Raw genomic sequence first — 114,637 nt, forward strand, 5'->3', positions numbered from 1 at the left:
GAGCGGCATGCCGAATAAATACCAGCTGGCCGACGACCTGGGTGCAGCCGCCGCGCTGGCCCCGGGCGCGCAACGCGTGCTGGTGGACCTTGCCATGCCCGACGCCGCCCGCGCCTTCGAAATCATCCGCGTGATGGGCGCGGCCGTACACGACCAGCTGGTGCGCGAAGTGGGCGCCCGTCTGCAACAACTATTCGCGGATCGCGCCCAGGTCTACCACCTGGGCGACACCCGCTTCGCCCTGCTCTCGCGCGACGCCGACAGCGACGCCTTCATCGACTACCTGTACGGGCTGGACGCGGCGCTGCAAACCCCGCTCACTAGCCTCAATATTCCGCTCGTCCTGCCCGGCTTTGGCGGCATCGTGCGCTTTGCGCTGGGTGCCGATTCGGCTGCCGATGCGCCGCGCCAGGCGGCCGCCGCCGTCAACCAGGCCCTCAGCGCACAACAGCGCTGGAGCCTGTACAGCGACAGCGAAGACGCGCAACAGCGGCGTGCGTTCCGCCTGCTGCACGATGTGCGCCGGGCAATTGCCGACGGCGAGTTCGAACTCGTGTATCAACCGAAGCACGACCTGCCCGGCGGCGCCTGCCACGGCGCCGAAGCGCTGCTGCGCTGGCATCACCGCGAGCTGGGCGCGATCTCGCCGGCCGAATTCATCCCGCTGATGGAGACCACCGCCCTGATCGGTCCGCTTAGCGACTGGGTCATCAACACCGCCATCGCCCAGTTGGGCGCGTGGCATGCGGGCGGTCACCTGGTGAAGGTGGCGCTGAACCTGTCGGCCTGGAATTTCGAGGAGCCGGACCTGGTGGACCGGCTGGCCGCCGCCTGCCGGCAGCATCGCGTCGATCCGCGCTACGTGGAAATCGAGTGCACGGAGGGCGTCTGGATGGAAAGCGCGGACATCCTGGCCACGCTGCACCGCATCCGCGCGCTGGGCATGGGCCTGGCGCTCGACGACTTCGGCACAGGCTACAGCAATTTCTCGTATTTGCAGAAAGTGCCGGCCACAGTGGTCAAGGTGGACCAGTCGCTGATCCGCCACGTCCACACCAACCCGCGCGACCAGCGCATCGTCCGCTCGCTGATCGCCCTGGCACGCGAACTCGATTACCAGGTCGTGGCCGAAGGCGTGGAAACCGCGCAGTCGCTGGCGCTGATCCGTGAATGGGGCTGCGATGTGGCGCAGGGCTACCATTTTTCGAAGCCGCTGGCGGCGGGGGCATTTATTGACTACCTGGTGCGGCAGCGCGAGAACGTGGCCGCTCAGATGTTTTCGTCAACGTCCAAACCGGACGCATAGTCCCGCCCACCGTAAAAGACGCCAGGAATTGCGACCTCGACATTCGTTTCATCGACCGCAAATGCAATCACGGCATTCTTCTTGTAGTGGGTGATTCTTAGCCCTGGCAAGGATTGAATATCTCGCCATCCTGCTCCGATAACAGCCAAATGGCGGCCAGGGCGCCCGCACCGAGGGCCTGGACCTGGAAGCGACCGGCGCGTTGACGCCGAACTGGAATGTTTCAGCCTCTTGGTCCCATGGCCGCACCAGGAGCAACGAAGACAAGACCATCCAGACCACGTTCCCGCGCAACCTGGTCAAGCTGTGGACCACGTACCAGATGCCGGGCGAACTCAATCGCCTGACCGTGGGCGGTGGCGTCAACTGGCAGAGCAAGGTGTATTCGGATATTTCGGCGTGGCAGATCGAGCGCGACCTGTACTGGGAACAGAAGTCGTACGCAGTGGCCAGCCTGATGGGCCGCTATGACTTCAGCAACAAGCTGTCGGCGACGGTTAACGTGAGCAACCTGTTCGACAAGCAATATACGCCGTCGGTGTCAGACTGGTGGTACTCGGGCATGTACGGCCCTGGCCGCGCGGTGGCGCTGACGGCCAGGTACCGTTTCTGATGCGGTGAAGACAGCCTCCCGCGCCGGGAGGCTGGTGTGACATTACTTGACGTCGAGCAGTTCGACGTCGAAGATCAGGTTGGAGTTCGGTGGAATCGGACCCACGCCGCGCTCGCCGTAACCATAGCTGGCCGGCACGATCAGGGTACGCTTGCCGCCCACTTTCATGCCCTGCACGCCCTCGTCCCAACCCTTGATGACCTGGCCGCCACCGAGCTGGAAGCTGAACGGCGAACGACCGACCGACGAATCGAACTGCTCGCCATGCTGGGCCGGCGCGCTCGGCACGTACAGCCAGCCGGTGTAGTTGACGACAGCGGTGGCGCCAGCCACGGCTTCCTTGCCGGTGCCGACGACGGTGTCGATCTTTTGCAGTTCGGTGCTGGCTACCGGTGCAGCGGCTGGTACTTCAGCGGCTGGTGTTGGTGCTGGAGTTGCAGCTGCAGCCGGAGCCTCGGCGGCAGGCGGGGGGTCTTTTTTGTTGCAGGCGGCCAAAGCCAGGGTGAGGGTCAAACCGAGGATGGCGGAGGACAGCAGTTTCATGAGGTTCTTTCGTGATGGTTGTCAGCCGCCGCAGCATACAGCGCGGCACGCCTCCTGCCAATCCGAAATGGCTACGGTGCGCGCGGAGGTTGCCCGTCGCGCCTGCTACCTAGGAGGGAAGCGCACCCGCCCACTTCGCGGGTTATGCAGTGCTGGAGACTTGCCTACAATCGAAGGCTTCCTCCCTGCTTCGAAAGCACACCATGCAAGATTTACTCACCCCCGACAATTGCGCGCTGGTCCTGCTCGACCAGCAAGCCGGTCTGCAATTTGCCGTGCAATCGATGGATCGCCAGACCCTGCTCAACAATTCCGTGGCCCTGCTGGAAGCGGCGCTGGCTTTCTCGCTGCCGATCGTCGCCAGCACCTCGGCCAGCAAGGTCTATAGCGGCCCGCTGTTGCCCGACCTGCACGCGCTGATCCCCGACCACCCGGTGCTGGAGCGCCGCAATATGAACGCCTGGGAAGACCCGGCAGTGCAGGCAGCCATCGTCGCCACCGGCCGCAAAAAGCTGATCTTCTCCGGCATGCTGACCGAAGCGTGCATCAGCTTTGCCGTGCTCAGCGCCATCGAAGCGGGCTATGAATGCTACGTCGCTGGCGATGCCTGCGGCGGCCTCACCGAAGCCGGCCACAACCTCGCATTGCAACGCATGACCGCCAAAGGCGCACAACCGACCAGCTGGCTGCAAGTGCTGTTGGAGCTGCAACGCGACTGGACCCGCCACGACACCTACGACGCGGCGCGCGCGGTGGTGGAGAAAAATGGCGGCGGTTATGGCGTGGGATTGCGGTATGCGCGACAGATGCTGACGCCGCAGTGATTTGGCCAAATACCTGGCTGTGCTGACATCCGTACCTCAATGGATGGCATCGGCACCTTCAATTTGAAGATCAGAAGCCGGTTTCCGTTCGTGTGTCAGGTTTAGGCGCACCTGAGCCTCGGTAGAATACAGGGTAGTCGGCAAGACCAAGCGACTCGAAGGTAACTACTCTCAGAATACCGCCATGAAAACTTTTTTAGCGCTCGTGATGACAGCACTGCCGCTTGCTGTCATGGCTGCTCCTACGCAGGTGCTCGGCATCCCCTTCAATGGAAAGCTCAAGCATTCGCCTGGCATTTGTCCGCTCAACAACGAGAAAGCCGAACAAATTTGCTGGCGGAGCAGTCCGCGCATGGATGACATCGGCGGGCGCTGGGGCAGCGCCTATTTGCCGGATCCGGACTCGCGTCCGCTCTGGGCTGCGCGCGGGTGGTTCGAGATTGCGTTGAAAAAAGACCTGACCGTGACGCGCATTAAAGTGCTGGCGGAAGGCACGGAACGGGAGACGATTTTCCAGTCGATCTCGACCCGATTCGGCGCCCCGGCGTCCGACGATGGCCGCTCTGCGCGGTGGGTGCACAAGGACGCTACCATCCAACTGCTGTGCGCTGCGCCGACCAAGTGCTGGGCGACCTTCAATGTGCCCGTGGCCGAGATCGATCTTGCTGCCGCAACCAGGCTGGCACAGAACCAGAAGCCCAGGCCCGTCACGCCCTGATGCCACACCGGAAATACGATCAATTCAGAATTTGGCCTGCCCAGCAGGAATCGAACCTGCGACCCTCAGCTTAGAAGGCTGATGCTCTATCCAACTGAGCTATGGGCAGTTTTTGTACAGCGAGAATTCGCCGCAGAAATGAAAAACGGGTTGTCTAGGACAACCCGTTTAGTGTTTTTGGTCGGAGTACAAGGATTCGAACCTTGGACCCCCTGGTCCCAAACCAGGTGCGCTACCGGGCTGCGCTACACTCCGAAGACAGCATTCTAATCCTCCGGGGCTTTGCCGTCAATGGACGCCCCCAAGTATCTTGCAAAATCGAACCAATCAGGCAGCCAGTTTGACGTCGATCTTGTCGGCAATGCGCTGCGCCATCGACCTGGCGTCGTCGGCGCTACGCGCTTCCACCATCACGCGGATCAGCGGTTCGGTGCCGGAGGCGCGGATCAGGACGCGGCCGGTGTCACCCAGCTCGCGCTCGACCTGCTCTTTTTCAGCCACCATGGCAGCGTTCTGGCTCCAGTCGAAGCCGGGCGTGACGCGCACGTTGATCAGGCTCTGCGGGAACAGCACCAGGTCGGCGGTAGCCTCTTCCAGCGAGCGGCCGGCGCGCTTGAGGGCCGACAGCACTTGCAGTGCCGAGATGATGCCATCGCCGGTGGTGTGCTTGTCGATGCACAACAGGTGGCCCGAGCCCTCGCCGCCCAGCAGCCAGCCCTTCTCCTGCATCACTTCGAGCACATAGCGGTCGCCCACCTTGGCGCGCGCAAAACCCACGCCCTTCTGCTTGATCGCGACTTCCACCGCCATATTGGTCATCAGGGTGCCTACGGCGCCAGCTACCGGGCCGGTGGCCAGGCGGTCCATGACCATCAGGTACAGCAGCTCGTCGCCGTTATAGAGGCGGCCGTTGGCGTCGCACATGATCAGGCGGTCGGCGTCGCCGTCGAGGGCGATGCCGAGGTCGGCGCCGTGGGCGCGCACAGCGGCGGCCATCGCCTCCGGTGCAGTGGCGCCGTGGGCCTTGTTGATGTTGAAGCCGTCCGGCTTGTTACCGATGGCGATCACTTCCGCGCCTAGTTCATGGAATACGTGCGGCGCGATGTTGTACGCGGCGCCATGGGCGCAATCGACCACGACCTTCAGGCCGCGCAGATCGAGCTCGTTGGGGAACGTGCTCTTGCAAAATTCGATGTAACGGCCTTGGGCATCGTCGAGGCGCTTGGCGCGACCGAGTTTTTCCGGCGCCACGCATTCCATCGGGTGCTCGAGCGCGGCTTCGATCTCGAGTTCGACCGCGTCGGGCAGCTTGGTGCCCTGGTCGGAAAAGAACTTGATGCCATTGTCCTGGAACGGGTTGTGCGAGGCCGAGATCACCACGCCGGCCGACAGGCGCAGTGCGCGCGTCAGATAGGCAATCGCTGGCGTGGGCATCGGGCCGGCCAGCATCACGTCCACGCCGGCGGCGGCCAGGCCGGCTTCCAGCGCGGCTTCGAGCATGTAGCCGGAAATGCGCGTGTCCTTGCCGATCAGGACGGTGGGACGCTTGCTGCCCGTCCCGGTGCCCTTGCCGGCCAGGACCTTGCCCGCAGCATAGCCGAGGCGCATAACAAAGTCAGGCGTAATGGGCGAGACGCCCACCAGGCCGCGGATACCATCGGTGCCAAAATATTGTCGTGCCATGTCGTGTGCTCTTTCTGTGTCTGTTATGTCTTTTATTGGGCTGCCTGCCATACCTTGAGCGCATCCACCGTGTCGGCCACGTCGTGCACGCGGACGATGATGGCGCCTTGCGCCACCGCCGCCAGGGCGCCGCCCACGCTGCCAGCTGCGCGCCGCTCCACCGGCTTGCCGGTCACCGCGCCGATCATCGACTTGCGCGACAGCCCCGCCAGCAGCGGCATGCCTGTTTCTTCGATGAGCCGGCCTGTCGCCTTGAGCAATGCGTAATTATGCTCTACCGTCTTGCCGAAGCCAAAACCCGGATCGATGCATAATCGACGCGGATCAATCCCGGCCTCCAGCAGCGCGTCGATGCGTTCGCGCAGGAAAGCGACCACCTCATCCACCACGTCGGCGTAGCTGGGCGCCAGCTGCATGTGCTGCGGATCGGACTGCATGTGCATGATACACAGCGCGCAGTCGCTGTCGCGTACCGCATCGATGGCGCCGCAGGCGCGGAAACCGTTTATATCGTTGATCATGTCCACGCCGGCAATGATGGCTTCGCGCATCACCTGCGGCTTGTAGGTATCGACCGAAATGGCAGGACCGAGATCGCGCAGCGCATAGACCACCGGCATCACGCGCTGCAACTCGTCCTCCAGAGACACCGGCGGCGAGCCAGGCCGGGTGGACTCGCCACCGATGTCGATGATATCGACGCCCTCTTCGATCATCGCTTCGGCATGGCCGAGGGCGAACTCGAGCGCCTGGTAGTTGCCGCCGTCGGAAAAGGAGTCGGGTGTGACGTTGAGAATGCCCATCACGCGCGGGCGCCGGCCTGCGCCCTGCAAGGGGTAGTTGAAACGGCCGAACTGGAATGTGGATCGCATCTGATTCTATAAAGAAAAAGGGCGAGGATTACTCCTCACCCTTGGGTGTTGAATACCTGCCGCAGGCTTACGCTGGTGCGGTCACGGTAGGCGAAACGCCCGAACCGCCGTCGCCAGGTGGCTGCTTGCGGATGGTCACGCCTGGTTTAGGCGGACGCGGCTCGAGGCCGGCCATGATGTCGTTGATCTGGTCCGCGTCGATGGTTTCCCAGTCGAGCAGCGCCTTGGTCATGACTTCGACTTTTTCGCGGTTATCTTCCAGCAGCTGGCGGGCCAGTGCATATTGCTGGTCAAGGATGTTGCGGATTTCCGCATCGACCTTTTGCTGGGTCGCTTCCGAGATGGTCTTGTTGCTGCCACCCATGAAGCCGTCGTTCTGCTCATCCTCGTACACCATCACGCCCAGCGAATCGGACATGCCGAACTTGGTGACCATCGAACGGGCCAGCTTGGTGGCGCGCTGGAAGTCGTTGGAGGCGCCGGTGGACATCTGGCCAACAAAAATCTCTTCCGCGATACGGCCGCCGAACAGGATCGAAATTTCTTCCAGCATCTTGTCCTTGTAGCCCGAGATGCGGTCGTGTTCCGGCAGCTGCCAGGTCAGGCCCAGGGCCCAGCCGCGCGGCATGATGGTTACCTTGTGGACTGGATCTGCCTTAGGCAGCAGCTTGGCGACCACGGCGTGACCGGACTCGTGGTAAGCGGTGTTGCGACGCTCTTCCTCGCGGATAACCATCGACTTGCGCTCGGGACCCATGAAGATCTTGTCCTTGGCATCTTCGAAGTCGGCCATATCGACCAGGCGCTTGGCGCGGCGGGCAGCAAACAGCGCAGCCTCGTTGACCAGATTGGCCAGGTCGGCGCCCGAGAAGCCAGGCGTACCACGGGCCAGGATGTCGGCCTTGACATCGGTGCCGATCGGCACTTTACGCATGTGCACGTTGAGGATCTGTTCGCGGCCACGGATGTCCGGCAAACCGACCGACACTTGACGGTCGAAACGACCTGGGCGCAGCAGCGCTTTATCGAGCACGTCGGCGCGGTTGGTCGCAGCAATCACGATCACGCCGGATTGCGCTTCGAAGCCGTCCATCTCGACCAGCAACTGGTTCAACGTCTGTTCGCGTTCGTCGTTACCGCCGCCCATGCCGGCGCCACGGTGACGGCCGACCGCGTCGATCTCGTCGATGAAGATAATGCATGGCGAATGCTTCTTGGCGTTCTCGAACATGTCACGGACACGCGATGCACCGACGCCGACGAACATTTCGACGAAGTCAGAACCAGAGATCGAGAAGAACGGCACCTTCGCTTCGCCGGCAATCGCACGGGCCAGCAGGGTCTTACCGGTACCTGGAGGACCTACCATCAGCACGCCGCGTGGAATGCGGCCGCCGAGTTTCTGGAATTTGCTTGGGTCGCGCAGGAAATCGACGATTTCGCTGACTTCTTCCTTGGCTTCGTCGCAACCGGCAACGTCGGCAAAGGTGACCGAATTATTGGAGTCGTCCAGCATGCGCGCCTTCGACTTGCCGAAGGAGAATGCGCCGCCCTTGCCGCCGCCCTGCATCTGACGCATGAAGAAAATCCACACGCCTATCAGCAACAGCATCGGGAACCACGAGACGAAGATTTGCTGCAGGAAGCCTGGCTCTTCCGGCGGACGGATGTCGAACTTGACGCCGTTGTCGCGCAGGTCGCCAATCAGGCCACGATCGAGCAGGGACGCAGTGGTGCGCACCTTGGTGTCGTCGCTCTTGACGGCAGTGATGCTGGTGCCTTCAATGACAACTTCCTTGATGTTCTTGGCTTTTACCGCATCGAGCAGTTCGGAGTATGGAATAGGTCGGGCGCCAGCTGCAACGCCATGGCTATCGAACTGCTTGTACAGCATGAGCAGGAGCAGTACGACGACTACCCAAATGGCTGACTTGGAAAACATGTTATTCACGAAAACTCCTTGGATGCAGGGCGCATCTCTTAACCTATAGCTAGAAACCCGATTTTACTCGCAATAAGCAGGCGGTGCCAGAAGCCCACTCCTCTACCGGGCGCAAACCCGGCCAAGCTCACATTATTTGATCAAAATTGCAGGTCGATCAAGATAAAAATGCTTCACCTTGGCCGATATGCGGCCTGCTGGACGAATATCAAGGGTAAATCAGTCAACTTCAGGGCGAATCGGCGCGAAATCGTCGAGTTCGTACGGTACTGCGGACGCCATGCTGTCGGTCGGGTTTTTCAGGCCGCGGCCGAGCACGAAAATTTCTGACGATTTGTCTCGGCTGGCCTTGGGTTTTTTTTGCGTCACGGTTTTAAATTCCTTACGGAATTTCAGCACAATGTCGTTAAAACCCATGTCTTTAAAACATTTGACCAGCAAGGCGCCCGAGGGTTTCATGTGGGCCTGCGAAAACTCGATGGCCAGGTCGATCAGGTGCTCCATGCGGGCGGCGTCGCTGTCGGCGATGCCGGACAGGTTGGGCGCCATGTCGGACAACACCAGGTCCACTTTCTGGCCTTGCAGCACGTCCTCCATTTTTTGCAACACTTCCGGCTCGCGGAAGTCGCCCTGGATGAAGTGGAAATCGGCCACCGGCGCCATCGGCAAGATATCGAGCCCGATCAGGGTGCCGTTGACACCGCCGCCGTCCTTGCCCGCCAGCTTGCGGCGCGTGTATTGCGCCCAGCTGCCAGGGGTACAACCGAGGTCGACGATGACCTGTCCCGGTTTGATCAGTTTTTCTTCCTCGTCGATCTCTTTCAGCTTGAAAGCCGCACGGGCGCGATAGCCCTCCTTCTGGGCCAATTTCACGTACGGATCATTAATGTGGTCGTGAATCCAGTTTTTGTTTAATTTGTTCTTTGCCATTCGCGTAGAATACTGCCTTTAAGAGAACTACCAGAAATTAATTATGATTAAACTTACCCCCGTTGAGCGCAGTGCCCTGCGCGCCGAAGCTCACGCGCTCAAGCCCATCGTCCTGATCGGCGAAGCGGGACTGACCGCCAACGTCCTCAAGGAAATTTCCCTGGGCCTCGATTCGCACGGCCTGATCAAGGTGCGCGTGTTCGGCGACGACCGTGAAGCGCGCGTTGCCATGTACGACACCATCTGCCAGGAACTCGAAGCAGCACCAGTGCAACACATCGGCAAGCTGTTCGTGCTCTACCGTCCGAAAGTGGAAACCACCAAGGAACGCTCCACGTCCGGCAAGGGCCTGCGCGAAGTGACCATCGTCAAGCCTAGCCCGAGCGGCACCAAGCGTCCATCGGTGACCAAGGTATTGCTTAAAGGGAATGAGCGAGTGACCCAGGGCGGCAACATCAAACGCGCCAAGCCACAGCAGAAGTCCAGCAAGAAAAGCGCGCTCGGTTCGAAGTAAGCTGCGCCAACGTATCGTCGCTCCCGCGCAGGCGGCAGCGACGGTGCAGTTATTGTTTTACCACCAGCCACGCAGCCAGCAGGCTTTGTACCAGGAAGATGCTGCTGGAAATGCCGTGCAGGATGCCGAATTCGTTCTTGGCAGCCGACTCCATTACCCCTCCCGGACCAGCACTCGCGCGCAACGCGGCCATCATCGGCTGCAGGCCGAAGTGCGACACCAGCGTACACGCCAGCATCACCACCACGATGATCATCACCGTGCGGCGGCCCTTGGCCGCCATATTCACGGCCGGACCGGCAAAAATGCCCTCGGTACCGGGCCTGGTCGCCCACAACAGCAGCAGCATCAACACGCCGCACGCGATCGACACCCAGGCCTGGGTGTTGAACAGGCTGCCGGCGATGGTGCCGGCCAGCACGCGGTCAGGCACGGTGGCAAACAGCGTGGGCGCGGCGATGTAGCCGACGCCCCACAGGCTGCCGGCCCACAGCGTGGCAACCAGCAAACGGGTACGGGCTAATAGCATCAGACGTAACGCACTTCCAGAATTTCGTATTCGCGCGGGCCGGACGGCGCCTGCACTTCCACCACGTCGCCGGCGGACTTGCCGATCAGCGCGCGGGCGATCGGCGAGGTCACCGATACTTTGCTCAGTTTGAGATCGGCTTCGTCGAGGCCGACGATCTGGTACGTCACCTTGGCGCCGGACTCGAGATCTTCCAGATCCACGGTCGCGGCAAACACCACGCGGCCATCGGCTTCGAGCGTGGTGGGGTCGATGATCTGCGCGGCGCTCAGCTTGCCTTCGAGTTCGGCAATACGGCCTTCCACAAACGCCTGGCGCTCCTTGGCGGCATCGTACTCGGCGTTTTCGGACAGGTCGCCGTGCGAGCGCGCTTCGGCAATCGCGTCGATCACGATACGGCGTTCTTTGGTCTTCAACTGGTGCAGCTCTTCCCGCAGGAGGTTTGCGCCGAATATGGTAAGTGGAACTGAAGTCATATCTGTTTACTCTGTTTTTACAATGGAAAACCACAGAGGCCACGCCAACTGCAGCGTGAGCTCTGTGGTTAATTGGATCCTGCGCCGGGGGCTTGGAAAACCGTAGCGAGCGACCCGATGTCGTCTTGAGTAGCGGAAGCGTACGCAGGTACGCTGAGCAACGGAGAGGCGATAGCGGGACGCGCGGTAGGTTTTACTGCCACCGAAGGTTTAGTGTAAAGCCTTATGCAGTCCTTGTAAATCGTACACTTGCAATTCGTCGAGATGACGGATGCCTTCCACTGCCGCTTCGGCGCCGGCGATGGTCGTGTACGTGGTCACGCGCGCGGCCAGCGACGACGTGCGGATCGCGCGCGAGTCGTTGATGGCGCTGCGTTTTTCTTCCACCGTATTAATCACCAGCACGATCTCGTGGTTCTTGATCATGTCGACGATGTGCGGACGGCCTTCGGCCACCTTGTTGACGGCGATGACCGGGATGCCGGCCGTGGAGATCACGGCAGCGGTGCCCTTGGTTGCCACCAGCGAGAAGCCGGCATCGACCAGGTCGCGCGCCACCTTGACGGCGCGCGGCTTGTCGGACGATTTCACCGACAGGAACACCTTGCCCGACTTCGGCAGCTTGACGCCGGCGCCCAGCTGCGACTTGACGAACGCTTCGCCGAAGGTACGGCCCACGCCCATTACTTCGCCGGTCGACTTCATCTCTGGTCCGAGAATGGTATCGACGCCAGGGAACTTCACGAACGGGAACACGGCTTCCTTGACGCTGTAGTATGGCGGCACGACTTCTTCAGTGATGCCTTGCGCTGCCAGGGTCTGGCCGACCATGCAACGGGCGGCGATCTTGGCCAGTTGCAGGCCGGTCGCTTTCGACACGAACGGCACCGTGCGCGAAGCGCGCGGATTCACTTCCAGCACGTACACCACGTCCTGCTGTACGCCGTCCACGTCCTGCTTCTGGATCGCGAACTGCACGTTCATCAGGCCGACCACGTTGAGGCCCTTGGCCATCAGCGCGGTCTGGCGCTTCAGTTCGTCGATGGTCTCTTGCGCCAGCGAGTACGGTGGCAGCGAGCAGGCCGAGTCGCCCGAGTGCACGCCAGCTTGCTCGATGTGTTCCATCACGCCGCCGATGAAGGTGGTTTCGCCGTCGCTGATGCAATCGACGTCGCACTCGATGGCGTCGTTCAGGAAGCGGTCGAGCAGCACCGGCGAATCGTGCGAGACCTTGACCGCTTCGCGCATGTAGCGCTCGAGGTCACGCTGCTCGTGGACGATTTCCATGGCGCGGCCGCCCAGCACGTACGAAGGACGCACCACCAGCGGGTAGCCGATTTCCTGCGCCAGCGCCAAAGCGTCGGCTTCGGTACGGGCGGTACGGTTAGGCGGCTGGCGCAGGTTCAGCTTGTGCAGCAGCTGCTGGAAACGCTCGCGGTCTTCGGCGGCGTCGATCATGTCCGGCGAGGTGCCGACGATCGGTACGCCATTCGCTTCCAGGTCCAGCGCCAGTTTCAACGGGGTCTGGCCGCCGTACTGGACGATCACGCCCACCGGCTTTTCCAGCTCGACGATTTCCAGCACGTCTTCCAGCGTCAGCGATTCGAAGTACAAACGGTCGGACGTGTCGTAGTCGGTGGAGACGGTTTCAGGGTTGCAGTTGACCATGATGGTCTCGTAGCCGTCTTCGCGCATCGCCAGCGCCGCGTGCACGCAGCAGTAGTCGAACTCGATACCCTGGCCGATACGGTTCGGGCCACCGCCCAGCACCATGATTTTTTTCTTGTCGGTCGGGGCGGATTCGCATTCCTCGTCGTACGTGGAATACATGTACGCGGTGTTGGTCGCGAATTCGGCAGCGCAGGTGTCCACGCGCTTGTACACGGGACGGATCGCCAGTTCGTGGCGACGGGAGCGCACGGCCTTGGCATCGGTTTGCAGCAGGAAGGCCAGGCGGCGGTCCGAGAAGCCTTTTTGCTTGAGCTTGTACAGCGTAGGCTTGTCCAGCAGGTCGAGCTTTTGCGTGTCGAGCCACAGCTCGATGTCCACGATCTCTTTAATCTGGATCAGGAACCATGGATCGATCTTGGTCAGCGCGTGCACTTCTTCCAGCGTGAAGCCCTGGGCAAAAGCGTCGCCCACGTACCAGATACGCTCGGGACCTGGCTCGCCCAGTTCCTCTTCGATCTTCTCGCGGTCCTTGGTTTTTTCGTTCAGACCATCGACGCCCACTTCCAGGCCGCGCAAGGCTTTCTGGAACGATTCCTGGAAGGTGCGGCCGATCGCCATCACTTCGCCGACCGATTTCATCTGCGTGGTCAGGTGATGATCGGCGGTCGGGAATTTTTCGAACGTGAAGCGCGGGATCTTGGTGACCACGTAGTCGATCGATGGCTCGAACGACGCTGGCGTGGCGCCGCCGGTGATCTCGTTGCGCAGCTCGTCCAGGGTAAAGCCCACGGCCAGCTTGGCCGCGACTTTCGCGATCGGGAAGCCGGTCGCTTTCGAGGCCAGGGCCGACGAACGCGACACGCGCGGGTTCATTTCGATGACGATCATGCGGCCGTCGGCCGGGTTGATCGAGAACTGCACGTTGGAGCCGCCGGTATCGACACCGATCTCACGCAGCACCGCCAGACTGGCGTTGCGCATAATCTGGTATTCCTTGTCGGTCAGCGTTTGCGCTGGCGCCACGGTGATCGAGTCGCCGGTGTGCACGCCCATCGGGTCAAGATTTTCGATCGAGCAGATGATGATGCAGTTGTCCGCCTTGTCGCGCACCACTTCCATCTCGTACTCTTTCCAGCCCAGCAGCGATTCTTCAATCAGCAGCTCGTTGGTTGGCGACGCTTCCAGGCCGCGTTTGCAGATCGCTTCGAATTCTTCTTCGTTGTACGCGATACCGCCGCCGCTGCCGCCCATCGTGAACGATGGACGGATGATGGTCGGGAAGCCGACGTCGCGCTGCACCGCCCATGCTTCGTCGAGCGAGTGCGCCACGCCGGAACGGGCCGAGCCCAGGCCGATCTTGGTCATCGCGTCCTTGAACTTGGAGCGGTCTTCGGCCTTATCGATGGCTTCCGGCGTGGCGCCGATCAGCTCGACCTTGTACTTGTCGAGGATGCCGTGGCGATGCAGGTCCAGCGCGCAGTTCAGCGCAGTCTGGCCGCCCATGGTTGGCAGGATCGCGTCCGGCTTTTCCTTGGCGATGATTTTTTCAACGACTTGCCAGGTGATCGGCTCGATGTACGTGACATCGGCCATTTCCGGGTCGGTCATGATGGTCGCAGGATTGCTGTTGACCAGGATGACTTTATAACCCTCTTCGCGCAGGGCCTTGCAGGCCTGGGCGCCGGAATAATCGAACTCGCAGGCCTGGCCGATAATGATCGGACCAGCGCCAATAATCAGAATACTTTTAATGTCAGAACGTTTAGGCATCTTATTTTTTCTCCGTAGCTTCCATCAGGCCGATGAAGCGGTCAAACAGGTAAGCGACGTCAGTCGGGCCGGGCGAGGCTTCAGGGTGCCCCTGGAAGCAGAATGCCGGCGTATCGGTACGTTCAAAGCCCTGCAGCGAACCGTCGAACAGCGACACGTGGGTTACGCGGCAGTTGGCCGGCAGGGTGTCGGGATCGACTGCGAAGCCGTGGTTCTGCGACGTGATCAGCACTTGCTTGCTGTCGAGGTCCTGCACCGGGTGGTTGGCGCCGTGGTGGCCGAATTTCATTTTCAGGGTGGTTGCGCCGGAAGCGAGGCCCATGATCTGGTGACCGAGGCAGATGCCGAACAGCGGGATCTTCTTGGCCATGAATTCACGGGCGGCCGCGATCGCGTAGTCGCATGGCTGCGGGTCGCCAGGGCCGTTCGACAGGAACACGCCGTCCGGGTTCAGCGCCAGCACATCGGCAGCGGACGTTTGCGCCGGCACCACGGTGACCTTGCAGCCGCGCGCGGTGAGCATGCGCAGGATGTTGCGCTTGACGCCGAAGTCGTAGGCGACCACGTGGAATTTCTGGTCGGCGGCGGCCAACTGGCCGTAGCCTTCACCGAGAGTCCATTCGGTTTCAACGGTTTCGTACGACTTGGTGACCGAAACCACCTTGGCCAGGTCCATGCCCGACAGGCCGGGGAACGAACGGGCCAGGTCCAGCGCTTGCGACGTCGATGGCTCGTTGCCTTGCGTGCCGACCAGGATGGCGCCGGATTGGGCGCCCTTTTCGCGCAGGATGCGGGTCAGTTTGCGGGTGTCGATACCGGAGATGGCGACGATGTTCTCGGCCTTCAGGTACTCGGCCAGCGACTGGGTGGAGCGGAAGTTCGAGGCCAGCAGCGGCAGGTCACGGATGATCAGGCCGGCGGCGTGGACTTTGGACGACTCGACGTCTTCGGGGTTGATGCCGTAGTTGCCGATGTGCGGGTAAGTGAGGGTGACGATCTGGCGGCTGTAGGAAGGATCGGTGAGGATCTCCTGGTAACCGGTCATGGACGTATTGAAAACGACTTCCCCGGTCGTATGACCGGCAGCGCCGATCGAAAAACCTTTGAAGATGGTTCCATCAGCGAGGGCCAGTATGGCTGGAACGGTGGAGCCAGAAAAAAATGGCGGCAAGGGCAACTCCTGATAAAGTTACCGTAGCTGCGCCACGTCAGACGACCGTCGTTGTGCCCGGGTAGTGATGTGCGGGTAGAAGGTCAATTGATGATGGAGTGAGTGGTAGTCGCTACGGTAGGGTATGATTGGCTAAACCTTTGAATTATAACCAGTTCCCCACCGTTTGACAAGGCAGGCCGCCCGAATTGGCGGCCCTTGATTCGACAGCAACGTTACACGACTGCGGCGATCCCCGCCTTGGCAATCTGCGCGTCCTCGGTCGATTTCACGCCCGACACGCCCACTGCGCCCACCACGTGACCATCGACGATGATCGGCACGCCGCCTTCGAGCATGCCATCGGCCTGCGGCGACGGAGCGGTCAGGAACGCGGTGCGGCCGCCGTTGATGATGTCTTCGTAAATCTTCGATTCGCGGCGGCCCAGCGCGGCCACGCGCGCTTTCGACGGGGCGATGTGCGACGACAGCGCGTTGGCGCCATCATTGCGCTGCAACCACAGCAAGTGGCCGCCGTCATCGACGATGGCGATCGCCACGGCCCAGTTGTTGGCGAGGGCTTCCGCTTCGGCGGCGGCAGCAATTTTCTTGACGTCGGCAAGCGACAGGTATGGCTTGGTTTGCATGACACTCCTATGAATAAATCGTTTTTTAAGGGCGGCGCTTGGCTTCGAGCTTTTGCTTGATCTGGGCCATCACCAGGGCCGCAGCCTGCTCGCCCGCCAGGATGGCCTGGTTGCGGCTATTAAAATCGTTGCCGGCCATCTTGCCCAGGCTCGGGGTGATGACGATGTCGGCGTCCTTCAATTCGTACTGGTTGATGCGCTGGCCCATGATGCTAAACGTCTGCATGATCACATCGACCGAGCTCACGGTGGCCTGCACGTCGGCCTGGGTGGAGATGTTGACGGCAATGACGAAGTCGGCGCCCATGTCGCGCGCGAATTTTACGGGCACCGGCGCCACCAGGCCGCCATCGACATACGTCTTGCCGTTGATGGTCACCGGCTGAAACACGCCCGGTACCGACGACGAGGCCCGCACCGCCATGCCGGTATTACCACGCTGGAACAGGATCGGCTGGCCGTTTTTCAGGTCGGCCGCCACTGCGCCGAACGGAATCTTCAGCTTTTCCATCGGCAAGTTGCCCACCGCCTTGTTGACATACGCCTGCAGCGCCTCGCCTTTTAATACGCCGGTGCTCTTGCCGAACAGCGGCATGGCCCAGTCGGAAATCGCCGCTTCGTCCATGTCGAACGCCAGCCTTTGCAGCTGGAAGCCGGTATTGCCGGCCGCGTACAGGGCGCCGACCACGCTGCCGGCGCTGGTGCCGACCACCACGTCCGGATAGATGCCTTGCGCTTCGAGCGCCTTGATCACGCCGATGTGGGCGAAGCCGCGCGCGGCGCCGCCGCCCAGGGCCAGGCCGATCTTGATTTTCTTCGGTTCGGGCGCCGAAATCGGCGTAACCGGTGCAGGGGCCTCGATCACCGGTGTGGTTTTACAGCCGCTGAGGGCGGCAACGGCAAGCGTGATGGATAAAAGGGCAAGACGGCGTGAAGGCATGAATGGTCGCATGAAAAATGGGCGCAGCACATTCTAACGCAAGCGCCCCCATCACCGCCAAACGCGCAGCGATTTGAGCGCCCGCGCACCCGCAAGCGCCGGACTATGGCCGATAATCTGCGCTTCCCAGCCATTGCCGTCGCCAAGGTCTGCCATGCAGCGCATTCTCGCCATCGCCCTCTTGCTCTTTAATTCCCTGACCGCGCCGGTCGCCGGGGCCGCGCCGCAACCGCGGCCAGATGCAGGCATGGTGCTCGATCTGGCCGGCCAGTGGCGCTTCGCGCTCGACCGCCACGATACCGGCGTGCAGCAGCAATGGTTCAGGCAGGAGTTGCAGGGCCGGATCACCCTGCCCGGCATCCTGCAAGGGCAAGGCTATGGCGACGACATCGGCACCGGCACGCCGTGGGTACTGTCGCTGTACGACAAACAGTGGCAGCTGCGCGAGGACTACAAGACCCACACCACGCCCGGCCAGGTGAAAGTGCCGTTCCTGTCGCAGCCGCCTAAGCACTACCTCGGCGCCGCGTGGTACCAGCGCGAGATTAATATTCCGGCCGCAGCCGGCAGCCGTGGAGATGTATCCAAGGGCTGGCGCGGCCAGCGCGTGGTACTGCACCTGGAGCGGCCGCGCTGGGGCTCCACCGTGTGGGTCGATGACCGCCAGGTGGGCAGTAATCTCAGCCTGGTGGCGGAGCATGAATACGACCTGGGCCTGCTGGCGCCGGGCCGCCATCGCATCTCGATCCGGGTGGACAACCGCATGCTGATGGCGTACCGGCCAGACGCCCACTCGGTCTCCGATTCGCTGGGCATGAGCTGGAACGGCATCATCGGCAAACTGGAACTGCGCGCGACGTCCCCGGTATGGATCGACGACGCCCAGGTATACCCGAACGTGAAAGACCGCACAGCCCTGGTGAAGATCAAGATCGGCAACGCGGGCGGGCGCGCCGGCAGCGGCGCCATCACTGCCAACGGCGTGCGCCACCCGGTGCGCTGGAGTGAGAGCGGCGGCAGCGCCGAGATCACCGTCAAGTTTGCTGCCAACGCGCAGACCTGGGACGAGTTCCACCCGGTGCTGCACGACCTGCGCCTGCAACTGCAAGGCCCGAATGCCGCCCACACGAAGAACGTACGCTTCGGCTTTGCCCAGATTGCCGCCGTCGGCAAGGACTTCGTGCTCAACGGCCGCACGATTTTCCTGCGCGGCACCCACCACGGCGGCGACTTCCCGCTCACCGGCTATCCGCCCACCGACCTCGCCTACTGGCGCAAGATCATCCAGATCAACAAGGACTGGGGGATCAATCATATCCGCTTCCACTCGTTCTGCCCGCCCGAGGCAGCGTTCCAGGCCGCCGACGAACTGGGCGTGTATCTGCAACCGGAACCGGGCATGTGGAACGACGTCTCGCCCGGCACGGCGATGGAAGCGATGCTGTACGAAGAAACCGACCGCATGATCCGCGCCTACGGCAACCACCCGTCGTTCCTGCTGCTCAGCCCCAGCAACGAACCGAAAGGCAAGTGGAAGGAAGCGTTCGACAAGTGGATCGCCCACTATCGCCAGGCCGACCCGCGCCGGCTGTACACCAACGGCACCGGTCACACCGAGAAGCAGGTGCCGGGACTGGCCGAGGGCACCGACTACCTGGCCATGCAGCGCATCGGCCCCAAGCCGCTGCGCGGCGAGCGCGGGTGGTTCGGGCGCGACTACGGCGCCTCGCTCGAGGGCGTCAACGTGCCGGTCGTGTCGCACGAGACCGGGCAATGGGTGGCCTACCCCGACTACGACATCATCGATAAATTCACCGGCTACCTGCGGCCGGGGAACTACGAGATTTTCCGCGACTCGCTGGCGCGCCACGGCATGGCTGCGCGCAACAAGGATTTCGCCTGGGCTTCCGGCAAATTCCAGGTGCAGGCCTACAAGGAAGAAATCGAAGCGAACCTGCGCACGCCGGGCCTGGGCGGCTATCAATTGCTGGACCTGCACGACTACCTGGGCCAGGGCACGGCGCTGGTCGGCGTGCTCGATACATTCTGGGAGCCGAAAGGCTATGTGACGGCGCCCGAGTTCCGTCGCTTTAACGGCGAGACGGTGCCGCTGGCGCGCCTGACCAAACGGGTATACACCACGACCGACAGCTTGACCGTGCCGGTGGAAGTGGCGCACTTCGGCGCCGCACCGCTGGTCGATGCCGAGCCGCACTGGCAACTGCTGGACGACGCCGGCCAGGTAGCGGCCAGCGGCACCTTCGCGCGCCAGACCATCGCCATCGGCAAGAACATCGCGCTGGGCACGATCGAACTGCCGCTGCGCGACCTGGCGGCGCCGCAGACCTATCGCCTTGAAGTGACGATCGATGGTGCGGTGAATGGCACGCCCACCGGCGCACCACGCGTTGCGGGGCAAAATGACTGGCGCATCTGGGTGTATCCGGCAGCAGCAGCCACCGACAAGGCCGAGCCAGCCGATGTGCTGGTCACGCGCAGCTGGAACGCGGCCGAAGCGCGCCTGGCGCAGGGTGGCAAGGTGCTGTACCTGCCGCTGGCGGCGGACCTGGACTGGAGCGGTCCGCCGCTCGACAGCGTGCCGGTGTTCTGGAACCGCCTGATGAACCCGGCCTGGAGCCGCACGCTGGGCGTGGCGATAGACAACCGTCACCCGGCGCTGGCGCACTTCCCCACCGACCGGTTCAACGACTGGCAATGGACGGAACTGATCAAGGGCGCGCGCACCATCAATCTCGACAAGTTGCCGGGGCAGTTGCAACCGATTGTCCAGCCGGTCGATGACTGGAACCGCAACTACAAGCTGGGCTTGCTGGTGGAAGCGAAAGTCGGCAACGGCCGCCTGATGATTGCCAGCGCCGACCTGGTTTCGAACCTGGACCAGCGCATCGTCGCGCGCCAGCTGCGCAAGTCGGTGCTCGACTACATGGCGTCGAGCCGCTTCGAGCCGCAAGTCGCCGTCAGCGCCTTTGAGGTGCGGCTGGCGCTGTTCGATACGCTGGTGATGAAAAAGCTCGGTGCGCAGGCGACCGGCGGCAACAACCCCGCGTACGCCATCGACGGCGATCCGAACACGTTCTGGAGCGCTGGCGACCAGAAGGCGCAGCGCATGCCGCAAGCGTTGACCATCACCTTCGCCAGGCCGGCGTCATTCTCCGGGCTGGTGCTGATGCCGCGCCAGAACCACCGCGACCACGAAGGCGATGTGCGCGACTACCTGGTCGAGACCAGCGACGACGGCGCGCACTGGCAGGAGCTGCAACGCGGTTCGCTGGTCTCGACCTACGACCAGCAGCGCATCGCCTTTGGCCGCAATGTCACCGCGCGCCAGCTGCGCTTTACCGCCCTGTCGGGCTTTGGCGCCGACAACACGGCGGCATTGGCCGAACTGGCGCTGGTGTACACGGGTGCGCCACTGCCGGAAAACAGCGGCGCGGTCGATTACAAGCGGGTACAGTCGGCGTCGAGCGATATCGATGAAAATATTGGGCCGGCGGAGACCAAGCCAGCCAGGAAATGACGGGCTGGAGCGTCTGACAAAAGCTTCAGGGCAAGGAGCTGCAACGCCGCCATGAAGATTTTTCAGGCGCTCCAGCCGATCCCGCATTCTTCCAGGGTAAGTTCCAGCAGCGGAAAATGCCCGGTCTCCACCTTGAAGAACTCCGCCTGCGGGAAGATCACGCTCCACACCGCCTGGTCCTGCTGCGCATCGATCATCGGGTCATGCGCACCGAACAGCACTGTCACCGGGCCGCCAAAGGCGCTGGCCACGGGGCGGCGATCGATCGCTGAAAAATCGTCCGAGGTTGCCACCGAGGTCGGACCGTCGAAGGCGCCCGGTTGCTCGATCAGTTCCGCGAACGAGCGCGCCGCCGTCTCGCCGCCATTGGGGCCGAAGTACAGCGATGTTACATCGGGCAGCAGCGACAACGCGCCAAACACGTCCCAGAAACGCGGCCGGCCCGGATCATCCTCGTAGGCTGCCAGCGCGATCGCCAGCTGGCCCGCGCTCGGGTGGTCGGTGTGCACGCGGAACGCGCGCCGGGCCAGGCGCAACGCGGCCTGTTCGGGATCGAAGGTGGGCGCCAGCAGTACGATGCGGGCAATCAGCTCCGGCGCATGGCGCGCCAGGTGCACGGCCAGGTGGGCGCCGAACGAGCTGGCCGCCAGCGTGACCGGGGCGCCGCGTTCGGCCGCCAGCCGGCGCAGCTCGTCCAGCGCGGACGCCTGCAAGTCCAGGAACGGCCGCGCCGCGCAGGGCTTGGCCAGCGGCTGGCGCCACCAGTGCACGTGGGTGGCATCGGGATAGCGGGCAAGTTCGAACACGGGGCCCAGGCCCGGACCGCCATGCAGATAAAGGACTGAAGGTGCCGACATAATTTCTCCTGAAGAAGGTGAATATTATAGTCGGCGCCACCGTGTGCCGACGCCTGCATTACGACTGGGTTCACTTGCAGATCTTAAGCGTTGCTTAGAGGGCGATGAAATATGGGGATGGAGGAAATTTAAAGTTTTCTGCCCGGACAAGTATGGCGCACGTAGGCCGAACCTGCGAAACTGTGAAGCTGGGCGTCCGGCCAAAGCGCTCTCGGCACTTCCTGTATTGGCCCCTTTCCAGTTTGAGGAGCATGACATGAATTCGTTTGTGGAAACCATCTCGCCCGTAGCCAAAGAGCATATCGCAGCAAGAATCGCGTACGTCAACGACGTGGCGCTGGCCGTGGTTCACTCCACCCGGCAACTGGCAGAAGCCAACCTGCAATTCGGTCGCGACTGGTTGCAACAGTCCAGCAATGCCTGGCAACAAGCCGTCCTCACCCCGGCCGCCGAGCGCAGCGAAGTGGCAGGCCCCACGGCAGAGGCCGTCGCCCAGACCTTGCACTCGTACCAGCGGCACGTGGCACAAATCGCCAGCGACTTCCAGACCTCGATCACCGACGTGATGCGCCAGCACGTGCCGCAAACCACGCGCACGGCCACCGCGCTGGCCGAGCTGGTGTCGCAAAAAGCCGCGGCCGAAACCGACCAGCAGTGGCGCATCAACCAGACCGCCAGCCGGGACCTGATCGACCAGGCCAGCCGCTTCGCCCAGGTCGCCACGCAAAACCGCGCCATGCAGGAACCGGCGTCCATGCAAAGCGCGGAAGATAGCGGCAACAAGAACTAGCCGGAATTTATGGCCCTCCCGCTCCGCCCACTGCCGCATACACCTGGCCAGTGGCATAGCTCGACTCGTTAGAGGCCAGCAATACATACACGGCAGCCAGTTCGGCCGGCTGGCCGGGGCGTTTCAGAGGAGAGTCGGCGCCGAACTCGGGCAGCTTTTCCGGCGGCTGGCCGCCCGTGACCTGGAGCGGAGTCCAGAATGGCCCGGGCGCTACCGCATTGACGCGGATGCCTTGCGGAGCGAGCTGCTTGGCCAATCCCTTGCTGAAATTCATGATCGCCGCTTTGGTGGACGCGTAGTCGAGCAGGTTTTCGCTCGGGTCGTACGCCTGCACCGAGGTGGTGTTGATGATGGTTGCGCCGGGTTTAAGCAGCGGCACCGCAGCCTTGGTCACCCAAAACGTCGCATACACATTGGTTTTGTAGGTCTCGTCGAACTCGTCGGTGGTGAGGTCGAGAATGGACTTGCGCGAAAACTGGCGCGCGGCATTGTTGACCACGATGTCGAGACCGCCAAGGTCGCGCGCGGCGTCCGCCACCAGGCGGCGGCAAAACGCTTCATCTTTGAGGTCGCCCGGGATCAGCACGGCCTTGCGGCCGGCGGCGCGGATCAGGTCGGCTACCTCGCGCGCATCGGCTTCCTCGGCCGGCAGGTAGTTGATCGCCACGTCGGCGCCCTCGCGCGCGTAGGCAATGGCGGCAGCGCGGCCGATGCCGGAGTCGCCCCCGGTGATCAGCGCCTTGCGCCCCTTGAGGCGGCCACTACCCTTGTAGCTAGTCTCACCATGGTCGGGGCGCGGGTTCATCTTGCCGCTGAGGCCCGGCCACAGTTGCTGTTGCGTCGCGAATGGCGGTTGCTTGTAGGCAGTGCGTGGATCGAGCAGCGGCACATCAGGTGCGGATGCCGGCGTGCCTTTGCTGACCTGGTCCGCAGCCGTAGCTGCCGAGACGGGAACGATGGTAGCGCCCAGCAGGCCGGTAGCGAGGCCGCCGACCATGGCCCGTCGCGATGCGTTGGGATTTTCGGGTTGCATGCTTGCCTTTCGGTGAGAACAGTGAAGTAACCCATCATTCCAAGTTCTCACCGTGCGCACCGTGCGGCACTGCACCAACCCCTACAGGAAGCGCTCGGGAATCCCGGCCACGAACGGGTACAACGGGAAGTAAGGTTTCGATTCTTCCAGCACGCGGCGCACCGACGGGCGCAGCACCAGCCGCTCGAAATACGACTGCAGGTTGGTGTATTCCTCGGGGAACGGCAACAGCGTGGCGGCGTAGAACAGCGCCGGCGCCGCCGCGCAATCGGCCATGCTGAAGTGCTCGCCGCTCATCCACGAGCGGCTGGCCATGCGCTTTTCGAGCATCTTGTAGGCGGTCTTGAGCTTGGTGCGCTCCTTGGTACGGTCGCACTGCATGCCGGTCAGGTGGCCGGTAACAATGGTCTGCACCGGCACCTGCACGTAATTGTCGAAGAACCGGTCCCACAGGCGCACATCGAGCGCGGCGTCCCAGTCGGCCGGGATCATCGGCTGCGGGCCGGGAAAATGCTGGTCCAGGTACTCGATGATGATCGAGGTTTCCGGGATGTCGCGCATCCGTTCGTGGTCGCGGATCACCGGAAACTTGCAGATCGGCCACATGGCCGTGAGCTCGGCGCGGTCGGCGTCCTCGCCCACGTTGATGACGCGCTTGTCGAACTCGGTGCCGTTTTCGTACAGCGCGATCAGCACCTTGTGGCAGAACGACGCCAGTGGATGGTAATACAGGGTCAGTGCAGGCGCCGCGGACTCGGTTGCGGACTCGGGGGCGGACTGTCTTGCAGGGGTGTCAGGCATGGCGGCTCCAGGGGGCGCGGCATCGGCAGGCGATACCATTGAATTCGCCAAATGATACTTCACCTGCGGTGTCGGCGTCTGGCGCGGTTTGTGACACACTGCCACCCGTCCCAGCCGGCACGTCCAGATGCCAGCAGACTCCGAACCACTCTTTCCAGGAAATCATCATGCGTTTCAGCCTCAAGTTAGCCCCCCTGTTCGTCTCCCTGTGCGCTGTCGGCGCCGCCGGCCATGCCGCTGCCCAGACCACTCCAGAAGGTACGCTGGTCGGCATCGGCATCGGCTATGTACCCGAATACGCCGGCGCCGACGACAACCACCTGGTGGGCGCCCCCATCCTCGACCACAGCTTCGGCAACGGCTTCTTTGCCAGCACCCGGCGCGGCCTCGGTTACCAGACTGCTGCCGGCGGCTTCGGTCTCTCGGCCGCGCTCGGCTACGGCGGCAAGCGCGATGAGCACAAGCGCAACTTCGGCGCCGGTTCCGATGACTTGCGCGGCATGGGCAAAGTCCATGGCGGCGCGCTGGCCCTGCTGACGGCTACCTACCAGGTCGGCACCATCGGCCTGTCGCTGAGCACCGCCCAGGCCCTGTCCAGGCGCGACAACGGCAGCACTTACACCATCGGCGCGTCCACCCCGTTCTATACCAGCGCCAGCGACCAGTTGTCGTTCAACGCCTCCGCCGTGTATGGCGACAACAAGCATGCGCAAACCTACTACGGCGTCACCGCCACCCAGAGCGCGCGCTCGGGCTACGGTAGCTACCGCGCCGAACGCGGGTTCGAAAACATCAACGTCGGCGTCAACTGGAACCACGCGATCGACGCGCGCTGGTCGGTCACCAGCGCCGCCGGCTTGACCCGCATGGTCGGCGATGCGGCCGATAGCCCGCTGACCAAGCGCAAAACCACGCCGATGGTCACGACCGGCCTGGTCTACAAGTTCTAGGCAATCGCGGTGAATGGCGCGGGCGACTATCGTAGTTGAAAGTCAATGTTTACCAAAAGCATTACTTTCGTGCCAACCTGCCGTTGGTCCTCCTGTCATTCACCAAGGAGTTGTCATGTCGCGCATCGAAGGTTCGGCTTCGTTCAAGATCCAGGGCCCTGTCACTTTTGTCGGCCAGTTGGTCGAGCAGAAGAAAATGGCGGCATTCAAGCTGCCCGAGCACTTGCAGGCCGAGCTGGCCCTGCACGACCAGCAGGTGGCAGCGCGCCAGCAGGCCAACCAGGCGGCGGCCGCCGCCAACCCTGACCGGGTGTTCGCCCAGATCGTCAAGAATGGCCAGGTCGTCGCCATGGTGTACGACAGCGGCAGTGCCTACATCCAGCAGAACGTGCCGGGTCTGAAACTGACGGAAGACTTTGCCGGCCAGAGCCTGGCCGACCGCCGCTTCGCCGAGCTGATGCGCGCCGTACCCGGCACGGTGATTTACGATAATTTCCTGCCGCTGCCGGGCCAGACCAGTGCCAATGACATCACATCGTCGTCCAAGGTGGACCAGTCGGTGTTACCCAAGGTGACTGCACGCGGCCTGAGGGACATGGTAGACGAGATCAACGCCGCCCGCGACGCGGCGATGCTTGCGGCGGGCATTACCCAGAAGAAGGCCGGCTGATTCTGTTGCGTCCGGTAAATTCGATTGACACCGTGCACCCCATAATCTAGGCTCGAAAAGGCAGGCGCGTCGTCCTGCGTCACGCTCACGATTTTCAGGGAACACGGTGTCAGATTCATTACCAGCTCGCGCATTACCCAACGCCGTTGTCGGACTGGTCGGCACCGCCACCGTCCTGGCCCTGTTGTATTTCGGCCGCGACGTGCTGATCCCGATCACCCTCGCCTTCATCCTGAGCTTTTTGATTGCACCATTCGTGCGGGCCTTGCGCCGCGTGGGGCTGGGGCCGACCGCCTCGGTGCTCACCGGCGTGGCCGTGGTAGCGGCCGTGGTGCTGATGGCCGGCGCGATCATCGTCACCCAGGTCACGCGCCTGGGCGCCAGCCTGCCGCAGTACCAGGACACCATCGCCACCAAGCTCGAAGTGCTCAACGAGATCACGCGCGGCACCATCGGCAGCATCGGCGGCCCGGCCGGGCAACTGATCGAGCACCTGACCCAGAACTCAACCGATGAATTCGGCAAAGCGCCAAAGCCGCGCCTGGCCAGCGATGGCACCACGCCGGTGCTGGTGGAAATCCACGAGCCGGACTTGAAGCCCCTGCAAATCCTCTCCAAGGTGGTGGCCTCGGTGTGGCCGCCGCTGGAGACGGCCGGCATCGTCTTCATCGTACTGATCTTCGTCCTGCTCGAACATGAATCGCTGCGCGACCGCTTCATCCGGCTGGCCGGCGGCGAGGACTTGCGCGCCACCACGGTCGCGGTCAACGATGCCGGTGAGCGGCTGTCGCGCTTTTTCATCTCGCAATTCGCAGTCAATGCCAGCACCGGGCTGGTGATCTGGATCGGGCTGTCGATCATCGGCCTGTCGCAGGCGCTGCTGTGGGCGGCGATGACCGCCGTGCTGCGCTACGTTCCCTACGTCGGCTTCTGGATCGCGGCGCTGTGCGCCACGCTGCTGGCCGCCGCGATCGACCCGGGCTGGTCGCTGGCACTGATGACATTCGGCATCTTTTTGGTCGTGGACATCGTGGTCGCGCAAACCGTCGAACCCAAGCTGTACGGCCACACGACCGGGCTGTCGCCGCTGTCGGTGGTGGTGGCGGCGATATTCTGGAGCTGGATCTGGGGCCCGGTCGGCCTGGTGCTGTCCACCCCGCTCACCCTGTGCCTGGTAGTGGCCGGCCGGTATATCCGGGCTTTGAAAGTGCTGGAAATCATGTTCGGCGAATTGCCGGCCTTGACCCTGCCGCAGAATTTCTACCAGCGCGCGCTGTCGGGCGACGCTCACGAAATCATTGCGGCAGCGCGGCGCTACATGCGCAAGAAGACGCTGGCCCAGTACTGCGACAGCGTGCTAGTGCCGGCACTGCACCTGGCCAACTTTGACCTGCGCGGCAAGACCATCACGGCCGATGAACAGGCCAAAGTCACCAGCGCCATCATTACCGTGATCGAGACGCTGAGCGACCGCAAGTCGTGGTGGCGCCGCCCCAAGGCGCCCAAGGCAGGCAAGGGCAGCTCGGCGCTGGCCGGCATGGGGATCGGGCGCCAACTGCGTGAACGGCGTATCTCGGCCACCGGCGAATGGCAAGGTTCGTTCGACATCCCGCCCGGCAGCCTGATCCTGAGCGTGGGCCTGGCGACGTCGTACGACGAGCTGGCCACGGAGATCCTGGTGCGCATCATGCGCGACCAGAAACTCGACGCCCGCAGCATGAGCAGCGAAGACATCGACGAGCCGCTGCCGCCCGAAGCCACTGCCGAGCTGGTATCCATTGTATGCCTGGTGACGGTCGATCCGGTCAACGATACGCCGCAAATGCGCCAGCTGATGGCCGAGCTGCGGGTGCGCCTGCCGCACGCCAAGCAACTGGCGGTGCTGCTGCCCAGCCCGTTCGGCAACCGCGACCTCAAGGACTGCGACTTCCCGCAGGCCGACCACGTGTCCGCTTCGTTCGAGGATGCGCTTAATACTTGCTTGCGGGCCATGCCGCGCAAGACATAGGGCGACGCCCAGGCGCAATTACCGCTACCATAGACCGCATCATCATTTGAACTGGGATACACGATGGCAAAGACCGACAACGCTGCCGACTACACGGCGCAGTATTCCGACGACGGCTTCTGGGGCAAGGTCAAGGGCTACGCCAAGACGGCGGGCCGCGGCGTGCTGGAACCGGCACTCAAAATGTATTACTCGGCCACCGACCCGGACACGCCGCGCTGGGCCAAGGCCACCATCTATGGCGCGCTCGGCTATTTCATCTCGCCGCTGGACGGCATACCCGATCTGCTGCCGGTGGTGGGCTACAGCGACGACCTGGGGATTTTATTGGCGGCGCTGGGCGCGGTGGCCGTGTACATCAAGGATGAACACGCGGCCAGGGCCCGCGCCACGCTGACGCACTGGTTCGATTAACCAGTGGCTTGAGTGAGCAGCAGTTCGGCCTGCTTCGGCACGATCGCGCTCTTGGGCAGGCAGACGATAAAGGTGCTGCCCTTGCCTGCTTCCGACTTGATCTGCAAGGTGCCGCCATGGCGCAGCAGCACGTGTTTGACGATCGCCAGGCCCAGGCCGGTACCCTGGGTTTCGCGCGAACGGCTCTTGTCCACCCGGTAGAAACGCTCGGTCAGGCGCGAGATATGCTCGGGGCTGATGCCGATGCCGGTGTCTTCCACCTTGAACTTGATGCCGGCTTCGAACTCGCGCCACACCAGGGCGATCTTGCCGCCAGCCGGCGTGTAGCGCACAGCGTTGGAGGCAAGGTTGCCGAAGGCGCTGTGCAATTCCTCGTAGCTGCCCACCACGTCGGGGCCGTCGATCTGCAAGGTGATCTCGTGCTTGCCGGCCGATAAGGCGCGGGCGTCGCTGGCCACCTGCTCCATCAGGCGCCGCACATCGACGGTTTCGGGCCGCATCGGGTAATCGACCGATTCCAGTCGCGACAGGGTCAGCATGTCCTCGATCAGGTGCTGCATGCGGTGGCCCTGTTCCGTCATCAATTTCAGGTGGGCGTTGCGGGTGGCCACGTCCAGCCCTTCCGAGGCGGCGATTTCCAGGAAACCGACGATCACCGTCAGCGGCGTGCGCAGCTCGTGCGAGGCATTGGCGATGAAGTCGCGCCGCATTTCTTCGATGCGCTCGGTTTCGGTGGCGTCGTGCGTGACCAGGATTTGCCGGCGGTTCTCGAACGGAATGATGTGCACGATGAGTTTGCGCTCGCGGAAGCTGATCGTCAGCGGCTGCTCGTAGCGGCCGAGGATGATGTAATCCATGAAGTCCGGGTTGCGCACCAGGTTGGTGACGCGCATGCCCTTGTCGCGCTCGTGCGTGAGGCCCAGGTGCTTCTCGGCGGCCGGGTTGCACCACTCGAGGAACAGCACGTCGTCCATGATCACCACGCCGTCGGGCAGCAGGTGCATGGCCTGGCGGAAGCGCGCCAGCCACTCGGTCAGCTCGGTCTGGTTTTTTTCGTCGTCGCGGCGCATGCGGTACAGGCGCGAGAAGATATTGGTCCAGGCGCCCCAGCCGTCGGGCAGCTTGGCGCTCTGCGGGTCGTCCATCCAGTTGCTGAGCTGGTACAAATACGACAGCTGCACGAACACCATCACGATCGTCGCCAGCAAGGCCACGACAACACCGGTCATCCAGCCGAACATCCAGCCCAACAACGCGCAGCCCGCCGCGACGAGCGCGGTGCGCAAGGCGGCGGGTACCCAGAACAGCAGTTTTGGATTCATGAGACTAGGTTTTCTCCGACAACATGTAACCGACGCTGCGCACGGTCTTGATCAGGTGCTCGGCTTCCTTGAGGGCCTTGCGCAGGCGCAGCACGTGGACGTCCACCGTGCGCTCCTCGATCACCACGTGGTCGCCCCACACCTTGTCGAGCAACTGGCTGCGCGAGAACACGCGCTCCGGGTGGGCCAGCAGGAACTTGAGCAGCTTGTACTCGGCGTGGCCGATGTCGATCTTCTGGTCGTCCATCGACACCGTGCAGCTGACCGGGTCGAGCGCGATATTGGCTGCGCGCATGGTCGATTGCGCGTGCTCCGGGCTCTTGCGGCGCAGCAGCGCGCGCGCCCGGGCCAGCAGCTCGCGCGGCGAGAACGGCTTGGTGACGTAGTCGTCGGCGCCGGTATTGAGGCCGGCCAGCTTGTCCTCTTCCATGCTTTTTGCGGTGAGCATGATGACCGGGATTTCCTGGAAATTGCGGTCGGAACGGATGCGCGCCAGCAGGCGCAAGCCGGTTTGATCCGGCAACATCCAGTCGAGCAAAATCAGTTGCGGGGTGCGGGTCTGGATGAACTCCCAGGCCTCGCCCACGCTTTGCACCGCGCAGCAGTTCCAGCCTGCCTCACGCAGCGAAAAAGTCACCAACTCGACAATCGCCGGTTCATCTTCCACGATCAGTACGGTGGTTTTATCAGATGCCATATGCTTGTTTATGCAGGTTCAATGTTGTCTTCGATGGCAGGCACGGTCTTGGTGTGACGGATGTCCTTGCCTTCCACCACGTAAATCACGTACTCGGCGATGTTCTTGGCATGGTCACCGATGCGCTCGATGGCCTTGGCCACCCACAGCGTGTCCAGTGCGGCCGAAATCGTGCGCGGATCTTCCATCATGAAGGTGATCAGGTTGCGCATGATCGAACGGAATTCGTGGTCGATCACGGCATCCTGGGCGATCAGTTTCAACGCTTGCACACCGTCGTTGCGCGCAAACGCGTCAAGCGCGTCGTGCAGCATGTCGCTGGTGTTGTTGGCGATATTGCGCACCATTTCGTAATGGTTGACGGTGGCCGTGCCGCGCGAATGCAGGGCCTTGGCGGTGCGGGCGATCTTGGTTGCTTCGTCGCCGATGCGTTCCAGGTCGGTAATCACCTTGATGGTGGCCATGATGGTGCGCAGGTCGTTGGCGGCCGGCTGGCGGCGCACGATCAGGTGGCTGCAGGCGTCGTCGAGCGACACTTCGAGCTGGTTGACGGTGTCGTCCTCGCGCATCACGCGGTCGGCACGCTCCGGATTACCGATGCGAAAGCACGTCATGGCGTCGAGGAACTGGGTCTCGACGATGCCGCCCATCAAGAGCACCTTGGAGCGGATGGCTTCGAGTTCGTTATCGTATTGTTTGGATGAGTGCTCACCGATCATGCTGATTCTCCGTGTTGACGTATTATAAGTTCGATCAGCCGAAGCGGCCGGTGATGTAATCCTGGGTTTCCTTGCGCGCAGGATTCATGAAGATCTGGTCGGTCTCGCCGAACTCCACCAGCTCGCCCAGGTACATATAGGCGGTGTAGTCCGAGCAACGCGCGGCCTGCTGCATGTTGTGGGTGACGATGGCGATCGTGTAGTCTTGCTTGAGTTCGCTGATCAGTTCTTCCACTTTCGAGGTCGAGATCGGATCCAGCGCCGAGGTTGGCTCGTCGAGCAGCAGCACGTCAGGTTTCACCGCCACGCCGCGCGCGATGCACAGGCGCTGTTGCTGGCCGCCCGACAGCGACAGGCCGCTCTTGGTCAGCTTGTCTTTTACTTCGCCCCACAGTGCGGCTTTCTTCAGCGCCCATTCCACGCGTTCGTCCATCTCGCCTTTCGACAGGTCTTCGTACAGACGCACGCCGAACGCGATGTTGTCGTAGATCGACATCGGGAACGGGGTCGGCTTCTGGAACACCATGCCGATTTTGGCGCGCAGCATGTTCAAGTCCTGGCCGGCATCGAGGATGTTACGGCCGCGGTACATGATCGAACCTTCGGCGCGCTGGCCAGGGTACAGGTCGTACATGCGGTTGAGCGTGCGCAGCAAGGTCGATTTGCCACAGCCCGACGGGCCGATGAAGGCGGTGACCTGGCGCTCGTGGATGTTGAGGTTGACGTTGGTCAGGCTCTGGGTCTTACCGTAGAAAAAATTCAGGTTCGAGATGCCGATGGTCGTGCGCTTGCCGGCGCCTGCTGGCGCGGTGGTCGTTTCTGGGCTCAGTTGCGTATTCATTATGTGTCGATCGCTTTATGTAAGTGGTCGCTAATTAGTTTGGAATTTTTTGGCTGAACATGGTGCGCGAGACGATGTTGAGCGCCAGCACACTGAAGGTGACCAGCAGCGCACCGCCCCAGGCCAGTTCGCGCCAGTTGTCGTACGGGCTCATGGCGAAGCCGTAAATCACGACCGGCAGGTTGGCCATCGGGCCGTTCATGTCCTTGCTGAAGAACTGATTGTTCAGGGCGGTGAACAGCAGCGGCGCGGTTTCGCCCGAGATGCGGGCCACGGCCAGCAGCACGCCGGTGATTACGCCGGCTTTCACGGCGCGCAGGCGCACCGTCATCGCCACTTTCCAGCGCGGCGCGCCGAGGGCGAACGCCGCTTCCAGCAGGCTGCTCGGTACCAGGCGCAGCATGTTGTCGGTGGTGCGCACCACGACCGGCACGGCGATCAGGGCCAGCGCGATTGAACCGGCGTAACCGGAGTAGTGGTTGGTGGTGGCCACGTAGGCAGCCCACACGAACATGCCGATCACGATCGACGGAGCCGACAGCATGATGTCGGTGACAAAGCGGGTGACGGCCGCCAGCTTGTTTTCATTGCCGTACTCGGCCAGGTACATGCCGGCCAGGATGCCGATCGGCGTGCTCACCAACGTGGACAGGCCGACGATCATGAAGCTGCCGAAAATGGCGTTGGCCAGGCCACCGCCTTCGCTGCCCGGCGCCGGGGTGCTTTCGGTAAACAGGTTCACCGACAGGGCGCTAAAACCGTTGATCACCAGGGTGACCAGGATCCAGGCCAGCACGGCCAGGCCCAGCGACATCGCCAGCACCGACATGGCGATGCCCACGCGGTGGCGGAACAGGCGCTTGCGGTACACCTTGTTCATCGGAACAATCGGTTCCTGCGGGTTGATGGCGGCTTGGTTCATTTGAGGCCTTCCTTGCGGGACATGCCAACCAACATCAGTTTGGCGGCGGACAGGACGATAAAGGTGATGACAAACAGGATCAGTGCCAGCGCGAACAGCGACGAGGTGTGCAGCACGGTGTCCGATTCGGCGAATTCGTTGGCCAGCGTCGAGGCGATCGAGTTACCGGCAGCGAACAGCGAGAACGACAGCTTGTTGGCGTTACCGATCACGAAGGTCACGGCCATGGTCTCGCCCAGGGCGCGGCCCAGGCCCAGCATCACACCGCCGACCACGCCGGTCTTGGTGTACGGCAGCACGATCTTGCGCACCACTTCCCAGCGGGTGCAACCGAGGCCGTAAGCCGATTCTTTCAATACAGCCGGCACGATCTCGAACACGTCGCGCATCACCGACGAGATGAACGGGATGATCATCACGGCCAGGATCAGGGCGGCGGTCAGGATGCCGATGCCCATGGTGGGGCCGCTGAAGAATGGTCCGATGATCGGCAGCACGCCCAGCGTGCTTTTCAGGAACGGTTGCACGTAGTCGCCGAACAGCGGGGCGAACACGAACAGGCCCCACATGCCGTAGATGATCGACGGCACGCCGGCCAGCAGTTCGACGGCGGTGCCGAGCGGGCGGCGCAGCGAGGCGGGGCAGATTTCGGTGAGGAACAGCGCGATACCAAAGCTGATCGGGAACGCGATCAGCAGGGCGATGCCGGAAGTGGCCAGGGTGCCGACGATGGCGATCATGGCGCCATACTGGTCGTTGACCGGATCCCATTCGACGCGGGTGATGAAGCCGGGGCCGAACTCCTTGAAAGCCGGCCAGGCGCCGACCATGAGCGAAATGATAATTCCCAGCAGCACCAGCAGCACCGACAGCGCGAACAGCATGGTGGTTTTGTGGAAGAAGAAGTCCTGGATGCGCTGCTTGCGCATGGTCCGCATCATCGACTGCATGGCGGCCTGTTCAGCAGCGGTGGCCTGCGCGATACTAAATTGCGAGGCCGGCTCCGGTTTTGGAATTGGCGTGGTAGTGATGTCAGCGCTCATATTGTTATCTCGGGAAGGTAAGCTAGCCTGCGATGTCCACATGGGCACCGCAGGCTAACCCCCTCACCGCCTTGTATTGCAGGCAGTGAAGGGAATCAGGATTAGTAGATGGCCTTGCCCGAAGCGTCTTTCAGGTTGGCTTTCCAGGAATCCTGCACCAGTTTTACCACCGAGTCAGGCAGCGGTACGTAGTCCAGTTCAACAGCCGACTTGCCGCCGTTTTTGAAGGCCCAGTCGAAGAATTTCACGACTTCCTTGCCCTTGTTGGCGTCCGGTTGCACTTTGTGCATCAGGATGAACGACACGCCGGTGATCGGCCACGAGTTCTTGCCAGCCTGGTCGGTCAGCACCACGCCGAAGCCCGGGGTCTTGGTCCACTCGGCGTTGGCGGCTGCTGCCTTGAAGAACTCGTCGTCAGGTTGCAGGAAGTTACCGTCCTTGTTTTTCAGCTGGGTGTGCTGCATCTTGTTTTTCTTCGCGTACGCCCACTCGACGTAGCCGATCGAACCCTTGATACGCTGCACGTTGGCGGCAACGCCTTCGTTACCCTTGCCGCCCACGCCCACGATCCATTTCACTGCGGTGCCGGCGCCGATTTTCGATTTGAAATCAGGGCTGGTTTTCGACAGGTAGTCGGTGAACAGGAACGAAGTGCCCGAACCGTCGGCGCGGTGCACCACGGTGATGTCTTCTGCTGGCAGGTTGACGCCAGCGTTTTGTGCGGCGATTGCCGGGTCGTTCCACTTGGTGATCTTGCCCAGATAGATGTCGGCCACGATCGGACCGGTCAGTTTCAGTTGACCTGGTGCCAAGCCTGGAACGTTGACCACGGTCACCACGCCGCCCATGATGGCCGGAAACTGCATCAGGCCTTCGGCGTCGAGGTCTTCTGCTTTCATCGGCGCATCCGAGGCGCCGAAATCGACGGTCTTGGCTTTGATTTGCTTGATGCCAGCGCCCGAACCGACGGACTGGTAGTTCAGGCCATTGCCGGTAGAGGCTTTGTAGGTCTCAGCCCATTTTGCGTAGATCGGGTATGGGAAGGTCGCGCCGGCGCCGGTCATATCGGCAGCGGTGGCAGCGGACGAGAGAGCCATCATGGCGCAGGCACCGACTACCAGGGAAGAGATCAGTTGTTTCATTCGCATTTCAAAGTCCTTTGTTATGACAGGTTAGGATGTTGCGAAGTCTAACCGGCCAATATGACAGGTTTATGACATCGCGAAAAAATGTCCAAAAAGAAGTTTTTTGCCGAGTGACACCCCACCTCCCTATGAAAACACGTGCATGTCATGAGCGAATAACGCAATTGTGACACGTCCATGTCATAAAAGACGGGCAGTTTTGGCGGTTTATGACAGCGATTGTCACAAACTTGTCATAATTGGTCTTTACACTGTTGCATCATTCTTCTGTTGAATTACAGGCTAGAATTACCTTATCTGCAAAGTGACCAAAGAGACATGAAGCCTGATGTGCATGCCGAAGTCGGCAAGAATTCCGCGTTCCTCGACCGCGAGCTGTCGCAACTGATGTTCAACCGCCGGGTGCTGGCGCAAGCCGAAGACAAGAGCATCCCCTTGCTCGAACGCTTGCGTTATTTATGTATTGCCAGCAGCAATCTCGATGAATTCTTTGAAGTACGCGTCGCCAGCCTGCTGGCCGCCGCCGGCACCGATGGTGTGCTGGCCACCCACCCCGCACTGCTTGCCACCCTCTCCCGCATCAGCAACGAATGCCACGCACTGGTCACCGACCAATACAATATTCTCAACCAGGAAGTGCTGCCCGAGCTGGCTGCCAGCGGCGTGCACCTGGTGCGCCACAACGAACGCACCGAGGCCGAGCGCGCATGGGTGAAGGATTATTTCGACACCGAGGTGCGGCCACTGCTCACGCCGATCGGGCTCGATCCGGCCCACCCGTTCCCGCAGGTGGTCAACAAGAGCTTGAATTTCATCGTCTCGCTGTCGGGCAAGGATGCCTTCGGCCGCGGTACGGCGATTGCCATATTAAAAGCGCCGCGCGTGCTGCCGCGGGTGATCCGCCTGCCCGACGAGCTGTCCAACCGTGGCGGCGTGTCGTTCTGCCTGCTGTCGTCGGTGATCCACGCGCATATCTCGGATTTGTTTGCCGGGCGCGAAGTAATCGCCTATTCGCAGTTCCGCGTCACCCGCGACAGCGACTTGTGGGTCGATGAAGATGAAGTCAAAAACCTGCGCCAGGCGCTCAAGGGCGAGTTGCAGGGCCGCCAGTTCGGCACCTCGGTGCGGCTGGAAGTGGCGATCAACTGCCCGCCCGAGCTGTCGCAGTTCCTGCTCGACCAGTTCGGCCTGCAGCAGAGCCGGTTGTACGCGGTGAACGGCCCGGTCAACCTGGTGCGGCTTACCGAGATCATGGACCACGTGGAAGATCCGTCGCTGCGCTTCGCGCCGTTCTTCCCTGGCAGCGCGCAAAAACCGGGCAGCGCCGACATCTTTGCCGCCCTGCGCGCGCACGACATCCTGCTGCACCACCCGTTCCAGTCGTTCCAGACCGTCATCGACTTCATTCGCAGCGCGGCCCACGATCCGGCCGTGGTGGCGATCAAGCAGACCATTTACCGCACCGGCATGAATTCCGACCTGATGGAAGCGCTGATCACGGCCGCCCGCGCGGGCAAGGAAGTGACCGTGATCGTGGAACTGAAGGCGCGCTTCGACGAAGAAGCCAATATCAACTGGGCCGACAAGCTCGAGCAAGCCGGCGCCCAGGTCGTCTATGGCGTGGTAGGCCTGAAAACCCACGCCAAGGTGGCGCTGGTGATCCGCCGCGAAGAAGGCAAGCTGAAGTATTACGCCCACCTGGGCACCGGCAACTACCACCCGACCACCACCAAGTTCTACACCGACTTCGGTTTGCTGACCTGCCACCCGGGCATCAGCCAGGAGGTCAACGAGGTATTTATTCACCTCACCAGCCTGACCAAGCCGCACCGGCTCAACCACTTGTGGCTGGCGCCGTTCGCCTTGCAGAACGAAATCATCAAGGCCATCCGCAACGAGGCGCGCATCGCGCGCAGCGGGCGTCCGGGGCGGATTATTGTTAAGATGAACGCGCTGGTGGACGAATCGGTGATCCGCGCGCTGTACGCGGCGTCCAAGGACGGCGTCAAGATCGACCTGATCGTGCGCGGCGCCTGCACCCTGAAGCCGGGCGTGCCGGGGCTGTCGGAAAACATCAAGGTGCGCTCGATCATCGGCCGCTTCCTCGAACACAGCCGTATCTATTATTTCCGCAACGACCTGGCGCACGACGTCATGCTGTCGAGCGCGGACTGGATGAGCCGCAACCTGTTCCGCCGCATCGAGGTCGCCTTCCCGATCCTGGACAAGGCGCTCAAGCGGCGCGTGATGTCGGAAGGGTTGAACCCTTACCTCAAGGACAACCGCAACGCCTGGGAGCTGGAACCGGACGGCCACTACCAGCGCCGCAAGGCGCGCGGCAAACAGGGCGGCTTCTCCGCCCAGCAGCACTTGATGGAAACGCTGGGCATGCCCGGCGCGGTGATCGAGTAATTTTTGGCAAGGTGCGCCGGGAGGTGCACCGGGATCTGATTTCACCAACTGGCATCAAGGAGAATGTATGGATCTCATTTTATGGCGACACGCGGAGGCCGAAGATGCGGCGCCCGGCATGACCGACCTGGAACGCGCGCTGACCGGCAAGGGCGTCAAGCAGGCGCGCCGCATGGGACTATGGCTCGACTCGCAACTGCCTGACAGCTGCCGCATCCTGGCCAGCCCGGCCGTGCGCACCCTGCAAACGGTGGAAGCGCTGGGCCGCAAGTTCAAGCTGCACAACGACCTGGCGCCAGGCGCCGACCCGACCGACATCCTGAAAGCGGTCAACTGGCCGGGCAACAAGGATTCGGTGCTGGTGGTAGGCCACCAGCCGACCTTGGGCATGGTGGCAGCGCTGCTGCTGACGGGCGAAGACCTCGACTGGGATATCCGCAAGGCCAGCGCCTGGTGGTTTGCCCAGCGCGAGCCGGGTGACCCGGGCAGCGTGTATCTGAAGGCGGTGATGAGCGCGGACCTGGTCAAATAACCAGGCCCGCGTTGGGGAACGGGCTTAGCGGCCCGTCTTGAACTTGGTGTAGGTACGCGTGATCACGCGCCGGATATCGGCCGGCACCGACTCCGGCGCGGCCATGCGCTGCTTGTCCGCATCGGACAGGAACACGGTCTTGTTGCCGGCGATATCCTTGCGCACGAACTTCATGCTGGCCGTGTTCGGGTTGGCATAAAACACCTTGTTGGTCAGGCTGGCATGCACTTCCGGGCGCATGATGTAGTTGATCCACAGGTGGGCGTTGTTCGGATGCGGGGCGTCGGCAGGAATGGCCATGGTGTCGAACACCAGGGCTGCCGGGGTTTTGGGCACCAGCACCTCGATCACATTGCCGTTCTTGGCGTCGAGCGCGCGTTGACGGGCGATATTGATGTCCCCGGACCAGCCCAGCGCCACGCACACGGCGCCGTTGGCCATGTCGTTGATATAGCCTGATGAACTGAACAGGGTGACATTGGGACGGATGGTTTGCAGCAGCTTGCCCGCCTCGGCGTAATCGGCAGCGTTTTTCGAGTACGCCGGTTTGCCGAGATACATCAGCGCGGCCGGCAGCACTTCGGATGGCGAATCGAGGAACGACACGCCGCACGATTTCACCTTGGATGCATACTTGGGATCGAACACCAGGTCCCAGGCATTGGCCGGCATCGGCATGCCGCCGAGCGCGGCTTTCACTTTATTGACGTTGATGCCGACCGTGGTGTAACCCCACAGCCAGTCCACCAGGTATTCGTTGTTCGGATCGATGCTGGCCAGCTTGGCCTGGATCGCCGGATCGAGGTTTTTCAGGTTGGGCAGCTTCGATTTGTCGAGCTTGCGCAGCAACTTGCCTTCGATTTGCAGGCGCGCCCACTGGGCGGTAGGCACCACGATGTCGTAGCCCGATTTGCCGGCAACGAGCTTGGAGTTCAGGATTTCGTTGTTGTCGAAAACATCATAGCGCACCTTGATGCCGGTCTCTTTCTCGAAATTCTTGACCGTGTCTTCCGCGATGTAGTCGGACCAGTTATAGATGTTGAGGACTTTTTCCTCTTGCGCCTGGGCCAGACCAGCCACCATCAAACCGGCCACCGCCAGCACGCCAACGAACTTTCCTGCCATAACACCTCCGAGTGGGATTCATGCACAAGCCGTGATGATCCGGCATCGGGCCGTTACGTGCAAGAGGTTCGTTTGGATTAGCCGAGCAAATCGAACAAGGTGCCGGTGGAACCGGTACTGCCGGTGCCGAACATGCCGCCGCCGGTGCCGGTCTGCGACTGCGCCGAGTACAGCGCCGCCAGCGCGGTGGCCTGGGCGGTGAGTGCCTTGGTCAGCGCGGCACGCTTGGTGTTGGTGGCGTCGAGCTCGCGGTTGACCTGGGTTGTTTCGCGGCTGATCACGCTGTTCTTGTCGGTAAACGAGGTCACTTTGGCGCCCATCAGGTCGGCCAGGCCCTTGCCGTCGTTGGAAAACAGCTTGGCCACCTGCGACGAGTCGGCAGTGATGGCAGCCTGCATCTTCTTGTCGTCGATCACCAGGTTGCCGTCCTTGTCCTGGCTGATCCCGGCTGCCGCCAGCGCCGACGTGGAAACGTTGCCGCCACCGGTCCTGAGCAGCAGATCCATCTGCATGGTCACCTGGCCCAGCGCGGTGTCGCCCTTGAGGGCGCCGTTGGACAGGGTTTTCAGCTTGCTGTTGAGGTCGTTGTAGGCGGCCACGAAGGTCTTGAGGTTGTCGCCGATCTTGCTGGCATCCTGGCTGATGGTGATGTCGGCCTTGCCCTTGCCGGTCAGCGTAAGCGCGGCACCCTCAATGCCCTTGTTCTTGTCCAGCGTGTTGCTGGCGCTCTTGATCTCTTTGCCATCGACCGTGAGGATGGCGTCCTGGGCGGCCGTGGTCTGCTTGAAGCCCTGCTTGCCTTTTTCGTCGGGATCGTAGCCGAGCAGGTTTTTCAGCGCGCCGTCGCCACTGACGCTGATGCGCATGCTGTTGGCCTCGCCGCTCTGGCCGGCGATCGACAGCGACACCTTGCCATCGTCGCCCTTGGCCACCGTGACGTCCACGCCAGCGGCCTTGAAAGCGGCAGCGATGCCCTCGACCGTGTTGTTGGTGCTGTCGATGGAAATGGTTTTGCTGGTGGCCGTGCCGTTGGTCGTAAAGCCCTTGTCGCCAGCAGTGCCGAAGTCGATCTTGACGGTGGTGGGCGCGCCGGTGCCGACCTTGGCGGTGGCGGAGCTGAATTCGGTGCTGGTCAGGAACTGGCCCTGCGCCAGTTGCTGGACGTTGATCGCGTACGTACCCGCCTTGGCGCCGCCGGTCGACGTGGCGGTGAGCACGGTTTTATCGGTACTGGCAGCCGAGGTGGACAGGCCGCTGCCGGTCAATGCCGCAGCGATCGACTGGAAGCTGCCCAGCGCACTTTGCAGCTGGCCCAGGCCCGAGAGCTTGGTCTGGCTGCTGGCCAGCGCGGCGTTGAGCCGGGTGGCGCCATTGTTCTGCGACATCATGGTCTGCTCGACGCGCTTGTACACGTCGGAGCTGATCGATGAAGTGGTGCTGGCGGTGTTGGTGGCAGAGCTGGTGAGCGGATTGATGGCCATAGCGGGGTCTCGGCTGTTGAGGCAGTGGTATATACCGATAGTATGCTACAGAAACTATATTTCAAAGCAATGAACAGGCAGCCAATCCCGCTTCTGTCCGTCCCTGCCAGCGGAAATGCGCCTCTTCCTTCTGCATCACTGACTTTCATTGCACACTTAGCTCCCTGCCATTGACTTTAGAATGCGAATCGCGCTTGCCATGCCGTTGCTGGTCCAGGGGCACGCGGCTGGAACGCCAGCGCCAGCTACACCCACTACAGCGCCAAGGATGCCGACGGCCTGCCGTTCAACAGCATCTATCCGCGCGACCTGTTCCGCGTGTTCACCACCTACGACCTGTCCGGCCCGCTGGCCGGCGTCACCGTGGGCGGCGGCATCAACTGGGAAGGCAAAACCTACACCACCGACCCGGCCGCGCCTGCCGGCAACACCACCAACAACCAGATCCTGCAAGACTCGTTCGCAATGGTCAACCTGATGGCGCGCTACGAGATCAACAAGAACTGGTCGGCGCAGCTGAACGTGGACAACCTGACCGACAAGAAACACCTGGCCATGTTTTCCGCGTACAACCAGATCACGTATGGTGCGCCACGCCGCGTGACGGCTGCGCTCAAATACCGTTTCTGATGTCCTGATGCTGTAGCCACAGCCGGCGCCTGGTGCGCCGGCCTTTTTTTTATGGCGCGCTCCACTGTGCCGGCGCCGACCCGAGGTCGCTGGCGCCACGCCGCCACGCCAGCGCCATGCCGTCGATCACCACTGGCGGGCGCAGGCGCCGGGCCGGTCCCCAGTCGGTATGTTCGAGTTCCGGTGCGTAATCGCCGGCTGCAACCGGCACCAGCTGCTGCGCGCCGATATCGCCGGGGGCGCTCATCAACAACGCCGCCGTGCGCGCCAGCGACAGCTGCGCCCGGGTTGCCCGTTGCTGCGTCGCCTTGACGATCAGGCCGCGCACGACGGCAGCTGCCATCAGGTAGCCGGTCGCGTGATCGAGCGCCTGCACCGGCAGCGGTACCGGTTTGCCGGCGCCGCTGGCCTGCATGCCGTGGTCGGCGATGCCGCAACTCATCTGCACCAGGCTATCAAAACCGCGCCGGCCAGCCCACGGGCCGCTCCAGCCATAGGCGTCGAGGCTGACATCGACCAGGCCGTGATTGACCTGCCGGCGATACGCCTCGTCGTAGCCCAGCCGCGCCAGTGCTTCGGGCCGGTAACCATGGACCAGCACGTCCGCCTCGGCCAGCAACTTCTCGAACACGGCACGGTCCGGTGCGTGATGCAGGTTCAATCGGGCGCAGCGCTTGCCGGGCGTGACTTCAGGAATTACGCCTGGTTCGTTCCAGTCCGGCGCATCGATGCGCAACACGTCGGCGCCGTAACCGGCCAGGAAGCGCGTGGCGATGGGGCCGGCCAGCACCCGCGTCAAATCCAGCACCTTGAGGCCCGCCAGCGGTCGCGCCGCCGTGCCGGTCAAGCCAGCCTGCGCGTTGCAGGGCTGGCTGTCGAACGCGATCAGCGGCTCGGCAGCAACTGCCAGCCCTTGCGCATGGACACGCCAGTCGTCTGCCGAGCGCATCTGCGCGGCGCAACCGCCGTTGGCGACGACTGCCGCCTCCAGCGCTGCCCCTCGCCACCGGGCGACCGCCTGTTCCACGGCCTGCCGGTCCGGCCCGCAACCGAGCACATCGAGCGCAGCGTGGCGATGGTGGGGCGCATTGGTGTGCAGCCGTATCCAGCCGTCCTGGCACGCATAGTCGCCGGCCACCGCATCCCACAAGGCCGGGCGCTCCCAGCCGACCGGCGCCAGCGACCAGCCGAACCATAGCGAAGCAAGACGACGGTCCACGCACACCGGCGCCTGCGCCCCGCCCTGCAGCGCGGCCAGCTCGCGCACGGCCAGCGCCGCCGCCCCGATCGATGCGGCAGCGAGATCGGTGACCGCGTAGTACGACGGCAAGTTGCCATGGCCGGTAAACGTGATGGCGCCGCCTGCCGGCGCCGGCAGTTCCAGCGCCGACCAGATGGCGGCCAGCAAATAATGCGATTGAGGATGAGAGTCGTCAGCCATGCAAGCCCCGGAAGAATGATCGTGTGCCGAGCTTAGGCTGCTGCGAGGGTGCAGTCAATCTTCAATAAATACCTTGGCGGTGCAGGCGGGGCCAGTTGCGCGGCGGGGGATATCGGAAGTTAATGCGCGAGGGGGCCGACGATGAGTATCAGCGCAGGAACTTGTTGACGGTCGCCATGGTCCCGATGTCCGGGTTGACGTAGGTGAAACCGATCTTGAACTGGTCGCCACTGAAGATGCAGTAGTTGACCTTGCAGCGGGTGCTGACCAGTTGGCCCTTGCCTTCCATGAACAGCTCGAAGGTGACCTGTCCCATGTGGCCGACTGCCAGCTTATGGTCGTAGGTGAGCGATACGCCGGTGCCGCTGATATCGATGGTCCGCCCTTGCTGTGGCGGCAGGCCATCCATTACCACCACTGCCTTGGCGCGCACGATCTTTCGTGCGGCGGATCGTTGATCGACTAACAATTTCCCTGTCCCTTATTACGTAAAGAGCACTATTGCTCTTAGAAACACGTAACAATACAGCTTTATTGGATTTCGCGCAGCTTATTGAAAGCGTCGTCGATACGATCTACCGCAATAATCGTCATTCCTTCGATCGGTTGCTTGGGCGCGTTGGCGCTCGGGATCATGGCGATGGAAAAACCGAGCTTGGCCGCTTCGCGCAAGCGCTCCTGGCCACGTGGCGCGGGGCGGATTTCCCCGGCCAGCCCCACTTCGCCGAACACCACGAAGCCGCGCGGCAGCGGTTTGTTGCGCATTGAGGAATTGATCGCCAGCAGCACGGCAAGGTCGGCCGCCGGCTCGGTGATTTTTACTCCGCCCACGGCGTTGATGAACACGTCCTGGTCGAACGCGGCAATGCCGGCATGGCGGTGCAGCACCGCCAGCAGCATGGCCAGGCGGTTTTGCTCCAGGCCTACCGACAGCCGGCGCGCGTTGGGCAAGTGGCTGGCATCGACCAGCGCCTGGATTTCCACCAGCAACGGGCGCGTGCCTTCCTGCGTGACCATCACGCACGAACCGGGCACCTGGTTATCATGTTGCGACAAGAACAAGGCCGACGGATTGGAGACGCCTTTCAGGCCCTTTTCTGTCATGGCGAAGACACCGAGCTCGTTGACGGCGCCAAAGCGGTTTTTAATGGCCCGCACCAGGCGGAAGCTCGAATGGTTGTCGCCCTCGAAGTACAAAACCGTATCGACAATGTGCTCGAGCACGCGCGGGCCGGCCAGCGCACCCTCTTTGGTGACGTGGCCGACCAGGATGATGGTCACGCCGGTCTGCTTGGCTGCACGGGTGAGCTGCGCCGCGCATTCGCGCACCTGCGCCACCGAGCCCGGCGCCGAACTGAGCGCATCCGAATACACGGTCTGGATCGAGTCGATCACGGCTACTTCGGGCTTGAGGTCGGCCAGTGTGCCGAGGATTTTTTCCAGCTGTATCTCGGCCTGCAATTTTAAATCGCGGGCATCGATCATCAGGCGCTTGGCGCGCAGCGCGATTTGCGCACCCGATTCCTCGCCGCTTACATATAACACCCGCTTCATGTGCGAGACATTGGCCAGCGCCTGCAACAGCAAGGTCGATTTGCCGATGCCGGGGTCGCCGCCGATCAGCACCACGCCGCCGCTGACCAGGCCGCCGCCGAGCACGCGGTCGAATTCCTCGATGCCGGTGCCGAAGCGCGGCACGTCGATGGCGTCGATATCGGCCAGCGACAGCACCGGCGCCGTTTGCGCCAGCGCCAGGTGTTGCGGCTGCGAATAACGGTTGTTACCGCCCTGCTCGACTACGCTCTCCACCATGGTATTCCACTGCTGGCAAGCCGAGCACTGGCCGGTCCACTTGGTCGCGATGTTGCCGCACTCGGTGCACACAAAATTGGTTTTTGCCTTGGCCACAGTTATCCCTCTACCACGGCCACGCGCGGCGCCAGCGCGCACATCAGCTCATAGCCGATGGTGCCGGCGGCAGTGGCTACCTCGTCGATCGGCAAGCCCTCGCCCCACAGCACCACCTTGCTGCCCACCGTGGCAGCGGGAATGTGCGTGAGGTCCACCGTGAGCATGTCCATCGACACCCGCCCGACCAGGCGCGTGCGTACACCATCGACCAGCACCGGCGTATCGAGCGGCGCGTGGCGCGGGTAGCCGTCGGCATAGCCGCAGGCCACCACGCCCACGCGCATAGCGCCATCGGCCGTGAAGCGGCTGCCGTAGCCGACCGCGTCGCCAGCGGCGATATCCTGCACACCGATGATTTCGCTGGTCAAGGTCATCGCAGGCCGCAGGCCGTACTCGGCTGCCGACTTGCCACCCGGCGTGCCGCCGTACAGCATGATGCCGGGACGCACCCAGTCGTTGCGCAGCAGGTCTTCCAGTTCGCCCTGGCGCAGCACGCCGGCCGAATTGGACAGGCTGCGCATGCCGGGCAAGCCGGCCGCGCCCGCCTCGAAGCGGCGAATCTGTTCGGCGATCGGCAGCAGCGGATGCTCGGCGTCGTCGGCATTGGCAAAGTGGGTCATCAGGGTGATATTACCCACACAAGCGAGGGCGACGAGGCGCGCATGGGCGGCGGCAAACGCCTCGGGCTTGAAGCCGAGCCGGTTCATGCCGGTATTCATCTTGAGGTGCAGGTCGAACTTGATGCCGCGCTCGCCCAAGTCGGCGTCGGCCGCTTCCAGCCAGGCCAGTTGCTCGTTGCAATGGACGGCCGACTGCAGGGTGTAACCGGCCATGGTGTGCAAGTCCTCGAAACCGAAGAAACCTTCCAATAACAGGATCGGCTTCTTCCAGCCCAGCTCGCGCAGGCGGATGGCGTTGTCGAGTTCGACCAGCGCCAGGCCGTCGGCATCGGCGAAGCCACGCATGGCGCGTTCCAGTCCGTGGCCATAGCCATTGGCTTTGAGCACGCCCCAGGCCTTGGCGCCGGGCGCGCAGGCCCGGACAACCGCCAGATTATGCTGCATGGATGCGATGTGGATGGTGGCAAGTATCGGCCTGGGCATGGGGGTTCTCTGCGCTATCGGTGAAGGCGGTATTCTACCAACTGCGTACCAATTGCGCCCGCCGGCGCACCGCTCAATTCTTGGGGTTACGAACAAAGCGTGGTATAAAGCAAGCCAATATAAGCTTTCAGGCAGTCCAGAATGAATCGTGGTTTTTATACCATCATGTCGGCGCAGTTCTTTTCTTCGCTGGCTGACAACGCATTGCTCTTCGTCGCGATTGACCTGTTGATCAACATGAATTCGCCCGGCTGGATCACGCCGCTGCTGAAGCTTTCCTTCACCCTCTTTTACGTCCTGTTGGCAGCATTTGTCGGCGCGTTCGCTGATTCGATGCCAAAAGGCAAAGTCATGTTCGTCTCCAACCTGATCAAGGTTGGCGGCTGCATGCTGATGTTTGCCCACGTCCATCCACTGGTGGCCTATGCCGTCGTCGGCTTCGGCGCGGCCGTGTATTCGCCTGCCAAGTACGGCATCCTGACTGAACTGTTGCCGGCTGAAAAGCTCGTTGCTGCCAATGGCTGGGTCGAGGGCCTGACCGTGATGTCCATCATCTTCGGCACCGTGCTCGGCGGCGCCCTGGTTGGCGACCGGTTGTCGTCGGTGCTGCTCGGCTTCGACCTGCCATTCATCGACACCGGCATCGAAACCCCGACCGAAGCCGCGCTGTGCGTGGTGGTGGTGATTTATGCGCTGGCCGCCATCTTCAATACCCGCATCCCGGACACCGGCTGCGTGTATGGCCACCAGCAACGCAATCCAATCAAGCTGATCAGCGAATTCGCGACCTGCTGCGGCCTGCTGTGGAAAGACAAGCTGGGCCAGATTTCGCTGGCCGTGACCACCCTGTTCTGGGGCGCCGCGCAGACCCTGCAATTCATCGTGCTCGAATGGGCCAACCGCACGCTCAAGCTGTCCTATGAGCAAGCCACCAGCCTGGTGGGCGTGGTGGCGATCGGCGTGGCGGTCGGCGCGATCCTGTCGGCGCGCAGCATCACCTTGCGCCGCTCGCTGACCGTGATTCCGGTCGGCATCGCCATGGGCGTGATCGTAATGGGCATGACCCTGGTGAAATCGGTGGCGCTGGCGTATCCGCTGCTGGTGCTGGTCGGCTTGCTGGGCGGCTTCTTCCTGGTGCCGATGAACGCGCTGCTGCAACACCGCGGCCACGTCCTGATGAGCGCCGGCCACTCGATTGCGGTGCAGAATTTCAATGAAAACCTCTCGATCCTGACCATGCTGGCAGCCTACTCGCTGATGCTGCGCGGCCACATGAACCTGAACGTGATCATCATGATTTTCGGGATGTTCCTGGCGGGGACGATGTTGATGATTCTTCGCCGTCACAAGGCGAATCAGCGCGAGTTTGATTCGGTATCCTTGATTGGAGAAGCGAAGCATTAAGGCAGTTTGCCGTCGCGGCGGTGTTGCGCGGCGCGGTCGCGCCAGTCATCGGGCACGATGAAGCCGCGCCGCTGTTCCAGCAGCCACTCCCCTTCCTGCCGCAATACCGCCACCATGACCGGGGCGGATACCTGCGCCATCTGGCGGTCCAGTTCTGCTTGCAATGCCTCGCGGTCCATGCCGGCATTTGCCGACACCTTCAACGGCGCCAGCCATTGCAGGCGCGGCATGATGCAAAACTGTACGCCTGGCAAAGCTGCCACTTGCGCCAACGGCATCCAGAACCCTTGGCAGTGCTCGCGTGAAATACCCGGCGTCACGCCCGGTGACTGATCGTACGGATAAAACAGCCAGCCCTTGACCAGCGCCTGCGCCAGGTCCACCGCTTGCGGCAGCAGCGGCTGGGCGGCCGGGTGCTGGGCCAGCGCCAATTGCTTGTCAAAGATCTTGCGCATCTTGGCGCCCAGGGTGTCGGCCAGGTTGGGACCGATCAGGCCATTGAAGTCGGCGCCAGCGGTGGCCGCGTCGAGCAAATAAAACTTGGTGGCGAATTCCAGGTGTACCAGCGCGGCGCCGTCGCGCAGCAGGAAGTCGAACTCGCCCACGGTGTCGTTGCGGCTGGCGCGCACTTGCAGGCCGTGCGCCACCAGGGTTTGCCGGCTGGCGAAATAGAAGGCCAGCAGCTTTTCCGCGTACAGGCCCAGGCGGGAGTAATGGCGTTCGCCAAGCGCGGCGTCGAGCGGCGCCGGATCGAGATCGAGCGCGGCCAGCCAGTGGCCAACATCTGCCGTTACCGGGCCCAGCGTGGCGATACGGCCCTGCCAGTGCGGTGCGGCGGGGTCGAGCAAATCTGGGGCATCGAGCAACCACGCCAGCGCCCGCACCCGGGGGTGATGCAGATGACCCCAGCGTTGGGCAAACCCCAGCTGATACGGATCCGAACTGGCACAGGCTGCAGCCGCGCCGTCTGGTCTGACCGGGGAAGCTGGGCCGACCGGAGCGTCGACGCAGCCTTCAATCGTTATCGCCGGGCTGGCCTGAGCGCTGGCGCGGTCCTCAGTCACGTGCGGTCCTGGCCAGGCACAGGTCGCCCCAGGCTTTGGCCTTGTCTTCCGGTCGTGCCAGCAGGTCGTCCGGGTGGTAGGTGGCTACCACTGGCAGGTCGCCGTAGCGCATTACTTTGCCGCGTGCAGCCGGGCCCATCATCAGGCCCCTGGCGGCGAACTGGCCGAAGGTCATCGCCATGGTGGCGCCGGTCAGTGCCAGTTCGCGATCGAGGTATGGGCGGCAGGCGGTCAATTCGTCGGCGGTCGGATTGCGCTGGGCGCCGTCGTCCGTCGCTGGCCGGCATTTGACCAGGTGGGTGACGTACACATCGGCCTCGGGTTTGAGCGCGATGGCCTTGAACATATTGTCCAGCAACTGGCCGGCGTCGCCCACCAGCGGGCGAATCTCGGTTTCATCGAGCGCCGAGGGGCCAGTGGCGATCGCCAGCCAGGCCGCCTGTTCGGGACCACGGCCATTGACGGCGTTGCGACGCGTGGCGGCGAGCGGGCAGCGGGTGCAGTTCGAGACCGCCGATTGCAAAGCAGGCCAGTCCATGGCAGCGATGGCCTCGTCGGTGACTGGTTGCGCCGGTTGCGTTGGACGCGGACGCGGCGGTGGCGGCATGGCGGCCGGCACATCGTCGAACCAGGCGGTCGATTCGTCGTCGGACGCGACCACGGGCGACGTGGCCGGATGCCGTGCTGGCAGCGGGGCCGGAACCGGAACCGGGGCCGAAACCGGGGCTGGCCCCGACGCGTGCTCAGGCGCCGAAGTTGACCTGTCCGCAGGCGATTGGGCCCCGGCGACTGGCATAGCCGGAGCGGGTGTCGTTGGCCGAGCGGCCGCATTCGCGCCGGGTGACGCCAGCGTGGACGTTGACGACCACGCGGCGGCATCTGCTGTGGCCGGTGCCGACGGGGGCGTCGGTGGCCAGGCGGCAGCATCTGCCGAGGTTGGCGCCTGCGTAGATGTCGATGACCGGGCGGCTGGCGCGGCGGCCGTCGCAGCAGGTAACGGCGTTCGAACTGGCGCGGTTGGCGCACCCGGCGTCACCGCCACGGGCGCGTCCATGCCCTCGTCCGCAGCCGCCGCACCGGCAGCAGCCGCGTCGGCACCATTGCCCGGCGCCAACGCCGTCCCGGCATGGCGCAACGTCCATAGCGCGCCAACGCCCATTTCCTGCAGAAACACTGCATTGCGGGGAGAGACGCTCATAAGTCGAACCGCATCACGATGGCGTCCTCGCGTAACTGGTTCGCTGCCGGGTAGTAACCCTTGCGGCGACCGATCTGTTTGAATCCGTAGCGCTCGTAAATCGCCAGAGCGCGCGTGTTGGACGGCCGCACTTCCAGCAGCACCGATTCCATGCCGAGTCCGCGTGCGCAGGCCACCGACTGGTTCAGCAGCAGGTGGCCGACCCCCTGCCCCTGCCGGTCGGCCGCCACTGCCACGTTGAGCAGGTGCGCTTCATCGACCATCGGCATCAACAGGAAATAGCCGAGCAGCACGCCACCGTGGTCGCGCAGCACCCAGGCGTGGTAGCCGCTGGCAAGCGAATCGGCAAAATTGGCCATGCTCCACGGGTGCGGATAGACGCTTTGCTCGAGCGCCAGCACCTCGTCCAGGTCGGTGCGCTGCATCGGCTCATACACCAGCCGCGCCAGGTCCCACGCCTGCTTCATGCGCCACCCGCCGCTTTGGCAGCATTGATGTCGCGCCGCTCGGCCTGGGTGTAGGCAACCTTGTTACGCAGGTACAGCGGTTGCGCTTCGGCCGCCGTCACCGTGCGGCCGGCGGCCAGCGCCAGGCTGGCCAGTTGCGCGATCTGTTCGGCATGCGGCATGATTTCGGCAACATTCCCAGGGGAGCCATCGGCCATCCCGGCAAACGCGTCGGCATACGCCGACAAGCCATTGCCGCAGAAGACCGGCGCCCCCTGCGCCTGCACCGCGCCCGGCGCCGACAGTACGGCCGGCTGCACCACCTGCGGCGCGGCCAGCACGGCACCGCCATCAAAACGATATTGCGCCCAGTACACCTCACCCATGCGGGCGTCGAGTACGGCCAGCACGTCGGTGGCGCCCTGGCGCTGGTGACAGGCCAGGGCCATGGCGTCGAGCGTGACGACAGGCACGACCGGCAGATTGGCGCCAAAGGCCAGGCCCTGGGCCACGCCGCAGGCGGTACGCACGCCGGTAAACGAGCCGGGGCCGGAACCGAAGGCAACCGCGTTGCAGTCCTTGAGGGTGATGCCGGCTTCGGCCAGCAGCTCCTGGATCATCGGCAAGACCGACTGGGAATGGGTGCGCACGCCAGAGGACGCGCGGCTGATCACGGTGTCGCCGCGCAACAGGGCAACCGAGGCCGCCTCGAACGACGTTTCGACGGCAATAATGACGGGATAAGCGGAAATTGTAGGCATGCCGCATTTTAACCCGGTACGGCGGCCGGCGCGACCCTGCGTCGGGATGTAAAATACCGGTTTGGACCGCCGAGAACGCCGCCAACACCATGTACAGCATTACCCTCAATTCCGATAACCGCGAGCAAGTAGCCGCTGCGCTGGCCGGCGACCGCTGGATCGTCGCCTGCCTGTGCGCCGCCTGGTGCGGCACCTGCGACAGTTATCAGGCCAGTTTCGAGAGCGTGGCCGCGCGCCACCCCGATAAACTGTTCCTGTGGATCGACATCGAAGACCATGCCGACGTCGTTGGCGACCTCGACGTGGAAAACTTCCCCACCCTGCTGATCCAGCACCACGAACTGGTGGCCTTCTTCGGCACCATGCTGCCCGACCCGGCGTTGGCGCACCGGCTGGTGCAGGCGCAAACCGACATCTCCGATGCCGACATGACGGAAATGATCGTCAACAGCGAAGAACGCGCGCGCTGGCAGCGCGAGTGCAATCTGCGCGCGCTGCTGCGCAACGCTCTCGGCTAAATTGATAGCGTCAACGGCAAGCTGCGCAAGCGCTGGCCCGTCAACTTGAACACGGCGTTGGCCACGGCCGGCGCCACCGGCGGCACGGCCGGCTCGCCCATCCCTTCCGGATGCGCGGCGCTGGCCATGATGATGGTGTCCACCACCGGCGCCTGGTTCAGCCGCACCACCGGGTAATCGTGGAAGTTGGACTGTTCCACCTTGCCGTCCTTGATGGTCACCGCGCCAAACAGCGCCGCCGACAGGCCGAACACCACGCCCGATTCCGCCTGCTGGGCGATGAGGTTGGGATTGACCGCCAGGCCACAATCAATCGCGCACACCACGCGGTGCACGCGGATCTCCGAGCCCTCCACCGATACCTGCGCCACCTGCGCCACGATGGTGCCGAACGACTGGTGCAGCGCCACGCCGTGCGCGCGGCCCTCGGGCGCGGCGCCGGCACGAGCCACCGCCGCATCGAGCACCGCCAGGTGGCGCGGGTGACGCGCCAGCAGCGCGCGGCGGAACGCCACCTCGTCGCGGCCGGCGGCGTGCGCCAGTTCGTCGATGAAGCTCTCCTTGAAAAACGCGTTGTGCGAATGGCCCACCGAGCGCCAGTAACCGAGCGGCACGGCGCTGTCCACGATCACGTCGCGGATGCGCTGGTTGGGCAGTTCATAAGGCATGTCGAACGCACCTTCGGCCGTGGTCTTGTCCGGCCCCGCCGCCGGCAGCCCGAGGTTGCGCTTGAAGAACTGGTGCGACACCGACCCGCTGGCCGATTTACAGTCGAACCCGAGCACGTGGCCCACGCCGTCGAGCGTGGCGGAAAACCGCGCCAGCGCTGCCGGGCGATAGACGTCGTGGCCGGTGTCATCCTCGCGCGACCAGATGGTTTGCACCGGCACGCCATCCATCACGCGGGCAATCGCCACCGCCTGCGCCACCATATCCACGTCCAGCCGGCGGCCGAAACCGCCGCCCAGCAGGGTCACCTCCAGCGTCACCGCATCGGGCGAAACGCCGGCCGCCTGCGCTGCCGCCTTCACCGCGAAACCGGGCGACTGCGTGGGCGCCCACAGGTGCACCTTGCCATGATTCACCTGCGCGGTGCAGTTGATGGGCTCCATGGCCGCATGCGCGAGGTACGGCGCGCGGTACTCGGCGCCGATGGTCGTGGCCACGTTGCTCCCCTTGCCCTCGACGATATCCATATCGCCCGCCTGGTGATAGGCGTGGCCCGCTTCCCGGTCCAGGCTGGCGGCAAAGCCGGCAAACACCGCCTCGCTCGACAGCCCGGCATGAGCGCCGTCGCGCCAGGTGATCACCAGCGCCAGCGCGGCCTGTTTGGCCTGCCACCAGCTGCGCGCCACCACGGCCACCCCGGCGCCGGCGCCGGCCAGGTGCGCGATGGCGCCGGAAAAATCGACCACCCGCAGCACGCCCGGCATCTTCAACGCAGCCGACGAATCGACCGAGGCGATCACGCCGCCGATCACGGGCGCCATGCGCACTGCCGCATACACCATGCCGGGCGGGCGCACGTCGATGCCGAAGACCGCGCTGCCATCGACTTTCGACGGCGTGTCGCGGCGCGGCTGCGCGCGGCCGATCAGCGTGAAATCCTGCGGTGACTTGAGGCGCACCGCGCCTGGCTGCGACGTGGCGGCGGCAGCGGCCAGCGCACCGTAGGCCAGCTTGCGCCCGTCCGCGTGCAGCACGTGGCCGTTCCCGGTGCGGCAATCGGCTACCTGCACGCGCCACTGGCTGGCGGCAGCGGCCACCAGCATGGCGCGCGCGGCGGCGCCGGCCTCGCGCATCGGCAGCCATGCATCCTTGACGCTGGACGAGCCGCCGGTAATCACGATACCCAGCTCGCGCGCGACCTTGCCCACGATCCAGCGCGTACCCGCCTGGAGCGCGCCATCGTCATCGGGGTGGAACGGCAAGCCGTCCTGCAGCATGGCAATGTTGCCGAAGATGGCGTCCAGCGGCGCCTGCACCAGCCGTACCGAGGCCAGCGACACGTCCATCTCTTCGGCCACCAGCATCGGCAGCGCGGTGTGTACACCTTGCCCCATCTCGCAGCGCGGCATGGCGATGGTGACGCTGCCATCGGGCGCGACCGCCACCCAGCCGTTGAGCGCCACGGCGCCATCGGTCAGCGGCAGCGGATTTGACGCATGCAGGCGCTGGCGCGCGGGCAGCACACCCCATCCCACCACCAGTGCTCCCACGGCGGCACCGGCGGATACTGCGCCGAACAGGAAACGTCGTCGGGAAAGTTCAGACATGCCAGCGCGCCAGCAAATCTGCAGGACTGAGCGGTTTGCCATACAAATAGCCCTGCGCCAGGCGGCAGCCGTGGCGCAGCAGGAAGGTTGCCTGCTCCTTGGTCTCCACGCCTTCGGCAATCACCGACAAGTTCATGCTCTTGCCGAGCTGGATGATGGCAATCGCGATCGCCTCGTCGTTGGCGTCGGTAGAGATATCCTTGATGAACGAGCGGTCGATCTTGAGCGTTTGCACCGGCAACTGCTTCAGGTACGCCAGCGACGAATAGCCGGTGCCGAAATCGTCGATCGCCAGCGCCACGCCGATCGCGTGCAGGTCGTTGATGAACACCATGGCGTCGCCGGTGTTCATGATCACCGATTCGGTCACTTCCAGTTGCAGGCGCTGCGGCGCCAGCCCGGTATCGGCCAGGATGTCGGCCACCAGGTTGACGATGCCGCCGCGCTCGAACTGGCGAGCCGACAGGTTGACCGCCATCTTGGGCACATGCAAGCCAGCTTCCTGCCAGCGGTTCATCTGCCGGCACGCCTCGTGCAGCACCCATTCGCCGAGCTGGTTGATGAAGCCCGTGTCTTCGGCCAGTGGGATGAAACGCACCGGCGGCACCAGTCCCAGCTCCGGGTGATTCCAGCGCACCAGCGCTTCCACGCCGATCAGGCGGCCGGTGTCGATTTCCACCTGCGGCTGATAGGTCAGGAAGATCTCGTTCTTTTCGATCGAGCGGCGCAGATAGGTTTCCAGGCGCAGGCGCTCCACGCCCTCGCCCGTCATCGACGGCATATAGAAGCTGTAGCCGTTGCGCCCGCGCGCCTTGGCCTGGTACATGGCCACGTCGGCATTGCGGATCAGCATATTGAGGTCGCTGGCGTCGTCGGGGAACAGGCTGATGCCCACGCTGCACGTGACAAACAATTCGTGGCCCGCCACCTGGAACGGCTGGTCGAACATTTGCACCAGCTTTTCGGCCACGTGCGCCGGGCCGTAATGGCTGCCCACGTTTTCCAGCAAAACAATGAATTCGTCGCCGCCCAGGCGCGCCAGGGTATCGCCCTCGCGCAGGCGTTCGAGCAGTGCGCGCGCAACCTGCTTGAGCAGCTCGTCGCCGATATGGTGGCCCAGCGTGTCATTGACGTTTTTAAAACGATCGAGGTCGATGAACAGCAGCGCCAGCTGTTCGCCATCGCGGGTGGCGCGCTGCAAGGCATGCTGCAGGCGGTCGTTGAACAGCAGCCGGTTGGGCAGCGCGGTGAGCGGATCGTGGTGGGCCAGGTGGTCGAGCTTGTCCTGCGACTCCTTGGCGCGGGTGATGTCGCTGAACACGCCCACGTAGTGCGTGGCCCGGCCACGGCTGTCGCGTACCGCGCTGACCGTGAGCCATTCGAGGTAAACGTCGCCGTTCTTGCGGCGGTTCCACAATTCCCCCTGCCAGAAGCCGGTGTCCAACTGCTCGCGCCACATCTCGTCATAGAAGCTTTGTTCGTGGCGGCCCGAGCGCGTGAGCATGTAGTCGCGGCCGATCGCCTCGGCCGCCGTGTAGCCGGTGATCTGGGTAAATGCCGGGTTGACGGTGACGATGGTGCCTTGTGCATCGAGCACCACCACGCCGTCGGCAATGTGTTCGATCACGGTGGCCGACAGGCGCAGCTTTTCCTCGGCCTCCTTGCGCTCGGTGATGTCGGCGTACACCCAGATGCTGCCCTCGTTGGCGCACCGGTGGTCGAGCGCATAGCCGCTCACCATGCACCAGAACGAGCTGCCGTCCTGGCGCAGGTAATGGCGCTCTTCGTTGAAGTAGTTGCCCTCGGACAGAGACGGATACTGGCGCGCGCCGGCCGACTCGAAATCGAACGACGTCGGGAACAGGATCGCGGTCGATGAGCCGACCATGGCGCCGGGCGCATAGCCGAACAGTTCCTCGCAGCGGCGGTTGACCGAGACGATGTGGCGGTTCCGCACGAACATCACGCCGAACATCACGTTGTCGAGGATGGCGCTTTGCTCGGCCAGCAGCGCCTCGATGCGCATCTCATTGTGTTTGCGCTCGCTGATGTCGGCCATGATGCCGTCCACCCACAGCGGGTTGTGGCCGTCGCCCGCTTGCGGCTGGCCGTTTTCCGCCAGCCAGCGCTCGGTGCCGCTGGCATCGATGATGCGGTACTCGATCTGGTACGGCTTGCCGCTGGCAAGCGCGTTCGCCACGGTGCGGCGGTGGCGCTTGCGGTCGTCGGGCGCGATCAGGTTGGTCCAGCTGTCGGTAGTGCCGCGCATGAACTGCCTGGCCGGATAGCCGGAAATTTCCTCGATGGCGTCGGAGACGAATTCGATCGGGCCGTCGGGCCGGTAGCGGAACACCGCGCCCGGCACCTGGGTGACGATGGTGCGGAAGCGCTCCTCGCGCTGGCCGATATCCTCGAACAGGTGCTTGATCGCCACCCGCATCTGTTCCAGCTGCAGCGACAGGCGGCCCAGCTCGTCGCGGCCGCGCACGGTGAGCTGGGTATCGAAGTCGCCGCGCGCCAGGCGGTCGGAAAAGCCGGTGAGCTTGCGCAGCGGCCGGATCAGGCGGGCATTGAGGAAAAGCACGATCAGCACCAGCGAGACCATCAGCTGGGCGGCCAGCACCAGCACGTACGACCATTGTTTTTCACGCAAGTCCTGCTGGCTGCGGGCGTCGTCCATCTCGACCGTGATGCGGCCGATGCGCTCGCCGCGCACGGTGATTTCGCGCTCGGCGCGGTAAATATTGCTGGTGGGCTTGCGCGGGGAATCGACATGCATGAACTGGGTATCGGCCTGGCCCACCACCTCCACCCGCACTACCGATTTGTCGCGCATGACCGATTCGACCAGCGAATGGGCCGATTCGGCATTCATGTTCCACAGCGACTCCTGCATGCCCAGCGCCAGGATGTCGGCATTGCGTTGCAACGACTCGTTGAGGGCGATGCGTGCCGACTCCTTCTCGTGCACACCGATCAGCACGTAGCTGCCGATGGCAGCCGGCACCACCAGGCCGCCGAACACGACTGCCAGCAGCGCGCCATAGATCGACGAACGCGGCAAACCACGCAAAGCCCCGAGCCGGACACGCAAGCGTTCGATGGCCTTACCCATGCACGGGCGAACAAAGTTGCGGTATCAAATGGCGCAAATGAAAAGGAATGGGCATCGTCGGAAATGTGAGCGTTGCAAAATATTACCTTTCAGAATTATGCACGTAAACCGCCGTCAAAAAACGGTCATGCAAGCAAAAATCGTGACGACAGGCTAATATCGCGGCTCCCTGTCAACATATGGAAAGCTCCAATGACCACTTTTTCGATCTACTCCGCCTCGATTCCAGCATTCAAGCAGATTCTCAACAGCCTGCATAACATCCTGGGCAAGGCCGAAGCGCACATCGCCGACAAGAAGATCGACCCGAACGCCCTGCTGCAATACCGCCTGTTCCCGGACATGCTGCCCTTCACCCGCCAGGTGCAGATCGCCTGCGATTTCGCCAAGGGCGCAGCCGCCCGCCTGGGTGGCCTGGACGTGCCATCGTACGACGACAAGGAAGTGACGTTTGCGGAACTCAAGCAGCGTATCGAGAAAACCCTGGCCTACATCGACAGCGTGCCGCAGGACGCCATCGAAGGCAGCGAAACGCGTGCAATCACCACCGGCAGCGGCGAGAAAACCAAGCACTTCACCGGCCAGACGTACCTGTTCCATTACGCGCTGCCGCACTTCTACTTCCATGCCACCACCGCGTACGACATCCTGCGCCATAACGGTGTTGAGGTGGGCAAGAAGGATTACATCGGTACCTATTGATACCGGCGATACCGGTTTATTTGTTCCGGCGCGGGTAGCCCTGCGCCAGGATGCGTTGCCAGACCAGCTCTTTCTGCTCGGCCGTCATCGATACCCAGTGCGCCACTTCGACCACGGTGCGCCCGCACCCGCGGCACACGTCGTCGAACGTGGTCGAGCATACGGCCACGCATGGCGTGTCCGGGCGTTCGGGCAGGTCGTCGTTGCTGCCTGCGCTCATGCCTTGTCAGCCATCAGCTTGTCCCAGCCGTCGTGGCCCAGCGCGCGGATGGTGTCCATGTTCTTCTCGAAAATCTCGGACGCTTCCGGGAACGCTTCCACCGCGCGGTCGATGCTCTCTTCGCGCAGCAGGTGCAAGGTCGGGTACGGCGTGCGGTTGGTGTAGTTCTCGATGTCGTTCTTGTCGGTGTCGGCGAACTGGTAGTCCGGGTGGAAGCTGGCCACCTGCAGGATGCCGTCGAGGTCCATGTCTTCCAGCGCGGCATCGGCCACGTCGAGGAACTCGTTGTAGTCCTCGAAGTCTTTCAGCGCATGCGGGTGGATGATCAGCGTGGTGTCGAGCTTTTCCGGGTCTGCTTCGGCCAGGTGCTCGAGTTCTTCCATCAGCTTTTCCAGCAGCGCCTCCGGCGTGGTCGCCTCGCTCACCACGTAGCGCACCTGTTTCTTGATGTGGACTGCCTTGGCAAACGGACACAGGTTCAAGCCAATTACGGCTTTTTCCAGCCAGTGAACGGTGTCGGCAACGACAGCGTCGTGATCGAGGACGGGTGCGGAGGTACTCATGGTGCGATTCCTTGTTTCAAACTATGCAAAGACGAGATTGTACGCACTCTTGGCGACGACCGATACTTCATGCATTTTGCCTCGATCACATCCTTATCTACCGGCAACTATTCCTTATAATGAAGTCACGTGATTGACATAATCCTTGACGCGCATCGACGAGCTTCGTACACTCCACGTTTATTTCATGGTCCACTCGATGTTGGTTCAACAACAGCAATGGAAAACTATGCAAGCACGCAACCGTAATAACCGTCATCACGCAGCGGCCCTGGCCGCGTTCCTGGCCCTGCTGGCGCCGTTTGCCAGCCATGCCCTCGAACACGACCTCGACGACGCCCACGTTCTGACACCGATTACCGCAGCATCGCTCAGCACCCTGCCTTCCCTGCCGAAAACCTCCATCTCCGACATTGCCGTCTCGCTCAAAGCCAGCAAGCCTGCCCGCGCCGACGACGAGTACCACGAAAAAGATCTCTGGGGCCGCATCCGCAGCGGCTACGCGATCCCCGACCTGAACAGCGAACTGGTCACCCGCCACACTACCTGGCTCAGCACCCGCCCCGACCACATCGCCAGCACCAGCGCGCGCGCTTCGCTGTACCTGTTCTACGTGGTGAGCGAGCTGGAAAAGCGCGGCATGCCGACCGAGCTGGCGCTGCTGCCGTTCATCGAATCAGGCTTCAACCCGCAAGCGCTGTCGCGCGCCAACGCAGCCGGCATGTGGCAGTTCGTGCCGGGCACCGGCCGCGACTTCAACCTCAAGCAGGATGCGTTCAAGGACGAGCGCCGTGGCGTAATGGAATCGACCGATGCCGCCCTCACCTACCTGCAGCGCTTGAATGACATGTTTGGCGACTGGCAACTGGCGCTGGCCGCGTACAACTGGGGCGAAGGCTCGGTGCAGCGCGCCGTGGCCCGCAACCGCGCCGCCGGCAAGCCCACCGATTTCGAGAGCCTGTCGCCGCTGATGCCCACCGAAACGCGCGAGTACGTGCCCAAGCTGCAAGCGATGAAAAACATCATCGGTAACCCGAGCCAGTACCGAGTGAGCCTGCCGATCATCGACAACACGCCGTACTTCACGGCAGTGGACAAGACCAGCGATATCGACATGACCATCGCTGCCCAACTGGCGGAGCTGTCGATCGACGAATTCAAAGCCCTGAACCCGCAATTCAAGCGGCCGGTCATCACCGGCGACGAGCAGACCAAGATCCTGCTACCCAAGGAAAATGCCGACAAGTTCCACCTGAACCTGGCGCAGTGGGGCAAGGAATTGTCCACCTGGACCGTGCACAAGATTACCAGCGCCAAAGAAAACATCAGCTCGCTGGCTTCGCGCTTCCACACCACGCCGGACGTGATCCGCCAGGCCAACAACTTGCCGCAGCGTTCGCTGCTCAAGGCCGGCTCTACCATCCTGGTGCCGAAAATCGCCACCGGCACTTACACCGACATCGCGCCCGAAGTGGCCGACAACGCCACCGTGGCCTTCGAGACCGAGCGCACCGTGAGCAAGTCTGGCTACAAGCGCGCCGGCGCCAATGCCGGCAGCAAGTCCGGCCCGGTGTCGCTGGTCAAGGCACGCGTCTCGCGCGACTCGATCAAAACCAGGAACCGCAAAAAAAGCAATTAATTCACGCCAACCGATGTGGCAGGCCGCGCGCCGGTGCGCGGCCTGTGAAGAATTCTTGCAGTCGCGGCAGACACGCCCTACAATCTCGGACTTGCGTGTCCGGCAATAGCCAACCACACAGTACAAAACAACCCCCCACTGCCGTCGCCCTGCAGGCTCTGAGCCAGCACGGGGGCGCAGTCGCAATTGGAGTCATTATGGCGTTCCTGCAAGGCAAAAAAATCCTCATCACTGGTTTGCTGTCGAACCGTTCCATCGCTTACGGTATCGCCAAGGCTTGCCATCGCGAAGGCGCCGAACTGGCATTCACCTACGTTGGTGAACGTTTTAAAGACCGCATCACCGAATTCGCCGCCGAATTCGACAGCAAGCTGGTGTTCGACTGCGACGTCGGCAGCGACGAGCAAATCGACGCGCTGTTCGCCGACCTGGGCAAAAGCTGGTCGCACCTGGACGGCCTGGTCCACGCCATCGGCTTCGCCCCGCGGGAAGCGATCGCCGGCGAATTCCTCGACGGCCTGACCCGCGAGAACTTCCGCGTAGCCCACGATATCTCGGCCTACAGCTTCCCGGCCATGGCCAAGGCCGCGCTGCCGCTGCTCAAAGAAGGTTCGTCGCTGCTGACCTTGTCGTACCTGGGCGCCATCCGCGCCATCCCGTACTACAACACCATGGGCCTGGCCAAGGCCTCGCTGGAAGCGTCGGTACGCTACCTGGCCGAGAACCTGGGCAAAAAAGGCATCCGCGCCAACGGCATTTCGGCTGGTCCGATCAAGACCCTGGCCGCTTCGGGCATCAAGGACTTCGGCAAGCTGCTCGGCTTTGCCTCGTCGCACGCGCCGCTGCGCCGCAACGTCACCATCGACGAAGTGGGCAATACCGCCGCCTTCATGCTGTCGGACCTGGCCTCGGGCATTACCGGCGAGATCACCTATGTCGATGGCGGCTTCTCGCACGTGATGGGCCTGAACGCGGAAGATTACCTGTAATCTTGCCTTAAAGATAGTTAGCAGCACCGGCCGGGGGCGCTTTTCGAAGCGCCCCCGGCCTCGTTTATACTGTGCACCTGTACAGACCGCCCTAACTGCTGTATAGTCCTGTTTGTGCGCTGCAATGAGCGCGTCGCAAATCAAGCAGCGGCGCCGATTGTTCAGCCAGGATTTATTAGCAGCTACGCAGCCCTTGCGCATCATCCTGATGTCGCTAAAGCCCTCCCGCCTCTGGTGTCGCACCTGACACCGTCCCGGCGCAAAGCTTTTGTGCCGAAATTTCTTTCGATTTTGATTGAGTCATTTCGTTTTGGTAGGCGTTGCTATTTCGCGTTCCGCTCAAGCGTGAACGCAGATTTTTACGAAAGAACAGCATGACATTTGAAGCACTTGGTCTCAACACGTCCATCATTAAAGCCCTGACCGATTCCGGCTATACCGCGCCGACCCCGGTTCAGCAGCAGGCTATTCCTGCGGCCATCGCAGGCAAGGACTTGTTGGTATCCTCGCAAACCGGTTCCGGCAAGACCGCAGCATTCATGCTGCCGTCGCTGCACCGTTTGTTCGCATCCGAGCCGGCAGCTGCCGGCAAAACGCCAAACCAGGAAATGCAGGCAGCCCGCGCCCGTGGCGAGCGTCCGCGCTTCAAGGCCGCCCAGCCAAAAATGCTGGTGCTCACGCCTACCCGCGAACTGGCCCTGCAAGTGACCACCAACACCGACAAGTACAGCGTCAACCTGCGCCGTATCAAGGCCGTCTCGATCCTGGGCGGCATGCCTTACCCTAAGCAGATGCAACTGCTGGCCAAGAATCCTGAAATCCTGGTAGCCACCCCTGGCCGCCTGATCGACCACATGGAATCGGGCAAGATCGACTTCTCGCAACTGGAAATCCTGGTGCTGGACGAAGCCGACCGCATGCTGGACATGGGTTTCATCGACGACATCGAAAAAATCGTTGAAGCAACCCCATCGACGCGCCAGACCATGTTGTTCTCGGCCACCCTGGACGGCGTCGTGGGCAATATGGCCCGCCGCATCACCAAGGATCCGCAGGTCATCCAGATCGTCAGCGCTGCCAACAAACACGAAAACATCACCCAGACGGTGCACTTCGTCGACGACCTGTCGCACAAGAACCGCCTGCTGGACCACCTGCTGCGCGACGAGTCGCTCGACCAGGCAGTTGTTTTCACCGCTACCAAGCGTGACGCCGACACCATCGCCGACCGCCTGAACATCGCCGGCTTCTCGGCTGCCGCACTGCATGGCGACATGCACCAGGGCGCCCGTAACCGCACGCTCGACAGCCTGCGTCGCGGCCAGGTAAAAATCCTGATCGCTACCGACGTTGCCGCCCGCGGCATCGACGTACCGACGATCACCCACGTGTTCAACTACGATCTGCCGAAGTTCCCGGAAGACTACGTCCACCGCATCGGCCGTACCGGCCGCGCCGGTCGTAACGGCCGGGCGATCTCGCTGGTCAACCACGCCGAAGGCATGAACGTCAAACGCATCGAACGCTTCACCAAGCAACTGATTCCGGTGAACGTGGTCGAAGGCTACGAGCCGAAGAAATCGGGCATGGCACCACGCTCGACCTCGCGTCCAGGCGGCTGGAAACCAGGCGACAACCGTGGCGGCGCCAAGCCGGGCCAACGCAGCTTCAGCAATCCTAACGCACCACGCAAGGAAGGCTCGGGCGGCGGCTACAAGGGTAGCAACCCGCGCAGCACCGACGGCGCCCGTCGCAGCTACGGCGATCGTTAATCGCGATTTGCAAGCTGACTAGGTATCAGAGCATGGCCACCGGAGCGATCCGGTGGCCATTTTTATTTGGGCGCGCGGTTGCTTACGCGTGGAGGTGCTTTTGGGCTACCATGCATGTCACATCCCATCCTCTACCGAAAGTTTTATCGTTGACTGCCCGTATTCTTTTCCGGCTTGCCGGCGCACTGTGGCTGGCAGTTGCCGCCCTGCCCTCCGCCACGGCGGCACCCACTGCACAGGCATTGATGGCGCAAGCACGCGTGGCCGTGGGTGGCGAGGCATGGCGCAACGTCACGACGCTGCAGACGCAGTTCGTGCGCAGCTATGGTGGCAATGGCGGCAATATGGGTAATGACGATCACGAGGAAGCCGGCAGCAGCGACCTCGATTTCGTCAGCGGCCGCTACGCGCAGCGGATTCCGTCGTCGGCAGTGGCGCGGCAGATGTCGCGCTCGGACGGGCGCGATTTCTGGCAGCAGCGCATGGGCCGCGTGGAAAAGCTCGACGCCGCTGCGCCCAATCCCGAACAATACCTGCGCCGGCAATCGTACGGCTGGTGGTTCGCGCGCGGCAATGGCAAGGCAAGCAAGCTGGAACTGCGCGGGCCGCGCCGGCATGGCGGTGTCGATTACGCCGTGGTGCAGGTGACACCGCAGCGCGGCGCACCGTTCGACTTCTGGATCAACACCGCCACCGGCCGCGTGGAGCGGCGCCAGGAAGTCGTCGATGGCAAACTGCTCACCGTCGATTACCGCGATTTCCGCCAGGTGGACAAGGTCATCATGCCGTTCGAGGAACGCACGCGCGACGGCCGCGACCAGCGCGATGAAGACGTGCTCCGCGTAACCAGCATGGTGCTGAACCGCCCCACTGCCCAACTCGACTTCACGCTGCCGGCGCCGGCTGCCATCGACGGCTTCGGCGCCGGACGGCGGTCGGTGACGATACCGTTCGAGCCGTGCCAGGCACACATCTGCGTCGCGCTGACCTTGAACGGCCAGGGACCATTCCGCTTCATCCTCGACACTGGCGCGCGCAACGTCATCAGCAACAAGCTGCACCGGCGCTTGCAGCTGCCCGTGCAGGGCGTGGCCGTATTGTCCGGCATGGGACCGCAAAGCGAGCGCGGCATGCTCACCACCATCAACCAGATCGGCCTGGCCGGCCTGACCCTGAACCAGCAGGCATTCTTCACCAGCCCCACGCTCGACAACCTGCCCATCGACGGCACCATCGGCTACGAATGGCTGTCGCTCACGCCCACCCGCATCGACTACGCGGCGCGCCAGATCACGTTTTACGATCCCAGGGATTTCGTTTATCGTGGCGCGGCCACGGCCATCCCGCTCACCTTCCACGACCGCACGCCGCAAGTGGCGGCCAAGCTCGACGGCTTGCCCGGCATGTTTACCATCGACACCGGCAGCGACTATTCGCTGACGATGAACCAGTCGTTCGTGGAGCGCCATGGCCTGGTGGCCAAATACGGCGCCGGCGACGTGGTGCAAACCGCGCAAGGCATCGGTGGCAAAAGCCGGGTGCTGGCCACGCAAGGCAAACTGTTTGAAATCGGCGACGTGCGCATCGCCGACCCCACGCTGGAACTGGCAACCCACGCCGGCGGCCTGCTCAATGGCACGACTGGCACCGCGATTGCCGGCAACATCAGCAACGGCATCCTGCGCCAGCTCGACATCGTGTTCGACTACCAGGGAGGCAAGCTGTACCTTACCCCCAATTCGGCCAGCTCGAGCAACAAAGCCGACGCCACCAACTAGCACTTAATCAAGCACTTAACCAAGCATCCAACCTAGCCAGCCATGCCAACAATAATAAAATCGCCAGCAAGCCCAGCGTTCTCGCGCTACCAGAAAATCGTCGTCGCCCTGCTCGCCTTCCTGCAGTTTGCCGTGATCCTCGACTTCATGATCATGTCGCCGCTGGGCGCGGTGATCATGCCGGCGCTTGCCATCGGTCCCGCCGAATTCGGCCTGGTGGTCTCGGCCTATGCGTTCAGCGCCGGCATTTCCGGCTTGCTCACGGCTGGATTTGCCGACCGTTACGACCGCAAAAAGCTGCTGCTGTTCTTTTATACGGGTTTTATCCTCGGCACCGTGTGGTGCGGCCTGGCGCAGAGTTTCGAGGCGCTGGTGATCGCGCGCGTGGTGACCGGCCTGTTCGGCGGCGTGATCGGGTCCGTGGTGCTGGCGATTGCCACCGACCTGTTCGCACCTTCCATGCGGGGCCGCGTGATGGGGCTGATCCAGACCGCGTTTGCGGCCAGCCAGGTGCTCGGCATCCCGATCAGCATTTATCTGTCCAACCACTGGGACTGGCATGTGCCGTTCCTGGCGCTGGCCGCTTTCGGCCTGGTCGGTGGCCTGGTGGTGGCGTGGCAGATGGAGCCGGTCAATGCCCACCTGGACAAGCCACAGGAACACAGCCCCTGGATGCACCTGTATCACACGGTCAAAGTGCCGCACCACCTGCTGGCGTTTGCCACCACCGCCTTGCTGACCATGGGCGGCTTCATGCTGATGCCGTTCAGCAGCGCCTACATCGTCAACAACCTCGGCATCGACATGCAGCATTTGCCCACCGTGTACCTGGTCACCGGCATTTGCACCATCTTTGCCGGGCCGATGATCGGCCGCATCGCCGACAGGCGCGGCAAGTTCCCGGTGTTTTTGTTCGGCACCATCGTCTCGATCGTTACCGTGGTGATCTATACCCACCTGCCGCGGATCTCGCTGCCGGTGCTGATCGTGCTCAACGCGATCATGTTCGTGGGAATATTCTCGCGCATGATCCCGTTCCAGGCGCTGGCAGCCTCGATCCCTCCCCCCACCCAGCGCGGCGCCTTCAACTCCATCAGCGCGTCGCTGCAGCAGCTGGCCGGCGGCGTGGCGTCGGTGGTGGCCGGACACATCGTCAGCCAGGGCGCCGATGGCCGCCTGCAACACTTCGATGTGATCGGCTATTTGATGGTGGCGACGTCGCTCGGCTCGTTGGTGCTGGTGCGCATGCTCGACCAGCGCGCGCAGGCCCAGGCTTGAGCGTCAGCGTTCCCTGACGATACCGCGATACACCAGCCAGGTTGCCATCAGGCTGATGGCGCCGGCGCCGGCCATCCAGTAGCCCGGGGCGGCCTTGTCGCCAGTGCTTTCGATCAGCAGGGTCGAGACCAGCGGCGTCATGCCGCCAAACAGCGCGGTGGCCAGACTGTAGGCCAGCGAGAAGCCGGTGGTGCGCACGCTGGCCGGGATGATTTCCGTCAGCGCGACGATGGTGGCGCCGTTGTAGCTGCCATACAGAAACGACAGCCACAACTCGACCATCACCATGTTCTGGAAACTCGGATGACCTACCAGCCAGGACAGCACCGGGTACGCGGTGGCCATCGTCAGCCCCGAGCATACGGCCATGATCGGCCAGCGGCCAATGCGGTCCGACAAGGCGCCCATCACCGGCAGCCAGATAAAGTTGGACAAGCCCACGCACAGCGTGACCAGCAGGCTTTCCTCGGTACTGAGCTTGAGCACGGTCTTGCCGAAGGTGGGCGTGTATACCGTGATCAGGTAGAACGCCACCGTGGTGAGCACGATCAGCATGGTGCCTGCCACCACCAGCGGCCAGTTCAGGCTGATGGTCTTGAGCATCTGGCGGAAGGTCGGGTGCGACTTGCGCGCCAGGTATTCCTCGGTTTCCTGCAGCGAGCGGCGGATGTAGAACACTACCGGGATGATCGAGCAACCGATGAAGAACGGAATACGCCAGCCCCAGTCGGCGATGAAGGCCGGGCTCAAGGTCTCGTTGAGGAAGTAGCCCAGCGCAGCGGAGAAGATGATGGCCACCTGCTGGCTGGCCGACTGCCAGCTCACGTAATAGCCCTTGTTGCCGGGCGTGGCCATCTCGGACAGGTACACCGACACGCCGCCAAGTTCCACGCCGGCGGAAAAGCCTTGCAGCAGGCGGCCTATCAGCACCAGGAGCGGCGCCATCAGGCCGATGGTTTCATAGCCGGGCACGAAGGCAATCAGCGCCGTGCCGGAGGCCATGATGGCCAGCGTGAGCACCAGGCCCTTGCGGCGGCCGATGCGGTCGATATAACTGCCGAGAATGATCGCGCCCAGCGGACGCATGAAGAAACCTGCGCCAAACGTGGCAAAGGTCATCATCAGCGCAGCGTATTCGCTGCTGGCGGGGAAGAACGCCTTGGAAATATACGTCGCATAAAAGCCGAACAGGAAAAAATCGTACATTTCGATGAAGTTCCCGCTCGTGACACGGATCACGGTCGCGATGCGCGACGGCGCGCGCGCGGGTTTGGCGGTGGAGTGAATAGCCATTGTTTTCTGATACCTGTGACTTGTTAAAAAAATTGTTTAATGCAGCGGTGGCTGCGGCTTGGCCGCCGGCTCCAGCCCGGTAGCCGCGATGGCACTGGCATGGTCGGGCGATGACAGGAATTTCAGCAAGGCGCGCCCGGCTTCAGGCTGCTTCGCATCGCGCACCAGCGCTGCCGAAAACTCGGTCATCAGCTGCACGTCCGCCGGCAGCAGGCCGACGATCTCGATGCCTTCGACCGGCAGCAGTTCGCTGCGCTGCTGGCAGCCGAAATCGGCCTGGCCATGAGCGACGATGTCACCGACCGGCGTGGCCGGAATTTTCGCCGCCTTGCCCTGCATCTGCTCCACGATGCCCAGCTTCTTCATCAGTTGCTTCTCGATGTATTCGCCGCTCGCGCTATCCGAATACGCGACCTTGTTGGCTTTCAGGAAGGCATTGCGCAAGCCCTCGGTGGTGCCGATGTCGGGCTTGGGCGTGCCGCGCCGCACCGCGCAGGCGATCGGGGAGTTGGCCAGCACGACTTTGCTGCCAGGGACGAGCTTGCCTTCAGCCATCAGCTTGTCGAGCGCATCGCCGACCATGATGACAACGTCGATCGGTTCGCCGCGCGCCAGCCGCGCCGGAATCGCCTTGGCCGTGGTGCCCATCGACGGCCCCCACTCGGACACCAGTTGGTCGCCGCTGGCGCGCTCGTAGTCGGCCGCCAGGTTTTTATACGCCTGGGCGAAACCGCCCGAACTGACCACGCGGATCTCGGCGGCCTGGCTCCCGCCGGCGGCCATCAGCGCAAGCGCAACGAGCAGAGGGCGGGATTGGCGCCACAGCATAGGTTGAAGCATCATCATGATCTCCTGTGATTAAAATTTTTCCATCAGACCCACGGTCAGGCCCAGGCCATGGCGGTCGTTGGCACGCGTGCCGGTGACACCGGCGGCATCGCCGCGCCACAAGGTGTAGTCCGATTCGAGGTAGACGGTGGTGCGTGGCGACAGTGATTTTTCCAGGTAGGCAAAGGCGCGCTGGAAGCCGTCGTTCACGCGGCCGGTGGTGGCGCGCCGCACCTGGTAGTACGCGGTTGTCAGCAGCAGGTCGGGCATCAGCTGCCGGCTCACGCCACCCGATAACACGCGCTGGTGCACGGTCTGGCCGGCACCGGTGTCGGCGCGGTGATAGCCGGCGTTGGCCTTGAACTGCCAGTCATTGAGCTGGCAGGCGGCGCCCAGCGACGCGGCGTCGAGCACGCGGTTGTCGCGGTTACGCAAGCGCATCGCCGCCCCGGACACGGCCACGCCCTCGTGCTGGTACGTCAATCCGGCCCCCCAGGTGGACAAGGGCGACGTGGCGCCGGCCGCCTCGCCAAAGGAATAGGCGGCACGCGCGACCACCGGCCCCAGGTTGGCGGTCACTTTGACAGTGTTATCGAGCCGATAAAAATTGTCGGCGTAGCCGCTGGTGCCGTATTGCTGGCCAAACGCCTGGCGGCCGAACGCGGTATTGCTCATGCCCGTGATGTTGACGTTGGGATTGAAGGACGCGTAGCGGATGCCGAGCGGGTCCACGGTGGAGAGTGCGTCGGAAATCAGGTTGGCCTGGCGGCCCAGGTACACCGATCCGAGCGGGGTCTTGAGGCCTACCCAGGCCTGGCGGTCGAACAACTTGTCGGACTTGGCGGAGCTGCCGGTGTCGAGATTGAGTCCGCCTTCCAGCCGGTACAGCGCTTGCCAGCCATTACCAAAGCTCTCCTGCCCGCGCAAGCCCCAGCGGCTGGTCTTGTTGACCCCGCTGCTGACGGTCGGCAGCGCGCCGCCGGCTGTCGGCGCGTTGTTGGCGCCCAGGTTGTCAACGTAGCGGATGCCGAGATCGGCGATACCGTAGAGTGCGTTGCCGTCCTGCGCCAGGCAGGTGCCGCTGGCTGCCAACAATAGCGCAAGCGTGTGACGAGGTCGCATCATGTCTCCATTTTTTCGATTGTGCCTTCTTGCCGAGGCTGATTAGTTTCCTATCATCGTAGAAATGGCATAATTTGATAATTGCAATTTTTCAAGGCATTAATGCATGGTGCGCATCAATTACGATCTTCATGATTTGCAGGCATTTGTCGCGGTGGCTGAACGCAACAGCTTTCGCCAGGCTGCCGCCGACCTGTTCATCTCGCAGCCGGCCCTGAGCCGCCGCATCGACAAGCTCGAGGAAGCGCTGGGTGTCAAGCTGTTCGAACGCACCACCCGGCGGGTGCAGCTGACCAATGTGGGCCAGGCATTCCTGGTCAACGTACGCGATGCGCTCAACGGCCTCGAGGATGCTGTGCTGGGCGTGGCCGACCTTGCTGCGCACCGTACCGGCACCGTCACGCTCGCCTGCGTGCCGTCGGCCGTATGGCATTTCCTGCCGGAAGTTTTGCAGCGCTTCACTGCGCAATTTCCAAAGATCCGCGTCCGCGTGCACGACGAGAGCGCACAGGATGTGCTTAACCTGGTACTGACCGGCGCGGCCGATTTCGGCATCTGTTTTACCGGAGCCGAAAACCCCGAAATTCATTTCCAGCCGATTTACGTGGAAAGCTATGTGCTGGCGATGCGCCATGACCACCCGCTGGCCAGGCGCAAAAAGCTGAGCTGGAAGGACACCGTCGATGAACGCTACATCTCGGTGGCAAAGTCGAGCGGCAACCGCAGCGTGCTCGACGCCGCGTTGGCCGGCGTGGAAAAGCATCCGTGGATTTCGTGCGAGATCAACCATGTATCGGGCATTCTCGCGCTGGTGGAATCGGGGCTGGGCGTGGCGGCGGTACCGGGGTTGTCAATTCTGGCGGGACGGCAAGGCGCTGTTGTCGGCGTGCCGCTGGTCAATCCCGCCGTCAAGCGCACACTGGGTTTGATCACCAGGCACCATCATGCGATGCCACCGGCGTCACGCACATTGTTCGATATGCTCAGCCGCAGCATCACCAAGCTGTCGCGAAAAGCGTAAGCGATGTGTGCGCTAACGCACACTACTGCCGCATGATCAAATATGACCAGAGTTTCACTACATTCAAATCACATATAAAAAAGTTCAATAAAGTTTCCATGTAGCACTATTTCATTTATAATTCCGGGCATTACACGATTAACTGATATCTCGAAATGGAGTAAGTGCATGAACCCCAGGAATATGGATGCAGCCTGCCTGCGCGCCCTGCGCCGCCGTGGCCACTCGGATGCGACGATCATCGCCATGAGCCCTGAAGAAGCGTTTTGCGAGTATTGCGCCTATCACGGCATCATGAACTTGCAGCCGAACACGCTGCAAATGCTGGACAAACTGCGCGATGCGCCGCCGAAGCAGCAGTTGGCGAATTAGCAGCGGACGCACCCGGAAAGAAAAAAACCACCTGCGGTTGCCCGGAGGTGGCTTCTTGAATAAGCAGTATCCGCTTACTTGTAAAACGCGGTGACCACGCCTTTGAGCTTGATCAGCATCGGGTTGCCGCGACGGTCGACTGCCTTGCCGGCTGGTACTTTGATCCAGCCTTCGCTGATGCAGTACTCGTCGACATCCATGCGTTCTTTGCCGTTGAAGGTGATGCCAACTTCGTGTTCGAACACGGCGGCAACGTGGTGCGGGCTGCGCGGGTCGATCGACAGGCGATCAGGCAGCGCAGGCTGTTGTGGGGTTTGGATAGGTTCGTTCATCCCGTAATTATATCAGCTGGTTTTGACGATCAACTGCGCCGCGCGCCGCAATTTCGGATACACCATCGGCACTGTCAGCATGGTGCTGGCAATGGCCATCAACAGCAGCGCGGTAAAGGTCTCGTTGGTGATCAGGCCCTTGTCGAGCAGGATGTTGGAAAAGATAATCATGATCAGCGCCTTGGTCTGCAACAGCCAGCCGATGATGGACGCTTCGCCCTGCCCCCACTTGAGGATGCGGCCGGCGATGTGGGTGCCGATCAGCTTGCCCGATAACGATGCCGCCAGCAGCACTGCCGCCGCGATGAACACGGCCGATCCGCCCACCGCCCAGTTGGTGCGCAGGCCGGCGCTGAGGAAGTACACGGGCATGATGGTGATCAGGACGGTCTGGCGCATGAAGTCCAGCCGCTGCTGGGCGAACCAGTGCGCATCCATCACGGCGCCGGCCAGGAACGCGCCCACCATGTAGTGCAAGCCGGCCCAGTCGGCCGCGAACGATACCGCCACCAGCCAGATCAGCGCGACAAACCAGCGGTCGCGCTCCTCGAGCCTGGCCATCAACATGCGGAACAGCCGGGTGGCAACGATGAACACCAAGATAAAACCCAGCTGGCGCGTCACGCGGTCCCAGTCGAGCATGATCACGGCCAGCACCGCCCAGATGGCGATGTCGTCGAGACTGGCGTAGCGCAGGATGCGCTGGCCGATGTTCTCGCGCAGGATCTCGAGCTTTTCCATCAGCAAAATCAGGATCGGCAGCGCCGTCACCGCGCACGCCATGCCCACGCCAAGCACGAACTGCCACGACTGCGCCCTGGGGCCGATCCAGCCGGCGAAACCCAGCATGCCGGTGGCGGCGATGCAACCGAACAGCAGCGGCGTGCCCAGCGCCAGGCTGGCGGTAATCGTGCTCTCGCGCCGGTGCTCCCACGCCTTTTTCAGATCGAGTTCGATCCCGGCCAGCATCACGAAAATCATCACCGCCCACCAGGCGATGCCGTTGAGCGATTGCACCACCTGGGGATTGAACACGAAGCTGTAGTACTCGGGATAGGCGCGGCCCAGGATGCCGGGCCCGAGGATCACGCCGGTGATGATCTGCACGATCACCAGCGGTGCGTAATAGTCGGTGCCGCCCACGCGCCAGATCAGGTAGGGCACGGCAAAAATCAGCAGCATCGCGATCAGGAAAATTTCGGTAGTACCCATGTGCATGGTGGTGTCCCCGTATTTTTATGGATTATGAAAACGTTATCATAGCCATCTTGGCGTAACGAATAAACAAATAATTACTTGCTTAATCAAGCATTAATCACGTAGTATTCAAGGAATGGATAACCAATCAAGGAGCATGTGATGGAACACGACAATCGGCCGGTGGCGCCCAGCCTGGAATTCACCCTGCGCCTGGCCCGCGCGCAAGCCACGCTGGTACGCCGGCTCGACCAGGTGTTGGGCGGCTACCACGGCATCAGTTTCGGTGACTTCATGCTGCTGCACTACCTGAGCCGCGCGCCGGGCGGCCGCCTGCGCCGGGTGGACCTGGCCGAGCGCCAGGGCCTGACCGCCTCCGGCGTCACCCGCACCCTGCTGCCGCTGGAAAAAATCGGCCTGGTCGAACGCCAGCAAGACCCGCGCGACGCCCGCGTGGCTTACGCCGCCATCACGCCCACTGGGCGCGAGCTGCTGGACAACGCGGTGGTGGTTGCCGAGCAGATCAGCCGTGACTTGCTGCGCAGCTGCCCGCCAGCGCAGTTGAGCGAGATGAGCACGGCGCTGGGCCTGATCGCCGGCATGAACGCATCCAATTCCTGACCTGCACACGAGAGGATCGCCATGGAAACCAAATGGCTCGAAGACTTCATCTCGCTGGTGGAGACCAATAACTTCAGCCGCTCGGCCGCGCTGCGCCATGTGACGCAACCGGCGTTCTCGCGCCGCATCCAGTCGCTGGAAAACTGGCTCGGCACGGACCTCGTGGACCGCACGTCGTACCCCACCCGCCTGACCCCGGCCGGCATCGTGTTCTATGAACAGGCGCTGGAGATGCTGGCGCAGATCAACGGCGCGCGCGACATGCTGCGCTCCAAGCGCGCGGCCGCGCAAAACAGCATCGACCTGGCCGTGCCGCACACGCTGTCGCTGACGTTCGTGCCCAAGTGGCTCACTGCGCTGGAAACCGATTTTGCACCGATCAACAGCCGGCTGATGGCGGTCAACGTCCACGACGCCGTGCTGCAACTGGTGGAAGGCGGCTGCGACCTGCTGCTGTGCTACCACCATCCGCGCCAACCGGTGCAGCTCGACCCGTCGCGCTACGACATGCTGGTGCTGGGCCGCGAATCGCTGCGCGCCTACGCCCGCTGCGACAAGAACCGCGTGCCGGAATTCGTGCTGCCCGGCACCCGCAAGGCGCCGCTGCCGTTCCTCTCGTACACCAACAACGCTTACCTTGGCCGCATGGTGGAACTGATCCTCGGCGACGCCAGGCCGCCGCTGCACCTGGAACCCCACTACGAAACCGACATGGCCGAAGGCCTCAAAATGATGGCGCTCGAAGGCCGGGGCATCGCATTTTTACCCGAGTCGGCGGTCACGCGTGAACTCAAACAAAAGCAGCTGGCGCGGGCCGACAACAACAGCGCCGACTGGGAAATCGAGATGGATATCCGCCTGTACCGCGAGCGCCCCTCGGCCCAGCGGCGCGGCAAGGCCATCGTGGGCCGCCTGTGGGATTTCCTCGAGCAGCGCCAGAACGAGAAGGCGCCGCGCCGGCGCGTGCCAACCTCGGAGAGATAGCCTCAAAGATAGTAAAAATAATGTAACTATGCGTCTTTTGCATAACCGGATGCGCAGACGGCATTGGCCGCTTCTGCGGCGCAGTCCTATGATTCGACACACTGGAACAACGCCAAAAGCACGGTTCCAATATAACGAATTCTTGACGAATCCACAGGAGCACACGCATGACCACCGCGCACCAGCAGCACGTATTGCCTTCCTACCTCAATCCCGACGACCTGGGTCCATGGGGCGTCTATCTGCAGCAGATCGATCGCGTGACGCCGCATCTCGGCTCGCTGTCGCGCTGGGTGGAAACCCTCAAGCGCCCCAAGCGCATCCTGACGGTCGATGTGCCGATCGAACGTGACGACGGCACCATCTCGCACTACGAGGGTTACCGCGTGCAGCACAATATGTCGCGTGGTCCGGGCAAGGGCGGCGTGCGCTTCCACCAGGACGTGACGCTGTCGGAAGTGATGGCCCTGTCGGCGTGGATGACGGTGAAAAATGCGGCGGTCAACGTGCCGTACGGCGGCGCCAAGGGCGGTATCCGCGTCGATCCGAAAACCCTGTCGCGCAACGAACTGCAGCGCCTCACCCGCCGCTACACCAGCGAAATCAGCCTGATCATCGGACCGAACAAGGACATCCCGGCACCGGACGTCAACACCAACGAACAGGTGATGGCCTGGATGATGGACTCGTACGCCATGATCGAGGGTAACCTGTCCACCGGCGTGGTGACCGGCAAGCCGATCTCGCTCGGTGGCTCGCTGGGACGGCGCGAAGCGACTGGCCGTGGCGTATTCGTGGTGGGCCGCGAAGCGGCAGCGCAGCGCGGCGTGGCCATCGAAGGCGCCCGTGTCGCCATCCAGGGCTTCGGTAACGTGGGCGGCGTGGCCGGCACCATGTTTGCGGACGCCGGCGCCAAGGTGATCGCCGTGCAGGACCATACCGGCACCGTCGTCAACCAGGGCGGCCTCGATATCGCACAGTTGCACAAGCACGTGGCCGAAGTGGGCAGCGTTACCGGCTTCCCAGGCGCCGAAGCCTTCCTGGACCGCGACGCCTTCTGGGGCATCGAGTCCGACATCCTGATTCCGGCCGCGCTGGAACAGCAGATCACGGCGGAAAACGCACCGCGCATCCGCACCAAGATCATCCTGGAAGGCGCCAACGGCCCGACCACGCCGGAAGCGGACGACATCCTGACCGACAAGGACGTGCTGATCGTGCCCGATGTGCTGGCTAACGCCGGCGGCGTAACTGTGTCATACTTCGAATGGGTACAGGACTTCTCAAGCTTCTTCTGGAGCGAGGACGAAATCAACGCCCGCCTGACGCACATCATGCAAGACGCCTTCAAGTCGGTATGGGCCGTGTCGCAGGAGAAGAAGGTAACGCTGCGCACCGCGACCTTCATTCTTGCCTGCACCCGGGTGCTGCAGGCCCGCGAAGTTCGCGGTCTGTACCCTTGATGTAACGAACAGCTTCACATTGCGCCTGCACCGGTTCACGCCCGTGCAGGCGTTTTTCGCTTTAAAGAATCATAAGTAACCCAGTTTTTAATAATAAGTTGTACATACACGATAAGGAAACCATGAGCACCATTGAACAGAAGGCCCTCGCATATCACCGTGCCGGCCGCGCCGGCAAGATCGCCATCGAAGTGACCAAGAGCGTCGCTACCCAGGAAGACCTGGCGATGGCCTACTCGCCGGGCGTGGCTGCGCCGTGCATGGAAATCGCCCGCGAGCCGGCCAAGGCCTACGAGTACACCGCCAAGCGCAACCTGGTGGGCGTGATCACCAACGGTTCCGCCGTGCTGGGCCTCGGTAACATCGGCGCGCTGGCCGGCAAGCCGGTCATGGAAGGCAAAGTGGTCCTGTTCAAGAAGTTCGCCGGCATCGACGCCTTCGACATCGAAATCGACGAAGCCGATCCTGACAAGCTGGTGGAAATCATCGCCTCGCTGCACCCTACTTTTGGCGGCATCAACCTCGAAGACATCAAGGCGCCCGAGTGCTTCTACATCGAACGCAAGCTGCGCGAACGCCTGCCAATTCCCGTCTTCCATGACGACCAGCACGGCACCGCCATCGTCGTGGGCGCCGGTATGCTGAACGCCATCGAAATGACCGGCCGCGATATCGCCACCGTGAAAATCGTGTGCTCCGGCGCCGGCGCCGCCGCCATGGCCTGCCTGGAACTGCTGGTGGACCTCGGCGCGCAAAAGCACAACATCTTCGTATGCGACAGCAAGGGCGTGCTGTCCACCGTGCGTCCGCTGGACGGCGAAAAAGCCGCGTGGGCGCGCGACACGCCATTTACCACGCTGTCGCAAGTGATGGAAGGCGCCGACGTGTTCCTGGGCGTGTCCGGTCCGGGCGTGCTGTCGCAAGCCGACATCGTGGCGATGAACCCGCACCCGATCGTCTTCACGCTGGCCAATCCGGAACCGGAACTGCGTCCGGAACTGGTGCGCGAAGTGGCGCCCGACGCGATCATCGCCACCGGCCGCTCGGACTATCCGAACCAGATCAACAACGCGCTGTGCTTCCCTTACCTGTTCCGCGCGGCGCTCGATTGCGGCGCTTCGACCATCAACCAGGAAATGAAGCGCGCTTGCGTGGTGGCGCTGGCCGACATGGCCCGCAGCGATGCCCGCTTCGGCAAGGACTACGTGGTGCCAGGTCTGCTGGACCCGCGCCTGCTGCGCGGCGTCACGCCGAAAATCGCCACTGCGGCCTTCCGCAGCGGCGTGGCCCGTAAAGAGCTGATCGAATCGGAATACGCGGACGACCTGGTCGAACTGGGCGAATCGCTGATCTAAGCCTGTACACCGCCATGCCCGCGCCAGCGGGTGTGGCGGAGTTGGAGGATAATCGCGGGTATCAGCCCACCCGAGGAACCGACAACATGAGCACCACCCCCATCAAACTGACCTCCTTTTCGCACGGCGGCGGCTGCGGCTGCAAGATCGCGCCCGGCGTGCTGTCCGAAATCCTCAAGAACTCCAACGGCTTCCCGGTACCGAAAGAACTGCTGGTCGGGATCGAAACCGCCGACGATGCGGCCGTATACCTGCTCAACGACGAACAGGCACTGATCGCCACCACCGATTTCTTCATGCCCATCGTGGACGATCCGTTCGACTTCGGCCGCATCGCCGCCACCAATGCCATCTCCGACGTGTATGCGATGGGCGGCACGCCAATCATGGCGCTGGCCCTCGTCGGCATGCCGGTCAACAAACTGCCGATTGACACCATCGGCCAGATTATCAAGGGCGGCGAGTCGATTTGCGCCGAGGCGGGCATTCCGATTGCCGGCGGCCACACCATCGATTCGGTGGAACCGATTTACGGGCTGGTGGTGATGGGCCTGATCCATCCATCGAAAATCAAGCGCAATGCCGATGCCCGCGCAGGCGATGTCCTGATCCTCGGCAAACCGCTGGGCGTGGGAGTGCTGTCGGCCGCGCTTAAAAAAGACAAGCTCGACGCAAGCGGCTATGCAGCCATGATCGCCAACACCACCAAGCTGAACAAGCCAGGCCGAGCGCTGTCCGATATGGCCGGCGTGCACGCGATGACCGACGTCACCGGCTTCGGCCTCTTGGGCCACCTGCTGGAACTGGCGCGCGGCGCCGGGCTCGAAGCGCAACTCGATATGGACAATATTCCGCTGCTGCCCGGCGTGGAGCAGCTGGCGCACGACGGTTGCGTCACGGGCGCGTCGGGACGCAACTGGGAAGCGTACGGCAAGGACGTGGAACTGGCGCCAACGATTTCCGCCGCGCGCCACGCGCTGCTGACCGACCCGCAAACCTCGGGCGGCCTGCTGGTGTCGTGCGATGCGGCCAGCGTCGATGACGTGCTGGCGCTGTTTGCGCGCGAAGGCTTTGGCGAAGCTGCCGTGATCGGGCGCATGGTAGATGGCCCGCCACGGGTAAGCGTCAACTGATACGGAGCGGGTATGGTGCCGACGAGGTTGTTTTTGCATTACCTGGGGCAGCTCAAGCAATTGCTGTTGATGGTCGAGCGGTTCGATGCTCGAGCTGGCAGTGCGCGGCTGCATCCCACCATGTTTCCGCTGTTGCAGCAGGCGCGCACAGCCATCGGTTTTACCTTGCGCAGCACCTGCCCGCTTGCCGGCAGAGAGATCGTCTCGTTTGGCACAGACCACGACAGTTTTGCCAGTGTGCACGCGCAGCTCGATGCGGCCGTCATTTACCTGGCCGCGATTCCCGCTGAGGATTTTCTCGCGCCGGTGCGGCCCGTTGCCACCACCGCCGGGTTTGCAGGCCTGGCGCTCGACAGCGACGAGTATTTTCTGATGTACACGGTACCCAACTTCTTTTTCCATTACTCGATGGTGTACGCGATCGCGCGCCAGGCTGGGGTGCCAATCGGCAAGGCCGATTTCGATGGTTTTCACCAGTATCCGCCCGGCTTCTCGTTCGAGTCCGCGTAACAAATCCTTGACAACGAGGCTTGCAATCTCGTACATTTAGGGCATGACTTCGCATCTGCACCTATCCGCTTTCCTGTTGCCGTTGGCTAGCGCCCTATCGCTAGCAGCGCGCCTACCTGCACACGCTTAATTAGCGTTCAGCTGTACCCGTGTCGGCCATAAGCCACACAGTCTCCCCAAATCCAGGAAAGTTTGCACCGATGTTGACCACGGCTACCCATGCTCCATCCCGCACTGGCGATTTTTTCGCTAAGCTACTGCTAAAGCTACCGATCGGTTGCCTGGCCTAGCGTTCCGTGGCCGCCCGGCAGCCGCCCGCCACACCGCGCCAGCCATCCGCTGGCACAGCACTTTTCAAAATTTGAGACCCAGGAGCACCCCATGATGTTGCAGAACCCAGCAGCGAAGTATCGCGCCTTCCCCGCCATCCAGTTGTCGGATCGTCAATGGCCTAACAATGTGATCAGCAAGCCGCCGATCTGGATGAGCACCGATCTGCGCGACGGCAACCAGGCGCTGATCGAGCCGATGAGCATCGAGAAAAAGCTGCGCTTCTTCGACCTCCTGATCAAGGTGGGCCTCAAGGAAATCGAAGTGGGCTTCCCGTCCGCATCGCAAACCGACTTCGACTTCGTGCGCCGCCTGGTGGAAGAAAACCGCATTCCCGACGACGTCACCATCATCGTGCTGACCCAGTCGCGCGACGAACTGATCCGTCGCACCGTGGAATCGGCTGCAGGCGCCAAGCGCGCCATCATCCACCTGTACAACTCGGTAGCACCGGTGTTCCGTAAAGTGGTGTTCGGCATGTCGCGTGAAGAAATCACCAATATCGCCACTACCGGCACCAAGCTGGTCAAGGAACTGATCAAGCAGCATCCGCAAACCGACTGGGGTTTCGAGTACACGCCGGAATCGTTCTCCACCACCGAACTCGATTTCTCCAAGCATATCTGCGACGCCGTCACCGCCATCTGGGAGCCGACGCCGCAAAAGAAAATGATCATCAACCTGCCTTCGACGGTTGAGTGCAGCACGCCCAATATTTACGCCGACCAGATCGAGTGGATGTCGCGCAAGCTGGCCCGCCGCGACTCGCTGATCATCAGCGTGCACCCGCACAACGACCGTGGCACCGCCGTGGCTTCGGCCGAACTGGCCGTGATGGCTGGCGCCGATCGCGTCGAGGGCTGCCTGTTCGGTAACGGCGAGCGCACCGGCAACGTCGATCTGGTCACGCTGGCACTCAACCTGTACACGCAAGGCGTGCACCCGGGCCTCGATTTCTCCGACATCGACGAAGTGCGCAAGTGCGTGGAAGAGTGCAACCAGTTGCCGGTGCATCCGCGCCACCCTTACGTGGGCGACCTGGTGTTCACCGCCTTCTCCGGTTCGCACCAGGATGCGATCAAAAAAGGTTTTGCGCAGCAAAAAGATGGCGCGCTGTGGGAAATTCCGTACTTGCCGATCGACCCGGCCGACCTCGGTCGCAGCTACGACGCCGTGATTCGCGTCAACAGCCAGTCGGGCAAGGGCGGCATGGCCTACCTGCTGGAGCAGGATTACGGCCTGGTGTTGCCGCGCCGCCTGCAAATCGAGTTCTCGCGCGCGGTGCAAGCCGTGGCCGACCAGACCGGCCTGGAAATCACCGCCGAAGGCATTTACGAGATCTTCAGCCGCGAATACTTCGAGCAGAACCAGCCGTACGCGTACAACGCCCACAAGATGGTGGAAGACACTACCAGCGACGAGCCAGTACAGATCGATATCGCCCTCACCCACCGCGATGCGGCGCTGGCCCTGAAAGGCGGCGGTAACGGTCCGATCGACGCGTTTGTCGATGCACTGGGCCTCGACATCAAGCTGATGGACTACCACGAGCATTCGATCGGCTCGGGCGCCAACGCCAAGGCGGCATGCTATGTGGAACTGCGCCTGGCCAACGGCCCGACCCTGTTCGGCGCCGCCACCGACAGCAATATTCTGACGGCTTCGTTCAAGGCGGTGCTCAGCGCCGTGAACCGCCAGTTGAACGCCATCGACGCAGCGCAGGCCAAGGCCGCCATCGCTGCCTGATCAGGCAGTGATCAGATCGTCTGGTCGAAGCCGGACGATGCCACCGACGAGAGCAAATCGCTCTCGTCATTTTCATCGGTCAACTTCTTGTCCATCAGAATATCGTCGTACGGCACGCCATCGACGATCAGCGCACAGTGCTCGCGGCCATACACCTTGAAGCCCAGCGACTCGTACAGGTGGATCGCGGCAGCATTGCCGACCGTGACCGCCAGCGTGACCTTGGTCACGCCTTCCATGGTAGCAATGCACTCCATCGCCTGGTTCATCAGCTGGCGTCCCACGCCGGTGCCGCGATACGCCATATCAACCTGCATACCGCGTATGAAAGCCTTGTGGCGCAGCTTGATCTGCGCTTCGCGCCCCACGCCCACCATACCGACCAGGCGCTCGCCGTCAAAGGCGCCGAAGCGGTTGCGGCCGGCTTCGGACGCGAAATAGGCTTCCGTGACCGACAACGGTGTGTTGCATTCCTCTTCGTAGCTGGAGGTGAAGGCGTTGGGGGTTTCGCGCAGGCCGGCAAGACGCAGCGCCTGGAAGGCAGCAGAGTCCGCCGGGGTTAATCGTCGTATGTGGATGGGCATGGTAAGAAGTAAAGTAAATGATTGGTGCGATTAAAAAGATGATTAAATTATCATTTACCTGATTGCTAATAGCAAGCGAACGGGCACGAAAGATGGAGCGTTGCCCCGCTCTTGGTGCGAATACTCGTGAATTTGAGTGATACGGCGCGGTCAAGCCTGGCGCGCCAGCCGCAAGCCTGTAAATTGCCAGCGGGCGCCGGCCGGGAAAAAGTTGCGATAGCTAGCGCGCGCGTGACCGTCCGGCGTGGCGCATGACGAGCCGCGCAGCACGTACTGGTTCAACATGAACTTGCCGTTGTATTCGCCCAGCGCACCGGGCGCGACCTGGAAGCCGGGATATGGTGCATAGCTGCTGCTGGTCCATTGCCAGCAGTGGCCGAACATCTGTTGCAGTTCTAAATTGTGCGCCGACACGGCTGCAACTTCCCACTCCGCTTCGGTCGGCAGGCGCGCACCGGCCCAGTGCGCATAAGCATCGGCCTCGAACAGCGACAGGTGGGTAGCGGGACGTTCAAGATCGAGCGGCTGCTCGCCGTGCAGCGTGAACTCGGTCCACGCGCCCTGCTCGTCGCAGCGCCAGTAGAACGGTGCCTTCAAACCCTGCGAGCGCACCCAGTCCCAGCCCTCGGCCAGCCACAGCGCGGCATTGAAGTAGCCGCCGGCGGCAACAAAAGCCAGGTACTCGCCATTGGTGACCAGGCGCGAAGCCAACTGGAACGGCGCCACGTATTGCTTGTGGCGCGGCAGCTCGTTATCAAAACAAAAGTCCTCCCCAGCGTGGCCGATTTCGGCCAGGCCGCCGTCAATATCTACCCAGGCCAACGGGGCGGCCGGCGGCTCATCGGGGCGCGGCGCATCGAGGTAAGCAGGCAGCAAGGCGCTTTGCGCCAGCAAGTGCTTGACGTCGGTAAGGATCAGTTCCTGGTGCTGCTGCTCGTGTTGCAGGCCCAGCGTGACCAGCAGGTGCAGTTGCGCGCGCTGCTGCGCATCGAGTCCGGATGACAGCAGGCGCGCCACGCGCGCATCGACATCGTGACGGTAGGCGCGCACCTGCGCCATGGCGGGCCGGGTGAGCAGGCCGCGCTGGGCGCGCGGATGCTTGTCGCCCACGCCGTTGTAATACGAATTGAACAGCACCCGGAACGCCGGATGGAATGGCGCAAAATCCGGTTCCATGCGCTCGAGAATGAAGGTCTCGAAAAACCACGTGGTGTGCGCCATGTGCCACTTGACCGGGCTGGCGTCGGGCATCGACTGGGCGCCGCAGTCCTCGTCGGACAGCGGCGCGGCCAGCGCCAGCGTGTGGGCCCGGACCGCGCTGTAGCGTGCATCCAGGGACAAATCACTCAGTGGCGTATCACTCGGTTGCGTGTCACTCAGTTGCGTATAAATTACTTGCGGCTGGCGCATATCCATCAGGGATTTCCTCAGTCGGGGATGACGCGGGCGTAGATCACGGCGAACCAGTTGTTCTCGTCGGTCCATACGCGGTTGGTGGCAAAGCCCGCTTGCTCGAGCAGGCTGACGAAGGACTGCCGCGTGTATTTATAGCTGTCTTCGGTGTGGATGCGCTCGCCGCTGGCGAAGTGGCGTTCGTGGTTCTGCCAGCGCACCGTGACGGCACTGCGCGCTTCCAGGTGCATTTCGATGCGCTTCTCGTGCGGGTTGAAGAACGCGTGGTGCTGCCAGTCGCGCACATTGAAGTCGGCACCCACCAGGTGATTTACGTGGCGCAGCATGTTCAGGTTGAACGCGGCGGTGACGCCGATGGCGTCGTCATACGCCGCATCGAGCACCGCGCTGTCTTTTACCAGGTCCACGCCGATCAGCAGGCCGCCGTCGTCGCCGGCATTGGCGCGCAGACCGTGCAAAAACGCAATCGCCTGTTCCGTTGAAAAATTGCCGATCGATGAGCCGGGGTAGAAGAACAACCGTCGCCTGGAACGCACACTGTCGGGCAGCGCGAAGCCGCCGGAAAAGTCGAGCCCCAGAGGCGTCATCTCGATCTGCGGAAAGCGCTGCTGCAGGCGCGTGACCGATTCGGTCAGAAAGTCGCGCGAGATATCTACTGGCACGTACTGCGCCGGCTGCAACAGCGGGAACAGGCTGGCCGCCTTGGCGCAATTGCCCGCGCCCAGGTCGATCAGCGAAACGCCGGTGCCGATGTCGTGCGCCATGGCAGCACCATGGGCCTCGAAGATTGCCGCTTCGGTGCGAGTGGGGTAATACTCGGGCAGCTCGCAAATCGCTTCGAACAGCCGCGAACCGAGGCTGTCGTACAGGAATTTGGGGGAAGTATGGGCGGCGGGGGCCAACAGGCCGGTGGAAATCTCCGCGATGACCGCAGCGCTGCCGTGGGTGGGCGCTGGATGCTCCGGGCTGGTTGTCTGCATAGATTGCTCTGCCTTTAGGGGTAATGCCGGTCTGCACTAGGCTGCAAGGCAAGAGCCGACTTTTTGTTATCATAGCCGAATACGCATTCTTTCGCGGCGCGCACAAAAACACTGTGCGGCGTTTCACCCAACTCACCCATAGGGCCTTCCATGATGAAATTTTCCTCCCTGCGCACCATGAAATCGGTGCTGGCTGCCGGCTTGCTGGTGACCGCAGCATTCGCCCAGGCGCAATCGGCCAACGGCGTGTTCCGCGTGACCGCGATTCCTGATGAAGCACCGACCGAACTGCAGCGCAAGTTCAAGCCGCTGGGCGACTACCTGGAAAAGAAAATCGGCATGAAGGTCGAGTTCACCCCGGTGACCGACTACGCCGCTTCGGTGGAAGCGCTGATCAACAAGAAAGTGGACATGGTGTGGTTCGGCGGCTTTACTTTCGTGCAGGCGAAAGAGCGCAGCAAGAACCAGGTCACGCCGCTGGTGCAGCGCGCCGAAGATGAAAAATTCCGTTCGGTGTTCATCACCACCCAGAAAGACATCAACAAGCTGGAAGACCTGAAAGGCCACACGCTGACTTTCGGTTCGGAGTCGTCCACTTCGGGCCACCTGATGCCGCGCTCGTTCCTGCTGGCCGCCAAGATCAATCCGGACACCGACCTGAAACGTATCGCTTTCTCCGGCGCGCACGACGCCACCGTGGCAGCGGTTGCCGGCGGCAAGGTCGATGCCGGCGCACTGAACATCTCGGTCTGGGAAAAGCTGGTGGCCGAGAAGAAGGTCGATCCAGGCGTGGTCCGCGTGTTCTACACCACCCCCGGCTACTACGACTACAACTGGACCGTGCGCACCGATATGAACGCGGACCTCAAGAAAAAGCTGACCGATGCCTTCCTGGCGCTCGATCCGAAGAACCCGCAAGACAAGGTGATCATGGACCTGCAACGCGCATCGAAGTTCATCCCGACCAAGGCTGAAAATTACATCGCCATCGAAGCTGCCGCGCAAAACGCCGGCCTGCTGAAGAAGTGATCCCGAGCACTTGTCTTAGTCCGGCATGCCGACCTACCATTTGCACCACCTGACGGTGCGCCATCGCGGCGCATCCTCACGTTCAGGTACGCCCCTGCCCGCGCTGCGCGAGCTTTCGCTCACCATCGAACAAGGGGAGCAACTGGCGCTGATCGGCCCATCCGGCGCCGGCAAGACCACCTTGCTGGCCACCCTTGCGTGCGCGCAGCAGCCTGCCAGCGGCACTTTCACCATGTTCGATCAGGACCCGTGGGCGCTCGGCGACGCTGCGCGCCACCGGTTGCGTGCGCGCCTGTTCCTGGCGCCGCAAACGCCGCCGCTGCCGCCGCGCCAGCGCGTGGTGACGGCGGTGCTGGCCGCGCACCTGCCGCAATGGAGCATCTGGCGCGCACTGGCTTCGCTGTTCAAACCGGCCGATCCGCAAGCCGCGTGGCAGGCGCTGGCGCGCTTCAACCTCGGCGATAAACTGTATTCGCGCGTGGACCGCCTGTCGGGCGGCGAACGCCAGCGCTGCGGCCTGGCGCGGCTGCTGCTCTCCCCAGCCGAAGCGCTGCTGGTGGACGAGCCGCTGTCTGCGCTCGACCCGGTGCTCTCCGAGCTGACCCTGACCACCCTGCGCGAGGAAACGGCTGCCCGCAACGCCACCCTCGTATGCAGCCTGCACCAGGTGGACCTGGCGCTGGCGCATTTCCCGCGCATCGTCGCCCTGCGCGCCGGCCGCATCGCCTTCGATCTGCCGCGCGCACAAGTCACGCCCCAGATGATCGCCGAGTTGTACCAGGGCGAGCCCTCAGCAGCAGCACCGGCGCCGGCAGCACTGCCGGAAGCGGATGCCATGCTGGTCAAACCCGGCGCCGGCGCCTGCCTGTGACCGCGCTGCACCGCCCCCTGTCCGCGCAATTGCCGGATCAGCTACCAGAGCGGCTGCGCCGCGACCCGGCCTGGCGCGGCCGCATCATCGCCTGCCTGCTCACGGTGGTCATCGTGTGGCCGATGCTGGTGATGAGCGAATTCAAGCCGTGGATTTTATGGGACTGGCAGAGCCTGTCCGCCACCGGCCGCTTCCTGTCCGACTTCCTGGTGCCCGCGCACGACACCGAATTCCTGCAATTGCTGCTGCGTGAAACCTGGCAAACTGTGGCCATTGCCACCGCCGGCCTGGCGCTGGCGCTGGTGGTGGCCATTCCGGCCACGCTGATCATCACCGACCGCCTGTCGATCTCGGCGCTGGGTACCGGCCGCACGCGCCTGCCCGCGCGGCTGCTGCGCCAGAGCGTGCGCTGGATCCTGATCCTGCTGCGCAGCGTGCCGGAACTGGTGTGGGCATTGCTGTTCGTGCGCATCATCGGTTTTGGTCCCACCGCCGGGGTGCTGGCCATTGCCCTCACCTACTGCGGCATGCTGGGCAAGGTGTATGCCGAAATCCTCGAATCGTCGGACACCCACAGCACCGACACCCTGCTGGCCAACGGCAGCGGCAGGCTGGCCGCGCTGCTGTACGGCGCGCTGCCGGAATCGGCGTCCGAGCTGATGTCGTACACGGTGTACCGCTGGGAGTGCGCGATTCGCGGCTCGGTGGTGATGGGTTTCGTGGGCGCCGGCGGCCTCGGTCAGCGGATGGACGAATCGATGAAGATGCTGGCCGGCGCCGAGGTATCGTCGATGCTGCTGGTGTTCGTGCTGCTGGTCGCGCTGGCCGACTTGTTTTCCAAAATCTTGCGGCGGCGGCTCGGATGAAGCGCATGCATGACACCCGACACATGCCCAAGCCGCCGGCACGCGACTGGACCATCATCGCCGTGATGCTGCTGTTGGCAGCGCTGGTGGTGGCCAGCTTCGCGTCGCTGCCGCTCAAGTGGCGCGACTTTTTCACGATCGACGCCATCAACAGCGCCGCCGAACTGCTGGCCGGCTTCGCCCCGCCGGAAACCGCCACGCCCTTCCTGGTCAAGACCGCGTGGGCCACGCTGGAAACCATGTCGATGTCGGCACTGGGCACGCTGCTGGCGGTGGTGGCCGGGCTGGCGCTGGCGCTGCCGGCGTCGGGCCGCCTGGGCCAGGCGCCGCGCGCGGCCGTGCGCGCCCTGCTCAATGTGCTGCGCTCGATTCCCGAACTGGTATGGGCCTCGATCCTGCTGATTGCCGCCGGCCTGGGGCCGTTTGGCGGCACGCTGGCGCTGGCCGCGCACACGGCCGGGGTGCTGGGCCGGCTGTTTGCCGACTCGCTGGAAAACGCCCCGCCGGGACCGGAGGCGACGCTGCGCACCAACGGCGCCAGCGCCGCCGCCGCATTCCTCTACGCCACCTTGCCGCAAACCTTGCCGCAGATGCTGTCGTACACGCTGTACCGCTGGGAAAACAATATCCGCGCTGCCGCCATCCTGGGCGTGGTGGGCGCCGGCGGCCTCGGCCAGATGCTCAAATACCACCTGTCGCTGTTCCAGATGCAGCAGGCGGCCACCGTCATCATCGCCATGCTGGTGCTGGTGGCCCTGGTGGACGCCATCAGCTATGCGCTCCGGCGCGCCCTCACCCGCTAGGCTCCCATGTCCACGCCCCTGTTAGAACTTCGCAACCTGTCCAAGTCGTACCAGGGCCGCCCGGTGCTGGCCAACCTGTCGTGGACCTTCCGGGCCGGAGAATTCGTGGCCATCATGGGCGACTCGGGCGTGGGCAAGTCCACCCTGCTCAACCTGATTGCCGGCCTCGATGCGCCCGATGCTACAAGCAAATCGTCCATCATCATCGACGGCATGCCGATGGCGGGCCTGGACGACGACGCTGCCACCCGCCTGCGCCGTTCGCGCATGGGGTTCATTTTCCAGGCCTTCCACGTGCTGCCGCACCTGACCCTGCTGCAAAACGTCGCCCTGCCGTTGCTGCTCAACGGCCTGCCCGTGGCGCGCGCGGCCGAGATGATCGACGCCGTGGGCCTGGGCGGGCGTGGCGACGACTTCCCTCATCAACTGTCCGGCGGCGAGATGCAGCGCGTGGCCATTGCCAGGGCGCTGGTGCACCGCCCGGCCCTGGTGCTGGCCGACGAACCCACCGGCAACCTCGACCCCGACACCGCCCACGGCATCCTGGAATTGCTCCATCGCGAGATCAAATCGACCGGCGCCTGCGCCATCATGGTCACACATTCGCACATCGCCGCCGAAATGACAGACAAAATCCTACAACTATCGAAATGCGGCATACAAGAAACAACAATCGTCAAGCCATTTGAGCAATAAACAAGATAATTCAATTGTTAAACGCTGCAGCCAAGGCCGCAAAGGAGTATGATTTGAACTAACTTGCACGGTTAACAAGAATGTTGAGTAGCGCTCCACATTCAAAGCAATAGTGTGAGCGCTAGCCTTGCTGGGAAGACGTCATTTCTTCACGTTTAAGCTAAGGAGGAGCGAAAAATGAACGTAAGGCAAAAAAAGATGGAACTGATCGAAGCGATGAATCGTGCTCGGGCGCTGGAACCTTCCAGTTTTGTTCCGAACAAGTTACTCGATACTTTGATCGAAAAGATGAACCTTAAAAACGATGCAGAGTTGTGCCGCGTTTTGGAAGTTCAGCCGCCGATCATCAGCAAAATCCGCCACCGTAAGTTGGCAGTGGGTGCCACGATTTTGCTGCGGATGCACGAGAAGTCAGATATCAGCATCCGTGAATTAAAAGATCTGTCGACCGCCTCAATGCATTGAACAGCTTCGCTGATCTTGCTATGCCAGGCGCCGGCATGCGGTAACCGGCGCCCCCAATGCGATCATGCTTCAGCCCAAACCCCGCTGACAGCTGCATTACTCTCCCCCCTCCAGTTTTATCTCCCGGCAGTGCCCACACGTCCCGTCTCCCGGTAACAATTTGTTGCACCCTACACAAAAGAAATATAGCAGGGCCTTCAATTTGGCATACTCTTCCGTCATTAGCGTTCCGGGACACGCCATGCAAACCAACACCAACACGATGCGCACCTTGATCATCACGCTATTCGCTAGCGCGACCACGCTGCTGGCCGGCTGTGCCGCCACCGGCGACCGCGCTCCCGGCACTGCTGGCGCCGCCAGCATCACGTCCGCGCAATTGCCCGCCGCCGTCAACCGCGTGAGCTGGGGCGTCAACCAGGGCACCTGGCAGCAGGCGCAGGCGCTGGGCTACGATACGTGGCTGGAGCAGCAGTTGCGGCCGTCCCCGGCATCATTGCCGACCACGGCCCAGGCCCAGATCGACGTTTTGACCATCGCCAGCAAGCCGCTGCCGCAGCTGGTGGCGGACCTGGAACAACAGCGCAAGGACGCCGACAAGATCGCCGACGACGATGAAAAGAAAACCGCGCAAAAGGCTTACCAGCAGGCAATGAACAACCTGGCGCGCGAGGCGGCCACGCGCTCGCTGCTGCGCGACCTGTATTCACCCAACCAGTTGCAGGAGCAAATGACGTGGTTCTGGATGAACCATTTTAACGTCCACGCGGGCAAGAGCAACCTGCGCGCGCTGGTGGGCGACTACGAAGAAACCGCGATCCGGCCGCACGCGCTGGGCAAGTTCCGCGACCTGCTGGGCGCCACCGTGCGTCATCCGGCCATGATCCGCTACCTGGACAACGAACAGAACGCCGCCAACCGCATCAACGAAAACTATGCACGCGAGCTGATGGAGCTGCACACGCTGGGCGTGGATGGCGGCTACAGCCAGCGCGACGTGCAGGAGCTGGCGCGCATCCTCACCGGCGTCGGGGTCAACTTGGGCGATACGGCACCGAAGGTGAAAAAGGAACTGCAGTCGCAGTACGTGCGCAGCGGCCTGTTCGAGTTCAATCCCAACCGCCACGACTACGGCAACAAGCAGTTCCTCGGGCAGCCGGTCAAGGGACGCGGCCTGGTCGAAGTGGACGAGGCGCTCGACCGCCTGTGCCGCAGTCCGGCCGCAGCACGCTTCATCAGCCGCAAGCTGGCCGTGTATTTCGTCGCCGACGAACCGCCGCCGGCACTGGTGGCCCGCATGGCTGCGGTATTCCAGTCGTCCGACGGCGACATTGCGGCGGTCATGCGCACCATGCTCACATCGACCGAGTTTGCCGAGTCGCTCGGCAAGAAATTCAAGGACCCGGTGCACTACGTGGTCGCGGCCGTGCGCCTGACCTACGACGACAAGGTGGTGCTCAACACCGCGCCAATGCTGGGATGGCTGAACCGCATGGCGCAGCCGCTGTACGGCCGGCAGACGCCGGACGGCTATGCGCTCACCCAGCCCGGCTGGGCCAGCCCGGGCCAGATGACCACCCGGTTCGAGATCGCCAAGGCCATCGGCTCGGGCAACGCGGGACTGTTCAAGACCGAGGGGCCGCAGCCGCAGGAACGCGCGGCGTTCCCGCAACTGGCCAGCGCCTTTTACTACCAGTCCTTGCAGCAAACCCTGGCGCCGAACACGCGCCGGGCACTGGAACAGGCAACCTCGCCGCAGGAATGGAACACCCTGCTGCTGTCGTCACCGGAACTGATGCACCGTTAAACCAAGGAGATCACCATGGAACGCCGCACCCTGCTCAAATCGCTGGCCGCACTGCCCCTTGCAGCCACCGCCGCCGGCAACCTGTGGGCCGCACCGGCCAGCAAGACCCGCCTGCTGTTCGTCTTCATGCGCGGCGGCTACGACGCCACCAGCCTGCTGGTGCCGATCGCGAGCGAATATTACTACCAGGTGCGGCCCAACATCGCCATCCCCAGGCCGTCCGACGATTTGAAGTCGGCGCTGGCCATCAATGCCGACTGGGGCTTGCACCCGGCGCTGCGCGACACCATCTATCCGCTGTTTACCAGCGGCGAAGCGGCGTTCGTGCCGTTTGCCGGCACCGAGGACCTCTCGCGCAGCCACTTCGAAACCCAGGACAGCATCGAACTGGGGCAACCGCTGCAAGGCACGCGCAACTACCGCTCCGGCTTCTTGAACCGCCTGGCCACCACGCTCAATGCCGACCGCGCCAGCGCCATTTCGTTCACCGACCAGCTGCCGCTGATCATGCAGGGCACGGCGCAGTTGCCCAATATGGCGCTGCGCTCGCTCGGCAAGCCGCAGGTCGATGCCCGCCAGGCCCGCATGATCGCCGCCATGTACGACGGCAGTCCGCTGGCGTCGCAGGCGCGCGAGGGTTTCGTGGTGCGCGAGGACGTGATGAAGCAGATGATAGGCGAAATGGACGCGGCCAACCGCAACGCCATCACCGCCAAGGGCTTCGAGCTGGAAGCGCGCCGCATCGCCAGGCTGATGAAAGAGAAATACAACGTCGGTTTTGTTGACGTGGGCGGCTGGGACACCCACGTCGGCCAGGGCAACGGCGCGGGCTACCTGTCCAACCGCTTCGAGGAACTGGGACGCGGCCTGGCAGGCTTCGCCCAGGAGATGGGGCCAGAATGGAAGGACACGGTCGTGGTGGTGGTCAGCGAATTCGGCCGCACCTTCCGCGAAAACGGCAATCGCGGCACCGATCACGGCCACGGCTCGGTGTACTGGGTGCTCGGTGGCGGCGTGCGCGGCAACGCGGTGCGCGGCGAGCAGATCGCGCTGGAACAGAAAACCCTGTTCCAGAACCGCGACTACCCGGTGCTCAACGAATACCGCGCCATGTTCGGCGGCCTGCTGGCGCGCATGTACGGCTTGAACAGCGGCCAGGTGGAAACCATCTTCGGCACCAGGGGGCGCGATCTCGGCCTCGTTTAGTGCAGGTAAAACCGGTCAGGTGTATTCGACGCAATCTTCCTTGCGGCAAAAGCTCACCAGCTTGATGCCGGCTGCCAGCGCGACGTCGATCGCCAGGGTGCTGGGCGCCGAAATGGTGGCCAGCATGGGGATGTTCAGGCGCGCGGCCTTGCGTACCAGCTCATAGCTGGCGCGGCTCGACATGAATACAAAGCCTTGGGTCATATCCACGCGCTCGAGCGCCAGGTAGCCGATCAGCTTGTCCATGGCGTTGTGGCGGCCCACGTCTTCGCACACGCGCAGCACGGCGCCGCTGGCGTCGCACCAGGCGGCGGCATGGACGCCGCCGGTGGCGCGCATCAGGTGCTGGTGCGCGCCCAGTCCGGCCGCAGCGCGGGCGATGGCCGGCGCCAGCGTAACGTCGTCGTGCAATGGCGCGGCGTCGATGCGCGGCGGCGCAACGTCGATCAGTTCCAGGCTCTCGACTCCGCACACGCCGCAACCGCTGCGCCCCGCCATCGACCGGCGCTGCTGCTTGAGCAGCATGAAGTCTTCCTGCGCGATGGTCAGCGCCACCTCTACGCTGCGCGCGTGTTCCTGCACCTCGATGTCGAACACGTCGGACGGCCTGCCCACCAGGCCCTCGGTCAGCGCGAAGCCCATGGCAAAGGCCTGCAGGTCGCGCGGCGTGACCATCATCACCGCGTGCGAGATGCCGTTAAAAACCAGCGCCACCGGCAGTTCTTCCGCCACCTGGTCGGTGGTGGCGGTGGCGCCCTCGGGCGTGATGCCGCGATGGCGCAGCACCGGGCGCTGCTGGATGCCGCTGCGTTCTGTTTCCTGGTCGAGTTTCATTGCCGCCCCGCGTAGTCGTACAAGGCTCGATTGTACCGCGCAGAACCGGACTGGGTTGGTCCCTGCCAGGCGCCATCCCGACATGGCAGGGGCGGCGTATCGCCAAAGACGGGGCGGTTACGCTGCCAGCGGCTCGCCGCCCACGCCGTAGTGGCGGGCATAACGTGCATCGAGGTTCGCCAGCGGCATCATCAGGAACAGGTCGGCGCTTTCGAAATCCGGATCCCAGGCCGGTTCGCCGCAAATCCACGCGCCCGAGCGCATATAGCCCTTGAGCAGCGCTGGCACTTGCGGCTTTTGCGCCGCTTCCAGCTTGCCGAACGGGAAAGGCAGGTGCGGCGTGACGCGGTATTCGAGGGGAGCGAGGTGCTTGCCGATCAGTTGCTGATAGACGGCGACAGCATTATGGCCGCCATCGGCCAGGCTGATGCTGGCGCAGCCGATCAGGTAATCGCAGTTTTCCCGGCGCATGTACTCGGCCAGGCCGGACCACAGCAACATGATCACGCTGCCGCCACGGTAAGCGGGATGGATGCAGGCGCGGCCCGCTTCCACCATGCGGCCGCGCAGGTGATTGAGGCGGCCAAGATCGAACTCGCCTTCGGAATACAGGCGGCCCAGCTTGCGGGCGCGGGTGGCGCTCAGCAGGCGGTAAGTACCGACGACTTTGAGGGTATCGACATCGCGCACGATCAGGTGGTCGCAATAGGCGTCGAATTCGTCGCTGTCGAGGCCATCGGGGCTCTCGAGCGAAGACAGGCCCATGGTTTCGATGAAGACTTTATAGCGCAGGCGCTGCACTTCGTGCAGCTCTTCCGGCGTGCTTGCCATGCTCAGCACCAGCTTGCCGGAAGCGGGACGGACGTCCGCTGGGAGGTTCGCAGCTTGTAAGATCGAGGTTTGCATGCTTCATCCTTTGTGTGGGTGACGAAGCAAGCGTAACCATCGAATACTTCAAGGAAATGACAGAAAAATGTCATTTCCGTGACATGCGCCGATCTGTTGTATTCAGATCAGTGTTTCCTCCATCAGGACTTCTTTGGACGGCCGGTTTTCAGTTGCGGCAGGCTGGCCAGCACTTTTTTCAGGGTGGCCAGATCGATCTGGCTGATCAGCGCAACGCCGATACGCAGCAGTTCGCTTTTCTTGATCTCGATACCGGCTTTCAGGCAGGTCTTCTTGACCTGGCCAAGCACCGCGTACTCTTGCTCGGGCATGGTGAAGCTGTCGCGCACCAGCTTGTCCTTGCGGGCTTTGTCGGCGCCGGCTTCCACTGCTGCGGTCTTGGCGGCTGGCTTGGTTGCTTGCTTGGTTGCTGGCTTCGATGCTTTCACGGCAGGCTTGGCAGCCGCCTTCGGTGCGGCCTTGGCAGCGGCTTTCGTGGCTGGCTTGGCGGCAGCCTTCGGCGCGACCTTGGCGGCTGCTGGTTTAACGGTTGCTGGCTTGGCGGCAGCTTTGGTCACCGGCTTGGCGGCGGCTTTAGTGGCGGCTGCGGCGGCTGGCTTGGCAGCGGCGGCCTTGGTTGCAGCAGGCTTGGCAGCAGCGGCTTTGGCGGCGGCAGGCTTGGCGGCAACTGCCTTGACAGCGGCTGGCTTGGCGGCAGCAGCTTGGGCCACAGCGGTCTTGGCGACTGCAGGCTTGGCAACTGCCGGCTTGGCGGCGACCGTTTTGGCGGCAGCAGGCTTCACGGCGGCTGGCTTGGCAACCGGTGCGGACTCGACTTTCGCTTCGGCAGGCTTGGCTGGCACAGCATTCACAGCGGCTTTGCTTGAAGGCGTTTTGTCGATCACTTGTTCATCAATAGTTTTATTCATACAGGCTCCAAAATTATCCAACGATATAAACAATATATATCATTTACAGGAATTTTGCTTGTGCAATCGCAAATGTGCTGGCATTTTCAGCAATCATCCGGTGGTTCTGATGGTGAAATCCACGCCCACGTCGTCCCAGTGTTCCTGTTCTTTTTCGAGCCAGTACGACAGCGTGGGATGGTCGGCCACCCATTCGCGCGGAATGTCGAGCTCGATGCGGCTCTTCATGCGCAGCTTGACCAGGCTGAAGTCGATGTCGATGCGCGAGTGCATGAACAGCACCGCCAGCCGGAACGCCACCACCGCCTTGGCGATATCGACTTCCTCGATCATCTCCGACACCTTGCGCAAGTTGCCCTTGTGCGCCACCACCAGCCGGCTCATGAGCTTTTGCTCGCGCGTGGTAAATCCCGGCAGATCGGCATTTTCGATCATGTAGCACGCGTGCTTGTGGTAGCCGGTGTGCGACACCACCAGTCCCACCTCGTGCAGCAGCGCGCTCCAGTACAGGTGGCGCGTATAGACCTCGCACGACGGCTTGGTTTGCGCGTACAGCGCCAGCGCGTCGTCGGCCACCCGGTTGGCGCGGCGCTGATCGACGTGGAATTTTTCCACGCACGCCTGCACCGACTGCTCGCGGCGGTCGCGCTTGGTCGAGCGCAGGTGCAAATCCCACATCACACCCATGCGCAGGCCCGCCTCGATCGGCTGTACCACCGGGATGCCGAGCTCGCGCACCAGGCCGATCAGGATCGCCAGGCCGCCGATGATGGTGCTGGCGCGGTCGGGCCGCAGGCCGGGCATGTCGATCTTGCTCACGTGGCTGAATTCGATGAAGCGCTGCTTGAGCGCGGACAGCGTATCGGCATTGACCTCCTTGCCGATGCCGTTCTTGATGATGATGTCGGCAATCGTGCGCGCAGTGCCGGACGAGCCGTAGCACTGCTTCCAGAACTGCGGCCGGTAAGGCGGCGCGGCATCCTCGAAATGGCTGCGCGCCGACAGGATGGCCGCCTCGAACGAGGGACCGTCCACCCGCCCGCCAACAAAAAACGACAGGCTTTGCTTGACCGTGCCCACGCTGAACGATTCGACCTTTTCGATTTCCTGGCCGCGCCCCAGTATCAGCTCGGTGGAGCCGCCGCCGATGTCGATCACCAGCCGCCGCTCGCCCGGCGCCGCCACGGCGCTCGCCACGCCCATGTAGATCAGGCGCCCTTCTTCCTCGCCGGAGATGATCTCGATCGGGTAGCCGATGGCCTGCTCGGCCTCGGGCAGGAAAACGGCCGAATTGCGCGCCACCCGCATGGCCGACGTGGCCACCACGCGCACCGCGTCGAGCTTGTAGCCGGCCAGCACCTCGCGGAAGTTGCGCAGGCACGCCAGCGCGTTCTGCATGGCGGCCGGGGTGAGGTTGCCCTTGTCGTCGAGGCCGGCGGCCAGGCGGATCGGTTCGCGCACGCTTTTGAGCACGCGGATTGCATCGCCATCGTGTTTGCCGATGTGGAGGCGGAAGCTGTTGGAACCCAGGTCTACTGCTGCATACATAATATGAACCCATGCCCGCCCGGCGCATGCCGGCGGAAAAAATTTAACTAAACGATTTAGATGATTTTAAAAATGCTATCACGATATGCCGTACTTGTGACGGCATGATGACAATCGCGTCCGCCTTGCGGGATAAATTGGCCAGGTGTCCCGGCGCTCAGGCGTCGAGCGTGGCGGCGCTATCGGCAGCATGCGCGGTCACCTGGTTGCCGCCGGCGGCGCGGGCCTGGCGTAATGCCAGGTCGGCGCGCTGGAACAGGCCCACGGTAGTGTCGTCGGCGCGCATGACAGTGGCGCCCAGGCTGGCGGTGAGGTTGATGATGGCTTTTTCGGCCTTGACCGGTTGCGCGGCCAGCGCGCCACGCACGCGTTCGGCGACCAGCAGCGCATCGTCGAGCGCGGTGCGCGGCAGCAGGATGGCGAATTCGCCGCCCCCCAGGTGGCCCAGGGTGTCGCTGTCACGCAGTTGCCGCTTGCAAGCGTCCGCCATGGCGACCAGCACCTGGTCGCCGGCCAGGTGGCCGTAATGGTCGTTGACGCGCTTGAAATCGTCGAGATCGACGATCACCAGCGCGGTAGGCTGACCGGGCCGGCGCGCCAGCGCCAGCCACGGCGCCAGCGCCTGGTGGAAGCCGCGCCGGTTCAGCGCGGACGTCAAAGGATCGATCACTTCCAGCCGTTCCAGCTCATTTTGCAGGCGCTGGCGCACCAGCAGCAGGTAGCCGAAACCATTGCCCAGCATGACCAGGTACAAGGCGACCAGGCCCATGCCCTGCACCAGCTCCGGGCTGACCCAGGACCAGCCATTGGGCAGGAGCAGCACCAGCAGGCCGCGCGCAACGACTGCCAGCGCCAGCACCACCGTGCTGACCACCAGGTAGCGGCGCAGCAGCGTGCCGGCCGACCAGCCCCGGCCCAGCGCGCCGGCGCCGGCAGCGACAAAGAAGCCGATGGACAGCGAGGAAATCGCCTGCCGCTCGGGTGGCGTGCGTTGCAGCAGCCAGGCGCCGACAAAGGCCGCCACCGCGATCAGCAGCACGGGCAGCAGGTAGCGGCGCCAGATGCGCCGGCCGGCCTGCTCCCACAGCGCCGCCGCGTCCAGCGCAAAGCCGGCCAGCAGCAGGGTATTGGCAAAGGGAATGGTCAGGAAATCGGGGAGCGTGCCGCGCAGGTACACCAGGCCCCAGGCCAATGCCTGCAGTTGCCGGGCGCGTGCCCACGTGGCATTGCCGCGCGCCGCAGTAGCGGCGCCGGCGGGCTGCTCGAAAAAGAACAGCGCCACGCACAGGCTGAGATTGCCCAGCGCCAGCGCCAGGACCAGCGTCTTGATCTCCATGACCGGGGGCGACTCAGACCTCGTGTTCGACGTTGGTGGTGCCGTCGCCCATCTTGCTGGCCCAGGCCTTGGAAAACAGTTCTTTTTCGTCCTCGTTGGGGCTGTCGTGCCAGAACACGATCAGCGTGCCCTTGTGATCGTGCAGCTGGCTGACTTTTTCAATAAAGCTCTGGTGGCCCGACAGGTCGGCCAGCGCCACCACGTAACCGTACACGCGGGTCAGGCGCTCGATACGGTCGGGTTCAGTAATACTGTTGGTGGCGGTCAGCGTGGGGTGATCTAAAAACATCGTGGTTCTCCGGTTTTGCGTGTGGTCCGCCCGTGGCGGTGCCCCGCCAATTTACCTAGAAATTTTCCTTCTGTAAATGAAAGTGACGGCCGCATGCTACTATAAATCGACATCCCGGATTTTTCAGACACTTGACGCCACCCGATCCCCGCCCCCAGGTCCACACCCGTGGCAATCGCCGCCTGCTGGAATTTCGTCCAGGCATGGTGCAAAGCGAGATGAAGCTCTCGCACCCCGACGACCTGGTGCTTGCGTACTGCCGCGCCATGATGTGTTTTACCCTGTTCCAGCCGCAGCCGGCGCACATCGTGATGGTGGGCCTGGGCGGCGGTTCGCTGGCCAAGTTCTGCTACCGCTACCTGCCTCACGCGCGCATCACCGTGCTGGAATTACGGGCCGACGTGATTGCCCTGCGCAATCACTTCGCCATCCCGCCCGATGACGACCGGCTGCGCATTGTCCACGCCGACGCCGCCAGCTACATGCGCCAGTTGCGCGGCAGCGCCGACGTGCTGCTGGTGGACGGTTTCGACGAACACGGCCTGCCGGCGCCGCTGGGCAGCGCCGCCTTTTACGCCGACTGCCGCCGCGCGCTGCGCCCCGGCGGCGTGTTGGTAACCAATATTTTCAGTTACGACCCGTCGTATGGCGTCATGCTGCGGCGCCTGCGGCACGCGTTCGGCGGCAGGATCTGCACCTTGCGCGGGGTGGCGGGCAATAACCGGATCTGGTTTGCGGTGCCGGGCGCGCAGCCGTCGCCTGCGCTGGCAATGCAGCGTGGGCTGGCGGGACAACGGTCGTTGCCGTGGCGGCCGCTGCTCAACCGGCTGCTGGCGTACCGCGTGGTGTGGCAGTTGCGCCGCACCGCATCGGCGTAACGGCTCGCAGACGCGGGCCGATCAGGTACTGGCCCGGTGAACCAGCTCGAAGCCGGTATCGATCACGCGCGGACGCACCTGGTTGCCGCCATCGAGCCGGTCCAGCAGCAATTGCGCCGCCACGGTGCCGATGTTGCGGCCATCGACATGGATGGTCGAGAGCGGCGGATACGTGTGGGCTGCGAAATTCAGATCGCCAAAACCAATCACGGCCACCTGGCCCGGCACCTCGAGCCCCCGGCTGACCGCCTCGGTCAGCACGCCGTGCGCGAGCGTATCGGAACTGCACACGACGGCGTCGAGATCGGGCGCCTGCGCCAGCAATTGCGCCAGACCTTCGCGGCCCAGTTGCAAGGTGGTGGGCAGCGGCATCAGTTGCACCGCCGCCACCGCCACGCCGTGGCGCGCCAGTTCCGCCTGCAGCCCCTGGTTGCGGCGCGCGCCGCGCGGGTCGTTGACAGCCAAAATCGCGATGCGGCGGTAGCCGCGTTCCAATAAATGGTGCGCGGTGGCCTGTCCCACTTCTTCGTGTGAAAAGCCCACCACCATGTCGATCGGCGACGACGCCATGTCCCACGCCTCCACCACCGGCACGCCGGACAGCTCCAGCCGCCGCCGCGTGTTATCCGTATGCAGCGTACCGGTAACGATGATGCCGTCCGGGCGGCGGCTGAGGATGGTTTCGACCAGCACTTCCTCGCGCCACGGCTCGTAGCGTGACAAGCCCAGCAGCAACTGGTAACCGGCCTGGGTCAGCGTATCGGTCACAGCTTCCACCATTTCGGCAAAGATCGGCGTGGCGATGCTGGGAATCACCAGTGACACCAGCTTGCTGCGATTGGAAGCCAGTGCGCCGGCCATCATGTTTTTCACGTAGCCGGTCTGCTGCACCGCCTCCTGTACCCGCGCCAGCGTGTTCGGCCGCACCAGCTGCGGCTGGTTGAGGGCGCGCGATACCGTGATCGGCGACACGCCGGCTACCTTGGCCACATCGGCCAGCGTGGCGCCGCTGACCGGAATGTCGGCGTTGGCGGTGCGCAGAACGCGCAAGTCGGATTGGTCATTTTTGATGGTCATGTGCCAGATTATATAGCAACACATCATTTTCTATCATTTACTTCAATCATAAAAAAATGCGTAAGTCTCGTAAATTTAAGTTGATATTTGCAAATGACATCGCTACCATTTAATGACAGCGCAATCATTTCAAGAACAACCAAGGATGCAAGATGACCAGCCAGACCCACAACGACACTCCCATCATCACTGCCATGCGCGTGGTCCCGGTTGCCGGACGCGACAGCATGTTGCTCAACCTCAGCGGCGCCCACGGCCCCTACTTCACCCGCAACATCGTCATCCTCACCGACAATGCCGGCCACACCGGCGTCGGTGAAGTTCCGGGCGGCGAAGCAATCCGCCAGACCCTGGAAGATGCCAAAGAGCTGGTGATCGGCCACAGCATCGGCAACTACAAGGCCATCCTCAACGCTGCGCGCACGGCGTTTTCCGGGCGCGACGCCGGCGGCCGTGGCCTGCAGACGTTCGACCTGCGCATCGCCATCCACGCCATCACCGCGCTCGAAGCGGCGCTGCTCGACCTGCTCGGCCAGCACCTGGGCGTGCCGGTGGCAGCCCTGCTTGGCGACGGCCAGCAGCGCACCGAGGTGGAAATGCTCGGCTACCTGTTCTACATCGGCGACCGCAACGACACCGACCTGCCCTACGCGGCCGATCCCGACAATGAAGACGCCTGGCTGCGCCTGCGCCATCAAAAAGCGCTGACACCGGAAGCGGTGGTGCGCCTGGCCGAAGCAGCATACGAGCGCTACGGCTTCCAGGACTTCAAACTGAAAGGCGGCGTGCTGCGTGGCGAGGACGAGATCGCGGCCGTCACCGCGCTGCATGAACGCTTCCCGCAGGCGCGCATCACGCTCGACCCCAACGGCGGCTGGCTGCTCAAGGACGCAATCCGCCTGTGCCGCGACCAGCACGATGTGCTGGCCTACGCCGAAGATCCGTGCGGCGCCGAGAACGGCTTTTCCGGCCGCGAAGTGATGGCCGAATTCCGCCGCGCCACCGGTCTGCTCACCGCCACCAATATGGTCGCCACCGACTGGCGCGAGATGCAGCACGCGATCTCGCTGCAATCGGTCGACATTCCGCTGGCCGACCCGCACTTCTGGACCATGCAGGGCTCGGTACGGGTGGCGCAGATGTGCCACGAATGGGGCCTGACCTGGGGTTCGCATTCGAACAACCACTTCGATATCTCGCTGGCGATGTTCACCCACGTGGCCGCCGCAGCGCCGGGCAAGATCACCGCCATCGACACCCACTGGATCTGGCAGGACGGCCAGCACCTGACCCGCAACCCGTTCCAGATCGAAGGCGGCAAGGTGCAAGTACCCACCACCCCGGGCCTGGGCGTGGAACTCGACCTCGAGGCGCTGGAAGCTGGCCACCAGCTGTACCTGAACATGGGCCTGGGCGCCCGCGACGACGGCGTCGCCATGCAGTACCTGATTCCAGGCTGGAAATTCGATAACAAAAAGCCCTGCCTGGTGCGCTGATCATCCGATTCATGCAAGTTTGAGGAGACTGCAACATGAGTACAGTTTTACCCACCGCCGCCGGCGCGCCATCGAGCGTGCTGGCCAGCGCGGTCAGCAAGATCAAGTGGCGCATCCTGCCGTTGTTCGTGGTGATGTTCATCGCCAACTACATCGACCGTGTCAACATCGGCTTCGTCCGTACCCACCTGGAGGCGGACCTGGGCATCGGCGCGGCTGCGTTCGGCTTCGGCGCCGGGGTTTTCTTCCTCGCCTACGCGCTGTTCGAGGTGCCGTCAAATATCCTGCAACAGCGCTTCGGCGCCAAGGCCTGGCTCACCCGCATCATGGCCACCTGGGGCATCGTCGCCACCGGCATGGCTTTCGTGCAGGGCGAGACGTCGTTTTACGTGATGCGCTTCCTGCTGGGCGTGGCCGAGGCTGGCTTCTTCCCGGGCGTGGTGTATTACTTTACCCAGTGGCTGCCCAATGCCGAGCGCGGCAAGGCGATGGCGATTTTCCTCAGCGGTTCGGCGCTGGCGTCGGTGGTGTCCGGTCCATTGTCGGGCGCGCTGCTGCAAATCGAGGGCGGTGGCCTGCACGGCTGGCAATGGATGTTCATCATCGAAGGCGTGGCGTCGATCCTGCTGTGTTTTGTGGTGTGGTTCTGCCTTGATTCGAAACCGAGCGACGCCAAGTGGCTGACCGATGCCGAGCGCCGTGAGCTGGAAACCGTGATCGCGGCCGAGCAAAAGGAGCGCGAAAAATCGAAGCCGGGCCACGTCAGCATGTTCTCGCTGCTGCGCGATAGCCGCATTGCGCTGTTCTGCTTCATCTATTTCGCCATCCAGCTCACCATCTACGGCGCCACATTCTGGCTGCCGAGCATCATCAAGAAGATGGGACACTACACCGATTTCCAGATCGGCCTGTTCAACTCGATTCCGTGGATTATCTCGATCGCGGCCATGTATATGTTCGCTTCGCTGGCCGCCCGCTTCAAGCACCAGCAGATGTGGGTGGCGATAGCCCTGGTGATCGCGGCAACCGGCATGTTCATGTCCACCGTCGGTGGCCCCGTATTCGCGTTCGTGGCGATCTGCTTTGCCGGTATCGGCTTCAAGGCGGCTTCCGCGCTGTTCTGGCCGATTCCGCAAGCATACCTGGACGCCCGCATCGCTGCGGCCGTGATCGCGCTGATCAACTCGCTGGGCAACCTGGGCGGCTTCGTGGCGCCGACCACCTTCGGCTATCTCGAGCAGAAGACCGGTTCGATCCAGGGCGGCCTGTATGGGCTGGCGGCGGCGTCGCTGGTCGCCGCGGCCCTGGTGTTCCTGACGCGGGTGCCCAAGAAGTAAGGGCTTGATTTGGGCCGCTATAATTACGGCTGACAATATTTATGGCCGAGTCCTGGCTTCGATCCATGCGCACTAACCTGCCAGCGGCCCTGCGATGAACAACCACCGGGCGACAACCGCCGGGCCAGCCCGCCAGCGCGGCTTCACGGTCTGGCTCACGGGCCTCAGTGGCGCCGGCAAATCGACGGTGGCGTTTGCGCTCGAAGCGCAGCTGGCCGCAGCCGGCCACCACGTCACCGTGCTCGACGGCGATGTGCTGCGCCGCCGCCTGAACCGCGACCTCGGCTTTTCGCCGGCCGACCGCCAGGAAAACATCCGCCGTGCAGCGGAAGTGGCGCGCCTGATGAACGATGCCGGCCTGATCGTGCTCTGCGCCTTCATCTCGCCGCAACGGTCCGACCGCGCATTGGCGCGCGAGATCATCGGCGACCAGTTGTTCATCGAAACCTGGATCAGCACGCCAGGCGCAGTGTGCGAGCAGCGCGATCCCAAGGGTTTGTATCAAAAGGCGCGCGCCGGGCTGATCGCGGAATTTACCGGCGTTTCGGCGCCGTACGAGGCGCCGATGCAACCGGCGCTTGCGCTCGACACTTCCACCATCGCGCTCGATCAGTCATGCCGGCTGGTACTGGAGCACCTGGCGCCACGCCTCAAAAAGTGATCTCGACCGACGGCGCGCTGCGCCTGGCGGCGCTGTGGACAGCTTATTTTTTGCGTTCGCCGTGCACCATCTGGCGCGCGTGCTTGCGGCGCAGCGCCTGCTCCCAGCGCTGCTTTTGTTCGTCGGTTTCCAGCACCAGTTTCGGTACCGGCAGCGGCTTGCGGTGTTCGTCCACGGCTACCATGGTGAAGTAACAGCTGTTGGCGTGGCGGACCAGGCGCTTCTGGATGTTCTCGGTCACCACGCGGATGCCCACTTCCATCGACGTGTTACCGGTGTAATTGATCGACGCCAGGAACGTCACCAGCTCGCCCACGTGGATCGGCTGCAAAAACATCACCTGGTCCACCGACAAGGTCACCGTGTAGCTGCCGCAGTAGCGGCTGGCGCAGGCATAGGCCACGCTGTCGAGGTATTTCAAAATGGTGCCGCCGTGGACGTTGCCGGAGAAATTGGCCATATCGGGCGTCATCAGCACGGTCATGCTCAACTCGTGAGCGACCCAGGCCATCGGTTTTTCCATCTGCTGCTCCCTGGTTTTTAGTTCCTGTCATGCTATCCGCTAAGCTTGCCATCCGCAAATAATTAACGACAATATTGCCGGATATCGTATGCTTTATGCTTCAATACAAGGAGCGCATATGAAATGGAAAGTCCTGGCCGCCAGCATACTGCTTGGCATGGCCGCCACCGCGCAGGCCAAGGAAGCGAACCTGGCCGACGAGGTGCAGACCTTCACGCTGGCCAACGGCATGAAGTTTATCGTGCTGGAATCGCACACCATCCCCAACGCCAATATGTACACGTTCTGGAAAGTCGGTTCGCGCAACGAGGCGCCCGGCACCACGGGCCTGTCGCACTTCTTTGAACACATGATGTTCAACGGCTCGAAAAACTTCGGCCCGAAAATGTTCGACCGCACCATGGAAGCCAAGGGCGGCTCCAACAACGCCTATACCAGCAACGACCTGACCGTGTACCAGGACTGGTTCCCGGCCAGCTCGCTGGAAACCATCTTCACGCTCGAGAGCGACCGTATCGCCCACCTGAACATCGATCCGAAAATGGTCGCCAGCGAACGCGGCGTGGTGCTGTCCGAGCGCAGCACCGGCCTGGAAAACTCGAATATCCGCGCCCTGCACCAGGCCGTCAATGGCGTGGCCTTCTCGGCCCACCCGTATTCCTGGCCCGTGATCGGCCACGAGTCCGACATCAAGGCCTGGACCCAGCAAGACCTCGAACATTACTTCAAAACGTACTACGCACCGAATAACGCGGTGGCGGTGATCGTCGGCGACGTCAAGGCCGAGGAAGTGAAGAAGCTGGCCACGCGCTACTTCGGCAAGATTCCGAAAGGCGCACCGCCACCGGCCGTGCGCACGGTGGAGCCGCCGCAAACCGGCGAGCGCCGCATTTTCGTGACCAAGGAATCGGCGACGTCGCCCAACCTCGCGGTCGCCTTCAAGATCCCGGCGGCCAACAGCCCCGACTACTACGCGCTGGAAGTGCTGCAAAGCATACTGGCCGACGGCAAGACCTCGCGCCTGTACAAGGCGCTGGTCGAGCAGCAACTGGCCACGCAAGTGTCGGCCAATGCCGCCGAAGGTTTCGATCCGGGCCTGCTGTACGTGTTTGCCGTGGCGGCCGCCAAGGTCGATCCGGGCACGCTGGAAAAAGCGGTGCTGGCCGAGCTCGATAAAGTGGTCAAGGACGGCGTCACCGCCGAGGAACTCGACAAGGTGCGCAACCAGAAGCTGGTCAGCCTGTACCGCGAGCAGGAAACCATCAACGGCAAGGCCCAGCAACTGGGCAATTACGAGATGTTCTTCGGCGACTACAAGAAAATGTTCGACGCCCCCGCCGCGTACGCCAAGCTCACGCCCGCCGACATCCAGGCCGTGGCCGCCAAATACCTGAAAAAGTCGCAGCGCACCGTCGGTGTGCTTGCTGCGAAGGAGGACTGATTACATGACTTACACCAAGATAGCTGTTTTGGCAGCGGGCACCGTGCTGGCCGCCGCCACACTGCCGGCCACCGCCACCGCTGCCGAATTCCGCCTGCCCGCATTCGAAACCGTCAAGCTGCCCAACGGCCTGACCGTGTACTTGATGGAACGTCACGAAGTGCCGCTGATCTCGGTGCGCGCCGTGGTCAAGGCCGGCGCCGTCAACGACGCCGCGCAGCCGGGCCTGTCCAACCTCACCGGCGACGCCCTGCTGCTCGGCACCACGTCCCGCAACAAGAAGGCCATCGACGAGGCGTTCGACTTCCGCGGTGCACGCCTGGCCGGCGGCGCCGGCGCCGAAGCCAGCACGGTACAAGCCAACTTCGCCCGCAAGGACGCCGCCGCCCTGCTGCCGCTGTTTGCCGAAATCGTCCAGCAGCCGTCGTTCGACGAAGCCGAACTGGCCAAGCTGCGCGACCGCAAGGTCATCGGTCTCAAGCAAGCCAAGGAAGCGCCGCGCAACGTGGTGAACACGTATTACCGCGCCATGCTGTTCGGCAGCGCGCCGTACGGCATTCCCGCCAGCGGCACGGTGGGCAGCGTCAGCGCACTCAAGCAGGCCGACGTGCAGCGCTACTACGGCCAGTTCTACCGTCCGGACAACGCCGCCATCGTGGTGGTGGGCGACTTCCAGAAGGACGAGATGCGCCGCCAGATCGAGTCGCTGTTCGGCGCGTGGAAAGCTGCCGGCCCGGCGCCGCAGCAGCAGGACAACGGTAAAGTACAAGCCGACAAGTCGCGGGTGTGGCTGGTGAACAAGCCCGACGCCATCGAGACCACGTTCCTGATCGGCGGCGCCGGCATTGCCCGTAACGACGCCGACTACGTGCCGCTGCAAGTGCTCAACACCATCCTGGGCGGACGCTTCACGTCATGGCTCAACGACGAACTGCGCGTGAACTCCGGCCTGACCTACGGCGCCAACAGCCAGTTCAGCGTGCTGTCGCAAACCGGCACCTTTGCCATCTCGAGTTTCACAGCGTCAGCCAAGACCGGCGATGCGCTGGCCCTGGCGCACAAGACCTACCAGCGCCTGTGGGAAAAGGGGATCGACAAGGCCACGCTCGATTCGGCCAAGGCGTACGTGAAGGGCCAGTTCCCGCCACGCTATGAAACCGGCGAACAACTGGCCGGGCTGCTCGGCGATATGTACGCGTCCAACGTCGGCCGCGAGCAGATCGACAACTTTACGCGCGACGTCGACAGCCTTACGCCCGAGCGCGCCAAGGCACTGGTGAACCAGCACTTCCCGCGCAACAACCTGCAAACGGTGTTGATCGGCAAGGCTGACGATATCCGCGACGTCGCCAAAAAATATGGCGACGTGACGGAGCTCGACATCGGCACCGACGGCTTCCAGCCAGCCGCCAAATAGGGAGCGGATCATGCCGGCTTTGCGTATCGAGGTCGATGATGTAGTGGTGGCGACAGTCAGCACGGCCGGCATGACCATGATCGATGTGCGGCTCGCGAGCCGCCGCACCGCGGCGCCGCGCGCCTGCCTCGACGTGGGTGGCGCCACGTCGGCTAACGTGCCGTAACAGTCAAACGGTAGGCGGCGCAGCAAGCGTCGCAACCAGCGCGGCAATCTCGTCGCCCAATCCTGCTGCTTCTTCCACTACCGGCCCCAGCACCTCCCAGGCGTGCGGCGCGTTCTTCAACGCGATTTCCGCTGTGCGCGCCAGCGCTTGCAGGCGTTCGGCGCCGATGGTGCCGGCCAGTCCCTTCAGGGTGTGCAGCGGCAGCAGTGCGGCCTGCACATCATGGATCAGGCGGGCGCTATCGATTTGCGCGAGCAGCCGCGCGGCTTCCTCGACGAAACCGTGCAAGGCCATCAGGTAGATCGACTTCAGGCCGCCCATGCGCTTGAGCGCGGCTTCGCTGTTGATGCCGGGGCCGGGCAAGCTGCGGTCATGCGCCACGGTCGCAGCGGCGATTTCTGACGTCGATGCCGGCGCCGCCTCCATCGGCAACACCGGCGCGCGCCCCACGTGCAGCAGGATTACATCGATCAACTGCGCCAGATCGAACGGCTTGCCCACGTGGTCGGCCATGCCGGCGTTGAGCGCGGCGGTGCGGTCGGCGGCCATGGCGTTGGCGGTCATGGCAACGATCGGCGGTGCTGCCGGGCCCAACTGGCGCAGGATCGCTTGCGTGGTTTCGTAGCCATCCATTTCCGGCATCTGGATGTCCATCAGGATCAGGTCCGGCAACGGCGCCTGGCCGGAGAGCGCCTGCAGCGCCAACAGGCCGGAACTGGCTACCTGCACGCGGGCGCCGTCATTGCTCAGCAACTCGCTGGCCACTTGCTGGTTGGCAGGATTGTCGTCCACCAGCAGCAGCCGCAATCCCGCCAGGCGGGCACCGGCCGGCATCGGCACGGCCGGGCGGTGCACGCGGTGCTCAAGGCGGGCGTCGGCCACGGCGTCGAACAGCATCGACGCCGTCACCGGCTTGACGACAAAGCCGTCGAGCACCGGCGACAGGTCCTGCTGGCGCTGGGCCAGCATTTCGCGGTCGTAGGCGGTGACCATCACGATCAGCGGCAACTTGCCGCTGGCGCCCAATTGACGGATGCGACAGCTGGTTTCCCAACCGTCGAGCTCGGGCATGCGCCAGTCGATGAACACCACGTCGTAGGCGCTGCCCACTTCGATCCTGGCGGCAATCATCGCCAGCGCCTGCTCGCCGCCGGCCGCCAGGTCCACCCGCCAGCCGAACGAGGTCGCCATTTCGCCCAGCACCGCGCGCGCGGTGGGATTGTCGTCCACCACCAGGCACGACAGGTCGGCCAGCGCATGGAACGGCACCGGCGCCAGGGCCGCACCGTCCGCGATTTCGAACTCGAGCGTGAAGTCGAACACGCTGCCCTTGCCCACAGCACTTTGCACGCCCAGTTGGCCTCCCATCAGCGCCACCAGGCGCTGGCTAATCGCCAGGCCCAGGCCGGTACCGCCGTAACGGCGCGCGGTCGATGCCTCGGCTTGTGAGAAGCCGTCGAAAATGCGCTGGCGCTGTTCGTCCGAGATACCGATGCCGGTATCGCTGATGGCAAAGCACACGGCGAGCCGCGTGCCGCTGCGCGCTGCCAGCCGCGCCGATACCACCACTTCGCCGCGCTCGGTGAATTTGATGGCGTTGCCGGCCAGGTTCAGCAGGATCTGTTGCAGGCGCAGGTCGTCCCCCACCGCTGCCGCTGGCAGCGCCGGGTCGATGCGGAACAGCACCTCCACCTGCTTGGCGCCGACGTTGGCCGACAGGATCACCGCCAGGTCGCGCCACAATTTATCGAAGCGGAACGGGTGCGGGTCGAGCGCCAGCTTGCCGGCCTCCACCTTGGAAAAATCGAGGATGCCGTTGAGCAGACCCAGCAGTGCACGCGCGGCCGAGCCGGCCTTGGCCACGTAGTCCTGCTGGCGCTCATTCATGCCGGTTTGCTGCAGCAATTGCAGCATGCCCAGCACGGCGTTCATCGGCGAGCGGATTTCGTGGCTCATATTGGCCACGAACTCGGTCTTGGCGCGGCCGGCCTTGAGCGCCTCCTCCTTCGCCAGCAACAGCGCCTCGTGGGCCGCGCGCGATTCGGTGCGGTCGGTGCTGCTGCCCACCCAGCTCAGCACGTTGCCGTGGGCATCCTGCTGGGCCAGCGCATGGTGGTCGAACACGCGCCACACGCCGTCGTGGCGGCGCAGGCGGGCATCGCAACGAAACTCGCGTCCATCCTGCCTGGCGCGCTGCCATTCGGCAGCGAGCGGGGCCAAGTCGTCGGGATGGATCACGCGCGACCAGTTACCGTCGTCCATCATTTCCTGTGCCGCGATGCCGCTGAACTCTTGCCAGTGGTGGCTCAGAAAATCGAGGCGCAGGTCGGCACGCGCGGTCCACACCATTTGCGGCAAGCCTTCGGTCAGCGAGCGCCAGCGCGATTCGGAAGCGGTCAGCCGTGCCAGCGACTGTTGCAGCGCGTCTTCGGCCTCCACCAGCTGCTGCACCGATTGCCACTGCTTGCGCAAGCCGACACGCAAGCTCTGCAGCAGCACAGCGGCCAGCAGCAACATCAGCGCCATGAAGATGCCGACGTTGCGAATTTCCTTGTGATACCACGGCGCCAAAAAATCCTTGCTGGCAAGGCCGACGACCACGTACACCGGGTAGCTACCCACCTGCTCCATGCTCAAGGTGCGTTCAAGCTGGTCACGCGGACTGATCACGGTAAACGTACCGCGCCGGCTCTTGCCGTCGAGGATGTCCTGGGTGAGCGGGTTGACCTTGATAACGCTGCCGATCTCCATACCCTCTACTTGCGGATACCTGTGCAGCACGCGCTTGCGCGCATCGAGCAGCACGATCGAACCGTGGGCGCCAATCTTGAGCGCGGCAAACGATTCATCCAGCGTACTGCTGTTGATGGTGACATAGGCCGTGCCGCCGAAGCTGCCATCGGGCAAAGTAAGCGGCGCCGCGACCGGCAACACCCACCTGCCGGTAATACGCGACCGCACCGGCAAGCCAAAGGTCAGCTTGCGCTCCAGACGGGCGCGCTGGAAGAATTCGCGGATGCTGAGATCTTGCGGATGGGCGGGATCGACTTCGTCGCCAAAAATCACCCGGCCGCTGGCGTCGGACCCGCGCACCGCCTGCGCCTGCGGCACGCGCTCCTTCAGGCTGCTCAGATAGGTGCTGAACGCCTGGTCGGTGTAAGTGCCGGCTGCGTGCATGGCGCCGAACTCGGCGTTGGCGCGCCGCAGCGCCAGGTCCACTTCGAGGAAATGGGCCTGCAAAAAGCCTTCGAGCGTGATGGCCAGATTGCGCGCGGTTTCATCGGCCGTGGCGTAGTAGCGCAGGCGGCTCTGGTTGAGCACGTGGGCCAGGCCGATGACGAGAATTAACACCACCACCGCGACGGCGACCACCAGCACGCCGAACAGCTTCCTGAATTTTTGCAGGGTATCGATTCTTTTCACGGGCGGCGCAGTGGTGTGGTGGCAATGCTAGGATACAACAAAAAAAAACGCTCCAGCGGAGCGTTTTTGGTGATACCTGGTCGTTAAAGACCCTGCTGTTCGATGTCGGCCAGCGATTCGCGGCCCTTGTCGGAAATCTCGAAGCCGCCTTCGGCGCGCGGCACGATATGGGATTTTTTGCCGAGGAACAGCGCCACGTCGGCGCCGATCGGGCTAGCGCCATCGTCGGCAATGGCGCGCAGCGCCAGGATGCAGCGGCGCAGGAACAAGGTCTGCTCGCCCTTGTCGGTCAGGGAAATACGGCCGTTGCGGGCAACGCTGAACAATTTCAGGCCAGCTAAGCGCTTGGTATTGCGGCCCACGCAGGCGCTGTAGCGCTCGGTTTTGACGCCAGCCTTGATTTCATCGAGCGCATTGTATTCGTCTTGCGTTAATTTGTCGTTCTTCATTGCCATTTTTTCCATAAGAGACTGCTGCGGCCCTCATGGTACGCGCACCACGGCACGACGGCAAGGCGCGTAGCCCTGCATCGTCCGCAGGCAAGGCACTACAACGCGCGGATCAGCAACCAGACCGCGCCGATGCTGGCAAACGCCGCCACGCACAGCAGTGCCTGTACGCGCTTGGTGCCCAGCGCAACGCTACGGCGGCCGAGGTAGATTTTATTGTGCAGGGAATTGCCCATGATGCTCTCCGTTGTGAAAAACGATGATCTGACTAAATTATAGAAACACTTCGATGACAGCAGTGTGACGCACCGAAGAAATATGAAAATATGTAACTCAAGAGCAACAACTGTCACACTTTCTATCATGTTTGCACCATCGTCAGCGCGTGCGCCGGACCGGGGATGAACATGCTAGGCTGTGACGACACATCAACGGGAGACCATATGAATCAAGCAGCCAAACCGGGCACCAGCGACCACGATCCGGCGCGCGACGCAGGCCACCTCACGGAAGAAGCCGATATTGGCAGCGGCGAACCTTCGCCAGGCAAGCAGGAGACTGACGAAGCGATCAAGAGCATTCCGCCGTTACCGAAGGACGGTAACGCGGCGCCGTCCAAACCTTAAACCTTCATTGGCGGCTGCTTGGGGGTAGGCTCTTCGATCGGAGGCTCCTCTGGCAGCGGCGTGTTGTCGGGCGGTGGGTCTTTTTCCGGTGGCGGTGGCGGCACGTCCGGGTCCGGGGTAATGTGCGCGTGCAGCTCGGCTGGGGTGTTTGACATGGCTGGCATGGTGCTCTCCTCATTGAATACCGCCATTCTCGGCCATGCGTCCTTTTTATTTAGTGCGCCACCGCACCCAAGCCCTACCAATTGCTTGCAATACCAGCCGTTGTGTTGCAACGGGTACAATGATGGCTCGATCAGTTCACCACCAGATTGCCGCCATGCTCAATACCCCGCTCAACGATGACGAATACGACCAACTCGACGACCTGCTGGCCGCCATCTCGCCGCAGGCGCTGGATGTGGCCGGGCTCGAAGGCTTGTTGACGGCGCTGGTAATCGGCCCTGGCGAGGCCGCCCGCGCAGCGTGGCTGCCCGTGGTCTGGGGCGATACCGCGCCGGCCGACACCAAGGCGGTCGAGGCCGCTACCGCTCTGGTGTTGCGCCATGAACAGTACATGCGCACCTGGATGCAAAAAGACCCCGCCAGCTTCGAGCCGATCTACGAATGCGGCGGCGCCTGGACGCCCGAAGCCTGGACCGCCGGCTTTGAAGCCGGCATGCAACTTGACGCCGCCAGATGGGATGCCTTGCGCGCCGCCGAGCCCGCCTGGCTGGCGCCATTCGCGCGCGCCGGCGAGGATTGGGAAGCGGCAGTGACGCCCTCCGTGATCCGTATCCACGCCCACTTCCACCCGGCCGCCCCCGCCAAGACCGCCAAGGTGGGCCGTAACGATCCCTGCCCTTGCGGCAGCGGCAAGAAGTACAAAAAGTGCTGCGGCGAAGGCAAGTAATTAAGTTGCCGGCACGCGGTTGACCAGTTCTTCGCCGCGCTCGAAAGCGGTGATGCTCTCGATGGTGGTGCGCATGATCTGGCCGATCGCTTCCACCGTGAAGAAAGCCTGGTGGCCGGTCACGATGACGTTGGGGAACGATACCAGGCGCTGGATCACGTCGTCGCAGATGATAGTTGACGATAAATCCTGGAAGAACAAGTTTGCTTCCTGTTCATAGACGTCGATTGCCAGCCCGCCCAACTGGCCCGTTTTAAGGGCCTGGATGGCAGCGTCGGTGTCGATCAGGCCACCCCGGCTGGTATTGACCAGCACGCTGCCGCGCTTGGCCCGCGCCAGCGATTCGGCGTTGACGATGTGGCGCGTGTCGTCGGTGAGCGGACAATGCAGCGACACCACGTCGCTGCAGGCGAGCAATTCGTCGACTCCCACGTAGCGCCCGCCCAACGCCTCGAACGCCGGTGACGGATAACGATCATGGCCCACCACCGTGCAGCCGAAGCCGGTCATGATGCGGGCGAAAATGGTGCCGATCTTGCCGGTGCCGATCACGCCCACGGTCTTGCCGTGCAGATCAAAACCCATCAGGCCGTCGAGGTCGAAATTGCCGTCGCGCGTGCGCGCGCTGGCGCGGGCGATCTTGCGGTTCACTGCCAGCAGCAGGCCCACCGCGAACTCTGCCACCGAGTGCGGCGAGTAGTCGGTTACCCGCACCACTGCAATGCCCAGCCGCGCCGCCGCTTCGGTGTCGATCTGGTTGTAGCCGGTGGAGCGCGTGGCCACCAACTTCGTGCCTTGCGCGGCCAGCAGCGCCAGCACCTCGGCATCGACGGTATCGTTGACAAACACGCACACGGCGCCGCAGCCTTCGGCCAGCGCCGCCGTGTGGGCGGTCAGACGGTCTTCCAGGAAGCGCAGCGTGTGGCCGCCCTGCTCATTCGCTTGCTCGTTGGCCTGCGCCAGCAATGCCTTGTCGTAGCGCCGCGCGCTATATACCGCAACTTTCATGGTCTCTCCCTGGTCGATTGTGCTGCATGGCGACCATGTTAGTCCCTGCTTGCAATAAAGTCATCACCAACGACCGGGGCATCGTCCACTAGCGCGGCAATGCACGGCGCGCGGTCCGGGAAGTGCCGGCGACTACCGTTGCTGCTCCGGCGCGCAGCTTGAACGCGCTGACCACCTGCGCCAGCTGTTGCGACTGGTTCTGCATGGCGGCAGCGGCGGCGGCCGACTGCTCGACCAGCGCCGCGTTCTGCTGGGTCACATCGTCCATCTCGGTGACGGCCTGGTTGATCTGCTCGATGCCGGCATGCTGCTCGACGCTGGCAGCGCTAATCTCGGAGACGATGTCGGTCACCCGGCGCACGCTATCGACCAGCTCGGTGATGGTATCGCCGGCCTGGTTGACCAGCGCGCTGCCGCTGGCCACTGTGCTCGACGAGGCGTCGATCAGGTCCTTGATTTCCCTGGCGGCGGCCGCCGAGCGCTGCGCCAGGTTGCGCACCTCGGTGGCGACCACCGCGAAGCCACGGCCCTGCTCGCCGGCGCGGGCTGCTTCCACGGCCGCGTTCAGCGCCAGGATGTTGGTCTGGAAAGCGATCCCGTCGATCACGCCGATGATGTCGCCGATCTTGTTCGACGACTGGTTGATCTGCTCCATGGTGGCCACCACCCGGGTAATGACCTCGCCGCCGCGATGGGCGATCACCGACGCTGACTCGGCCAGCTTGTGGGCCTGGCGCGCATTGTCGGCATTCTGCTTGACGGTGGAAGTGAGCTCTTCCATCGACGACGCGGTTTCTTCCAGCGAGCTGGCCTGCTGTTCCGTGCGGGCCGAAAGATCCATGCTGCCGGCCGCCACTTCGCTGGCCGACATGGCGATACTGTCGGTACCGCTGCGCACCGTGCTCACGGTGTCGGCCAGGCCGTCGTTCATGCGCTTGAGCGCTTCGAGCAACTGGCCCATTTCGTCGCGCGACTCGACCACGATGTCGCTGGTCAGGTCACCGGCAGCCACGGTATTGGCCACCAGCAGCGCGCGCGCCACCGGCTTCGTAATCGAGGCAGTTATGATGTAGCCGAGCAGCGCCGCCAGCACGATGGCTGCCCCGGTGAGCACCAGCATCAGGTTGCGGGCGTTGGTATAAGTCTGGCCGGCATCGACGCCGGCCTGGGCGGCGTTGGCGTTCTGCGACTTGATTTTCTCGGCGACCAGGTCCTTGAGTTGGCCCAGCGCCGGACGCAACTTGTCCGACAGGTAGGTGCGGCTTTCCTCCGGCGTACCTTGCAGAATCAGCTTGATCAGGTCGAGCTGGCCCTGCGTATAGCGAACATTGGCGGCGGCGATGCGGGTCAGTTGCTCCGCATCCTGCGGCAGCAGCGACAGGCGTTCGAGCGCCGCGATGTCCTTGAGCGCGTCCGCACGGTTGGTCTCGATAATCTTGAGCTGGTTGGCGCGGTCAGTCTCGTTATCGGTCAGCATCATGTTACGCAGCGAAATCGCGATATTGTTGACCTTGTTGATCAGGTCGTTCGAGTGCTCGAGCTGCGGCATATTGTTTTCAACAATATTGCTGGTGCCATGATTCAGACGGCCCAGCATGATGATGCTGATGATGGCAATCGCCAGCAACAGTGCACCGATGGCGGCAAGTGCGACTGTGAGGCGTACGCCGATATGAAGGTTCTTAAAAAATTGCATGGAAATCCTGGCAGAGGCGGAAGGTGGCGAACATGCTAGCCCGTCTCCAACAATTTTTCCACAAGGAAATTACAGTTCTGTTACATTTACGCACCATGCCAGTGCAATGCGCACCTGTTTGGCCGCTACCGTACCAGTTTGAACACGCTGACCACGCCGGCCAGGTGCGCGGATTGTTCCTGCATGGCGGCAGCAGCGGCGGCCGACTGCTCGACCAGCGCGGCGTTCTGCTGGGTGACGTTATCCATGTCGATCATGGCCTGGTTCACCTGCTCGATGCCCGCTTGCTGCTCCACGCTGGCCGACGAGATTTCGGCCACGATATCGGTCACGCGCTGCACGCTCCCCACCAGTTCGCTGATGGTGGCGCCCGCGTCATGCACCAGCACGCTGCCGCTGGCAACGGTGCGGCTGGAGTCGTCGATCAGGGACTTGATTTCCCTGGCGGCCGCCGCCGAGCGCTGCGCCAGGTTGCGTACTTCCGATGCCACGACTGCGAAGCCCCTGCCTTGTTCGCCGGCGCGCGCTGCTTCCACCGCAGCGTTTAGCGCCAGGATATTGGTCTGGAACGCAATGCCGTCGATGACGCCGATGATGTCGCCGATCTTGCCCGACGATTGATCGATCTGCTCCATGGTACTGACCACGCGGCCGATTACCTCGCCGCCGCGCCGGGCAATCACGGAGGCCGACTCGGCCAGCTTGTGGGCCTGGCGCGCGTTGTCGGCGTTTTGCCTGACGGTGGCCGTGAGTTCTTCCATCGACGACGCGGTCTCCTCCAGCGAACCGGCTTGCTGTTCGGTCCGGGACGACAAGTCGAGACTGCCTGCGGCCACTTCCGCAGCGGCGGTGGCGATGGTCTCGGTGCCGCTGCGCACCGTGCTCACGGTGTCGGCCAGGCGCTCGTTCATGGTCTTGAGCGCTTGCAGCAACTGACCGATTTCGTCGCGCGACTCGATCTCGATCACGCTGGTCAGGTCGCCCGCTGCCACCGTGTTGGCAACCGCGAGCGCGCGCGCCACCGGCTGCGTGATCGACACGGTCAATACGAACGCCAGCACCGCGCCCAGCGCCACGGCCGCCGCCGACAAGCCTGTCATCAGGGTCCGCGTGGAATCATAGGTGTCGTGGGCGTCCTGCCCCGCCTGCCTGGCGGCTGTATTCTGCGCCTTGAGCTTGGCGTTGACCAGATCCTTGAGTTCGCCAAGCACCGGGCGCAGCTGGTCGGACAGGTACGCCCGGCTTTGCTCGGGTGTGCCCTCCTCGACCAGCTTGATCAGGGCGATCTGACCGTCGATGTAGCGGCCGTTGGCGGCCTCGATACTGGCCACGCCGGCGCGGTCCTGCGGCAACGACACACCCGCCAGTGTGGCGATCACCTTGCGCGAACCTTCGCGGTTGGCCTCGATCACTTGCCGCTGCGTGGCGCGGTCGCTGTCCTTGTCGGTCAACATCATGTTGCG

General features: G+C 63.1%; 104 protein-coding genes, 2 tRNA genes and 2 pseudogenes (2 of these 108 running past the window's edge). 48 read left to right on the top strand and 60 right to left on the bottom strand.

All coding sequences use genetic code 11. The features are described 5' to 3' along the window. Nucleotides 1–1,306 carry the 3' portion of an EAL domain-containing protein gene (locus ASF04_RS04485; protein WP_056138538.1) on the top strand. The gene continues 515 nt to the left of window position 1, outside the view, so the window shows 1,306 of its 1,821 coding nt (coding positions 516–1,821); its start codon lies off the left edge, out of view; it ends in the stop codon at nt 1,304–1,306. 172 nt (nt 1,307–1,478) lie between these two features. Continuing rightward, nucleotides 1,479–1,919 (top strand): annotated as a pseudogene (locus ASF04_RS04490) (TonB-dependent receptor domain-containing protein); the annotation flags it as partial. A gap of 42 nt (nt 1,920–1,961) precedes the next feature. Here ASF04_RS04490 and ASF04_RS04495 read toward each other — a convergent pair. Beyond that, nucleotides 1,962–2,462: an FKBP-type peptidyl-prolyl cis-trans isomerase gene (locus ASF04_RS04495; protein ID WP_056138542.1), complete on the bottom strand. Its 501-nt coding sequence runs from the start codon at nt 2,460–2,462 to the stop codon at nt 1,962–1,964. A 203-nt stretch (nt 2,463–2,665) separates the two neighbouring features. On the opposite strand from ASF04_RS04495, the gene ASF04_RS04500 reads away from it, so the two are divergent. Further along, complete coding sequence (locus ASF04_RS04500) at nt 2,666–3,286, top strand: hydrolase (RefSeq protein ID WP_056138544.1); 621 nt, start codon at nt 2,666–2,668, stop codon at nt 3,284–3,286. A 184-nt stretch (nt 3,287–3,470) separates the two neighbouring features. Further along, on the top strand, nt 3,471–4,004 hold the full coding sequence (locus ASF04_RS04505; RefSeq protein ID WP_156368526.1) for a hypothetical protein: 534 nt from the start codon (nt 3,471–3,473) through the stop codon (nt 4,002–4,004). Nucleotides 4,005–4,036: 32 nt separating this feature from the next. On the opposite strand, the gene ASF04_RS04510 is transcribed toward ASF04_RS04505, so the two are convergent. The 6 genes from ASF04_RS04510 to ASF04_RS04535 all read right to left on the bottom strand — a co-directional run bounded on the left by ASF04_RS04510 (nt 4,037) and on the right by ASF04_RS04535 (nt 9,431). Further along, a tRNA-Arg gene (locus ASF04_RS04510) sits at nt 4,037–4,113 on the bottom strand. A 69-nt stretch (nt 4,114–4,182) separates the two neighbouring features. Next, nucleotides 4,183–4,259, bottom strand: a tRNA-Pro gene (locus ASF04_RS04515). Between the two features lie 72 nt (nt 4,260–4,331). After that, nucleotides 4,332–5,687, bottom strand: a complete 1,356-nt coding sequence (gene glmM / locus ASF04_RS04520; protein ID WP_056138548.1) for a phosphoglucosamine mutase — start codon at nt 5,685–5,687, stop codon at nt 4,332–4,334. Between the two features lie 32 nt (nt 5,688–5,719). Next, nucleotides 5,720–6,559: a dihydropteroate synthase gene (folP, locus tag ASF04_RS04525; RefSeq protein ID WP_056138550.1), complete on the bottom strand. Its 840-nt coding sequence runs from the start codon at nt 6,557–6,559 to the stop codon at nt 5,720–5,722. A 67-nt stretch (nt 6,560–6,626) separates the two neighbouring features. After that, complete coding sequence (gene ftsH / locus ASF04_RS04530; protein WP_056138553.1) at nt 6,627–8,510, bottom strand: ATP-dependent zinc metalloprotease FtsH; 1,884 nt, start codon at nt 8,508–8,510, stop codon at nt 6,627–6,629. Between the two features lie 210 nt (nt 8,511–8,720). Next, the gene (locus ASF04_RS04535; RefSeq protein WP_056138554.1) at nt 8,721–9,431 is read right to left on the bottom strand and encodes an RlmE family RNA methyltransferase; all 711 of its coding nucleotides are present in this window, start codon (nt 9,429–9,431) and stop codon (nt 8,721–8,723) included. Between the two features lie 43 nt (nt 9,432–9,474). On the opposite strand from ASF04_RS04535, the gene ASF04_RS04540 reads away from it, so the two are divergent. Then, nucleotides 9,475–9,945: a YhbY family RNA-binding protein gene (locus ASF04_RS04540; protein ID WP_019922146.1), complete on the top strand. Its 471-nt coding sequence runs from the start codon at nt 9,475–9,477 to the stop codon at nt 9,943–9,945. Nucleotides 9,946–9,994: 49 nt separating this feature from the next. Here ASF04_RS04540 and ASF04_RS04545 read toward each other — a convergent pair whose 3' ends face one another. The 6 genes from ASF04_RS04545 to ASF04_RS04570 all read right to left on the bottom strand — a co-directional run bounded on the left by ASF04_RS04545 (nt 9,995) and on the right by ASF04_RS04570 (nt 17,128). Further along, nucleotides 9,995–10,474, bottom strand: a complete 480-nt coding sequence (locus ASF04_RS04545) for a DUF4149 domain-containing protein (protein ID WP_026637343.1) — start codon at nt 10,472–10,474, stop codon at nt 9,995–9,997. Then, nucleotides 10,474–10,950, bottom strand: a complete 477-nt coding sequence (greA, locus tag ASF04_RS04550) for a transcription elongation factor GreA (RefSeq protein ID WP_026637342.1) — start codon at nt 10,948–10,950, stop codon at nt 10,474–10,476. Before greA ends, ASF04_RS04545 begins: the two co-directional genes overlap by 1 nt. A gap of 210 nt (nt 10,951–11,160) precedes the next feature. Beyond that, nucleotides 11,161–14,391: a carbamoyl-phosphate synthase large subunit gene (gene carB / locus ASF04_RS04555; protein WP_056138556.1), complete on the bottom strand. Its 3,231-nt coding sequence runs from the start codon at nt 14,389–14,391 to the stop codon at nt 11,161–11,163. Nucleotide 14,392: 1 nt separating this feature from the next. Continuing rightward, a complete protein-coding gene (gene carA / locus ASF04_RS04560; RefSeq protein ID WP_056138558.1) occupies nt 14,393–15,562 on the bottom strand; it encodes a glutamine-hydrolyzing carbamoyl-phosphate synthase small subunit in 1,170 nt (389 codons plus the stop codon). 215 nt (nt 15,563–15,777) lie between these two features. Further along, on the bottom strand, nt 15,778–16,188 hold the full coding sequence (locus tag ASF04_RS04565; RefSeq protein WP_019922141.1) for a heme-binding protein: 411 nt from the start codon (nt 16,186–16,188) through the stop codon (nt 15,778–15,780). A gap of 25 nt (nt 16,189–16,213) precedes the next feature. After that, nucleotides 16,214–17,128 (bottom strand): patatin-like phospholipase family protein, encoded by a 915-nt coding sequence (locus ASF04_RS04570; protein ID WP_056138560.1) that lies wholly within the window; start codon nt 17,126–17,128, stop codon nt 16,214–16,216. 154 nt (nt 17,129–17,282) lie between these two features. On the opposite strand from ASF04_RS04570, the gene ASF04_RS04575 reads away from it, so the two are divergent. Continuing rightward, nucleotides 17,283–20,666, top strand: a complete 3,384-nt coding sequence (locus tag ASF04_RS04575; protein ID WP_056138562.1) for a discoidin domain-containing protein — start codon at nt 17,283–17,285, stop codon at nt 20,664–20,666. 62 nt (nt 20,667–20,728) lie between these two features. On the opposite strand, the gene ASF04_RS04580 is transcribed toward ASF04_RS04575, so the two are convergent. Continuing rightward, entirely contained in the window at nt 20,729–21,523 is a 795-nt protein-coding gene (locus tag ASF04_RS04580) for an alpha/beta fold hydrolase (protein WP_229204910.1), read from the bottom strand. Between the two features lie 256 nt (nt 21,524–21,779). Here ASF04_RS04580 and ASF04_RS04585 point away from each other — a divergent pair, with 256 nt between their 5' ends. Then, nucleotides 21,780–22,313 (top strand): phasin family protein, encoded by a 534-nt coding sequence (locus ASF04_RS04585; protein ID WP_056138565.1) that lies wholly within the window; start codon nt 21,780–21,782, stop codon nt 22,311–22,313. Nucleotides 22,314–22,320: 7 nt separating this feature from the next. On the opposite strand, the gene ASF04_RS04590 is transcribed toward ASF04_RS04585, so the two are convergent. Together ASF04_RS04590 and ASF04_RS04595 are read right to left on the bottom strand one after the other, a co-directional pair. Then, nucleotides 22,321–23,346, bottom strand: coding sequence for an SDR family oxidoreductase (locus ASF04_RS04590; RefSeq protein WP_056138567.1), 1,026 nt, complete (start codon nt 23,344–23,346; stop codon nt 22,321–22,323). Nucleotides 23,347–23,427: 81 nt separating this feature from the next. Further along, nucleotides 23,428–24,147, bottom strand: a complete 720-nt coding sequence (locus ASF04_RS04595) for a glutathione S-transferase family protein (protein ID WP_056138569.1) — start codon at nt 24,145–24,147, stop codon at nt 23,428–23,430. Between the two features lie 167 nt (nt 24,148–24,314). On the opposite strand from ASF04_RS04595, the gene ASF04_RS04600 reads away from it, so the two are divergent. The 4 genes from ASF04_RS04600 to ASF04_RS04615 all read left to right on the top strand — a co-directional run bounded on the left by ASF04_RS04600 (nt 24,315) and on the right by ASF04_RS04615 (nt 28,189). Further along, nucleotides 24,315–25,097, top strand: a complete 783-nt coding sequence (locus ASF04_RS04600; RefSeq protein ID WP_056138570.1) for a MipA/OmpV family protein — start codon at nt 24,315–24,317, stop codon at nt 25,095–25,097. Nucleotides 25,098–25,212: 115 nt separating this feature from the next. After that, nucleotides 25,213–25,767, top strand: a complete 555-nt coding sequence (locus ASF04_RS04605) for a hypothetical protein (protein WP_056138572.1) — start codon at nt 25,213–25,215, stop codon at nt 25,765–25,767. 106 nt (nt 25,768–25,873) lie between these two features. Further along, nucleotides 25,874–27,775, top strand: a complete 1,902-nt coding sequence (locus tag ASF04_RS04610; protein ID WP_229204911.1) for an AI-2E family transporter — start codon at nt 25,874–25,876, stop codon at nt 27,773–27,775. A 63-nt stretch (nt 27,776–27,838) separates the two neighbouring features. Then, nucleotides 27,839–28,189, top strand: coding sequence for a YkvA family protein (locus ASF04_RS04615; RefSeq protein ID WP_056138577.1), 351 nt, complete (start codon nt 27,839–27,841; stop codon nt 28,187–28,189). Here the strand turns inward: ASF04_RS04615 and phoR are convergent. The 7 genes from phoR to pstS form a co-directional block, all read right to left on the bottom strand. Then, nucleotides 28,186–29,511: a phosphate regulon sensor histidine kinase PhoR gene (gene phoR, locus ASF04_RS04620; RefSeq protein ID WP_056138579.1), complete on the bottom strand. Its 1,326-nt coding sequence runs from the start codon at nt 29,509–29,511 to the stop codon at nt 28,186–28,188. The genes ASF04_RS04615 and phoR overlap by 4 nt on opposite strands. 4 nt (nt 29,512–29,515) lie before the next feature. After that, a complete protein-coding gene (gene phoB, locus ASF04_RS04625; RefSeq protein WP_019922128.1) occupies nt 29,516–30,208 on the bottom strand; it encodes a phosphate regulon transcriptional regulator PhoB in 693 nt (230 codons plus the stop codon). A gap of 8 nt (nt 30,209–30,216) precedes the next feature. Continuing rightward, nucleotides 30,217–30,927 carry a phosphate signaling complex protein PhoU gene (phoU, locus tag ASF04_RS04630; RefSeq protein WP_056138580.1) on the bottom strand — a complete coding sequence of 237 codons (711 nt, stop codon included), beginning with the start codon at nt 30,925–30,927 and terminating at the stop codon, nt 30,217–30,219. Between the two features lie 34 nt (nt 30,928–30,961). Continuing rightward, the gene (gene pstB, locus ASF04_RS04635; protein WP_056138582.1) at nt 30,962–31,768 is read right to left on the bottom strand and encodes a phosphate ABC transporter ATP-binding protein PstB; all 807 of its coding nucleotides are present in this window, start codon (nt 31,766–31,768) and stop codon (nt 30,962–30,964) included. A 34-nt stretch (nt 31,769–31,802) separates the two neighbouring features. Then, nucleotides 31,803–32,690, bottom strand: a complete 888-nt coding sequence (gene pstA / locus ASF04_RS04640) for a phosphate ABC transporter permease PstA (protein WP_056138583.1) — start codon at nt 32,688–32,690, stop codon at nt 31,803–31,805. Beyond that, a complete protein-coding gene (gene pstC / locus ASF04_RS04645) occupies nt 32,687–33,640 on the bottom strand; it encodes a phosphate ABC transporter permease subunit PstC (protein WP_051120335.1) in 954 nt (317 codons plus the stop codon). Before pstC ends, pstA begins: the two co-directional genes overlap by 4 nt. Nucleotides 33,641–33,834: 194 nt before the next feature. After that, on the bottom strand, nt 33,835–34,881 hold the full coding sequence (gene pstS, locus ASF04_RS04650; RefSeq protein WP_056138587.1) for a phosphate ABC transporter substrate-binding protein PstS: 1,047 nt from the start codon (nt 34,879–34,881) through the stop codon (nt 33,835–33,837). A 315-nt stretch (nt 34,882–35,196) separates the two neighbouring features. Here pstS and ppk1 point away from each other — a divergent pair, with 315 nt between their 5' ends. Further along, nucleotides 35,197–37,290 (top strand): polyphosphate kinase 1, encoded by a 2,094-nt coding sequence (ppk1, locus tag ASF04_RS04655; protein WP_056138590.1) that lies wholly within the window; start codon nt 35,197–35,199, stop codon nt 37,288–37,290. Between the two features lie 67 nt (nt 37,291–37,357). After that, a complete protein-coding gene (locus tag ASF04_RS04660) occupies nt 37,358–37,822 on the top strand; it encodes a histidine phosphatase family protein (protein ID WP_056138592.1) in 465 nt (154 codons plus the stop codon). Nucleotides 37,823–37,846: 24 nt separating this feature from the next. On the opposite strand, the gene ASF04_RS04665 is transcribed toward ASF04_RS04660, so the two are convergent. Beyond that, a complete protein-coding gene (locus tag ASF04_RS04665; protein WP_056138594.1) occupies nt 37,847–38,947 on the bottom strand; it encodes a polyamine ABC transporter substrate-binding protein in 1,101 nt (366 codons plus the stop codon). A 77-nt stretch (nt 38,948–39,024) separates the two neighbouring features. After that, a complete protein-coding gene (gene fliD / locus ASF04_RS04670; RefSeq protein WP_056138596.1) occupies nt 39,025–40,428 on the bottom strand; it encodes a flagellar filament capping protein FliD in 1,404 nt (467 codons plus the stop codon). Between the two features lie 240 nt (nt 40,429–40,668). Here fliD and ASF04_RS04675 point away from each other — a divergent pair. Continuing rightward, nucleotides 40,669–41,058 (top strand): annotated as a pseudogene (locus ASF04_RS04675) (TonB-dependent receptor domain-containing protein); the annotation flags it as partial. A gap of 49 nt (nt 41,059–41,107) precedes the next feature. Here the strand turns inward: ASF04_RS04675 and ASF04_RS04680 are convergent. From ASF04_RS04680 to alr, 4 genes are all read right to left on the bottom strand, one after another. After that, the gene (locus ASF04_RS04680) at nt 41,108–42,499 is read right to left on the bottom strand and encodes a CoA transferase (protein WP_056138600.1); all 1,392 of its coding nucleotides are present in this window, start codon (nt 42,497–42,499) and stop codon (nt 41,108–41,110) included. A 148-nt stretch (nt 42,500–42,647) separates the two neighbouring features. Then, complete coding sequence (locus tag ASF04_RS04685; protein WP_082488550.1) at nt 42,648–42,968, bottom strand: PilZ domain-containing protein; 321 nt, start codon at nt 42,966–42,968, stop codon at nt 42,648–42,650. 62 nt (nt 42,969–43,030) lie between these two features. Then, nucleotides 43,031–44,407: a DNA repair protein RadA gene (radA, locus tag ASF04_RS04690; RefSeq protein WP_019922115.1), complete on the bottom strand. Its 1,377-nt coding sequence runs from the start codon at nt 44,405–44,407 to the stop codon at nt 43,031–43,033. Nucleotides 44,408–44,409: 2 nt separating this feature from the next. Further along, nucleotides 44,410–45,513: an alanine racemase gene (gene alr, locus ASF04_RS04695; RefSeq protein WP_056138602.1), complete on the bottom strand. Its 1,104-nt coding sequence runs from the start codon at nt 45,511–45,513 to the stop codon at nt 44,410–44,412. Nucleotides 45,514–45,654: 141 nt separating this feature from the next. Between alr and lplT the strand changes: the two genes are divergently transcribed. Next, nucleotides 45,655–46,917: a lysophospholipid transporter LplT gene (lplT, locus tag ASF04_RS04700; protein ID WP_019922113.1), complete on the top strand. Its 1,263-nt coding sequence runs from the start codon at nt 45,655–45,657 to the stop codon at nt 46,915–46,917. On the opposite strand, the gene ASF04_RS04705 is transcribed toward lplT, so the two are convergent. The 4 genes from ASF04_RS04705 to tsaB all read right to left on the bottom strand — a co-directional run bounded on the left by ASF04_RS04705 (nt 46,914) and on the right by tsaB (nt 50,386). Continuing rightward, the gene (locus tag ASF04_RS04705) at nt 46,914–47,843 is read right to left on the bottom strand and encodes a DUF1853 family protein (RefSeq protein ID WP_056138885.1); all 930 of its coding nucleotides are present in this window, start codon (nt 47,841–47,843) and stop codon (nt 46,914–46,916) included. The genes lplT and ASF04_RS04705 overlap by 4 nt on opposite strands. A 130-nt stretch (nt 47,844–47,973) precedes the next feature. Then, on the bottom strand, nt 47,974–49,179 hold the full coding sequence (locus ASF04_RS26495) for a uracil-DNA glycosylase (RefSeq protein ID WP_229204913.1): 1,206 nt from the start codon (nt 49,177–49,179) through the stop codon (nt 47,974–47,976). Continuing rightward, nucleotides 49,176–49,646, bottom strand: a complete 471-nt coding sequence (gene rimI, locus ASF04_RS04715; RefSeq protein WP_056138605.1) for a ribosomal protein S18-alanine N-acetyltransferase — start codon at nt 49,644–49,646, stop codon at nt 49,176–49,178. Before rimI ends, ASF04_RS26495 begins: the two co-directional genes overlap by 4 nt. After that, nucleotides 49,643–50,386 (bottom strand): tRNA (adenosine(37)-N6)-threonylcarbamoyltransferase complex dimerization subunit type 1 TsaB, encoded by a 744-nt coding sequence (gene tsaB, locus ASF04_RS04720; RefSeq protein WP_056138606.1) that lies wholly within the window; start codon nt 50,384–50,386, stop codon nt 49,643–49,645. Before tsaB ends, rimI begins: the two co-directional genes overlap by 4 nt. An 89-nt stretch (nt 50,387–50,475) precedes the next feature. On the opposite strand from tsaB, the gene ASF04_RS04725 reads away from it, so the two are divergent. Further along, entirely contained in the window at nt 50,476–50,904 is a 429-nt protein-coding gene (locus tag ASF04_RS04725; protein ID WP_056138607.1) for a thioredoxin family protein, read from the top strand. Here the strand turns inward: ASF04_RS04725 and ASF04_RS04730 are convergent. Both ASF04_RS04730 and ASF04_RS04735 read right to left on the bottom strand, forming a co-directional pair. Continuing rightward, nucleotides 50,901–53,180: a molybdopterin cofactor-binding domain-containing protein gene (locus ASF04_RS04730; RefSeq protein ID WP_056138610.1), complete on the bottom strand. Its 2,280-nt coding sequence runs from the start codon at nt 53,178–53,180 to the stop codon at nt 50,901–50,903. The genes ASF04_RS04725 and ASF04_RS04730 overlap by 4 nt on opposite strands. Next, complete coding sequence (locus ASF04_RS04735) at nt 53,173–56,295, bottom strand: EAL domain-containing protein (protein ID WP_056138612.1); 3,123 nt, start codon at nt 56,293–56,295, stop codon at nt 53,173–53,175. Before ASF04_RS04735 ends, ASF04_RS04730 begins: the two co-directional genes overlap by 8 nt. A 192-nt stretch (nt 56,296–56,487) precedes the next feature. Between ASF04_RS04735 and ASF04_RS04740 the strand changes: the two genes are divergently transcribed. After that, on the top strand, nt 56,488–56,997 hold the full coding sequence (locus ASF04_RS04740) for a DUF1993 family protein (protein ID WP_019922105.1): 510 nt from the start codon (nt 56,488–56,490) through the stop codon (nt 56,995–56,997). Between the two features lie 16 nt (nt 56,998–57,013). Here ASF04_RS04740 and ASF04_RS04745 read toward each other — a convergent pair whose 3' ends face one another. After that, nucleotides 57,014–57,217 carry a DUF1289 domain-containing protein gene (locus ASF04_RS04745; RefSeq protein ID WP_019922104.1) on the bottom strand — a complete coding sequence of 68 codons (204 nt, stop codon included), beginning with the start codon at nt 57,215–57,217 and terminating at the stop codon, nt 57,014–57,016. Next, entirely contained in the window at nt 57,214–57,780 is a 567-nt protein-coding gene (locus ASF04_RS04750; protein ID WP_056138614.1) for a DUF1415 domain-containing protein, read from the bottom strand. The genes ASF04_RS04745 and ASF04_RS04750 overlap by 4 nt, the downstream gene beginning before the upstream one ends. 229 nt (nt 57,781–58,009) lie before the next feature. Here ASF04_RS04750 and ASF04_RS04755 point away from each other — a divergent pair, with 229 nt between their 5' ends. From ASF04_RS04755 to ASF04_RS04775, 5 genes are all read left to right on the top strand, one after another. Continuing rightward, on the top strand, nt 58,010–59,419 hold the full coding sequence (locus ASF04_RS04755) for a transglycosylase SLT domain-containing protein (RefSeq protein WP_056138615.1): 1,410 nt from the start codon (nt 58,010–58,012) through the stop codon (nt 59,417–59,419). Between the two features lie 197 nt (nt 59,420–59,616). After that, on the top strand, nt 59,617–60,408 hold the full coding sequence (gene fabI, locus ASF04_RS04760) for an enoyl-ACP reductase FabI (protein WP_056138617.1): 792 nt from the start codon (nt 59,617–59,619) through the stop codon (nt 60,406–60,408). 374 nt (nt 60,409–60,782) lie between these two features. Beyond that, complete coding sequence (locus ASF04_RS04765) at nt 60,783–62,180, top strand: DEAD/DEAH box helicase (RefSeq protein ID WP_056138619.1); 1,398 nt, start codon at nt 60,783–60,785, stop codon at nt 62,178–62,180. A gap of 149 nt (nt 62,181–62,329) precedes the next feature. Next, a complete protein-coding gene (locus ASF04_RS04770; RefSeq protein ID WP_229204914.1) occupies nt 62,330–63,958 on the top strand; it encodes a retroviral-like aspartic protease family protein in 1,629 nt (542 codons plus the stop codon). Nucleotides 63,959–64,000: 42 nt separating this feature from the next. Next, nucleotides 64,001–65,236, top strand: a complete 1,236-nt coding sequence (locus ASF04_RS04775; protein WP_056138621.1) for an MFS transporter — start codon at nt 64,001–64,003, stop codon at nt 65,234–65,236. Nucleotides 65,237–65,239: 3 nt separating this feature from the next. Here ASF04_RS04775 and ASF04_RS04780 read toward each other — a convergent pair whose 3' ends face one another. The 3 genes from ASF04_RS04780 to ASF04_RS04790 are packed head-to-tail and all read right to left on the bottom strand — an operon-like array spanning nt 65,240 to nt 68,479. Beyond that, the gene (locus ASF04_RS04780; protein ID WP_056138623.1) at nt 65,240–66,529 is read right to left on the bottom strand and encodes an MFS transporter; all 1,290 of its coding nucleotides are present in this window, start codon (nt 66,527–66,529) and stop codon (nt 65,240–65,242) included. Between the two features lie 36 nt (nt 66,530–66,565). After that, complete coding sequence (locus ASF04_RS04785; protein ID WP_056138887.1) at nt 66,566–67,372, bottom strand: substrate-binding domain-containing protein; 807 nt, start codon at nt 67,370–67,372, stop codon at nt 66,566–66,568. A gap of 15 nt (nt 67,373–67,387) precedes the next feature. Then, nucleotides 67,388–68,479 (bottom strand): porin, encoded by a 1,092-nt coding sequence (locus tag ASF04_RS04790; protein WP_229204915.1) that lies wholly within the window; start codon nt 68,477–68,479, stop codon nt 67,388–67,390. Between the two features lie 106 nt (nt 68,480–68,585). On the opposite strand from ASF04_RS04790, the gene ASF04_RS04795 reads away from it, so the two are divergent. Beyond that, complete coding sequence (locus tag ASF04_RS04795; RefSeq protein ID WP_056138628.1) at nt 68,586–69,500, top strand: LysR family transcriptional regulator; 915 nt, start codon at nt 68,586–68,588, stop codon at nt 69,498–69,500. 168 nt (nt 69,501–69,668) lie between these two features. After that, nucleotides 69,669–69,872: a hypothetical protein gene (locus tag ASF04_RS04800; RefSeq protein WP_227012145.1), complete on the top strand. Its 204-nt coding sequence runs from the start codon at nt 69,669–69,671 to the stop codon at nt 69,870–69,872. A 74-nt stretch (nt 69,873–69,946) separates the two neighbouring features. Here ASF04_RS04800 and ASF04_RS04805 read toward each other — a convergent pair whose 3' ends face one another. Together ASF04_RS04805 and ASF04_RS04810 are read right to left on the bottom strand one after the other, a co-directional pair. Continuing rightward, nucleotides 69,947–70,204 carry a DUF3297 family protein gene (locus ASF04_RS04805; RefSeq protein ID WP_019922096.1) on the bottom strand — a complete coding sequence of 86 codons (258 nt, stop codon included), beginning with the start codon at nt 70,202–70,204 and terminating at the stop codon, nt 69,947–69,949. A 12-nt stretch (nt 70,205–70,216) separates the two neighbouring features. Beyond that, nucleotides 70,217–71,422, bottom strand: a complete 1,206-nt coding sequence (locus ASF04_RS04810; protein ID WP_056138634.1) for a cation:proton antiporter — start codon at nt 71,420–71,422, stop codon at nt 70,217–70,219. A gap of 141 nt (nt 71,423–71,563) precedes the next feature. On the opposite strand from ASF04_RS04810, the gene ASF04_RS04815 reads away from it, so the two are divergent. The 7 genes from ASF04_RS04815 (at nt 71,564) to leuA (ending at nt 79,543) form a co-directional block, all read left to right on the top strand. Then, nucleotides 71,564–72,022, top strand: coding sequence for a MarR family winged helix-turn-helix transcriptional regulator (locus ASF04_RS04815; protein ID WP_082488553.1), 459 nt, complete (start codon nt 71,564–71,566; stop codon nt 72,020–72,022). A 21-nt stretch (nt 72,023–72,043) separates the two neighbouring features. Further along, complete coding sequence (locus tag ASF04_RS04820) at nt 72,044–73,006, top strand: LysR family transcriptional regulator (protein ID WP_056138636.1); 963 nt, start codon at nt 72,044–72,046, stop codon at nt 73,004–73,006. A gap of 167 nt (nt 73,007–73,173) precedes the next feature. Beyond that, nucleotides 73,174–74,469 carry a Glu/Leu/Phe/Val dehydrogenase gene (locus ASF04_RS04825; protein ID WP_056138638.1) on the top strand — a complete coding sequence of 432 codons (1,296 nt, stop codon included), beginning with the start codon at nt 73,174–73,176 and terminating at the stop codon, nt 74,467–74,469. A gap of 122 nt (nt 74,470–74,591) precedes the next feature. Then, nucleotides 74,592–75,824 (top strand): malic enzyme-like NAD(P)-binding protein, encoded by a 1,233-nt coding sequence (locus ASF04_RS04830; protein WP_056138640.1) that lies wholly within the window; start codon nt 74,592–74,594, stop codon nt 75,822–75,824. An 86-nt stretch (nt 75,825–75,910) separates the two neighbouring features. Then, nucleotides 75,911–76,957 carry a selenide, water dikinase SelD gene (selD, locus tag ASF04_RS04835; protein ID WP_056138643.1) on the top strand — a complete coding sequence of 349 codons (1,047 nt, stop codon included), beginning with the start codon at nt 75,911–75,913 and terminating at the stop codon, nt 76,955–76,957. 12 nt (nt 76,958–76,969) lie between these two features. Beyond that, a complete protein-coding gene (locus ASF04_RS04840) occupies nt 76,970–77,467 on the top strand; it encodes a DUF1993 family protein (protein WP_056138645.1) in 498 nt (165 codons plus the stop codon). A 381-nt stretch (nt 77,468–77,848) separates the two neighbouring features. Then, nucleotides 77,849–79,543, top strand: coding sequence for a 2-isopropylmalate synthase (gene leuA, locus ASF04_RS04845; RefSeq protein ID WP_056138647.1), 1,695 nt, complete (start codon nt 77,849–77,851; stop codon nt 79,541–79,543). Nucleotides 79,544–79,554: 11 nt separating this feature from the next. Here the strand turns inward: leuA and ASF04_RS04850 are convergent, their stop codons facing one another. From ASF04_RS04850 to egtD, 3 genes are all read right to left on the bottom strand, one after another. Further along, nucleotides 79,555–80,127 (bottom strand): GNAT family N-acetyltransferase, encoded by a 573-nt coding sequence (locus ASF04_RS04850; RefSeq protein ID WP_082488554.1) that lies wholly within the window; start codon nt 80,125–80,127, stop codon nt 79,555–79,557. Nucleotides 80,128–80,277: 150 nt separating this feature from the next. After that, nucleotides 80,278–81,543, bottom strand: coding sequence for an ergothioneine biosynthesis protein EgtB (gene egtB / locus ASF04_RS04855; protein ID WP_229204916.1), 1,266 nt, complete (start codon nt 81,541–81,543; stop codon nt 80,278–80,280). 11 nt (nt 81,544–81,554) lie between these two features. After that, on the bottom strand, nt 81,555–82,520 hold the full coding sequence (gene egtD / locus ASF04_RS04860) for an L-histidine N(alpha)-methyltransferase (RefSeq protein ID WP_056138651.1): 966 nt from the start codon (nt 82,518–82,520) through the stop codon (nt 81,555–81,557). Between the two features lie 150 nt (nt 82,521–82,670). On the opposite strand from egtD, the gene ASF04_RS04865 reads away from it, so the two are divergent. The 8 genes from ASF04_RS04865 to ASF04_RS04900 all read left to right on the top strand — a co-directional run bounded on the left by ASF04_RS04865 (nt 82,671) and on the right by ASF04_RS04900 (nt 90,263). Further along, complete coding sequence (locus ASF04_RS04865) at nt 82,671–83,549, top strand: putative selenate ABC transporter substrate-binding protein (protein WP_373922121.1); 879 nt, start codon at nt 82,671–82,673, stop codon at nt 83,547–83,549. Between the two features lie 25 nt (nt 83,550–83,574). Then, a complete protein-coding gene (locus ASF04_RS04870; RefSeq protein ID WP_056138652.1) occupies nt 83,575–84,420 on the top strand; it encodes a phosphonate ABC transporter ATP-binding protein in 846 nt (281 codons plus the stop codon). A 5-nt stretch (nt 84,421–84,425) separates the two neighbouring features. Then, nucleotides 84,426–85,286, top strand: a complete 861-nt coding sequence (locus ASF04_RS04875) for an ABC transporter permease (RefSeq protein WP_229204929.1) — start codon at nt 84,426–84,428, stop codon at nt 85,284–85,286. Beyond that, on the top strand, nt 85,283–86,089 hold the full coding sequence (gene phnE / locus ASF04_RS04880) for a phosphonate ABC transporter, permease protein PhnE (protein ID WP_056138653.1): 807 nt from the start codon (nt 85,283–85,285) through the stop codon (nt 86,087–86,089). The genes ASF04_RS04875 and phnE overlap by 4 nt, the downstream gene beginning before the upstream one ends. 6 nt (nt 86,090–86,095) lie before the next feature. After that, nucleotides 86,096–86,785: an ABC transporter ATP-binding protein gene (locus ASF04_RS04885; protein ID WP_229204918.1), complete on the top strand. Its 690-nt coding sequence runs from the start codon at nt 86,096–86,098 to the stop codon at nt 86,783–86,785. 177 nt (nt 86,786–86,962) lie between these two features. Continuing rightward, nucleotides 86,963–87,250 (top strand): hypothetical protein, encoded by a 288-nt coding sequence (locus ASF04_RS04890; RefSeq protein ID WP_019922076.1) that lies wholly within the window; start codon nt 86,963–86,965, stop codon nt 87,248–87,250. A 241-nt stretch (nt 87,251–87,491) separates the two neighbouring features. Then, nucleotides 87,492–89,057, top strand: coding sequence for a DUF1800 domain-containing protein (locus ASF04_RS04895; RefSeq protein WP_056138654.1), 1,566 nt, complete (start codon nt 87,492–87,494; stop codon nt 89,055–89,057). A gap of 15 nt (nt 89,058–89,072) precedes the next feature. Beyond that, nucleotides 89,073–90,263, top strand: coding sequence for a DUF1501 domain-containing protein (locus ASF04_RS04900; RefSeq protein WP_056138656.1), 1,191 nt, complete (start codon nt 89,073–89,075; stop codon nt 90,261–90,263). A gap of 15 nt (nt 90,264–90,278) precedes the next feature. Here the strand turns inward: ASF04_RS04900 and fdhD are convergent, their stop codons facing one another. From fdhD to ASF04_RS04930, 6 genes are all read right to left on the bottom strand, one after another. Then, a complete protein-coding gene (fdhD, locus tag ASF04_RS04905) occupies nt 90,279–91,097 on the bottom strand; it encodes a formate dehydrogenase accessory sulfurtransferase FdhD (RefSeq protein ID WP_056138663.1) in 819 nt (272 codons plus the stop codon). Nucleotides 91,098–91,214: 117 nt separating this feature from the next. Next, nucleotides 91,215–92,003 carry a GNAT family N-acetyltransferase gene (locus ASF04_RS04910; RefSeq protein ID WP_019922072.1) on the bottom strand — a complete coding sequence of 263 codons (789 nt, stop codon included), beginning with the start codon at nt 92,001–92,003 and terminating at the stop codon, nt 91,215–91,217. 122 nt (nt 92,004–92,125) lie between these two features. Beyond that, the gene (locus ASF04_RS28040; protein WP_229204919.1) at nt 92,126–92,911 is read right to left on the bottom strand and encodes a hypothetical protein; all 786 of its coding nucleotides are present in this window, start codon (nt 92,909–92,911) and stop codon (nt 92,126–92,128) included. A gap of 93 nt (nt 92,912–93,004) precedes the next feature. Continuing rightward, nucleotides 93,005–94,459 carry a Ppx/GppA phosphatase family protein gene (locus ASF04_RS04920; protein WP_056138664.1) on the bottom strand — a complete coding sequence of 485 codons (1,455 nt, stop codon included), beginning with the start codon at nt 94,457–94,459 and terminating at the stop codon, nt 93,005–93,007. A 157-nt stretch (nt 94,460–94,616) separates the two neighbouring features. After that, nucleotides 94,617–95,795, bottom strand: coding sequence for a GGDEF domain-containing protein (locus ASF04_RS04925; RefSeq protein ID WP_056138667.1), 1,179 nt, complete (start codon nt 95,793–95,795; stop codon nt 94,617–94,619). Between the two features lie 13 nt (nt 95,796–95,808). Beyond that, nucleotides 95,809–96,084, bottom strand: a complete 276-nt coding sequence (locus ASF04_RS04930) for a hypothetical protein (RefSeq protein WP_056138668.1) — start codon at nt 96,082–96,084, stop codon at nt 95,809–95,811. A 218-nt stretch (nt 96,085–96,302) separates the two neighbouring features. Between ASF04_RS04930 and ASF04_RS04935 the strand changes: the two genes are divergently transcribed. Further along, complete coding sequence (locus tag ASF04_RS04935) at nt 96,303–96,962, top strand: methyltransferase domain-containing protein (RefSeq protein ID WP_373922122.1); 660 nt, start codon at nt 96,303–96,305, stop codon at nt 96,960–96,962. A 21-nt stretch (nt 96,963–96,983) separates the two neighbouring features. Here the strand turns inward: ASF04_RS04935 and ASF04_RS04940 are convergent, their stop codons facing one another. Further along, a complete protein-coding gene (locus ASF04_RS04940) occupies nt 96,984–98,039 on the bottom strand; it encodes a LacI family DNA-binding transcriptional regulator (protein WP_056138671.1) in 1,056 nt (351 codons plus the stop codon). A 152-nt stretch (nt 98,040–98,191) separates the two neighbouring features. On the opposite strand from ASF04_RS04940, the gene gudD reads away from it, so the two are divergent. From gudD to cysC, 3 genes are all read left to right on the top strand, one after another. Further along, the gene (gene gudD, locus ASF04_RS04945) at nt 98,192–99,535 is read left to right on the top strand and encodes a glucarate dehydratase (protein WP_056138673.1); all 1,344 of its coding nucleotides are present in this window, start codon (nt 98,192–98,194) and stop codon (nt 99,533–99,535) included. Between the two features lie 35 nt (nt 99,536–99,570). Beyond that, entirely contained in the window at nt 99,571–100,872 is a 1,302-nt protein-coding gene (locus ASF04_RS04950) for an MFS transporter (RefSeq protein WP_056138675.1), read from the top strand. 94 nt (nt 100,873–100,966) lie between these two features. Then, a complete protein-coding gene (cysC, locus tag ASF04_RS04955; protein WP_229204920.1) occupies nt 100,967–101,533 on the top strand; it encodes an adenylyl-sulfate kinase in 567 nt (188 codons plus the stop codon). 43 nt (nt 101,534–101,576) lie between these two features. Here cysC and ASF04_RS04960 read toward each other — a convergent pair whose 3' ends face one another. Next, nucleotides 101,577–102,056, bottom strand: a complete 480-nt coding sequence (locus ASF04_RS04960) for an acyl-CoA thioesterase (protein ID WP_056138676.1) — start codon at nt 102,054–102,056, stop codon at nt 101,577–101,579. A 118-nt stretch (nt 102,057–102,174) separates the two neighbouring features. On the opposite strand from ASF04_RS04960, the gene ASF04_RS04965 reads away from it, so the two are divergent. From ASF04_RS04965 to ASF04_RS27320, 3 genes are read left to right on the top strand one after another with little or no spacing between them, the layout of a single operon-like run. Continuing rightward, nucleotides 102,175–103,497, top strand: a complete 1,323-nt coding sequence (locus tag ASF04_RS04965; protein WP_056138678.1) for a pitrilysin family protein — start codon at nt 102,175–102,177, stop codon at nt 103,495–103,497. 4 nt (nt 103,498–103,501) lie between these two features. After that, complete coding sequence (locus ASF04_RS04970; protein ID WP_056138679.1) at nt 103,502–104,914, top strand: pitrilysin family protein; 1,413 nt, start codon at nt 103,502–103,504, stop codon at nt 104,912–104,914. 10 nt (nt 104,915–104,924) lie between these two features. Continuing rightward, a complete protein-coding gene (locus ASF04_RS27320; RefSeq protein WP_156368527.1) occupies nt 104,925–105,080 on the top strand; it encodes a hypothetical protein in 156 nt (51 codons plus the stop codon). Nucleotides 105,081–105,083: 3 nt separating this feature from the next. On the opposite strand, the gene ASF04_RS04975 is transcribed toward ASF04_RS27320, so the two are convergent. From ASF04_RS04975 to ASF04_RS27825, 3 genes are all read right to left on the bottom strand, one after another. Continuing rightward, nucleotides 105,084–108,503, bottom strand: coding sequence for a response regulator (locus ASF04_RS04975; protein WP_056138680.1), 3,420 nt, complete (start codon nt 108,501–108,503; stop codon nt 105,084–105,086). A gap of 83 nt (nt 108,504–108,586) precedes the next feature. Next, the gene (locus tag ASF04_RS04980) at nt 108,587–108,952 is read right to left on the bottom strand and encodes a hypothetical protein (RefSeq protein ID WP_019922056.1); all 366 of its coding nucleotides are present in this window, start codon (nt 108,950–108,952) and stop codon (nt 108,587–108,589) included. 98 nt (nt 108,953–109,050) lie between these two features. After that, the gene (locus ASF04_RS27825; protein ID WP_019922055.1) at nt 109,051–109,188 is read right to left on the bottom strand and encodes a hypothetical protein; all 138 of its coding nucleotides are present in this window, start codon (nt 109,186–109,188) and stop codon (nt 109,051–109,053) included. Between the two features lie 207 nt (nt 109,189–109,395). On the opposite strand from ASF04_RS27825, the gene ASF04_RS04985 reads away from it, so the two are divergent. Next, nucleotides 109,396–109,578 carry a hypothetical protein gene (locus ASF04_RS04985; RefSeq protein WP_056138681.1) on the top strand — a complete coding sequence of 61 codons (183 nt, stop codon included), beginning with the start codon at nt 109,396–109,398 and terminating at the stop codon, nt 109,576–109,578. Here ASF04_RS04985 and ASF04_RS27830 read toward each other — a convergent pair. Next, nucleotides 109,575–109,733: a hypothetical protein gene (locus ASF04_RS27830; protein ID WP_164474763.1), complete on the bottom strand. Its 159-nt coding sequence runs from the start codon at nt 109,731–109,733 to the stop codon at nt 109,575–109,577. The two genes, ASF04_RS04985 and ASF04_RS27830, sit on opposite strands and share 4 nt — an antisense overlap. A gap of 131 nt (nt 109,734–109,864) precedes the next feature. Between ASF04_RS27830 and ASF04_RS04990 the strand changes: the two genes are divergently transcribed. Continuing rightward, a complete protein-coding gene (locus ASF04_RS04990) occupies nt 109,865–110,470 on the top strand; it encodes a UPF0149 family protein (protein ID WP_229204921.1) in 606 nt (201 codons plus the stop codon). Here ASF04_RS04990 and ASF04_RS04995 read toward each other — a convergent pair whose 3' ends face one another. The 3 genes from ASF04_RS04995 to ASF04_RS28570 all read right to left on the bottom strand — a co-directional run. Beyond that, nucleotides 110,471–111,478, bottom strand: a complete 1,008-nt coding sequence (locus ASF04_RS04995) for a 2-hydroxyacid dehydrogenase (protein ID WP_056138685.1) — start codon at nt 111,476–111,478, stop codon at nt 110,471–110,473. Nucleotides 111,479–111,566: 88 nt separating this feature from the next. Continuing rightward, a complete protein-coding gene (locus tag ASF04_RS28565) occupies nt 111,567–113,174 on the bottom strand; it encodes a methyl-accepting chemotaxis protein (protein WP_056138688.1) in 1,608 nt (535 codons plus the stop codon). 125 nt (nt 113,175–113,299) lie between these two features. After that, a protein-coding gene (locus tag ASF04_RS28570) for a methyl-accepting chemotaxis protein (protein WP_056138690.1) crosses the window boundary here: on the bottom strand, nt 113,300–114,637 show its 3' portion. It continues 210 nt past the right edge of the window; the window shows 1,338 of its 1,548 coding nt (coding positions 211–1,548); its start codon lies beyond the right edge, outside the window; its stop codon occupies nt 113,300–113,302.

The organism is Duganella sp. Leaf61 (assembly GCF_001421905.1).
Classification (GTDB): Bacteria; Pseudomonadota; Gammaproteobacteria; order Burkholderiales; family Burkholderiaceae_D; genus Rugamonas; species Rugamonas zoogloeoides.

Coding starts and splice junctions, on each gene's coding strand:
- ASF04_RS04800 (WP_227012145.1), top strand. CDS start 69,669: ATGAACCCCAGGAATATGGATGCAGCCTGCCTGCGCGCCCTGCGCCGC.
- ASF04_RS04535 (WP_056138554.1), bottom strand. CDS start 9,431: ATGGCAAAGAACAAATTAAACAAAAACTGGATTCACGACCACATTAAT.
- ASF04_RS04735 (WP_056138612.1), bottom strand. CDS start 56,295: ATGGGTAAGGCCATCGAACGCTTGCGTGTCCGGCTCGGGGCTTTGCGT.
- pstA (WP_056138583.1), bottom strand. CDS start 32,690: ATGAACCAAGCCGCCATCAACCCGCAGGAACCGATTGTTCCGATGAAC.
- phoR (WP_056138579.1), bottom strand. CDS start 29,511: ATGAATCCAAAACTGCTGTTCTGGGTACCCGCCGCCTTGCGCACCGCG.
- ASF04_RS04810 (WP_056138634.1), bottom strand. CDS start 71,422: ATGCACATGGGTACTACCGAAATTTTCCTGATCGCGATGCTGCTGATT.
- ASF04_RS04500 (WP_056138544.1), top strand. CDS start 2,666: ATGCAAGATTTACTCACCCCCGACAATTGCGCGCTGGTCCTGCTCGAC.
- ASF04_RS04665 (WP_056138594.1), bottom strand. CDS start 38,947: ATGGCAGGAAAGTTCGTTGGCGTGCTGGCGGTGGCCGGTTTGATGGTG.
- ASF04_RS04920 (WP_056138664.1), bottom strand. CDS start 94,459: ATGTATGCAGCAGTAGACCTGGGTTCCAACAGCTTCCGCCTCCACATC.
- ASF04_RS04930 (WP_056138668.1), bottom strand. CDS start 96,084: ATGTTTTTAGATCACCCCACGCTGACCGCCACCAACAGTATTACTGAA.
- ASF04_RS04575 (WP_056138562.1), top strand. CDS start 17,283: ATGCAGCGCATTCTCGCCATCGCCCTCTTGCTCTTTAATTCCCTGACC.
- fliD (WP_056138596.1), bottom strand. CDS start 40,428: ATGGCCATCAATCCGCTCACCAGCTCTGCCACCAACACCGCCAGCACC.
- ASF04_RS04785 (WP_056138887.1), bottom strand. CDS start 67,372: ATGATGCTTCAACCTATGCTGTGGCGCCAATCCCGCCCTCTGCTCGTT.
- alr (WP_056138602.1), bottom strand. CDS start 45,513: ATGCCCAGGCCGATACTTGCCACCATCCACATCGCATCCATGCAGCAT.
- ASF04_RS04505 (WP_156368526.1), top strand. CDS start 3,471: ATGAAAACTTTTTTAGCGCTCGTGATGACAGCACTGCCGCTTGCTGTC.
- tsaB (WP_056138606.1), bottom strand. CDS start 50,386: ATGCCTACAATTTCCGCTTATCCCGTCATTATTGCCGTCGAAACGTCG.
- ASF04_RS04600 (WP_056138570.1), top strand. CDS start 24,315: ATGCGTTTCAGCCTCAAGTTAGCCCCCCTGTTCGTCTCCCTGTGCGCT.
- ASF04_RS04940 (WP_056138671.1), bottom strand. CDS start 98,039: ATGACCATCAAAAATGACCAATCCGACTTGCGCGTTCTGCGCACCGCC.
- greA (WP_026637342.1), bottom strand. CDS start 10,950: ATGACTTCAGTTCCACTTACCATATTCGGCGCAAACCTCCTGCGGGAA.
- phnE (WP_056138653.1), top strand. CDS start 85,283: ATGAAGCGCATGCATGACACCCGACACATGCCCAAGCCGCCGGCACGC.
- ASF04_RS04545 (WP_026637343.1), bottom strand. CDS start 10,474: ATGCTATTAGCCCGTACCCGTTTGCTGGTTGCCACGCTGTGGGCCGGC.
- ASF04_RS04565 (WP_019922141.1), bottom strand. CDS start 16,188: ATGCAAACCAAGCCATACCTGTCGCTTGCCGACGTCAAGAAAATTGCT.
- pstB (WP_056138582.1), bottom strand. CDS start 31,768: ATGAATACGCAACTGAGCCCAGAAACGACCACCGCGCCAGCAGGCGCC.
- selD (WP_056138643.1), top strand. CDS start 75,911: ATGAGCACCACCCCCATCAAACTGACCTCCTTTTCGCACGGCGGCGGC.
- ASF04_RS04850 (WP_082488554.1), bottom strand. CDS start 80,127: ATGCCCATCCACATACGACGATTAACCCCGGCGGACTCTGCTGCCTTC.
- ASF04_RS04795 (WP_056138628.1), top strand. CDS start 68,586: ATGGTGCGCATCAATTACGATCTTCATGATTTGCAGGCATTTGTCGCG.
- ASF04_RS27825 (WP_019922055.1), bottom strand. CDS start 109,188: ATGGGCAATTCCCTGCACAATAAAATCTACCTCGGCCGCCGTAGCGTT.
- phoU (WP_056138580.1), bottom strand. CDS start 30,927: ATGATCGGTGAGCACTCATCCAAACAATACGATAACGAACTCGAAGCC.
- ASF04_RS04960 (WP_056138676.1), bottom strand. CDS start 102,056: ATGGAAAAACCGATGGCCTGGGTCGCTCACGAGTTGAGCATGACCGTG.
- ASF04_RS04970 (WP_056138679.1), top strand. CDS start 103,502: ATGACTTACACCAAGATAGCTGTTTTGGCAGCGGGCACCGTGCTGGCC.
- ASF04_RS04825 (WP_056138638.1), top strand. CDS start 73,174: ATGACCACCGCGCACCAGCAGCACGTATTGCCTTCCTACCTCAATCCC.
- rimI (WP_056138605.1), bottom strand. CDS start 49,646: ATGAAGCAGGCGTGGGACCTGGCGCGGCTGGTGTATGAGCCGATGCAG.
- cysC (WP_229204920.1), top strand. CDS start 100,967: ATGAACAACCACCGGGCGACAACCGCCGGGCCAGCCCGCCAGCGCGGC.
- ASF04_RS04995 (WP_056138685.1), bottom strand. CDS start 111,478: ATGAAAGTTGCGGTATATAGCGCGCGGCGCTACGACAAGGCATTGCTG.
- ASF04_RS04570 (WP_056138560.1), bottom strand. CDS start 17,128: ATGCCTTCACGCCGTCTTGCCCTTTTATCCATCACGCTTGCCGTTGCC.
- ASF04_RS04755 (WP_056138615.1), top strand. CDS start 58,010: ATGCAAGCACGCAACCGTAATAACCGTCATCACGCAGCGGCCCTGGCC.
- ASF04_RS04910 (WP_019922072.1), bottom strand. CDS start 92,003: ATGCAAACCTCGATCTTACAAGCTGCGAACCTCCCAGCGGACGTCCGT.
- ASF04_RS04980 (WP_019922056.1), bottom strand. CDS start 108,952: ATGAAGAACGACAAATTAACGCAAGACGAATACAATGCGCTCGATGAA.
- lplT (WP_019922113.1), top strand. CDS start 45,655: ATGAATCGTGGTTTTTATACCATCATGTCGGCGCAGTTCTTTTCTTCG.
- ASF04_RS04595 (WP_056138569.1), bottom strand. CDS start 24,147: ATGCCTGACACCCCTGCAAGACAGTCCGCCCCCGAGTCCGCAACCGAG.
- pstC (WP_051120335.1), bottom strand. CDS start 33,640: ATGCAGTCGATGATGCGGACCATGCGCAAGCAGCGCATCCAGGACTTC.
- fdhD (WP_056138663.1), bottom strand. CDS start 91,097: ATGAAACTCGACCAGGAAACAGAACGCAGCGGCATCCAGCAGCGCCCG.
- ASF04_RS26495 (WP_229204913.1), bottom strand. CDS start 49,179: ATGAGCGTCTCTCCCCGCAATGCAGTGTTTCTGCAGGAAATGGGCGTT.
- ASF04_RS04865 (WP_373922121.1), top strand. CDS start 82,671: ATGATGAAATTTTCCTCCCTGCGCACCATGAAATCGGTGCTGGCTGCC.
- ASF04_RS04935 (WP_373922122.1), top strand. CDS start 96,303: ATGAAGCTCTCGCACCCCGACGACCTGGTGCTTGCGTACTGCCGCGCC.
- ASF04_RS04895 (WP_056138654.1), top strand. CDS start 87,492: ATGCAAACCAACACCAACACGATGCGCACCTTGATCATCACGCTATTC.
- ASF04_RS04745 (WP_019922104.1), bottom strand. CDS start 57,217: ATGAGCGCAGGCAGCAACGACGACCTGCCCGAACGCCCGGACACGCCA.
- carB (WP_056138556.1), bottom strand. CDS start 14,391: ATGCCTAAACGTTCTGACATTAAAAGTATTCTGATTATTGGCGCTGGT.
- ASF04_RS04840 (WP_056138645.1), top strand. CDS start 76,970: ATGGTGCCGACGAGGTTGTTTTTGCATTACCTGGGGCAGCTCAAGCAA.
- ASF04_RS04990 (WP_229204921.1), top strand. CDS start 109,865: ATGGCTCGATCAGTTCACCACCAGATTGCCGCCATGCTCAATACCCCG.
- ASF04_RS04580 (WP_229204910.1), bottom strand. CDS start 21,523: ATGTCGGCACCTTCAGTCCTTTATCTGCATGGCGGTCCGGGCCTGGGC.
- ASF04_RS04815 (WP_082488553.1), top strand. CDS start 71,564: ATGGAACACGACAATCGGCCGGTGGCGCCCAGCCTGGAATTCACCCTG.
- ASF04_RS04495 (WP_056138542.1), bottom strand. CDS start 2,462: ATGAAACTGCTGTCCTCCGCCATCCTCGGTTTGACCCTCACCCTGGCT.
- ASF04_RS04965 (WP_056138678.1), top strand. CDS start 102,175: ATGAAATGGAAAGTCCTGGCCGCCAGCATACTGCTTGGCATGGCCGCC.
- gudD (WP_056138673.1), top strand. CDS start 98,192: ATGACCAGCCAGACCCACAACGACACTCCCATCATCACTGCCATGCGC.
- ASF04_RS27320 (WP_156368527.1), top strand. CDS start 104,925: ATGCCGGCTTTGCGTATCGAGGTCGATGATGTAGTGGTGGCGACAGTC.
- ASF04_RS04680 (WP_056138600.1), bottom strand. CDS start 42,499: ATGGCTGACGACTCTCATCCTCAATCGCATTATTTGCTGGCCGCCATC.
- ASF04_RS28040 (WP_229204919.1), bottom strand. CDS start 92,911: ATGAATAAAACTATTGATGAACAAGTGATCGACAAAACGCCTTCAAGC.
- glmM (WP_056138548.1), bottom strand. CDS start 5,687: ATGGCACGACAATATTTTGGCACCGATGGTATCCGCGGCCTGGTGGGC.
- ASF04_RS04590 (WP_056138567.1), bottom strand. CDS start 23,346: ATGCAACCCGAAAATCCCAACGCATCGCGACGGGCCATGGTCGGCGGC.
- folP (WP_056138550.1), bottom strand. CDS start 6,559: ATGCGATCCACATTCCAGTTCGGCCGTTTCAACTACCCCTTGCAGGGC.
- ASF04_RS04985 (WP_056138681.1), top strand. CDS start 109,396: ATGAATCAAGCAGCCAAACCGGGCACCAGCGACCACGATCCGGCGCGC.
- phoB (WP_019922128.1), bottom strand. CDS start 30,208: ATGGCATCTGATAAAACCACCGTACTGATCGTGGAAGATGAACCGGCG.
- fabI (WP_056138617.1), top strand. CDS start 59,617: ATGGCGTTCCTGCAAGGCAAAAAAATCCTCATCACTGGTTTGCTGTCG.
- ASF04_RS04740 (WP_019922105.1), top strand. CDS start 56,488: ATGACCACTTTTTCGATCTACTCCGCCTCGATTCCAGCATTCAAGCAG.
- ASF04_RS04605 (WP_056138572.1), top strand. CDS start 25,213: ATGTCGCGCATCGAAGGTTCGGCTTCGTTCAAGATCCAGGGCCCTGTC.
- ASF04_RS04870 (WP_056138652.1), top strand. CDS start 83,575: ATGCCGACCTACCATTTGCACCACCTGACGGTGCGCCATCGCGGCGCA.
- ASF04_RS04805 (WP_019922096.1), bottom strand. CDS start 70,204: ATGAACGAACCTATCCAAACCCCACAACAGCCTGCGCTGCCTGATCGC.
- ASF04_RS04885 (WP_229204918.1), top strand. CDS start 86,096: ATGTCCACGCCCCTGTTAGAACTTCGCAACCTGTCCAAGTCGTACCAG.
- ASF04_RS04725 (WP_056138607.1), top strand. CDS start 50,476: ATGTACAGCATTACCCTCAATTCCGATAACCGCGAGCAAGTAGCCGCT.
- egtB (WP_229204916.1), bottom strand. CDS start 81,543: ATGGATATGCGCCAGCCGCAAGTAATTTATACGCAACTGAGTGACACG.
- egtD (WP_056138651.1), bottom strand. CDS start 82,520: ATGCAGACAACCAGCCCGGAGCATCCAGCGCCCACCCACGGCAGCGCT.
- ASF04_RS28565 (WP_056138688.1), bottom strand. CDS start 113,174: ATGCAATTTTTTAAGAACCTTCATATCGGCGTACGCCTCACAGTCGCA.
- ASF04_RS04660 (WP_056138592.1), top strand. CDS start 37,358: ATGGATCTCATTTTATGGCGACACGCGGAGGCCGAAGATGCGGCGCCC.
- ASF04_RS04790 (WP_229204915.1), bottom strand. CDS start 68,479: ATGCGACCTCGTCACACGCTTGCGCTATTGTTGGCAGCCAGCGGCACC.
- ASF04_RS04780 (WP_056138623.1), bottom strand. CDS start 66,529: ATGGCTATTCACTCCACCGCCAAACCCGCGCGCGCGCCGTCGCGCATC.
- ASF04_RS04750 (WP_056138614.1), bottom strand. CDS start 57,780: ATGAGTACCTCCGCACCCGTCCTCGATCACGACGCTGTCGTTGCCGAC.
- ASF04_RS04765 (WP_056138619.1), top strand. CDS start 60,783: ATGACATTTGAAGCACTTGGTCTCAACACGTCCATCATTAAAGCCCTG.
- ASF04_RS04730 (WP_056138610.1), bottom strand. CDS start 53,180: ATGTCTGAACTTTCCCGACGACGTTTCCTGTTCGGCGCAGTATCCGCC.
- ASF04_RS04820 (WP_056138636.1), top strand. CDS start 72,044: ATGGAAACCAAATGGCTCGAAGACTTCATCTCGCTGGTGGAGACCAAT.
- ASF04_RS04775 (WP_056138621.1), top strand. CDS start 64,001: ATGCCAACAATAATAAAATCGCCAGCAAGCCCAGCGTTCTCGCGCTAC.
- ASF04_RS04540 (WP_019922146.1), top strand. CDS start 9,475: ATGATTAAACTTACCCCCGTTGAGCGCAGTGCCCTGCGCGCCGAAGCT.
- ASF04_RS27830 (WP_164474763.1), bottom strand. CDS start 109,733: ATGTCAAACACCCCAGCCGAGCTGCACGCGCACATTACCCCGGACCCG.
- ASF04_RS04585 (WP_056138565.1), top strand. CDS start 21,780: ATGAATTCGTTTGTGGAAACCATCTCGCCCGTAGCCAAAGAGCATATC.
- ASF04_RS04615 (WP_056138577.1), top strand. CDS start 27,839: ATGGCAAAGACCGACAACGCTGCCGACTACACGGCGCAGTATTCCGAC.
- pstS (WP_056138587.1), bottom strand. CDS start 34,881: ATGCGAATGAAACAACTGATCTCTTCCCTGGTAGTCGGTGCCTGCGCC.
- ASF04_RS04890 (WP_019922076.1), top strand. CDS start 86,963: ATGAACGTAAGGCAAAAAAAGATGGAACTGATCGAAGCGATGAATCGT.
- ppk1 (WP_056138590.1), top strand. CDS start 35,197: ATGAAGCCTGATGTGCATGCCGAAGTCGGCAAGAATTCCGCGTTCCTC.
- ASF04_RS04830 (WP_056138640.1), top strand. CDS start 74,592: ATGAGCACCATTGAACAGAAGGCCCTCGCATATCACCGTGCCGGCCGC.
- ASF04_RS04925 (WP_056138667.1), bottom strand. CDS start 95,795: ATGGAGATCAAGACGCTGGTCCTGGCGCTGGCGCTGGGCAATCTCAGC.
- ASF04_RS04900 (WP_056138656.1), top strand. CDS start 89,073: ATGGAACGCCGCACCCTGCTCAAATCGCTGGCCGCACTGCCCCTTGCA.
- leuA (WP_056138647.1), top strand. CDS start 77,849: ATGATGTTGCAGAACCCAGCAGCGAAGTATCGCGCCTTCCCCGCCATC.
- ASF04_RS04950 (WP_056138675.1), top strand. CDS start 99,571: ATGAGTACAGTTTTACCCACCGCCGCCGGCGCGCCATCGAGCGTGCTG.